The sequence below is a fragment of the Actinomadura kijaniata genome (assembly GCF_014138665.1).
Lineage (GTDB): Bacteria > Actinomycetota > Actinomycetes > Streptosporangiales > Streptosporangiaceae > Spirillospora > Spirillospora kijaniata.
The window spans coordinates 225,938-339,640 of record NZ_JACJIA010000011.1 but is presented as its reverse complement, the minus strand read 5'-3'; the positions used below and the strand labels follow the sequence as shown (position 1 = coordinate 339,640).

103 protein-coding genes (2 of these 103 only partly in view) are annotated in these 113,703 nt (G+C 73.4%); 38 read left to right on the top strand and 65 right to left on the bottom strand.

Going from position 1 to position 113,703, the window contains the following annotated elements:
- The 4 genes from HNR61_RS34990 to HNR61_RS34975 form a co-directional block, all read right to left on the bottom strand.
- On the bottom strand, window positions 1-901 hold the 5' portion of the coding sequence (locus HNR61_RS34990; protein WP_182847407.1) for a carbohydrate ABC transporter permease. The gene continues 476 nt to the left of window position 1, outside the view; only the first 901 of its 1,377 coding nucleotides appear in the window; the start codon lies at window positions 899-901; the stop codon falls past the left edge of the window.
- A gap of 1 nt (window position 902) precedes the next feature.
- Entirely contained in the window at window positions 903-2,219 is a 1,317-nt protein-coding gene (locus HNR61_RS34985; RefSeq protein ID WP_182847406.1) for an ABC transporter substrate-binding protein, read from the bottom strand.
- On the bottom strand, window positions 2,216-3,442 hold the full coding sequence (locus tag HNR61_RS34980; protein ID WP_312898251.1) for an ABC transporter ATP-binding protein: 1,227 nt from the start codon (window positions 3,440-3,442) through the stop codon (window positions 2,216-2,218). Before HNR61_RS34980 ends, HNR61_RS34985 begins: the two co-directional genes overlap by 4 nt.
- A gap of 264 nt (window positions 3,443-3,706) precedes the next feature.
- Window positions 3,707-4,828, bottom strand: coding sequence for a M24 family metallopeptidase (locus HNR61_RS34975; protein WP_376770292.1), 1,122 nt, complete (start codon window positions 4,826-4,828; stop codon window positions 3,707-3,709).
- A gap of 236 nt (window positions 4,829-5,064) precedes the next feature.
- Here HNR61_RS34975 and HNR61_RS34970 point away from each other — a divergent pair, with 236 nt between their 5' ends.
- The 6 genes from HNR61_RS34970 (at window position 5,065) to HNR61_RS34945 (ending at window position 13,903) form a co-directional block, all read left to right on the top strand.
- Entirely contained in the window at window positions 5,065-7,518 is a 2,454-nt protein-coding gene (locus HNR61_RS34970; RefSeq protein WP_182847403.1) for a SpoIIE family protein phosphatase, read from the top strand.
- 62 nt (window positions 7,519-7,580) lie between these two features.
- Entirely contained in the window at window positions 7,581-9,530 is a 1,950-nt protein-coding gene (locus tag HNR61_RS50185; protein ID WP_182847402.1) for a tetratricopeptide repeat protein, read from the top strand.
- The gene (locus tag HNR61_RS34960) at window positions 9,527-10,477 is read left to right on the top strand and encodes a hypothetical protein (protein ID WP_182847401.1); all 951 of its coding nucleotides are present in this window, start codon (window positions 9,527-9,529) and stop codon (window positions 10,475-10,477) included. Before HNR61_RS50185 ends, HNR61_RS34960 begins: the two co-directional genes overlap by 4 nt.
- A gap of 5 nt (window positions 10,478-10,482) precedes the next feature.
- Window positions 10,483-11,400: a 5'-3' exonuclease gene (locus tag HNR61_RS34955; protein WP_220510140.1), complete on the top strand. Its 918-nt coding sequence runs from the start codon at window positions 10,483-10,485 to the stop codon at window positions 11,398-11,400.
- 270 nt (window positions 11,401-11,670) lie between these two features.
- A complete protein-coding gene (locus tag HNR61_RS34950; protein ID WP_312898250.1) occupies window positions 11,671-12,393 on the top strand; it encodes a Crp/Fnr family transcriptional regulator in 723 nt (240 codons plus the stop codon).
- Window positions 12,394-12,493: 100 nt separating this feature from the next.
- The gene (locus HNR61_RS34945; protein WP_182847398.1) at window positions 12,494-13,903 is read left to right on the top strand and encodes an RNB domain-containing ribonuclease; all 1,410 of its coding nucleotides are present in this window, start codon (window positions 12,494-12,496) and stop codon (window positions 13,901-13,903) included.
- Window positions 13,904-13,963: 60 nt separating this feature from the next.
- On the opposite strand, the gene HNR61_RS34940 is transcribed toward HNR61_RS34945, so the two are convergent.
- From HNR61_RS34940 to HNR61_RS34930, 3 genes are all read right to left on the bottom strand, one after another.
- Window positions 13,964-14,140 (bottom strand): hypothetical protein, encoded by a 177-nt coding sequence (locus HNR61_RS34940; RefSeq protein ID WP_169814048.1) that lies wholly within the window; start codon window positions 14,138-14,140, stop codon window positions 13,964-13,966.
- 162 nt (window positions 14,141-14,302) lie between these two features.
- On the bottom strand, window positions 14,303-14,968 hold the full coding sequence (locus HNR61_RS34935; RefSeq protein ID WP_246444350.1) for a biliverdin-producing heme oxygenase: 666 nt from the start codon (window positions 14,966-14,968) through the stop codon (window positions 14,303-14,305).
- 170 nt (window positions 14,969-15,138) lie between these two features.
- On the bottom strand, window positions 15,139-15,453 hold the full coding sequence (locus HNR61_RS34930) for a DUF2470 domain-containing protein (RefSeq protein ID WP_182847397.1): 315 nt from the start codon (window positions 15,451-15,453) through the stop codon (window positions 15,139-15,141).
- 236 nt (window positions 15,454-15,689) lie between these two features.
- Between HNR61_RS34930 and HNR61_RS34925 the strand changes: the two genes are divergently transcribed.
- Window positions 15,690-16,535: an alpha/beta fold hydrolase gene (locus HNR61_RS34925; RefSeq protein WP_182847396.1), complete on the top strand. Its 846-nt coding sequence runs from the start codon at window positions 15,690-15,692 to the stop codon at window positions 16,533-16,535.
- Window positions 16,536-16,624: 89 nt separating this feature from the next.
- Here the strand turns inward: HNR61_RS34925 and HNR61_RS34920 are convergent, their stop codons facing one another.
- The 6 genes from HNR61_RS34920 to HNR61_RS34895 form a co-directional block, all read right to left on the bottom strand.
- Window positions 16,625-19,390: a DEAD/DEAH box helicase gene (locus tag HNR61_RS34920; RefSeq protein WP_182847395.1), complete on the bottom strand. Its 2,766-nt coding sequence runs from the start codon at window positions 19,388-19,390 to the stop codon at window positions 16,625-16,627.
- A gap of 135 nt (window positions 19,391-19,525) precedes the next feature.
- Window positions 19,526-20,413 carry a twin-arginine translocase subunit TatC gene (gene tatC / locus HNR61_RS34915; protein WP_246444340.1) on the bottom strand — a complete coding sequence of 296 codons (888 nt, stop codon included), beginning with the start codon at window positions 20,411-20,413 and terminating at the stop codon, window positions 19,526-19,528.
- Window positions 20,414-20,467: 54 nt separating this feature from the next.
- A complete protein-coding gene (gene tatA, locus HNR61_RS34910; RefSeq protein ID WP_182847394.1) occupies window positions 20,468-20,854 on the bottom strand; it encodes a Sec-independent protein translocase subunit TatA in 387 nt (128 codons plus the stop codon).
- Window positions 20,855-20,881: 27 nt separating this feature from the next.
- A complete protein-coding gene (locus HNR61_RS34905) occupies window positions 20,882-21,112 on the bottom strand; it encodes a hypothetical protein (protein ID WP_376770291.1) in 231 nt (76 codons plus the stop codon).
- Window positions 21,109-22,188, bottom strand: a complete 1,080-nt coding sequence (locus tag HNR61_RS34900; RefSeq protein WP_182847393.1) for a helix-turn-helix transcriptional regulator — start codon at window positions 22,186-22,188, stop codon at window positions 21,109-21,111. The genes HNR61_RS34905 and HNR61_RS34900 overlap by 4 nt, the downstream gene beginning before the upstream one ends.
- A complete protein-coding gene (locus HNR61_RS34895) occupies window positions 22,185-23,156 on the bottom strand; it encodes a helix-turn-helix transcriptional regulator (RefSeq protein WP_182847392.1) in 972 nt (323 codons plus the stop codon). The genes HNR61_RS34900 and HNR61_RS34895 overlap by 4 nt, the downstream gene beginning before the upstream one ends.
- Before the next feature lie 108 nt (window positions 23,157-23,264).
- On the opposite strand from HNR61_RS34895, the gene HNR61_RS34890 reads away from it, so the two are divergent.
- Entirely contained in the window at window positions 23,265-24,323 is a 1,059-nt protein-coding gene (locus HNR61_RS34890; RefSeq protein ID WP_312898249.1) for a DUF3866 family protein, read from the top strand.
- Here the strand turns inward: HNR61_RS34890 and HNR61_RS34885 are convergent.
- The 12 genes from HNR61_RS34885 to HNR61_RS34830 form a co-directional block, all read right to left on the bottom strand.
- Window positions 24,299-24,838, bottom strand: a complete 540-nt coding sequence (locus HNR61_RS34885; protein WP_182847390.1) for a DUF3291 domain-containing protein — start codon at window positions 24,836-24,838, stop codon at window positions 24,299-24,301. The two genes, HNR61_RS34890 and HNR61_RS34885, sit on opposite strands and share 25 nt — an antisense overlap.
- 32 nt (window positions 24,839-24,870) lie before the next feature.
- Window positions 24,871-25,563, bottom strand: coding sequence for a helix-turn-helix transcriptional regulator (locus HNR61_RS34880; RefSeq protein WP_182847389.1), 693 nt, complete (start codon window positions 25,561-25,563; stop codon window positions 24,871-24,873).
- Between the two features lie 65 nt (window positions 25,564-25,628).
- Entirely contained in the window at window positions 25,629-26,567 is a 939-nt protein-coding gene (locus HNR61_RS34875) for an FKBP-type peptidyl-prolyl cis-trans isomerase (RefSeq protein ID WP_182847388.1), read from the bottom strand.
- Between the two features lie 75 nt (window positions 26,568-26,642).
- Window positions 26,643-28,001 (bottom strand): Pup--protein ligase, encoded by a 1,359-nt coding sequence (gene pafA / locus HNR61_RS34870; protein ID WP_182847387.1) that lies wholly within the window; start codon window positions 27,999-28,001, stop codon window positions 26,643-26,645.
- A 190-nt stretch (window positions 28,002-28,191) separates the two neighbouring features.
- Window positions 28,192-28,929, bottom strand: a complete 738-nt coding sequence (gene prcA / locus HNR61_RS34865; RefSeq protein WP_182847453.1) for a proteasome subunit alpha — start codon at window positions 28,927-28,929, stop codon at window positions 28,192-28,194.
- A gap of 21 nt (window positions 28,930-28,950) precedes the next feature.
- Window positions 28,951-29,820 carry a proteasome subunit beta gene (gene prcB / locus HNR61_RS34860; RefSeq protein WP_157420301.1) on the bottom strand — a complete coding sequence of 290 codons (870 nt, stop codon included), beginning with the start codon at window positions 29,818-29,820 and terminating at the stop codon, window positions 28,951-28,953.
- Between the two features lie 173 nt (window positions 29,821-29,993).
- Window positions 29,994-31,154 (bottom strand): endonuclease VII domain-containing protein, encoded by a 1,161-nt coding sequence (locus HNR61_RS34855; RefSeq protein WP_246444338.1) that lies wholly within the window; start codon window positions 31,152-31,154, stop codon window positions 29,994-29,996.
- 135 nt (window positions 31,155-31,289) lie between these two features.
- Entirely contained in the window at window positions 31,290-31,499 is a 210-nt protein-coding gene (locus HNR61_RS34850) for a ubiquitin-like protein Pup (RefSeq protein ID WP_182847386.1), read from the bottom strand.
- Window positions 31,500-31,829: 330 nt separating this feature from the next.
- Window positions 31,830-33,347: a depupylase/deamidase Dop gene (gene dop / locus HNR61_RS34845; protein ID WP_182847385.1), complete on the bottom strand. Its 1,518-nt coding sequence runs from the start codon at window positions 33,345-33,347 to the stop codon at window positions 31,830-31,832.
- Between the two features lie 302 nt (window positions 33,348-33,649).
- A complete protein-coding gene (gene arc / locus HNR61_RS34840; RefSeq protein ID WP_182847384.1) occupies window positions 33,650-35,413 on the bottom strand; it encodes a proteasome ATPase in 1,764 nt (587 codons plus the stop codon).
- A gap of 307 nt (window positions 35,414-35,720) precedes the next feature.
- A complete protein-coding gene (locus HNR61_RS34835; protein ID WP_182847383.1) occupies window positions 35,721-36,728 on the bottom strand; it encodes a tRNA (adenine-N1)-methyltransferase in 1,008 nt (335 codons plus the stop codon).
- A gap of 111 nt (window positions 36,729-36,839) precedes the next feature.
- Entirely contained in the window at window positions 36,840-38,027 is a 1,188-nt protein-coding gene (locus HNR61_RS34830; RefSeq protein ID WP_312898248.1) for a site-2 protease family protein, read from the bottom strand.
- Window positions 38,028-38,329: 302 nt separating this feature from the next.
- Here HNR61_RS34830 and HNR61_RS34825 point away from each other — a divergent pair, with 302 nt between their 5' ends.
- From HNR61_RS34825 to HNR61_RS34815, 3 genes are all read left to right on the top strand, one after another.
- Window positions 38,330-39,196, top strand: a complete 867-nt coding sequence (locus HNR61_RS34825; RefSeq protein ID WP_246444454.1) for a RecB family exonuclease — start codon at window positions 38,330-38,332, stop codon at window positions 39,194-39,196.
- Between the two features lie 84 nt (window positions 39,197-39,280).
- Window positions 39,281-40,501 (top strand): sensor histidine kinase, encoded by a 1,221-nt coding sequence (locus HNR61_RS34820; protein ID WP_182847381.1) that lies wholly within the window; start codon window positions 39,281-39,283, stop codon window positions 40,499-40,501.
- Between the two features lie 57 nt (window positions 40,502-40,558).
- Complete coding sequence (locus tag HNR61_RS34815; protein ID WP_067826167.1) at window positions 40,559-41,239, top strand: response regulator; 681 nt, start codon at window positions 40,559-40,561, stop codon at window positions 41,237-41,239.
- Between the two features lie 148 nt (window positions 41,240-41,387).
- On the opposite strand, the gene HNR61_RS34810 is transcribed toward HNR61_RS34815, so the two are convergent.
- From HNR61_RS34810 to HNR61_RS34775, 8 genes are all read right to left on the bottom strand, one after another.
- Window positions 41,388-42,506: an ABC transporter ATP-binding protein gene (locus HNR61_RS34810; RefSeq protein WP_312898247.1), complete on the bottom strand. Its 1,119-nt coding sequence runs from the start codon at window positions 42,504-42,506 to the stop codon at window positions 41,388-41,390.
- A gap of 17 nt (window positions 42,507-42,523) precedes the next feature.
- The gene (locus HNR61_RS34805) at window positions 42,524-43,606 is read right to left on the bottom strand and encodes an ABC transporter ATP-binding protein (protein ID WP_182847380.1); all 1,083 of its coding nucleotides are present in this window, start codon (window positions 43,604-43,606) and stop codon (window positions 42,524-42,526) included.
- Complete coding sequence (locus HNR61_RS34800; protein WP_182847379.1) at window positions 43,606-44,616, bottom strand: ABC transporter permease; 1,011 nt, start codon at window positions 44,614-44,616, stop codon at window positions 43,606-43,608. Before HNR61_RS34800 ends, HNR61_RS34805 begins: the two co-directional genes overlap by 1 nt.
- 96 nt (window positions 44,617-44,712) lie before the next feature.
- Window positions 44,713-46,467 (bottom strand): ABC transporter substrate-binding protein, encoded by a 1,755-nt coding sequence (locus HNR61_RS34795; RefSeq protein WP_182847378.1) that lies wholly within the window; start codon window positions 46,465-46,467, stop codon window positions 44,713-44,715.
- 36 nt (window positions 46,468-46,503) lie between these two features.
- A complete protein-coding gene (locus HNR61_RS34790) occupies window positions 46,504-47,508 on the bottom strand; it encodes an ABC transporter permease (RefSeq protein ID WP_182847377.1) in 1,005 nt (334 codons plus the stop codon).
- A gap of 476 nt (window positions 47,509-47,984) precedes the next feature.
- The gene (locus tag HNR61_RS34785; RefSeq protein WP_182847376.1) at window positions 47,985-48,449 is read right to left on the bottom strand and encodes a hypothetical protein; all 465 of its coding nucleotides are present in this window, start codon (window positions 48,447-48,449) and stop codon (window positions 47,985-47,987) included.
- A gap of 527 nt (window positions 48,450-48,976) precedes the next feature.
- Window positions 48,977-49,654: an HAD family hydrolase gene (locus HNR61_RS34780; protein WP_182847375.1), complete on the bottom strand. Its 678-nt coding sequence runs from the start codon at window positions 49,652-49,654 to the stop codon at window positions 48,977-48,979.
- 85 nt (window positions 49,655-49,739) lie between these two features.
- Window positions 49,740-51,113 (bottom strand): hypothetical protein, encoded by a 1,374-nt coding sequence (locus tag HNR61_RS34775; RefSeq protein ID WP_182847374.1) that lies wholly within the window; start codon window positions 51,111-51,113, stop codon window positions 49,740-49,742.
- A gap of 233 nt (window positions 51,114-51,346) precedes the next feature.
- Between HNR61_RS34775 and HNR61_RS34770 the strand changes: the two genes are divergently transcribed.
- Window positions 51,347-51,847 carry a hypothetical protein gene (locus tag HNR61_RS34770; protein WP_182847373.1) on the top strand — a complete coding sequence of 167 codons (501 nt, stop codon included), beginning with the start codon at window positions 51,347-51,349 and terminating at the stop codon, window positions 51,845-51,847.
- 59 nt (window positions 51,848-51,906) lie between these two features.
- On the opposite strand, the gene metH is transcribed toward HNR61_RS34770, so the two are convergent.
- Complete coding sequence (gene metH / locus HNR61_RS34765) at window positions 51,907-55,386, bottom strand: methionine synthase (protein WP_182847372.1); 3,480 nt, start codon at window positions 55,384-55,386, stop codon at window positions 51,907-51,909.
- A 161-nt stretch (window positions 55,387-55,547) separates the two neighbouring features.
- On the opposite strand from metH, the gene HNR61_RS34760 reads away from it, so the two are divergent.
- From HNR61_RS34760 to HNR61_RS34750, 3 genes are all read left to right on the top strand, one after another.
- Window positions 55,548-56,006 carry a universal stress protein gene (locus HNR61_RS34760; RefSeq protein ID WP_182847371.1) on the top strand — a complete coding sequence of 153 codons (459 nt, stop codon included), beginning with the start codon at window positions 55,548-55,550 and terminating at the stop codon, window positions 56,004-56,006.
- Window positions 56,007-56,185: 179 nt separating this feature from the next.
- On the top strand, window positions 56,186-57,028 hold the full coding sequence (locus tag HNR61_RS34755) for a PAC2 family protein (RefSeq protein ID WP_182847370.1): 843 nt from the start codon (window positions 56,186-56,188) through the stop codon (window positions 57,026-57,028).
- A gap of 329 nt (window positions 57,029-57,357) precedes the next feature.
- Window positions 57,358-58,185: an oxygenase MpaB family protein gene (locus tag HNR61_RS34750; protein ID WP_182847369.1), complete on the top strand. Its 828-nt coding sequence runs from the start codon at window positions 57,358-57,360 to the stop codon at window positions 58,183-58,185.
- A gap of 31 nt (window positions 58,186-58,216) precedes the next feature.
- On the opposite strand, the gene mshC is transcribed toward HNR61_RS34750, so the two are convergent.
- The 8 genes from mshC to HNR61_RS34710 form a co-directional block, all read right to left on the bottom strand.
- On the bottom strand, window positions 58,217-59,458 hold the full coding sequence (gene mshC, locus HNR61_RS34745; RefSeq protein WP_182847368.1) for a cysteine--1-D-myo-inosityl 2-amino-2-deoxy-alpha-D-glucopyranoside ligase: 1,242 nt from the start codon (window positions 59,456-59,458) through the stop codon (window positions 58,217-58,219).
- A 111-nt stretch (window positions 59,459-59,569) separates the two neighbouring features.
- The gene (locus HNR61_RS34740) at window positions 59,570-60,514 is read right to left on the bottom strand and encodes an ABC transporter permease (RefSeq protein WP_182847367.1); all 945 of its coding nucleotides are present in this window, start codon (window positions 60,512-60,514) and stop codon (window positions 59,570-59,572) included.
- A 7-nt stretch (window positions 60,515-60,521) separates the two neighbouring features.
- Window positions 60,522-61,451 carry an ABC transporter permease gene (locus HNR61_RS34735; protein WP_312898246.1) on the bottom strand — a complete coding sequence of 310 codons (930 nt, stop codon included), beginning with the start codon at window positions 61,449-61,451 and terminating at the stop codon, window positions 60,522-60,524.
- An 18-nt stretch (window positions 61,452-61,469) separates the two neighbouring features.
- Entirely contained in the window at window positions 61,470-63,230 is a 1,761-nt protein-coding gene (locus tag HNR61_RS34730) for an ABC transporter substrate-binding protein (RefSeq protein WP_182847366.1), read from the bottom strand.
- A gap of 138 nt (window positions 63,231-63,368) precedes the next feature.
- The gene (locus tag HNR61_RS34725; protein WP_182847365.1) at window positions 63,369-64,136 is read right to left on the bottom strand and encodes an NRDE family protein; all 768 of its coding nucleotides are present in this window, start codon (window positions 64,134-64,136) and stop codon (window positions 63,369-63,371) included.
- Window positions 64,137-64,228: 92 nt separating this feature from the next.
- Window positions 64,229-64,993 (bottom strand): Rv2133c family protein, encoded by a 765-nt coding sequence (locus HNR61_RS34720; RefSeq protein ID WP_182847364.1) that lies wholly within the window; start codon window positions 64,991-64,993, stop codon window positions 64,229-64,231.
- Window positions 64,994-65,077: 84 nt separating this feature from the next.
- Window positions 65,078-65,671: an Rv2134c family protein gene (locus HNR61_RS34715; protein ID WP_182847363.1), complete on the bottom strand. Its 594-nt coding sequence runs from the start codon at window positions 65,669-65,671 to the stop codon at window positions 65,078-65,080.
- A 10-nt stretch (window positions 65,672-65,681) separates the two neighbouring features.
- The gene (locus tag HNR61_RS34710; RefSeq protein ID WP_182847362.1) at window positions 65,682-66,404 is read right to left on the bottom strand and encodes an Rv2135c family putative phosphatase; all 723 of its coding nucleotides are present in this window, start codon (window positions 66,402-66,404) and stop codon (window positions 65,682-65,684) included.
- Between the two features lie 121 nt (window positions 66,405-66,525).
- Between HNR61_RS34710 and corA the strand changes: the two genes are divergently transcribed.
- The 5 genes from corA (at window position 66,526) to HNR61_RS34685 (ending at window position 71,708) form a co-directional block, all read left to right on the top strand.
- A complete protein-coding gene (gene corA, locus HNR61_RS34705; protein ID WP_182847361.1) occupies window positions 66,526-67,512 on the top strand; it encodes a magnesium/cobalt transporter CorA in 987 nt (328 codons plus the stop codon).
- Complete coding sequence (locus HNR61_RS34700; protein WP_182847360.1) at window positions 67,512-67,730, top strand: hypothetical protein; 219 nt, start codon at window positions 67,512-67,514, stop codon at window positions 67,728-67,730. The genes corA and HNR61_RS34700 overlap by 1 nt, the downstream gene beginning before the upstream one ends.
- 354 nt (window positions 67,731-68,084) lie before the next feature.
- Entirely contained in the window at window positions 68,085-69,050 is a 966-nt protein-coding gene (locus HNR61_RS34695; protein WP_182847359.1) for an aldo/keto reductase, read from the top strand.
- Window positions 69,051-69,120: 70 nt separating this feature from the next.
- Window positions 69,121-70,851, top strand: a complete 1,731-nt coding sequence (locus tag HNR61_RS34690; protein ID WP_182847358.1) for a helix-hairpin-helix domain-containing protein — start codon at window positions 69,121-69,123, stop codon at window positions 70,849-70,851.
- A 218-nt stretch (window positions 70,852-71,069) separates the two neighbouring features.
- The gene (locus HNR61_RS34685; RefSeq protein ID WP_182847357.1) at window positions 71,070-71,708 is read left to right on the top strand and encodes a hypothetical protein; all 639 of its coding nucleotides are present in this window, start codon (window positions 71,070-71,072) and stop codon (window positions 71,706-71,708) included.
- A gap of 71 nt (window positions 71,709-71,779) precedes the next feature.
- Here the strand turns inward: HNR61_RS34685 and fabI are convergent, their stop codons facing one another.
- Entirely contained in the window at window positions 71,780-72,565 is a 786-nt protein-coding gene (fabI, locus tag HNR61_RS34680) for an enoyl-ACP reductase FabI (RefSeq protein WP_182847356.1), read from the bottom strand.
- A 7-nt stretch (window positions 72,566-72,572) separates the two neighbouring features.
- Window positions 72,573-73,277 (bottom strand): beta-ketoacyl-ACP reductase, encoded by a 705-nt coding sequence (locus HNR61_RS34675; RefSeq protein WP_182847355.1) that lies wholly within the window; start codon window positions 73,275-73,277, stop codon window positions 72,573-72,575.
- 168 nt (window positions 73,278-73,445) lie between these two features.
- Between HNR61_RS34675 and HNR61_RS34670 the strand changes: the two genes are divergently transcribed.
- Both HNR61_RS34670 and HNR61_RS34665 read left to right on the top strand, forming a co-directional pair.
- On the top strand, window positions 73,446-74,945 hold the full coding sequence (locus tag HNR61_RS34670; RefSeq protein ID WP_182847354.1) for a TldD/PmbA family protein: 1,500 nt from the start codon (window positions 73,446-73,448) through the stop codon (window positions 74,943-74,945).
- A 5-nt stretch (window positions 74,946-74,950) separates the two neighbouring features.
- A complete protein-coding gene (locus HNR61_RS34665; protein ID WP_182847449.1) occupies window positions 74,951-76,327 on the top strand; it encodes a metallopeptidase TldD-related protein in 1,377 nt (458 codons plus the stop codon).
- Window positions 76,328-76,429: 102 nt separating this feature from the next.
- Here HNR61_RS34665 and HNR61_RS34660 read toward each other — a convergent pair whose 3' ends face one another.
- Window positions 76,430-76,642, bottom strand: a complete 213-nt coding sequence (locus HNR61_RS34660; RefSeq protein ID WP_067827335.1) for a dodecin — start codon at window positions 76,640-76,642, stop codon at window positions 76,430-76,432.
- A 49-nt stretch (window positions 76,643-76,691) separates the two neighbouring features.
- On the opposite strand from HNR61_RS34660, the gene HNR61_RS34655 reads away from it, so the two are divergent.
- A complete protein-coding gene (locus HNR61_RS34655; protein ID WP_312898245.1) occupies window positions 76,692-77,021 on the top strand; it encodes a DUF3099 domain-containing protein in 330 nt (109 codons plus the stop codon).
- Between the two features lie 351 nt (window positions 77,022-77,372).
- Here the strand turns inward: HNR61_RS34655 and HNR61_RS34650 are convergent, their stop codons facing one another.
- Window positions 77,373-78,470 (bottom strand): calcium:cation antiporter, encoded by a 1,098-nt coding sequence (locus HNR61_RS34650; protein WP_182847352.1) that lies wholly within the window; start codon window positions 78,468-78,470, stop codon window positions 77,373-77,375.
- 121 nt (window positions 78,471-78,591) lie between these two features.
- Here HNR61_RS34650 and HNR61_RS34645 point away from each other — a divergent pair, with 121 nt between their 5' ends.
- From HNR61_RS34645 to HNR61_RS34630, 4 genes are read left to right on the top strand one after another with little or no spacing between them, the layout of a single operon-like run.
- The gene (locus HNR61_RS34645) at window positions 78,592-79,743 is read left to right on the top strand and encodes an acyl-CoA dehydrogenase family protein (RefSeq protein ID WP_182847351.1); all 1,152 of its coding nucleotides are present in this window, start codon (window positions 78,592-78,594) and stop codon (window positions 79,741-79,743) included.
- 41 nt (window positions 79,744-79,784) lie between these two features.
- Window positions 79,785-80,543, top strand: coding sequence for a 3-oxoacyl-ACP reductase FabG (gene fabG / locus HNR61_RS34640; RefSeq protein WP_182847350.1), 759 nt, complete (start codon window positions 79,785-79,787; stop codon window positions 80,541-80,543).
- A complete protein-coding gene (locus HNR61_RS34635) occupies window positions 80,540-81,133 on the top strand; it encodes a TetR/AcrR family transcriptional regulator (RefSeq protein ID WP_182847349.1) in 594 nt (197 codons plus the stop codon). Before fabG ends, HNR61_RS34635 begins: the two co-directional genes overlap by 4 nt.
- Window positions 81,134-81,163: 30 nt before the next feature.
- Window positions 81,164-81,886 carry a VIT1/CCC1 transporter family protein gene (locus tag HNR61_RS34630; RefSeq protein ID WP_182847348.1) on the top strand — a complete coding sequence of 241 codons (723 nt, stop codon included), beginning with the start codon at window positions 81,164-81,166 and terminating at the stop codon, window positions 81,884-81,886.
- A 91-nt stretch (window positions 81,887-81,977) separates the two neighbouring features.
- Here HNR61_RS34630 and HNR61_RS34625 read toward each other — a convergent pair whose 3' ends face one another.
- The 3 genes from HNR61_RS34625 to icmF are packed head-to-tail and all read right to left on the bottom strand — an operon-like array spanning window position 81,978 to window position 88,221.
- Complete coding sequence (locus HNR61_RS34625) at window positions 81,978-84,146, bottom strand: TerD family protein (protein ID WP_182847347.1); 2,169 nt, start codon at window positions 84,144-84,146, stop codon at window positions 81,978-81,980.
- A gap of 45 nt (window positions 84,147-84,191) precedes the next feature.
- Window positions 84,192-84,953 (bottom strand): helical backbone metal receptor, encoded by a 762-nt coding sequence (locus HNR61_RS34620; protein ID WP_182847346.1) that lies wholly within the window; start codon window positions 84,951-84,953, stop codon window positions 84,192-84,194.
- Between the two features lie 7 nt (window positions 84,954-84,960).
- The gene (gene icmF / locus HNR61_RS34615; RefSeq protein WP_182847345.1) at window positions 84,961-88,221 is read right to left on the bottom strand and encodes a fused isobutyryl-CoA mutase/GTPase IcmF; all 3,261 of its coding nucleotides are present in this window, start codon (window positions 88,219-88,221) and stop codon (window positions 84,961-84,963) included.
- Window positions 88,222-88,294: 73 nt separating this feature from the next.
- Between icmF and HNR61_RS34610 the strand changes: the two genes are divergently transcribed.
- Window positions 88,295-88,810 (top strand): MarR family transcriptional regulator, encoded by a 516-nt coding sequence (locus tag HNR61_RS34610; protein ID WP_376770290.1) that lies wholly within the window; start codon window positions 88,295-88,297, stop codon window positions 88,808-88,810.
- Window positions 88,811-88,862: 52 nt separating this feature from the next.
- On the opposite strand, the gene HNR61_RS34605 is transcribed toward HNR61_RS34610, so the two are convergent.
- A complete protein-coding gene (locus tag HNR61_RS34605; protein WP_182847344.1) occupies window positions 88,863-90,023 on the bottom strand; it encodes an MFS transporter in 1,161 nt (386 codons plus the stop codon).
- A 75-nt stretch (window positions 90,024-90,098) separates the two neighbouring features.
- Here HNR61_RS34605 and HNR61_RS34600 point away from each other — a divergent pair, with 75 nt between their 5' ends.
- Window positions 90,099-90,632, top strand: a complete 534-nt coding sequence (locus HNR61_RS34600; RefSeq protein WP_182847343.1) for a CGNR zinc finger domain-containing protein — start codon at window positions 90,099-90,101, stop codon at window positions 90,630-90,632.
- A gap of 74 nt (window positions 90,633-90,706) precedes the next feature.
- Window positions 90,707-91,129, top strand: coding sequence for a hypothetical protein (locus tag HNR61_RS34595; RefSeq protein ID WP_182847342.1), 423 nt, complete (start codon window positions 90,707-90,709; stop codon window positions 91,127-91,129).
- 6 nt (window positions 91,130-91,135) lie between these two features.
- Here the strand turns inward: HNR61_RS34595 and HNR61_RS34590 are convergent, their stop codons facing one another.
- Window positions 91,136-92,614: an alpha-L-fucosidase gene (locus tag HNR61_RS34590; protein ID WP_182847341.1), complete on the bottom strand. Its 1,479-nt coding sequence runs from the start codon at window positions 92,612-92,614 to the stop codon at window positions 91,136-91,138.
- 92 nt (window positions 92,615-92,706) lie between these two features.
- Window positions 92,707-93,681 (bottom strand): DsbA family protein, encoded by a 975-nt coding sequence (locus HNR61_RS34585; RefSeq protein WP_182847340.1) that lies wholly within the window; start codon window positions 93,679-93,681, stop codon window positions 92,707-92,709.
- A gap of 75 nt (window positions 93,682-93,756) precedes the next feature.
- Between HNR61_RS34585 and HNR61_RS34580 the strand changes: the two genes are divergently transcribed.
- Genes HNR61_RS34580 through HNR61_RS34565 form a run of 4 tightly spaced genes read left to right on the top strand, consistent with a single transcriptional unit; the run spans window position 93,757 to window position 96,955 of the window.
- Entirely contained in the window at window positions 93,757-94,332 is a 576-nt protein-coding gene (locus HNR61_RS34580; protein ID WP_182847339.1) for a TetR/AcrR family transcriptional regulator, read from the top strand.
- 28 nt (window positions 94,333-94,360) lie between these two features.
- Window positions 94,361-95,446 (top strand): serine hydrolase domain-containing protein, encoded by a 1,086-nt coding sequence (locus tag HNR61_RS34575; RefSeq protein WP_182847338.1) that lies wholly within the window; start codon window positions 94,361-94,363, stop codon window positions 95,444-95,446.
- A 23-nt stretch (window positions 95,447-95,469) separates the two neighbouring features.
- On the top strand, window positions 95,470-96,393 hold the full coding sequence (locus HNR61_RS34570; RefSeq protein WP_312898244.1) for an arginase family protein: 924 nt from the start codon (window positions 95,470-95,472) through the stop codon (window positions 96,391-96,393).
- 31 nt (window positions 96,394-96,424) lie between these two features.
- Window positions 96,425-96,955: an iron-containing alcohol dehydrogenase gene (locus tag HNR61_RS34565; protein ID WP_182847446.1), complete on the top strand. Its 531-nt coding sequence runs from the start codon at window positions 96,425-96,427 to the stop codon at window positions 96,953-96,955.
- Here HNR61_RS34565 and HNR61_RS34560 read toward each other — a convergent pair.
- Window positions 96,892-97,995 carry an alpha/beta hydrolase gene (locus HNR61_RS34560; RefSeq protein ID WP_182847337.1) on the bottom strand — a complete coding sequence of 368 codons (1,104 nt, stop codon included), beginning with the start codon at window positions 97,993-97,995 and terminating at the stop codon, window positions 96,892-96,894. The two genes, HNR61_RS34565 and HNR61_RS34560, sit on opposite strands and share 64 nt — an antisense overlap.
- A 231-nt stretch (window positions 97,996-98,226) precedes the next feature.
- Here HNR61_RS34560 and HNR61_RS50180 point away from each other — a divergent pair, with 231 nt between their 5' ends.
- Entirely contained in the window at window positions 98,227-99,024 is a 798-nt protein-coding gene (locus HNR61_RS50180) for a tryptophan 2,3-dioxygenase (RefSeq protein WP_182847336.1), read from the top strand.
- Complete coding sequence (locus HNR61_RS34550) at window positions 99,014-100,339, top strand: FAD-dependent oxidoreductase (RefSeq protein WP_182847335.1); 1,326 nt, start codon at window positions 99,014-99,016, stop codon at window positions 100,337-100,339. Before HNR61_RS50180 ends, HNR61_RS34550 begins: the two co-directional genes overlap by 11 nt.
- On the opposite strand, the gene HNR61_RS34545 is transcribed toward HNR61_RS34550, so the two are convergent.
- Entirely contained in the window at window positions 100,275-101,708 is a 1,434-nt protein-coding gene (locus HNR61_RS34545; RefSeq protein ID WP_182847334.1) for an MFS transporter, read from the bottom strand. The genes HNR61_RS34550 and HNR61_RS34545 overlap by 65 nt on opposite strands.
- 116 nt (window positions 101,709-101,824) lie before the next feature.
- On the opposite strand from HNR61_RS34545, the gene HNR61_RS34540 reads away from it, so the two are divergent.
- Window positions 101,825-102,064 carry a hypothetical protein gene (locus HNR61_RS34540; RefSeq protein WP_182847333.1) on the top strand — a complete coding sequence of 80 codons (240 nt, stop codon included), beginning with the start codon at window positions 101,825-101,827 and terminating at the stop codon, window positions 102,062-102,064.
- On the opposite strand, the gene HNR61_RS50175 is transcribed toward HNR61_RS34540, so the two are convergent.
- Genes HNR61_RS50175 through moaA form a run of 3 tightly spaced genes read right to left on the bottom strand, consistent with a single transcriptional unit; the run spans window position 102,061 to window position 104,304 of the window.
- Window positions 102,061-102,978 carry an NTP transferase domain-containing protein gene (locus tag HNR61_RS50175; RefSeq protein WP_182847332.1) on the bottom strand — a complete coding sequence of 306 codons (918 nt, stop codon included), beginning with the start codon at window positions 102,976-102,978 and terminating at the stop codon, window positions 102,061-102,063. The genes HNR61_RS34540 and HNR61_RS50175 overlap by 4 nt on opposite strands.
- A complete protein-coding gene (locus tag HNR61_RS34530) occupies window positions 102,968-103,276 on the bottom strand; it encodes a DUF3467 domain-containing protein (protein ID WP_182847331.1) in 309 nt (102 codons plus the stop codon). The genes HNR61_RS50175 and HNR61_RS34530 overlap by 11 nt, the downstream gene beginning before the upstream one ends.
- A gap of 38 nt (window positions 103,277-103,314) precedes the next feature.
- Window positions 103,315-104,304, bottom strand: a complete 990-nt coding sequence (gene moaA, locus HNR61_RS34525) for a GTP 3',8-cyclase MoaA (protein ID WP_182847330.1) — start codon at window positions 104,302-104,304, stop codon at window positions 103,315-103,317.
- A 138-nt stretch (window positions 104,305-104,442) separates the two neighbouring features.
- On the opposite strand from moaA, the gene HNR61_RS34520 reads away from it, so the two are divergent.
- A complete protein-coding gene (locus tag HNR61_RS34520) occupies window positions 104,443-105,249 on the top strand; it encodes an alpha/beta hydrolase (RefSeq protein ID WP_182847329.1) in 807 nt (268 codons plus the stop codon).
- Here HNR61_RS34520 and HNR61_RS34515 read toward each other — a convergent pair.
- The 8 genes from HNR61_RS34515 to selA form a co-directional block, all read right to left on the bottom strand.
- Complete coding sequence (locus tag HNR61_RS34515) at window positions 105,242-106,219, bottom strand: hypothetical protein (RefSeq protein ID WP_182847328.1); 978 nt, start codon at window positions 106,217-106,219, stop codon at window positions 105,242-105,244. The two genes, HNR61_RS34520 and HNR61_RS34515, sit on opposite strands and share 8 nt — an antisense overlap.
- Window positions 106,216-107,016, bottom strand: coding sequence for a hypothetical protein (locus HNR61_RS34510; protein ID WP_220510135.1), 801 nt, complete (start codon window positions 107,014-107,016; stop codon window positions 106,216-106,218). Before HNR61_RS34510 ends, HNR61_RS34515 begins: the two co-directional genes overlap by 4 nt.
- A gap of 8 nt (window positions 107,017-107,024) precedes the next feature.
- Window positions 107,025-108,218: an RtcB family protein gene (locus tag HNR61_RS34505; RefSeq protein ID WP_182847327.1), complete on the bottom strand. Its 1,194-nt coding sequence runs from the start codon at window positions 108,216-108,218 to the stop codon at window positions 107,025-107,027.
- Between the two features lie 124 nt (window positions 108,219-108,342).
- Complete coding sequence (locus HNR61_RS34500) at window positions 108,343-109,269, bottom strand: oxygenase MpaB family protein (protein ID WP_182847326.1); 927 nt, start codon at window positions 109,267-109,269, stop codon at window positions 108,343-108,345.
- A gap of 200 nt (window positions 109,270-109,469) precedes the next feature.
- Window positions 109,470-110,120: a TetR/AcrR family transcriptional regulator gene (locus HNR61_RS34495; RefSeq protein ID WP_182847325.1), complete on the bottom strand. Its 651-nt coding sequence runs from the start codon at window positions 110,118-110,120 to the stop codon at window positions 109,470-109,472.
- A gap of 12 nt (window positions 110,121-110,132) precedes the next feature.
- Window positions 110,133-110,885 (bottom strand): oxygenase MpaB family protein, encoded by a 753-nt coding sequence (locus tag HNR61_RS34490; RefSeq protein ID WP_246444422.1) that lies wholly within the window; start codon window positions 110,883-110,885, stop codon window positions 110,133-110,135.
- Window positions 110,886-110,899: 14 nt separating this feature from the next.
- Window positions 110,900-112,651 carry a selenocysteine-specific translation elongation factor gene (gene selB / locus HNR61_RS34485; protein ID WP_182847323.1) on the bottom strand — a complete coding sequence of 584 codons (1,752 nt, stop codon included), beginning with the start codon at window positions 112,649-112,651 and terminating at the stop codon, window positions 110,900-110,902.
- On the bottom strand, window positions 112,651-113,703 hold the 3' portion of the coding sequence (gene selA / locus HNR61_RS34480; RefSeq protein ID WP_182847322.1) for an L-seryl-tRNA(Sec) selenium transferase. 264 nt of this gene lie beyond the right edge of the window; 1,053 of the gene's 1,317 nt are visible here — the last part of the coding sequence; its start codon lies beyond the right edge, outside the window; it ends in the stop codon at window positions 112,651-112,653. The genes selB and selA overlap by 1 nt, the downstream gene beginning before the upstream one ends.

Sequence of the window (113,703 nt, the reverse complement as noted above, 5' to 3'; positions counted from 1 at the left end):
TGACGGCCCCGTCGCCGACCTTCCGCAGGGTGAAGGTGCCGTCGTCGCGGGTGGTGGCGGTGGCGACGACCTTGCCGCCGCGCACGGCCTCCACCTTGATCTTGGGCAGGCCGTTCTCCCCCGCGTTGGGGGTGTTGGGGGTGCCTCCGCCGCCGCGGGTGAAGTCGAACCACACCGTGCCGGTGACCTCGCCGGGTTTGGCGGCGGGCGGCCGGGCGGCGGGGGTCGGCTTGGCGGGCAGGTGCTCGGGCTTGATCCGCAGCAGCGGCAGCAGCGCGGTCTGCCCGGGGTTGACCGGGTTGGCGGTGACGACGGTGGTGCCCTCGGCCTTCACCGGCTGGTCCGCGCCGCCGCGGGGGCCCGCGCCGGGGTAGCCGGCGCTGTCGCGGAACATGTCGTGGACCGCGACCATCGCGGCGTTGGCGACGCCCTTGTCGGGGTCCTGCTCGTACACCAGCCGGAAGATGACGCCGGAGGCCAGGAACGAGATGGCCATCGGCATGAACACCACCAGCTTGAACGCCGACGACCACCGGATGCGTTCGGTGAGCACCGCGAACAGCAGGCCGAGGATGGTGACCAGGGTCGGGGCGACGACCACCCAGACCGCGGTGTTGCGGACCGAGACGAGGTTCTCGCGGCCCTGGAACACTCCGAGGTAGTTGTCGATTCCGACGAACTTGTCGCCGCCGCCGTCGAAGAAGCTTCGGATCACCGAGTAGACGATCGGGTAGACGACCAGGAACCCGAGCAGCACCAGCGCGGGCAGCAGGAACAGCAGCGCCCGCCACGACGGTCCCTCGGTGGTCGCCGCCTTCCCGCGCCCGGATCCGCCTCCGGCGACCGCGGCGGCGCCGCCCGCCGTGGCGGCGGGCGACGCTTCCTTCTGCGCAGCACTCATGTCACTTGTAGGCCTTGGCGGCCTCGGCCTCGAGCTTCTCCTGGGTGCCCTTCACGTCCTTGGGGTTCTGCACGAACGAGCGCAGGCCCTCCCACATCCCCTTGCCGGGGGTGGCGCCGAACGCGGCGGGCGTCAGGTCCGACAGGTCGTAGCGGGCGGCGTCGCCGGCGGACTGGATCTGCTGGGCGAGCTGCTTGGCGATCGGGTCGCTGTAGGCGTCGGGGGCGACGTTCTTGTTGGGCGACAGGTAGCCGCCGAGTCCCGCCCAGACCTTGCCGGCCTCGGGCGAGGCCAGGAACTTCATCAGCTCCTGCGCGCCCTTGCCGTCCTTCAGCGCGACCGCGACGTCACCGCCCAGCAGCGCCGGGGTGGTGTCGCCGGCCTTGGGGAAGGCGAACACCTTGGCGTCGGTGCCGACCTTGGCCTTGGTGGTGCCGACGACCGCCGCGGCGAAGTCGCCGCCGTAGACCATGGCGGCCTTCTTCTGGCCGAACACGTCGGTCACCGACCCGTCGAACTTGGTCTTGGTGGCCTGGGCCAGGCCACCGGCCAGGTACTCGGGCTTGCCCCAGATCTCGGCGAGGGTCTCCAGGGCCTTGCCGACGCTGGGGTCGGTCCACTTGATCTCGTGCTTGGCGAGCTTGTCGTACTTGTCGGGCCCGGCCTGCGACAGGTAGACGTTCTCGAACCAGTCGGTCAGGGTCCAGGAGTCCTGCGGCCCGGCGGCCAGCGCGAACGGCGTCTGCCCGCCGTCCTGCAGCGTGCCGCTGGCCTTGACCAGGTCGGCCCAGGTCGCCGGGGGCTGGACGCCGGTCTCCTCGAACGCCTCGGGCCGGTGCCACAGGATCGACTTGTAGGCGGCCTTCACCAGCACGCCGTAGGTCTTGCCGTCGGAGGAGGCCAGCTCCTTCCAGTACGGCGAGAAGTTCTTGTCGACCTCGGCCACCACGTCGGAGGCCAGCGGCTTGAGGCTGCCCTTGGCGGCGTACTGCTGGAGCAGGCCCGGCTGCGGCAGGATCGCCACGTCCGGCGGGGTCTTGGAGGCGATGCGCGGACCGAGGAACGCGTCGGTGTTCTCACCGGTGGAGGCGTAGGTGACCTCCGCGCCGGTCTTCTTGGTGAACGCCTCCAGCACCTTGCGGAAGTTGGCCTCCTCCGGGCCGGTCCACTTGGCCGCGACCTCGACCTTCACGCCCTTGAGGGGGCCGTCGCCGGCCGGGGCCGAGCCGTCGTCGGACTTGCCGCCGCCGCACGCGGCGGCCGACAGCATCAGCCCGGCCGCGACGGCGACGCCCGTCACACGCCTTGCGAACGTCATTCCTCGTTCCTCCCTGACGGGGCGGCGCCGGTTCCCCAGATCGCCGCTCCGGTGTCGATATCGAAGAAGTGCAGGCGGCCGGTGTCGACGCGGGTCGTCACCGGGTCGCCGACCCGGACGCGGGTGCGGGGGCTGAACCGCCCGACCAGGACGGTGCGGGGGGCCTCCAGCGCGCCGAGCACGTCGGTGCCGGCGTCCCGCGCCAGTTCCTTGGTGTCCTCGGTGACCACCTGCGCGGCCTCGACCGCGAAGTGGACCAGGACGTCCGAGCCCATGGCCTCCACCAGTTCGGCGGTGGAGGTCAGCGTCGTCCCCTCGGGGGCGTCCACCAGGGCCGCGTCCTCCATGTCCTCGGGACGGATCCCGACGACCACGTTGCGGCCGAAGTAGTCGCCCAGCGCGGGCCGCTCCGACAGCACCTTGTCGGGCAGCGCGAGGGACTGGCCGCCGATCTCCACGCGCGGGTCGTCGGCGTCGCCGGCGAACGTGCCCTGGACCAGGTTCATGGCGGGCGAGCCGATGAACCCGGCGACGAACAGGTTGGCGGGCCGGTCGTAGAGCTCCTGCGGCGGCGCGACCTGCTGGAGCTGGCCCTTCTTCATCACCGCGACGCGGTCGCCGAGGGTCATCGCCTCGGTCTGGTCGTGGGTGACGTAGATGGTGGTGACGCCGAGGTCGCGCTGCAGGCGGGCGATCTCGGCGCGGGTCTGCACGCGCATCTTGGCGTCCAGGTTCGACAACGGCTCGTCCATCAGGAACGCCTGCGGCTCGCGCACGATCGCCCGGCCCATCGCCACGCGCTGGCGCTGGCCGCCCGACAGGTTGCGGGGCTTGCGGTCCAGGTGGTCGGTGAGCCCGAGGACGCGGGCCGCCTCCTCCACCCGCCGGTGGATCTCATCCTTGGCCATCTTGCGCAGTGACAGCCCGAACCCGATGTTGTCGCGCACCGACAGGTGCGGGTAGAGCGCGTAGCTCTGGAACACCATCGCCAGGTCGCGGTCGCGCGAGGGCACGTGGTTCACGACACGGTCCCCGATGCGGACCTCGCCCTCGGAGATGTCCTCCAGGCCGGCGACCATCCGCAGCGCGGTGGTCTTGCCGCACCCGGAGGGACCGACCAGCACCAGGAACTCCCCGTCGGCGATCGTCAGGTTCAGGTCGGTCACGGCCCTGGTGCCGTCGGGGTAGACCTTCCCGACGCCGTTCAGGACGACCTCCGCCACGGTCCCTCCTCTGCCTTCCGGCCCCGGCCGGGAACACCCCGGCCCCGTCATGTTCCGCTCACCGGCACGCAACACATTCGTCACCGGAAAGCGATGATCACAACGAGTACCGGTCCCGACCCATGTCCGCAACACGAAGAAGGTCCGGGACGGCATTTGTTGCAAAGATCGTTATCTGACCGCGGACATGACGGGAGGGCGGGTCCCCTGTCCGGGGATCCCGCCCTCCGCGCGGCCGCCCGCCGGGTGCCCGGCGCGCGCCGCTCAGCCCACGATCACCAGGTCGCGTTCGGTGTGGTTGAGGCGCTCGTATCCGTTTTCGGTGCACACCACGATGTCCTCGATGCGTGCGCCGTGCGGGCCGACGTAGATGCCCGGCTCGACGGAGAACGCCATGCCCGGCGCCAGCGGCTCGACGTTGCCGGAGACGATGTAGGGGTCCTCGTGGACCTCCAGGCCGATGCCGTGGCCGGTGCGGTGGACGAAGTGCTCCCCGTACCCGGCGTCGGCGATCATCTGGCGTCCGGCGGCGTCCACGGCCTCGGGCGTGACGCCCGGCTTGACCGCGTCGCAGGACGCCTGCTGGGCGCGGCGCAGCACCTCGAAGTAGGCGCGGTACTCGGCCGGGGGCTCGCCGACGCAGTAGTTGCGGGTGGAATCGGAGCAGTAGCCACTGGGCATCTGCCCGCCGATGTCCACCACGACCGGCTCGCCGGGCCCGATGACGCGGTCCGACAGCTCGGCGTGCGGGTTGGCGCCGTTGGGGCCGGAGCCGACGATGACGAAGTCGACGGTCTCGTGGCCCTCGGCGATGATCGCGTCGGCGATGTCGCGGCCGACCTCGCGTTCGGTGCGGCCCGGCCGCAGGAACTCCGGCACCCGGGCGTGGACGCGGTCGATGGCCGCGCCCGCCTCGCGCAGCGCGGCGACCTCGGCGGCGCTCTTGCGCATCCGCAGCCCGCGCAGCACGGTCCCGGCGGCGACCTGCTCGGCGCCCGGCATCGCGGCGCGGAACCGCAGCGCCATGACCGCCCACATGCGGTCGGCGACCCCGACCCGGGCGCCCTCCCGCAGCAGGCCCGCCGGGAGCCGCCCGGCGACCAGCGCGTACGGGTCGTCGGTCTCGTCCCACGGCACCAGTTCCAGGTCCAGCGCGCCCGCCGGGGACTCCTGGGCGGCGGGCAGCTCCAGCCGCGGCACCACCAGGAACGGGTCGCCCTGCGCCGGGACGGCCAGGCAGGTGAGCCGCTCCAGGGGCAGCGCGTTGTACCCGGTGACGTACCGCAGGTCCGGGCCGGGCGTCAGCAGCACCGCCCCGAGGCCCGCCGCCGCGGTCGCCTCCTGGACGCGGGCCAGCCGCTCACGCGGATACAACTCCGTTGTCACATCCGTCTCCATCTCTCGGTCGCGGGTCCCGGCGGCGCACGCCGTCCGGACGCGCACCACGCGACGGGATCACCACTTCCTCCCCCGTCACGACCAGGGCCTGTTACATTCTGTAGGTGATCCGACACTGGAATGTCCGCTTCGGATACCGCTTCAGCATCCCAAGGACCTGCGCGCCGTGTCACACCGGGCGGGCCCGTGGGGCGGGCGGTCCCTGACCCCCCGGAGTCACCGCCATGCAGGAACGGACGCAGCGGGAGACGCAGCGGGACAGGACGCGGGAGGCCCGGGTCCGGGTGCTGGGCGCCACGGTGGAGCGGCTGCGCCGCGAGCTGGACGCGCAGCGCCGCGACGCGCGGTCGCGCACGATGGTCGAGCAGGCCAAGGGGCTGCTGGCCGAGCGGTTCGGCTGCGGCGTGGAGACCGCCCACGACCATCTGCTGGAGCTCGCGGCGCAGGCGGGCGTGGAACCGGCGGTCGCGGCGGCGCTGCTGCTGGGCGCCGACGCGGACGCGCCGGCCGAGGAGGCCGCCCGCCCGGTCGCGGTGTTCGACCCGGCGACCTACCTGGAACCCGTTCCCGACCCCCGGAGCGTTCCGGACGAACCGGTGCCGGACGGGCGTGTCGGGGACGAACCCGCCGGTGCTCTCCCGGACGCCCCGGCCGAGCCCGCGCCGCGGCTGCCCGCGCCGCTGGCGGCGGCGCGGCGGCTGGCGGCGGCGGCGTTCGAGGCGGCGCGCGGCCCCGACGAGCTGGCGCGGCGGCTGGGCGCGGAGGCGCTGGGCTGGCTGGGGGCGCGGGCGGTGCTGCTGACGGTGCTGGAGCCCGACGGCGCGCTGCGCGTGGCGGGCGCGCACGACCTGCCCCCGCACGTGGTCAGCGAGTGGGCGCGCATCCCGCCGCACTGCAACGTGGGCCTGGTGCGGGCGCTGCGGGAGGGCGCGCCGCTGTGGGAGGCCGATCCGCGCCGGCTGGCGCTGGTCGGCGCGGCGGCGGGCCTGCCGGGCCCGCACTCGTGCGTGCCGCTGGTCACCGGCGGCCGGACGATCGGCGCGGCCGAGATCACCTGGTCGCCGGACACCGCGCCGGACGCGGGCACCCGGCGTTACGTGCGGGCGGTGCTGGAGCACTGCGCGCGGCGGCTGCGCGAGCTGGTCCCGGCGGCCGGGGGCGTCACCGACGCGCCGTGGCTGCGGGCGCTGCTGGACGCGGTGCAGGCCCCCGGCGCGCTGATGTCGCCGGTCCGCGACGAGTCGGGGCGGGTCGTGGACTTCCGGGTGGACGCGGTCAACGCCGACGCCGCCGACCTGCCCGGGCACCGTCCCGAGGACCTGGTGGGGATGCGGCTGCTGGAGCACTATCCGGGGCTGGCGGTGGCGGGGCTGTTCCAGGAGTACGTGCGGGTGCTGGAGACGGGGGTGCCGCTGCGGCGCGGGCCGGGCGAGTCCGCCGGGGCCGGCGAGGGTCCCCCGGCGCCGTCGACGATGAGCGTGCGGGCGTGCCGGGTCGGCGGCGGGGTGCTGGCGAGCTGGCGGTTCCACGCCGACGCCGCCGACCTGGCCGGGCAGCTCGCGCAGGCGCAGCGCCTGGGGAACCTGGGGTGGAGCCGCTGGGACCTGGTGACCGGCGAGACCGACTGGTCGGACCACCTGTACACCCTCTTCGGGCGGGCGCGGGCGGCGGGCCCGCTGCCGCTGGAACGCCTGGCCGACCATGTGGTCCCCGAAGACCTGCCGCAGGCCGAGCATCTGATGCGGACGCTGCTGGGCCGCCGCGAACCCGCCGACCTGGAGCTGCGCGTGCGGGTCGGCGGCGACGTGCGGCACCTGCGGGTGATGGCCGAACCGGTGCTGGACTCCACGGGCGAGCCGGTGGCGCTGCACACGGTCTTCCAGGACGTCAGCCAGCGTCGCCGGTCGGCGGAGATGCTGGCCGCCACGCGCCGCCAGCTCCAGCGCGAGCGCCGCCGCATCGCCGAGGAGCGCCACATCGCGGTCGAGCTGCAACGGGCGATCCTGCCGCTGCCGCGCGGCCCGCGGACCCTGCCGGGGCTGCGCACGGCGGTGCGTTACCTGCCCGCGCAGAGCCGCGCCCGCGTCGGCGGCGACTGGTACGAGGCGTCCACGCTGGCGGACGAGGAGGTGTTCCTGGCGGTCGGCGACGTGTCGGGGCACGGGCTGGACGCGGCGGCGGCGATGGCGCGGCTGCGCAACGCCCTCAGCGGCCTGGCCTGCACCGGCGCGCCCCCGGACCGGCTGCTGGCCTGGCTGAACCGGCTGGTGACGCACCGGCACCGGTCGCTGACCGCCAGCGTGGTCGCGGCCCGTTTCGCGCCCTCGACCCGCACGCTGGTGTGGGCGCAGGCGGGCCATCCCCCGCCGGTGCTGCGGCGGGGCGGCGGGGCCGAGCTGCTCTCCCCGCCCGACGGGGTGCTGCTCGGGGCCGTCGACGAGCCGCGGCTGACGGCGACCACGCTGACGTTGGAACGCGGCGACCTGCTGCTGTTCTACACCGACGGCCTGGTGGAGCGCCGCGACCGCGACCTGTCGGCGGGGTTCGAGCTGCTGCGCGAGGCGGTGGCGGCCTGCTGCGGGGCGGGCCCCGACGACCTGATCGACCACGTCCTGGAGGCGCTGGGCGCGGCCAACCCCAACGACGACACCTGCCTGCTGGCGGTCCAGGCGACCTGACCGCCGGCCGCGCGGGCCGCCCGGCCGTTGCCTTCGCGACGCCCCTGGCGGAAGGTGGCGTCGTGTTCTGTCAGGTCTGCGGCACCGAGACATCGACCGCGGCGCAGCGCTGCCCTGGCTGCGGGTCTCCGCTGCCCTACGCCGCCCAGGCTCCGGGCTGGGTCCAGGGCTGGGCTCCGGGGTGGGCCCCGGCCCCGACGCTGACCGAGGTGGTCGCGCGGGACGGGCCGCTGCGCGGGGACGCGCTGCTGCGGCTGGCGGCGGACCTGGCGCGGGCGCTGGCCGACGCGCAGGCGGCGGGCGGTCTCGCGCACAGGCCGTCGCCTGGGCATGTCGTGTCCTCCCCCTACGGCCTGGGGTGGGAGTTCGGTCCGTCCGGCGCCCCCGCCGGACGGGGTCCCGAGGACGCCGTGGCGGGGTGGGCGGAGACCGTCGCGTTCGCCGCCACCGGCCGCGCGGGGGGCTGGGAGGCGTCCGACCTGGACGCCGCCGACGATCCGCTGCCGTCGTTGCTGCGCGCGGCGATGGACGCCGACCCGGCCGCGCGGCCGTCGGCGCGCGAACTGGCCGAGGCGCTGCGACCCGCCGCCCCGGGCATCGGCCCGGACCTGGACACGCGGTCGATCCGGCTGCCCCCGCCACCGGACACCTGGACCCCACCGCCCCCCTCCGAGCAGCCGCCCCCAACCGAGCACACGAACCCCGCCAGGGAGTCGGACCCAGCCGGAGAGGCAGACCCCGCCGGGAAGGCGGACCATGCTGGGAAGGGGCGCCCCGCTGGAGACATGAGCCCCGCCCGGGCGGCAGACCACGCTGGGGAGGCGGACCACGCTGGAGAGGCGGACCCCGCTGGAGAGGCGGACCCCGCTGGAGAGGCGGACCCCGCTGGAGAGGCGGACCCCGCTGGAGAGGCGGATTCTGATGAGTGGCGGCCGTCCGCGCCGTGGGAGCCGGTACCGCCTGTCGGGTGGGGGCCGCCGCCCGCGACCTGGGAGACGCCGCTCACGGGTTTCTCCAGGAGGCCTCCCCTGGAGGGCTCGGCGCCGCGTTCCTCGTCCGCCGTGGTTCCGGGCGTGGTGGCCGGAGGGCTCCTGGTCGTGCTGGCCATGGTGGCCGTGGGTGTGGCGGTGGTCGTCGAGCCGTGGCTCCTTCTCGTGGTGCCGGTCGTGGTGGGCGCGTGGCTCGTTCCCGAGCTGGTCCGCAGGCGCGGGGAAAGGCGGCGGCGGGCGGCCGTGGAGCTGGCGGCGCGGGCGAACCGGGCGGTGGAGCTGCGGCGGCGGGGGTACGCCGGGGAGGCCGCCGAGGCGCTGGCCCCGGTGCTGGCCGCCGCCGAACGGGAGCGGGCCGCGCCGCCCGCGCTGCGGGCGCGGCTGCGCGCCAACCGGGCCGCCGTCCGGCACGATCTCGGCGACGGCGATCCGGTCGCGGAGTTGCGGGCGGCGCTGGCGGAGGCCGAGGAGGCGTGCGGCGCCGGGTCGTGGGAGGCGGCCGTGGTGCGCGGCAACCTCGCGGTGGCGCTGCGCGGGGCGGGCGACCCGGCCGGGGCGGAGGCCGAGGCGCGCGCCGCGGTGCGGGCCGCGGCGCGGTCGCGGCCGCCGGGCGCGCCCGAGCTGGTCCGGCTGCGCGTGAACCTCGCGGCCGTGCTGCGGGAGGCGGGGGGCGCGGAGGAGGCGGCGCGGCTGCTGGAGGAGGCGGTCGCCGACGCCGAACGGGGTCTCGGTCCCCAGCACGAGGCGACGTGCTCGGCCCGCGCGGGGCTGGCCGCGCTCTACCACGACCAGGGGCGCGGCGGGCAGGCCGTTCCCCTGCTGTGGGACGTGGTGGGGTGGCGGTCGCGGCTGCTGGGCCGGACGCACCCCGACACGCAGCGGGCCCGCGTCAGCCTGGGGTTCGCCGCGCTGGCCGGGGGTGACGCCGCGACGGCGCGGCGCGCGTTCACCGAGGTGCTGGCCGAGGGCGGGCCGCCGGACGTGCTGGCGGCGGCGCGGGACGGCCGGGAGCTGCTGCGATGAGGCGCGCGCGGCGGCGGTCCCTGCTGGCGGGGATGGTGGCGGCGGTGTCGGCGTCGGCGGTCGGGGTCTCGGTGAACATCGCCACCGAGCACCAGGGCAGCCTGCTGGCGTGGGCGGCGGTGGCGGCCTGCACGGCCGTGGTGGGCGCGGTGACCGCGACGGGCGAGCGCGCCCGCGAGGCCGGGCGGCGGCGGGCGCTGCCGCGTCCCGAGGACGTCGCCCTGGACCAGCTCACCATCGAGATCACGATCGGGGCGGCGACGTTCCGCGGTGAGGCGCACGGGCGCGCGGCGGTGCGGGCGCTGGCCGACCGGGTGGCGGAGATCGGTGTGGCGGCGGACCGGCCGCCTCCGGCCGGGTCGCCGCCGGTGCCGCTGCCGGTCGCGCTGGTGACGCGGCGCCGCGCCGCCGGCAGCGTCCGGCGGTTCGAGCGGGCGGGCCGGGCCGTGGAGGGGGTGGGGGCGCTCGCGCTGCGGATGTGCGCGGAGGACCCGCCGGGGCCGCGCCGCGCCGCGCTGTGCGAGGCGGCGGTGCTGCTGGTGGACGACGTCTGCTCCGGTGGCGCGAACGGCGGGGTGCTGGTCGGCGGGCTGGACCTGGGGACGCTGCGCGCGCCGGACGGGACCGGGCCGCGGGCGCGGGCGATCGTGCTGGCCTGCCACGGCGGCGCGGACGAGGCGCACGTGGCGGCGCTGCGGCGCAGCCTGGACCGTCCGGTGGCGTTCCTCGGCTGCCGGGGGCGCGCCCCGGAGGAGCACCGGGAGGCGCTGTACCCGGCGCTGCTGCGCGCCCTCAGCGGGCTCGGCGGGTCCGGCGGGGCGGACGCCGACGCCGAGCGGCTGCTCGGGGCGCTGGACGAGGGGCTGGCCCTGGCGCGGGCCGAGCGGCCGCGTCTGGACTGGGGGCGGTGGCGTACGGCGGTCCTGCGTCCGGGCGTGGGACGATGAGCGGCATGAGCGGGCTGATGCTGCTGGACACGCCGTCGTTGTACTACCGCGCCTTCTTCGGCGTCCCCGATTCGGTGACCGCGCCCGACGGGACGCCCGTCAACGCGGTGCGCGGCCTCGTCGACATGATCGCGCGGCTGGTGCGGGACCGGGCCCCCGAGCGCCTGGTCTGCTGCTTCGACGCCGACTGGCGGCCGGAGTTCCGGGTGGCGGCGCTGCCGTCGTACAAGGCGCACCGGGTCGCCGAGGGCGGGGGCGACGAGACGCCCGACGCGCTGGCCGCGCAGTTGCCGGTCATCGACGCGGTGCTGGACGCGTTCGGGCTGGCGCGGGTCGGGGTGCCGGGGTACGAGGCCGACGACGTGATCGGGACGCTGGCGGCGGCCGGGATGGCGCACGGCCCGGTGGACGTGGTGACCGGCGACCGCGACCTGCTCCAGCTGGTCGACGAGCGCGGGCCCGTGCAGGTCCTCTACACCGCGCGCGGCATCCGCAACCTCGAGGTGATGGGCGAGAAGGAGGTCGCGGCCAAGTACGGCATCCCCGGGCGCGGGTACGCCGACTACGCGGCGCTGCGCGGGGACCCCAGCGACGGGTTGCCGGGCGTCCCGGGCGTCGGGGACAAGACGGCGGCGACGCTGGTGACCCGGTACGGGTCGGTGGCGGGGATCCTGGCGGCGCTGGACGGCGGCGACGCGGCGTTCCCGGCGGCGGCCCGCAAGAGGATCGAGGCGGCGCGGGACTACCTGGCGGCGGCCGAGACCGTGGTGCGGGTGGTCACCGACATCGACGCGCCCGAGCTGCGGGGGCTGGACGACCGGCTGCCCGACGAGCCGCGCGATCCCGCCGCGCTGGCCGGGCTCGCCGAGCGCTGGGGGCTGAGCAGCCCGGTGGAGCGGTTGCGCAAGGCGCTGCGGCCCTGACAGTGTGATCAGGGCGGGTCGACCTGTGTGTCAGATGACGCAGACAGGTCGTGCCCACGGGAGCACCATCGCGATCAGTATGGGGTTCTCATGGAGGCACGGGCGGCCGTCGCCCGGGGCACCGGGCCTCACCGCCCCACTCCCCCCACCTGTCCCGGGCGCCGGTCCCCGGCCCCGCCCCACCGACCGACCGACACAGCAGCCACCGACCCCGCAGCCACCCATACGGCAGCACCGACACCGCATCCGGCGAAGAGGAACGGATCCCCGGTGACCGAACGGACTTTTCCGCCGCGCACCCCCGGCCGCCGCGAGGCGTTCTGGGAGTCCCTCGACGAGCCGCAGCGCGAGGCGTTGCGGGAGGCGTCCCGGCCGCGCGTGTACCCCGCCCGCACTCCCCTGTGCTACCAGGGCGACGAGTCCGACCACATCATCGTGATCGAGGACGGCTGGGCGAAGGTGACCTCGATGACCGAGGACGGGCACGCGGTGGTGCTGGCGGTGCGGGGGCCGGGGGACCTGATCTGCGAGAGCGCGGTGCTGGGCGACCGGCAGCGGTCGGCGACGGTGACGGCGCTGAGCCCGGTGCGGGCGCTGGTGGTCCCGGCCCGGCGGTTCACCGCGTTCCTGGACGCCCATCCGGAGGCGTGGCGGCTGGTGAGCGGGACGTTCGTGGCGCGGCTGGACGACGCCGACCGGCGGTTGCAGGCGCACGTGTCGGCCAAGGGCGCGCGGCGGCTGGCGCTGCTGCTGGCGCAGCTGGCCGAGCTGTCGGCGCGGCACGTCCCGGCGGCGCCGGACGGCGGGATCGAGATCGCGCCGCCGCTGTCGCAGGAGGAGCTGGGCAGCTGGATGGACGCCTCGCGGGAGACGGTCGCGCGGGCGCTGGCGCACCTGCGGGAACGGGGCCTGGTCCGCACCGGGTGGCGGCGGATCGTGGTGGTGGACGTGGAGGGGCTGCGGGCGTTCGCGCAGGAGCGGGAGAGCGACTGATCCGGGCGCGTGTTCTTTACGCGGCGGTTCGCTTCCGTTGAGACTGTGCTGGGCGGTCTGGACGGTCCCCGCCCGTAACCTCGGAAGGGTGCCGCACAGAATGCTGCGACTGCGTTCGGTCGAGGACGATGCCGAGGTCCGCGCCGGGCTCGACCGGATCCGGGTGGAGCTCGGGGTGCCCGGCCCGTTCCCGGAGGCCGTGCGGGGGGAGGCGGTCGCGGCGGCGGCGCGCCCGCCCGGCGGCGGGGAGCGGGCGGACCTGCGGGAGGTGCCGCTGTTCACGCTGGACCCGCCCGGGTCGATGGACCTGGACCAGGCGATGCACCTGGAGCGGCGTCCCGGGGGCTACCGGGTGTGGTACGCGATCGCGGACGTGGCGGCGTTCGTGCGGCCGGGCGGCGCGGTCGACGCCGAGGCGCACGCGCGCGGCGTGACGCTGTACCTGCCGGACGCCAAGGCCCCGCTGCATCCGCCGGAGCTGTCGGAGGGGGCGGCCAGCCTGCTGCCGGGGCGGGACCGTCCGGCGGTGATGTGGACGATCGACGTCGACGACCGGGGGGCGACGACCGGGGTGGACGTGCGGCGGGCGCTGGTGCGCAGCCGCGAGCGCCTGGACTACGCCTCCGCCGACGCCGCCGACCCGCGGGTCGCGCTGCTGGGCGAGATCGGCCGGATGCTGCAGGAGGCCGAGGCGGCGCGCGGGGGCGTGGACCTGCCGCTGGCCGAGCAGGAGATCGAGCACGGGCCGGACGGGTGGCACCTGGTGCTGCGCGGCGGCGTGCCGTCGGAGGGGTGGAACGCGCAGATCTCGCTGTTGACGGGGCGGGCGGCGGCACGGCTGATGCTGGAGGGCGGGGTCGGGCTGCTGCGCACGATGCCGCCGCCGCGGCCGGAGGCGCTGGAGCGGGTGCGGCGCACCGCCGTGGCGTTGGGGATCGGCTGGCCGGAGGGCCGCTCCTACGGGGACGTGGTGCGGTCGCTGGAGCCCGCGCGGCCCGCGCACGCGGCGTTCCTGTACGAGTCGGTGGCGCTGCTGCGGGGCGCCGGGTACGTGGCGTTCGACGGGGCGCCGCCCGAGCAGGCGGCGCACTCGGCGGTGGCCGCGCCGTACGCGCACGTGACGGCGCCGTTGCGGCGGCTGGCCGACCGGTACGCGGCCGAGGTGTGCCTGGCGCTGGCGGCGGGGCGGCCGGTGCCGGGGTGGGCGCGGGAGGCGCTGCCGGGGCTGCCGGACACGATGCGGCGGGCGCTGCAACGGAGCGGCGGCGTGGAGCGGGCCTGCGTGGACCTGGTGGAGGCGCTGCTGCTGCGCGACCACGTCGGCGAGTCGTTCGACGCGGTGGTGGTGGACACCGATCCGGAGCGGGGCGGCGGCCAGGTGCAGCTGGTGGATCCGGCGGTGGTGGCGCGGGTGGAGGGGGAACGGCCGCCGCTCGGCGCGCCGGTCCGGGTCCGCCTGCTGGAGGCCGACCCGGTCCGGCGGCTGGTGCGGTTCGCGTTGGCGGGATGAGGGACGGCGGCGTCAGACCGTGGACCGGTCCGTGGTTCGGTCCGTGGATCGGTCCGTGGGTCAGGTCCGGCGCCGCCAGGACCCGCGTCCGCTGGTGCCGATGCCCGCCAGGTGCAGGGCGAGCAGCAGCAGGCCGAGGGTGACGAGGGTCTGGAAGTTGAACGCGTCGGTGGAGACGTCCACCAGGTCGAACAGCAGGGCGATGGCGAAGACGACCGCCGCGATGATGGCGAGCATCGTGTCCTCCGGTTCGTGTCGGGTGCGGAACTGCCCCCGAGGCAACGACGTGATCTCCGTTATGAGGCCCGACAAACCGCGGATTCGATTGTTTTGTCCGTTAATTGACTTTAGGGCCGTCCCTTGGGGGGAACGGCCCCGGGGCAAGCGCGGCGACCGGGGTCAGGCGGCCGGCTCGATGCGCAGCTCGCGGCCCAGTTCGGCGGTGAGGCCGGCGTTGAGCCGGTAGGCGCGCCTGACCTCGGCGACGACGCGGGCGCGTTCGGCCTCGTCCCAGGGGGCGGCGTCCAGCAGCTCGCGGTAGGCGTCCTTGTAGGCCTTGGGCTTGCCGGGGAAGCGGTAGAACAGCACGCCGTCGTCGTCGCGGCCGAGGCCGAGGGCGCGCTGCACCTGGCGGCCGATGTACTGGCCGCCCGACAGGTCGCCGAGGTAGCGGGTGTAGTGGTGGGCGACGAACCCGCCGGGCCAGTCGAAGCAGACCTCGCGCAGCCGGTCGCAGTAGGCGCGGGTGGCGGCGTTCGGGGCGATCCGGTCGGCCCAGTCCGGCCCGTGGAGGTAGGCCAGGTCGGCGCGGAGCGCGTCGCGGCGGCGCAGGTCGGCGAAGGCGAACGGCCCGGCGACCGGGTCGCCCGCCAGGGCGTCGGCGGCCTGCTCCAGCAGGTCGTACACGTGGTAGAGCTGACCGACCAGGGCGGCGTACTCCTCGCGGCCGAGCCGCCCTTCGACCAGCGCCGACATGTAGGCCGAGCCCTCGTTGTCGCCGTGGTCGCCCCAGGTGGCGGCGCGCAGTTCCGCCGCGAACCCCGAGCCCTGCTCCGCCATGCCCATGCACACACCTTCCATCCCGGTTCTGCCGGAAAGATCCGGTCGGTCGAGATGAAGTTAGCCTTACCTAAGTACTTCTCGGAAGAGCTCCGGCGAACTTTCCGACGTGACGTCGGCTACTTTACCGACGCCACGTCGGAATGACCAGAGGCGTTCCGGAGGGGCGGGCCGGGTCAGCGGCCGTCGCGCGCCGGGAGGCCGAGGACGTGGCGGGCCTCGTCGGACATCCGCACGACCTCGCGGCGGACCTGGATGCGCTCGGTGAGCCGCTCGCTCCACGGGATCCGCACGGCCTTCTCCCGCCCGTCGACGACCGCGGCGAACTCGATGCCGTCGGCGTCGCAGCCGGTCATGCGCGCCGACGCGGCGTCCGGGACGCCGCCGAGGGCGCGGCAGATCATGGCGCAGTCGCCGGCGTGGTCCTCGTTCATGTGCCGGGCGATCTGGGCGACCACGTCGGGGGTGAAGGGGGTGCTGGTCTCGGTCATCGCGGCAGGCCTTCCCGGTCGGGGCGTCGCTGGTCCCCCTGACGGCCGCGGGGGCGCGGGTTGACGTGCGCCTTCACGCGATCATCAGGTAAGGCTCACCTTAACCGGACTTCCCCTCGGCGCCGGTCCGCGAACGTCCTCGCGTCCCCTTGTCCCGTTCGACGCCGCCGGCGGCCCGAGCGCGGTTCCATGGGGGTGAGGAAGTACGGGTGATCGTGTCGTCAGGGGTGGGACCGATGGTCGAGCGGATGATCGAGACGGCCGGTGTCGAGCTGTGCGCCGAGTCCTTCGGCGACCCGCGCGATCCACCGGTCCTGCTGGTCATGGGCATCGGCGCGTCGATGCTGTGGTGGGAGGAGGGCTTCTGCCGGATGCTCGCCGAGGGCGGCCGCCTCGTGATCCGCTACGACCACCGCGACACCGGCCGCTCGGTCGCCTACGAGCCCGGCCGTCCCGGCTACACCGGCGACGACCTGGTCTCCGACGCCGTCGGCGTCCTGGACGCCCACGGCCTGCCCGCGGCCCATGTCGTGGGCGTCTCGGCGGGCGGGGGGATCACGCAGCTGCTCGCGCTCGACTTCCCCGAACGCGTCCTGTCGCTCGTCCTGATCAGCACCTCCCCCGCGCTGCCCGGCGACCGCGAGCTCCCGCCGTCGTCGCGGGAGTACGCGCGTTTCGTGTCGAGCGCGACGGTGGACTGGTCCGACACCGGGTCGGTGACGGAGTACCTGGTGGACTACTCGCGGGTCCTCAGCGGCGGGCGGCGGCCGTTCGACGAGGCGCGGATCCGGGCCCTGGTCCGGCGCGACGTCGAGCGCGCCCGCGACGTCGCCGCCCAGCAGAACCACGACCACCTGCCCGAGGAGGACCGCCGGCGCGCGTCCCTGTCGTCGGTCGCCGCGCCCACCCTGGTCATCCACGGCACCGCCGATCCGGCGTTCCCGGTCGAGCACGGCGAGGCGCTGGCGCAGGAGATCCCCGGCGCGCGGCTGCTGCGGCTCCCCGACGCGGGCCACGGGGTCGAGCGGCCCGACTGGGAGACGATCGTCCGGGCGATCCTCGACCACACCGCGACCGCCTGACCGTGGTCCCCAAGGGGGACCAGGTGTCGCCGGCCGCCGTGCCGCCGTCCGGGGTTCTCGCCGGACGGCGGCACGGGGCGGGTGCCCGGTCAGGTCACCGAGGAGTAGGCGACGACGCCGCGGCGCATCGCGTCCATCGCCCTGCGGGCCGTCTTGCGGATGTGGCTGTTCTCGGGGGCGGCGTCGGCGATCTGGCCCAGCAGGTCCAGGAGCTGTTTCACCGCGCGGACGAAGTCGCCGGCGGTCATGTCGGCCTCCAGCAGGACCTCGTCGAGGTCGGCGCCTCTGGCCCAGCGGTAGGCCGTCCAGGCGAAGCCCAGGTCGGGTTCGCGCAGGAACGACACCCCGTTGTCCTCCTCGACGGCCTCCAGCTGGCGCCACAGGCGCACCATCGCGCCGAGGGCGTCCTGGACGCCGCCGCCGGGGATGCGGGGCGGGGCGGCGTCGTCGGGCTGGCGGGACTCGTAGGTCAGCGCCGACACGCACGCGGCCAGCTCGGCCTGGTCGAGGCGTTCCCAGATGCCCTCGCGGAGGCTTTCGGCGGTGAGCAGGTCCAGTTCGTTGTAGATGCGGCCGAGGCGGCGGCCCGCCTCGGTGACGGTGTCGCCGTCGAGGTAGCCGAGCTGCTGCAGGACGGTGCAGACCTTGTCGAAGGTGCGGGCGATGACCTGGGAGCGGCCCTCGACGCGGCGGCGCAGCTGTTCGGTCTCGCGTTCCAGGCGGAAGTAGCGTTCGGCCCAGCGGGCGTGGTTCTCGCGGTCGTCGCAGCCGTGCACCGGGTGGCGCCGCAGTTCCTGGCGCAGCCGGGTGATCTCCTGGTCGTCGGCGGCGGGCGTGTCGCGGCGGCGTCTGCGGTCGCGGGCGTCCTCGGAGACCTTGTTGCGCAGGGTGGAGGCCAGGTCGCGGCGGCTCTGGGGGTTGCGGGGGCTGAACGACTTGGGGATGCGGATCCGGTCGATGGGGTCGGCCGGGCGCGGGAAGTCCAGGATCGACAGCCGCTGGACCGATCCGGAGGCGGTCAGCACCAGGGGCGCGGGCCCGTCGGAGCGTTTGCCGACGCCGGGGTCCAGCACGACGGCCAGGCCCGAGCGGCGGCCGGTGGGGACCAGGATGACGTCGCCGGGCCGCAGGTGCTCCAGGGAGCGGGCGGCCTCGGCGCGGCGCTCGGAGGAGCGTTCGCGGGCGAGTTCGGCCTCGCGGTCCGACAGGCGGCGGCGCAGCGCGGCGTACTCCATGAAGTCGCCCAGGTGGCAGGTGGCGGCGTCCTTGTACCCGGCGAGGGCCTGTTCGTTCTTGTGGACCTGGCGGGCCAGGCCGACGACGGCGCGGTCGGCCTGGAACTGGGCGAACGACTCCTCCAGCAGGGTGCGGGCGCGTTCGACGCCGACCGCGCCGACCAGGTTGACCGCCATGTTGTAGGAGGGGCGGAAGCTGGAGTTGAGGGGGTAGGTGCGGGCGCCGGCCAGGCCGGCGACCGAGGCGGGGTCGACGCTCGGGTTCCAGATGACGACCGCGTGGCCCTCCACGTCGATGCCGCGTCGCCCGGCCCGCCCGGTGAGCTGGGTGTACTCGCCGGGGGTGAGGTTGACGTGGGCCTCGCCGTTCCACTTGTCGAGCTTTTCGATCACGACGGTGCGGGCGGGCATGTTGATGCCCATGGCGAGGGTCTCGGTGGCGAACACCGCCTTGATGAGCTTGCGGACGAACAGCTCCTCGACGATCTCCTTGAAGGTGGGGAGCATCCCGGCGTGGTGGGCGGCGATGCCGCGTTCCAGGCCCGCCAGGAAGTCGTGGTAGCCCAGGACCTCCAGGTCCTCGCGGGGGATGTCGGCCACGCGCAGCTCGACGTGGGCGCGGATCTCCTCGGCCTCCTCGCGGGAGGTCAGCCGCAGGTTGGCGTGCAGGCACTGCAGGACGGCGGCGTCGCAGGCGGCGCGGCTGAAGATGAACGTGATCGCCGGGAGCAGCCCGGCGCGTTCCAGCCGCGTGATCACGTCGGGGCGGAGCGGGGGCCGGAACCGCTGGGGGCGGGCCTGGCGGCGGTGCCCGGTGCGGCGGCCCTGGTTGACCTTGGCGCGGCGGATCTCCTCCACGCCGATCCGCTGGAGCTGGGGGTTCAGTTTCGCCTGCCGGTTGGCGCCCTTGCCGGTCTCCATGAACAGGTCGTACAGGCGGGTGCCGACCAGCATGTGCTGGAACAGCGGGACGGGCCGGTGCTCGTCCACCACGATCTCGGTGTCGCCGCGCACGGCCTGCAGCCACTCGCCGAACTCCTCGGCGTTGGAGACGGTCGCCGACAGCGCCACCACCCGCACCGAGTCCGGCACGTGGATGATCACTTCTTCCCAGACGGCGCCGCGGAACCGGTCGGCCAGGTAGTGGACCTCGTCCATGACGACGAACGCCAGCCCCGCCAGGGTGGAGGACCCGGCGTAGAGCATGTTGCGCAGCACCTCGGTCGTCATGACGACGACGGGGGCCTCGCCGTTGACGCTGTTGTCGCCGGTGAGCAGGCCGACCTTGCCGGGGCCGTAGCGGCGGACCAGGTCGGCGTACTTCTGGTTGGACAGCGCCTTGATGGGCGTGGTGTAGAAGCACTTCTGGCCGCTCGCCAGGGCCAGGTGGACGGCGAACTCCCCGACGATGGTCTTTCCGGAGCCGGTGGGGGCGGCGACCAGCACGCCGCTGCCCGCCTCCAACGCCCGGCACGCCTCCACCTGGAACGGGTCCAGGGGGAAGTCGTAGAGGGTCTGGAAGTCCAGCAGGGCGGGCCCGCTCCCGGCGTTGCGCCTGCGGCTGGCGGCGTAGCGGGCGGCGGGGCTCTGGTCGGCCGACTGCGTGTCGGGGGTGGTCATGGGTCCGAGCCTACGGTTTCGAACGGCCCGGTTCCCACTTGAGGGGCGGGATCGCCCCGGCGCGTCCCCCGAACCGGGCTCGGTCGCGGGGGACGCCGGGTGACGGACGGGTCGCGGGCACGGCCCGGGACGGGGTCAGGAGAGCCCCCGCTTGCCCTGCTCCAGGTTGCCCTGCTCCAGCTCGGCGTCGATCTCCTCCAGCCGCAGCGGGGAGATCTCGTCGTCGGCCAGGGCGGCGTCGGGGTCGACGCGGCGGGCGCGGCGCCGGTCGTTGAAGTAGGCGACCAGCGCGGCCAGCTCGTACAGGATCACCGTGGGCAGCGCCAGCACCAGCATGGTGACGGGGTCGCCGCTGGGGGTGGCGATCGCGGCGAACACGAAGATCCCGAACACGGCGATCCGCTGGGTCCGCTTGATCCGCTCGAAGGTGAGCACGCCCACGACGTTCAGCATCACCACGAACAGCGGCAGCTCGAAGGTGACGCCGAAGACCAGCAGCATCATCAGCACGTAGCTGAGGTACTGGTCGACCTGCACCAGCGGCAGCACCCCCTCGATGCCGAAGCCGCCGAGGAACAGCTGCAGGCCCTTGTCGATGAACAGGTAGGCCAGCCACGCGCCGACCAGGAACAGCGGGACCGCCGCCGACAGGAACACATACGTCCAGCGGCGTTCGCGCTGGTACAGGCCGGGGGCGACGAACGCCCACATCTGGTACAGCCAGAACGGCGAGGACAGCACCAGGCCGACGATGATGGCGATCTTCAGCCGGATGAAGAACTGGCTGAAGATGCCGCCGGCGACCAGGTTGCACTTGCCGTTGAGCTCCTTGGCCGCCTGGATCTGGCAGTAGGGCTCCTTCAGCAGCTCCCAGATCGGCTGGAAGAACACGTAACCGACGATCATGCCGAGCAGCAGGAAGAAGATCGCCTTGATCAGTCGGTTGCGCAGCTCACGGAGGTGCTCCATGAGCGACATGCGGCCTTCGGGGTTGGCCGGGGGAGCGGAACTCAGGAACTTCATGGTCGCCGAGGGTCCAGGAGGTGGGGGCCGCCGATCGGGGTGGGATGGGGAGGGTCAGGACTTGCGCAGGCGGTCGGGGTCCGACACCGGAACGCCCTGGATCGGCTCCCCGGAGGTCAGCGGGCGCGCGCCCGAGCCGTACTGCTGCTGGGCGGCCTCGCGCTCCAGGCGGGCGGCCTCCTCGCGCAGCCGGGCGGCCTCGGCGCGGGCGTCGGCCGACTGCGCCTGGGCCTGCTGGCCCTGCGCCTGCTGGCCCGGCTGGCCCGGCTGGTCGGCGGCCTTGTCGCCGTCGTCGTCATCGTGCAGGCCCTTGGTCTCGGCCTTGAGGATGCGCGCGGAGCGGCCGAGGGAGCGGGCCAGCGCCGGCAGCTTGGCCGAGCCGAACAGCAGAAGGACGACGAGCAGGATGATGATCCACTCGCCGGCACCGAAACTGGGCATGTATCCGTCCTCTTCACCAAGTGGTACTCACGACGATCGTACGCCGTCGCCGGAGTCGCGCGCCGCACGCGCCTCCTGGAGATCGCGGAGTTCATCGCGGAGCACCGCGTGTTTGGGTTCCAGCCGTGCGCGGGCCCGGTCGAGTTCACGTCCGAACCGGCGAACGCCCAGGTAGACCTTGAACGCGCAGAACGCCACCACCACCAGGCCCGCGACGCTGAGCCCGATCGTGACCAACGACACCGCCGGCATCGTCAACGACCTCCTCGCGGCTCATCGTACGCCGCCGCGCGCGCCGTGCCCGGCGGGGCCGACTCGTACAGCGCGAGCGCGCGGGCGGCGTCGTCGCGGACGGCGCCGGCCAGCTCGGCGGGGGCGGTGATGCGGCCCTGGTCGCCCAGCCGCAGCGCCAGGCCCCGCACCCAGCGGGTGTCGGGGGTGCGCAGCACGATCCGCAGCCGTCCCTCGCCGAGCTCGGCGACGCTCTCGCACGGGTAGTAGTCGGCGACCCAGCGGCCCTGCGGGGTCAGCTCCAGGGTGACCGCCACGTCCTGCGGGGACGGCCGGAACAGGCCGGCGTCGACGTCGATCGGCTCGGCGTCGTCGGGGACCTCGGCGGCGACGTCCAGGACCTGCAGGGCGCTGATGCGGTCGGTGCGGAACAGCCGGACGCCCTCGGCGCGGCGGCACCAGCCCTCCAGGTAGGTGTTGCCCTCCACCACCAGCAGCCGCATGGGGTCCACGTCGCGTTCGGTGTTCTCGTCGCGGGCGGGCACGTAGTAGGCCAGGTGGACGCGGCGGCGCCGGGCGATGGCGTCGCGCAGCAGCGCCAGGGTGTCGCCGCCGGCGTCGACCTCGACCGCGACCTTCCCGGCGACCTGGGCGGCGGCCCCGGCGGCGCTCTCCAGCTTGGCGATCACCCGCGACAGCGCGTCGCGGTCCTGCAGGCCGGGCACCCCGGCCAGCATCCGCAGCGCCACCAGCAGCGCCCCGGCCTCGTCGACCTTCAGCCGCAGCGGCCGGGCGATCGACTCGGCCTCGGTGACGGTGATCTCGCCGCCCTCGTAGGACAGGTCGATCGGGCAGTAGGGGTCGGGGGCGCGCAGCTCCACGCACCACAGCAGGTTCAGGTCGTCGATCAGCTGCTTCTCGGTGACGCCGAACGCGGCGGCGGCCTGGTCCAGGGCGACGGTGTCCCGGTTGATCACGTACGGGACCAGCGCCAGCAGCCGGCCGAGCCGGTCGGTGGAGGTGCCCGAGCCGCCCCGGCCCCGGCCCTTGCCCGCGGGCCTGCCCGGGGCCTTGGCCCCGGTCCTGTTCTCGGTCTTGCTCACTGTCCGCCTCCCCCCGCCAGGACCGCCTTCAACTGCTGGATGACCGCCTCGCGCAGGTCCGGCGGGTCCAGGACGACCACGTCGTCGGCGAACCGGGCCAGGTAGGGCGCGAACCGGTCCACGTCGCGGAACGTCAGCGTCGCCTCGTCCCAGCCGCCCTGGCCGTCCCCGGCGGGCCGCACGTCGCGGGCCCAGCGGCGCGGGCCCTGCGCGGCGCCCTGCCGCAGCCGCACCGTGGCCGGGCGGGGCTCGGCGAGCGGGTCGCCCCGGTCGAACGCGATGCGCCGCACGTCCACGCCCTCGGGCACCACGACCGACCCCTCGGGGCCGTCGGGGACGACCTCGCCGACGATGCGGCTGAGGCGGAACACCCGCGACTCGCCCCGGTCGCGGTCGTGGCCGACCACGTACCAGCGGCCGCGGCGGCTCACCACGCCCCACGGCTCCAGGTGCCGCCGCGCCACCGAGGTGCGGCCGACGCCCTGGTAGTCGAAGGCGACCGGCCGGGCGTCGCGCACCGCCTCCCACAGGGCGGGGAACGCCGGGTCGCCGGTGTCCAGCCGCGGCTCGATGCCCACGGCGGTGGTCTCGTCGGTCTCCACCCCGGCGGCGCGCAGCTTCAGCAGCGCGCCGGAGGCGGCCTCGGCCATGCTGGCGCGCTGCCACACCCGGGCCGCCAGGCCCAGCACCGCGGCCTCGTCGGGCGTCAGGTGGATGTCGGGCAGCTCGTAGGCCTGCGGCGGGATCCGGTAGCCGGTCTCCTCGCCGTCGCCGTCGCTGCCGACCTCCAGGGGCACGCCCAGCTCCCGCAGTTCCTCCTTGTCGCGTTCGAACATCCGCTTGAACGCCTCGTCGGAGTCGGGGTAGCCGGGAACGGCCCGGCGGATCTGCTCGGCCGTCAGGTAACGGCGCGTGGCGAGCAGGCAGACCACCAGGTTGAGCAGGCGCTCGGTCTTGCGCCGCGACACTTCCCCACCACCTCTTCGCTCGCGGGCCGTTCGCTCAGCGGGTCCCGCCCGTTTTCCCTCTCCCAGGACGCTACCGTCTCCCCTGTGATCCGATGGCGTAAAGGCACCGTGCAAGACGTTCGCCGGGAGTGGCCGGGGGCGGTCGAGCTGACCGTCCTGATCGATGACGACGGCCCGCGCCGGGCACTGGCCTATCCCGCGCTGGTGGGGCGGCCGGAGCCGGGCGACACCGTCCTGCTCAACACTACGGCCTTGGCGATGGGTCTGGGGACCGGCGGGTACGCGATGGTCGTCGCGGTGCCCGACCGGCTGCCCCCCGACCCGGCGGGCCCGGGCCACCTGGTCAAGGCCCGCTACACCCCCCTGCAGGCCACGGTGCTGGGCGCCGACGAGCAGGACTCCCCCCACCACGGGCTGCTGCGGGAGGCCGACTCGCTGTACGGCGCCCCGGTGATCGTGGCCGACCTCCACTCGGCGCTGCCGCCGATCCTGGCGGGCCTGCTGGCCGAGCGGCCCGGGACGCGCGTGGTGTACGTGATGCCCGACGGGGGCGCGCTGCCCGCCTGGTTCTCCATGTCGATCGCCCAGCTCAGGGCGGCCGGGGCGCTGGCGGCGACGGTGACGGTGGGGCAGGCGTTCGGCGGGGACCTGGAGGCGGTGACCGTCCACACCGGGCTGCTGGCCGCCCGGCTGGTGCTGGACGCCGAGGTGATCGTCGTGGCGCAGGGACCCGGCAACCTCGGAACCGGCACCAAATGGGGTTTCTCGGGCGTGTCGGCCGGGGAGGCGATCAACGCCGCCGCCGTGCTGGACGGCCGCCCGGTGGGCTGCCTGCGGGTCAGCGAGGGCGACGCGCGGGAACGCCACCTCGGCGTCTCCCACCACAGCCTCACCGCCTACGGCCGGGTCGCGCTCGCCCGCGCCCAGATCGCGGTGCCGGAGCTGGGCGGCCCGTTCGGGCAGCGCGTCGCCGCCGCGGCCGCGTCACTGGGCGACCGGCACGAGCTGGTCCCGGTCGGCGTGGAGGGCCTGCGCGACGCGCTGGCCTCCGCCGAGAAGGACTGGGGGGTGCGGCTGTCCACGATGGGCCGCCGCCTGGACGAGGACCTGGCCTACTTCCTCACCGCGGCCGCCGCGGGCCGTCACACCGCCGCGCTGCTGGCCTGACCCGCACCGGCCGGACCGGCGCCCGAAGGGCCGGCAAGGGCCGGGTCGACCGCCCGCGCCTCCTCGGCGGTGTAGGAGGAGGCGAAGGTGAACGCGCGGGGCGAGGGGCCCTCGGCGCGCAGCAGCTCCAGCCGTTCGGCGGCCTCGGCCACGCCCGGCACGTGCCCGGCGGGCACCCACCACATCACCAGGTGCGCCTCGGCGGGCCGCTGGAACCACTCCCGGCGGCGGCGCATCACCTCCAGATGGCCGCTGCGGTAGACGTAGTCCCACAGCGCCTCCGCGCCCTCCCAGACCGTGAGGTTCACGATCACGTCGGGTCCGAACGGGCGCAGTCCCGTGGCGTCGTCGCCCTCCTCCCCCACCAGCCGCCACACGAACCCGGGCGCGGCGTCGGCGAGGGCGTTGATCGGTTCCAGGGCCGCCACGAAGTCGGCGATACGCGGGTCCTCCAGGGGGAAGCGCAGCGCGGCGATGTTGAGCTGGGCCAGGTGGAAACGGGAGTCATCGGGCATGCTCGCCATCCCACCAGCCCACCCCTTCTATGTCAAGACTCGTTGTTTTTAGAAGGTTCCACCACCGTGCAGCACTCCCCCGGCCGCGGATCCATCCGCGCCCGCCAGCCGTCCGCACCCTCCAGCAACCCCTCCAGCAGCGCCAGGTTCATCCCGCACACCAACGGCGGGAAGCGCTCGGCGACGGAGTGGAAGGGGCAGTTGCGCATGCGCAGCACAGACCCGGCCCCGGCCCCTGCGCCGTCCTGGCCCTCGTCCCCGTCCTCGCCCTCGTCCCAGTAGGGCTCGTAGCCGCGCGACCGCAGCAGCGACGCCAGCTCCTCCCGGTCCCCCACCGGCCCCCGCGACGCCCGGCCCCGGCGGCGCGCCGCCTCCCGCACCCCGTCGTCCAGCCCGGCGGCCTCCGCCGCCTCGGCCAGCAGATCGGCGGCCGTCCGATAGTCCCGGGCGGGCAACGCCACCTGACGCTCCACCGGGGAACGCCGGTACACCTTCGCCGGACGCCCCGCCCCCGGCCCCGACCGCCCCGTCAGACGACGGCTGCCGCTCTCCAGCAGCCCCGCCTCGACCAGCCGGTCCAGATGAAAGGCCGCGAGGGTGCGCTGCACCCCCACGGCCTCGGCCGCCTCGTTCCGGCCCACCTCACGGCCCCGCGCGGCCACGAACTCGTACAGGCGACGCCGCACCGGATCCTGAAGCGCCGCGATCGCGTCGATGTCCTCCACCCGGCCATTCTAAGAACAGCCGCAATTGGCGTTAGAACACCGGGGCAGCGCTCAGCGCAAACCCCTCAGTGCACGCCCAGCAGGTCCACCACGAACACCAGCGTGTCATCGCCCTTGATGCCCGCCTGCGGCAACCCCTTGGCCCCGTACCCCAGCGACGGCGGCACCACCAGCAGCATCCGGCTGCCGACCTTCTGCCCCACCAGCGCCTGATCCCACCCCTTGATCACCTGACCGGTGCCGATCGTGGTCGCGTACGGGTTGCCCACCTGCCACGAGGAGTTGAACACCTGGCCGTTGCGCCAGAACACCCCCGCGTACTGCAACGCCAGCAACTGCCCCTTCTGCACCGCCGGACCGTTGCCCCGCACCAGCGTCCGCACCTGCAACGTCCTCGGCGGCGCGACCTTCGGCACCGACACCTGCGGAACCTGAGCGCCCGCCACCTTCGGCAGCCTGGAATCGTCCAGCGGCTGCGGCGCCCCCTGCGCCGCCGCGTCCTTCGGATACACCGCCCGCACGTCCAGCACGTACACCAGCGTGTCCCCGGCGCTCACCTGCTGCTGCGGATTACCGTTCTCCCCGTAACCGTCCTTCGGAGGAATCCGCGCCACCACACGCGCCCCCGCCTTACGCCCCGCCAGGGCCTTGTCCAACCCCGGAATCAGCTGCCCGGTCGGAAACGCCCCCGGCTTACCGTCCACATAACTACTCGCCAGCAGCTTCGACGAACCCTTCGCCCACCGGTACCCCACATAGTCGGCGATCACCATGTCGCCCTTGCGGGCCTGCGCGCCCCTACCCTCCGCCAGCGCCTTCAACGCCAGCTCCTTACCGGGCTCGTCCCCCTTGGGGATCACCACCTCCGGCTTGGTCCCCGCCGCCCCCTTCACCTCCACCTGCACATCACCCGACCCCGAACAGGCCGACAGCGCCAGCGGAGCGGCCACCACGGCCACCAGGGGCAGCACCACAGAACGGAACGGGGCGGAACGACGGCGCATAAAGGTCCTTACACGCGAGGAGGGTGAGCGCTGACGAGCGCTCACCCTACCCCGCCGATGACCTGCCGGTAGTCGTTACATCCCGGCGATCAGCTTGTCGACCCGCTCGTCCACCGACCGGAACGGGTCCTTGCACAGCACCGTCCGCTGCGCCTGGTCGTTCAGCTTCAGATGCACCCAGTCCACCGTGAAGTCCCGCCGCTTCTCCTGCGCCCGGCGGATGAACTCCCCGCGCAACCGCGCCCGCGTCGTCTGCGGCGGCACCGACTTCGCCTCGAAGATCGCCAGATCGCGCGTCGCGCGCTCCACCGACCCCCGCTTCTCCAGCAGGTAGTACAACCCCCGCTCCCGATGCACGTCGTGATACGCCAGATCCAGCTGCGCCACCCGCGGCGACGACAACGGCAGGTCGTACTTGCGCCGGTACCGCTCGATCAACTGGTACTTCGTCACCCAGTCGATCTCCCGCGCCACCAGATCCAGATCACCGGTCTCCACCGCGCGCAGCGTCCGCTCCCACAGATCCAGCACCCGCGTCGTGATCGCGTCACCGCCACGCCGGTCCACGAAATCCTTGGCCTTGCCGAAGTACTCGCGCTGGATCTCCAGCGAACTCGCCTCACGACCGTTCGCCAACCGCACCTTGCGCCGACCCGTCATGTCATGACTGACCTCACGGATCGCCCGGATCGGATTCTCCAGGGTCAGGTCGCGCATCACCACGCCCGCCTCGATCATCCGCAGCACCAGATCGGTCGCCCCGACCTTCAGCAACATCGTCGTCTCACTCATGTTCGAGTCACCGACGATGACGTGCAGCCGACGGAACCGCTCGGCGTCCGCGTGCGGCTCGTCCCGCGTATTGATGATCGGCCGCGAACGGGTCGTCGCCGACGACACACCCTCCCAGATGTGCTCGGCCCGCTGCGACACGCAGTACACCGCACCCCGCGGCGTCTGCAGCACCTTCCCCGCCCCCGCGATGATCTGCCGCGTCACCAGATACGGGATCAGCACATCGGCCAGCCGGCCGAACTCCCCGTGCCGCCCCACCAGATAGTTCTCATGACAGCCGTAGGAGTTCCCGGCCGAGTCGGTGTTGTTCTTGAACAGGTAGATGTCACCGGCGATGCCCTCCTCGCGCAACCGCCGCTCGGCATCCACCAGCAGACCCTCCAGGATCCGCTCCCCCGCCTTGTCGTGCGTCACCAGATCGACCACGTTGTCGCACTCGGGCGTGGCGTACTCGGGGTGGCTGCCCACGTCCAGGTAGAGCCGCGCGCCGTTGCGCAGGAACACGTTGCTGCTGCGGCCCCACGAGACCACCCGACGGAACAGATAGCGCGCCACCTCATCAGGTGACAACCGCCGCTGACCGCGGAAGGTGCAGGTGACGCCGTACTCGTTCTCAAGCCCGAAGATGCGCCTGTCCACACACTCGACCCTATGCGGCCGGACGTCGACTTGGCAGCCTTCACCGCCGGTTGTTTCGCCGACACCACCCCCACCCCACGGCCATGATCGGCCACCGCCCCCGCAACCCGGACCGAACACCGAAACGGCGAAGGCCCGCCGCACACGCGACGAGCCCCCACCAACGACCAGCACTCACCCCGAAAGCCGCTCAGGCCCCCGAAGCGCCCTCAGAACCACCCTCCGAGGCCTCCGCCGCACCGCTCTCCGTACTCCCCAGCAACTCCCCGATCCGCGCCGCCGGAAGCCGCCGGAACAACCGGTGCTCACGATTCCGATCCAGCACCGCCACCTCCAGCGACTTGGCCTCCAGATGCCGGTCGCTGTCCTGCGCCTCCAACGACTGCACCGCCACCCGCAGCGCGTCCGCCAACGACGCACCCTCGGTGTAACGGTCCTTCAACGCCTGCGCGACCGCGTCCGCCTGACCGCCCATCGCCACATAACCATGCTCGTCGGCCACCGAACCATCGAACGTCAACCGGTAGATCTGATCGGTCTCCGCCGACTCCCCGACCTCCGCCACGACCAACTCCACCTCGTACGGCTTGTTGGTCTCCGTGAAGATCGTCCCCAGCGACTGCGCGTACACGTTCGCCAGACCCCGCGCCGTCACATCACGCCGGTCGTACTGGTAACCGTTGACATCCGCGTACCGGACACCACCCAGCCGCAGGTTCTCGAACTCGTTGTACTTCCCGACCGCCGCGAACGCGATCCGGTCGTAAATCTCACTGATCTTGTGCAGCGCCCGCGACGGATTGTCCGCCACGAACAGGATCCCGTCGGCGTACTGAAGAACGACAACGCTACGACCCCGCGCGATCCCCTTGCGCGCGTAGTCCGCCTTGTCCTTCATCTGCTGTTCGGGCGAGACGTAGAACGGCATCGACACCGGTCCGCTTCCCTTCTATCGCAGCGGGGCGGTCGGACCGCCCGGCGAGTCGTAACGGCCATCCACGACGGTCCGCGCCAACGCGCCGACCTCGTCCTCACCGAGCCGGCGGTACCCATCGGACGTCACCGACGCCACCACCGGGAAGATCCTGCGCGTCAGATCCGGCCCACCCGTCGCCGAGTCGTCATCCGCCGCGTCGTACAACGCCTGCACGCACACCAGCGCCGCGTCCTCCGCCGACAGATCCGGCCGGTACAGCTTCTTCAACGCCCCACGCGCGAATACCGACCCCGACCCGATCGAGTGGAAGTCCCGCTCCTCGTACCGCCCACCCGCCGGGTCATACGAGAAGATCCGCCCCACATCGCGAACCTCGTCATAACCCGCGAACAGCGGCACCACCGCCAACCCCTGCATCGCCATGCCGAGGTTCTGCCGCACCATCGTCGCCAGCCGGTTCGCCTTACCCTCGATCGACAGGGTCCGGCCCTCGCGCTTCTCGTAGTGCTCCAGCTCCACCTGGAACAACCGCACCATCTCGATGCCGATCCCCGCGGTCCCCGCGATCGCGATCGCCGAGAACTCATCGGCCCGGAACACCTTCTCGATGTCCCGCTGCGCGATCATGTGACCCGCGGTCGCCCGCCGGTCCCCCGCCATCACCACACCACCGGGGAACGCCACCGCCACGATCGTCGTACCGTGCGGAATCTCCTCACCCGCCGACACCGACGCCGGAAGCGACCGCCGCCCCGGAAGCAGCTCCGGCGAATACGCCCCCAGGAACTCCGTGAACGAGGACGTGTCCGGGCTCGCGAACAACCCGGACGACCGTCCGGTCTGCGACTCGTGGGACGCCACGCGACTCCTTCCCTCCACCATGGCACCGCCGACGCACACCCGCGCCGACGCTGACAACCAAGACCCTACTGTTCGATCGACGATCGGCGCATGCCGCGCACACCCCGCCCCGCTCCGCCCACGGCGAACCCGCCAACGAAACACCACAGAGGACCCGACGCCTCACCGACGCACCGGCTCATCGACTCACCGGCTCACCGCGCGGCCAACCAACGATCGATCGGAAAGCGGCTCACAGCCCGATCCCCCGGCAACGCGATCCACGACTCCCGAATCGCCGGCTCCGCCTCCCGCAACGCCTTCCGATGCGCCGCGTCCCGCTCCCGGTAGCCATCCCAGCCGTCGAGGGGAACGGTCGAGGGATCAACATCCGGAACGGTGAACGACAGCCGCGTCCCACCACCCGCAGCGGGCACCTCGGTGACCAGCTCACCGAGGAGATAGTCGGCCGCACGCCGCAACGTCCCCGGGTCGTCACGCAACTGCCCCATGCCGGTGTTGCACCCACCGCACAGCATGCCGCGAACGGCCAGCGTGTCGTGACAGTGATCGACGTGCTCGGCCGGGCGATCGCAGCAGATCGCGCATCTGCCCTTCTGCAGATCGAGCAGGAGCAGAGCGTCGCGTTCGTTGATCCCGTACCGGTGGCGAAGCTTGTAATCCCGGGGCGTCCCCTTGAGATCCGCCACGGTGCGGCGGCCCCGGTCCGGCCAGCCTTCGATCACGTCCGCGCCGAGCTCCAAGCGCATCAGACGCGCGTGCCAGGTGAGCCGCTCCAGGTAGTCGGCGGCCTCCTTGATCACCCAGACGTCTTCCTCGAACTGGCCCAGACCACCGTTGCACCCGAAGCACAACATGCTCCGGACCAGACCGGTCACATGGCCGTGATCCACATGAGCGGCCGGGGACCGAAGGCAGATGACGCAGATCCCGCCCTGGCGTGCGAGCAGAGTGTCGGCTTCCCGCTCGGTGATGCCATAGCGGAGCTTGAGCAGGTAGTTGCGACTACTTCCGTGATTACGCTCCCGGATCTCCGCCATAGCCTTGTTGTGACACGGCTTGCAGTAGGCGGCACGCCCATCCGGATTGGCGCGGTTGCCGCCGAAGGCATCCAGTTGCTGGATTTCTTTGCACCGCGGACAGTACTTCATCCCCTCGGGCACAGCCGAATACCGTCGATACTCCCTGGACTTCTTACCTTCGGCTCTTCTCTTGCCGCGATAGGACTTCGCGCCCCGGAGGCCGAAACACTCCTTGCAGTAAAGCGCAAGGCCGTCCTTGGACGCCTTGCGCTTCCAGAACTCTCCGACGGGCTTGAAGAGACCGCAGTCACGGCACTTCTTCACGTCGGACATGAAACCCACCCTCCCACCCCGGAGCGCAACTCCGGCGTCGAATCCGCGAACCGTTGGTTTCCAATCTAACGGCACGCGTGTTCGACGTCCCCCGTTTTAGGATTTAGGTCATTCCCAAAACGGACATACCAGGATTTACTCCCCTCCCTTTTGGACGTAGCTCCTGACAAATTCCTCTGCGTTCTCTTCGAGAACTTCGTCGATTTCGTCCAGAATTGCGTCGACGTCCTCGGACAGTTTCTCCTGGCGCTCCTGAACGTCGCCCGTGGTCTCGGCCTGGGTCTCCTCGACCTCTTCGGTGCGACGTTCGGTCTGCTTCTGACCGCCGGTGTCCTTCGTGGCCATCCCGTACCTCCACTCTGCCGGTGCCCCCAACCCTATCCTCGATCTTGGCCGACGAGCGGGTACCGGCTCACCCGTTTTCGCGGGTGGCCGCGCGGGGGGCCTGTCGGGGTTATCGCCGGTGCGCGAAACGCTGAAACGGGCAAACCGGTCACAAATCAGCGGCGGCCTCTGGGGGCTCATAACGTCTTTGGGAAGGGCCTTGGTGGGGAAGTCCGGGGAACGGCGGAACGCCCGCGAGAGGGGCTCTCGCGGGCGTTCGGGCGGTGTTCGTGTCGCGGTGGGACGTTGCCGCGGGTGTTGTGGTGGGCCGGGTCGTCGCTGTGGGGTGGGTCAGTTCTGGCCGGTGAGTGTGGCGACGAGGTCGGCTGCGGTGCGGCAGCGGTCGAGGAGTGCGCCGACGTGTTGGCGGGTGCCGCGGAGGGGTTCGAGGGTGGGGACGCGTTGGAGGGATTCGCGACCGGGGACGTCGAAGATGACGGAGTCCCAGGAGGCGGCGGCGACGGAGTCGGCGTACTGGCTGAGGCATCGGCCGCGGAAGTAGGCGCGGGTGTCCTCGGGGGGGTGCTCGATGGCGTGTTGGACGCGTTCTTCGGTGGTGACGCGGTCGATGCGGTCGCGTGCGACGAGGCGGTTGTAGAGGCCTTTGTCGGGGCGGATGTCGGTGTACTGGAGGTCGACGAGTTGGAGGCGTGGGTGGGACCAGTCGAGGCCGTCGCGGTTGCGGTAGCCCTCGAGGAGTTCGAGTTTGGCGACCCAGTCGAGTTGGCGTGAGAGCCGCATGGGGTCGTCTTCGAGGTGGGTGAGGGTGGTTTCCCAGCGGTCGAGGACGTCGCAGGTCATCTCGTCGGCGTCGGAGCCGTGGCGTTCTTCGACGTATTTGCGGGCGAGTTCGAGGTATTCCATCTGGAGCTGGACGGCGGTCATCTTGCGGCCGTCGCGCAGCGTCAGGAGGTGTTTGCAGGTGGGGTCGTGGGAGATGGCGCGGAGGGCGGCGACGGGCATGTCGACGGAGAGGTCGACGGTGATGAAGGAGTCTTCGATCATGGCGAGGACCAGGGCGGTGGTGCCGAGCTTGAGGTAGGTGGAGATCTCGCTCATGTTGGCGTCGCCGATGATGACGTGGAGGCGCCGGTATTTCTCGGGGTCGGCGTGGGGTTCGTCGCGGGTGTTGATGATGGGGCGTTTGAGGGTGGTCTCCAGGCCTACTTCGACTTCGAAGAAGTCGGCGCGCTGGGAGATCTGGAAGCCGTCGCCGCGGCCGTCGACGCCGATGCCGACGCGGCCTGCGCCGGCGATGACCTGGCGGGAGACGAAGAAGGGGGTGAGGTGCCGGACGATGTCGGCGAAGGGGGTCTCCCGCTTCATGAGGTAGTTCTCGTGGCAGCCGTAGGAGGCGCCTTTGTTGTCGGTGTTGTTCTTGTAGAGCTGGATGGGGTGGGTGCCGGGGACGAGGGCGGCGCGTGCGGCGGCGTCGGCCATGACGCGTTCGCCGGCCTTGTCCCAGATGACGGCGTCGAGGGGGTTGGTGGTCTCGGGTGCGCTGTATTCGGGGTGGGCGTGGTCGACGTAGAGTCGGGCGCCGTTGGTGAGGATGACGTTGGCGAGGCCGAGGTCCTCGTCGGTGAGCTGGCTGGGGTCGGCGACTTCTCGGGCGAGGTCGAAGCCGCGCGCGTCGCGTAGGGGGTTCTCCTCTTCGAAGTCCCAGCGCGCTCTTCTGGCCCTGGCCGCCGAGGCCGCGAGGTAGGCGTTGACGACCTGGGAGGAGGTCACCATCGCGTTCGCTCCTGGTTGGCCGGGTACGGAGATGCCGTACTCGGTCTCGATGCCCATCACCCGCCGAACACTCATGTCGTCGAGCCTATCGGGGCGTGGGGGCTGTAGCCATGGGGCGTCGGTCGTGGCGTCGTGGTGTGGCGTGGGGTGGCCGGGTGAGGACGCGGCGCGGCGGCCGTCCCCGGGGTGGGGGCGGCCGCCGCGTGGTCGGTCGGCTTGTCGGGCGTGGTGTTAGAGGTATTGGCCGGTGTTGGCGGAAGCGGCGCTGTGATGGATCGGCGCGTCTTCCGCCTTCGCCACCGTCTTACAGGTACTGGTCGGTGTTGGCGGAAGCGGCGCTGTGATGGATCGGCGCGTCTTCCGCCTTCGCCACCGTCTTACAGGTATTGGCCGGTGTTGGCGACGGTGTCGATGGATCGGCCGGCCTCGGCGCCCTTGGTGCCGGAGACGAGGGTGCGGATGTAGACGATGCGCTCGCCCTTCTTGCCGGAGATGCGGGCCCAGTCGTCGGGGTTGGTGGTGTTGGGCAGGTCCTCGTTCTCGGAGAACTCGTCGACGCAGGCGGCCAGGAGGTGCTGGACGCGCAGGCCTTTCTGTCCGGTTTCGAGGAACTGTTTGATGGCCATCTTCTTGGCTCGGTCCACGATGTTCTGGATCATGGCGCCGGAGTTGAAGTCCTTGAAGTAGAGGACTTCCTTGTCGCCGTTGGCGTAGGTGACCTCGAGGAAGCGGTTCTCCTCGGTCTCGGTGTACATGCGCTCGACGACGCGTTGGATCATCGCTTCGATGGTGGCCTTGGTGTTGTCGCCGTGTTCGGAGACGTCCTCGGGGTGGAGGGGCAGGCCTTCGAGGAGGTACTTGGAGAAGATGTCCTTGGCGGCTTCGGCGTCGGGACGCTCGATCTTGATCTTGACGTCGAGTCGGCCGGGGCGCAGGATCGCCGGGTCGATCATGTCCTCGCGGTTGGAGGCGCCGATGACGATGACGTTCTCCAGGCCCTCGACGCCGTCGATCTCGCTGAGGAGCTGGGGGACGATGGTGTTCTCGACGTCGGAGGAGACGCCGGATCCGCGGGTGCGGAAGATGGAGTCCATCTCGTCGAAGAAGACGATGACGGGGGTGCCGGCGGAGGCCTTCTCGCGGGCTCGTTGGAAGACGAGCCGGATGTGGCGTTCGGTTTCGCCGACGTACTTGTTGAGCAGTTCGGGGCCCTTGATGTTGAGGAAGAAGCTCTTGCCTTCCTGGCCGGTCTTCTCGGCGACCTGTTTGGCCAGCGAGTTGGCGACGGCCTTGGCGATGAGGGTCTTTCCGCAGCCGGGGGGGCCGTAGAGCAGGACGCCCTTGGGTGGGCGGAGCTGGTGTTCGCGGAACAGGTCCGCGTGCAGGTAGGGGAGTTCCACGGCGTCGCGGATCTGCTCGATCTGGGGGCCGAGGCCGCCGATCTCCTCGTAGGAGATGTCGGGGACCTCTTCCAGGACGAGTTCTTCGACCTCCGCCTTGTGGATCTTCTCGTAGGCGTATCCGGATCGGGGTTCCAGCATCAGCGAGTCGCCGGCGCGCAGCGGGACGCCGCGCAGCGGTTCGGCCAGCTTGATGACGCGCTCTTCGTCCGCGTGTGCGATGACGAGGGCGCGTTCCCCGTCGCCGAACAGTTCTTTGAGCATGACGACTTCGCCCTGCTCTTCGAAGTCGAGTGCCTCGACGATGTTGAGCGCCTCGTTCAGCATGACCTCTTGGCCGCGCTGGAGTTCGTCGATGTCGACGGCGGGGCTGACGTTCACGCGGAGCTTGCGTCCGCCGGTGAAGATGTCGACGGTGCCGTCGTCGCGTGCTTCGAGGAACACGCCGAACCCGGAGGGTGGTTGGGCGAGTCTGTCCACTTCCTCCTTGAGCGCCACGATCTGCTCGCGCGCTTCTTTGAGGGTCGCCACGAGACGCTCGTTCTGACCCGTAATGGCGGCCAGATTGGCCTGTGCCTCATGGAGACGTTCTTCCAGAACCCTGACTTGGCGGGGGGATTCCGCGAGCTTGCGACGCAGCACGGAGATCTCCTCCTCTAGGAAGGACACCTGCGTCTGGAGGTCCCTGACCTCCTTGTCCTGCTGCGCCCTGCGCGCCCCAGCATCGTCACGAGCGGCCACGCCCCGTCACCTCCTCAATGAAGAGAGCCGACGACCTACAGAGACCCTACCTATCTGGAGGGCTTCCGTAACCTGCCCTTTCGGTTCTCGTGTCGTGTCGGGGGCGTGCGCGGTGGGTTCGGAGGGGGCGCGGCGGGTGTGGGGAATGCCGTCGGCGCCCCTGCGGTGAAGGTGGGTGGGGGTGTTTTCGGTGGGTGCCGCCGAAAGGTTTTCCGATTTCAGCGGGGTGTCGGGGTGGGGAGCGCGGTCGGGGGCGCTGTGTGAATTCGCCGTTACGGGTCGGTGGTGACGGCCCGGTGGGTGTGATCTAGACCGCACCCTGATCTTCGGTCGAATTTTCGGCGTTCGGCGTGTCGGGGGCCGCGGCGGGGTCGGTCACGAGGTCGGTGGCGGGGTCGGTGGCGGGGGTGGGGGGTTCGGTGTAGGCGCCCTTGGCGGGGCGGCGGCGCCGGGCCGGCGGGGTGACGCCGTCGGCGAGGCGGCGGGCGGTGACCAGGAAGCCGGTGTGGCCGACCATGCGGTGGTCGGGGCGGACGGCCAGGCCCTCGCAGTGCCAGGAGCGCAGCATGGTCTCGAACGCGTAGGGCTCGGCGAACGCGCCGTGGTCGCGGAGTTCTTCTACTACGCGTGACATCTGGGTGGTGGTGGCGATGTAGGCGCAGACCATGCCGCCGGGGATCAGGGCCTTGGCGACGGCGTCGACGCATTCCCAGGGGGCGAGCATGTCGAGGACGACGCGGTCGACCTCGGTCTCGGACAGGTGGTCCTGGAGGTCGCCGAGGGTGAGGCGCCACGCGGGGTGGGGGCCGCCGAAGAAGCGTTCGACGTTGGCGCGGGCGGTGTCGGCGAAGTCGGGGCGGCGTTCGTAGGAGGAGACCAGGCCGCGGTCGCCGACGGCGCGCAGCAGGAAGCAGGTGAGGGCGCCGGAGCCGACGCCGGCCTCCACGACGCGGGCGCCGGGGAAGATGTCGGCCTGGGCGATGATCTGGGCGGCGTCCTTGGGGTAGACGACGGCGGCGCCGCGGGGCATGCGGACGGTGTAGTCGCTCAGCAGGGGGCGGAACGCCAGGTACTCGACGCCGCCGGTGGAGCGGAACACGCTGCCTTCGGGGCTGCCGATGACGTCGTCGTGGTCGATGGCGCCCTTGTGGGAGTGGTACTGCTTGCCGGGCTGCAGGGTGATGGTGTTGATGCGGCCCTTGGGGTCGGTGAGCTGAACCTGGTCGCCGGGGCGGAACGGGCCGTGGGGGATGCGGCCGGTGGTGGGCTCGTCCGGGGTGCCCGTGGAGGGGTGCTGCGGCGTGGTTTCGCTCATGGGTGACAAGGCTATCGGTGCGCGGGCGTTGCTCGGCCCGTGCTCAGCCGGTGGTCGGCCCGTGCCCAGCCGGTGGTCAGGCCGTGTCCGGCGGCCGGTGGGCGGGGCCGGTCACAGGCCCGCGAACGCGCGGTCGACGTCGGCGGTGGCCAGGACGCCGTACACCGACCCGTCGGGTTCGGTGAGCAGGTACTCGGTGGCGGGGGCGCGGCGCAGCGCGATGATCAGGTCCTCGCCGCCCAGGTCGGCGGGGAGGGTCAGGTCGGGTTCCAGTGAGCGCGCCAGGTCGCCGACGGTGATCCAGGGGCGGCGGTGGTCGGGGGTGGCGAGGACGGCCTTCTCGCTGACCAGGCCGCGGGGGGCGCCGTCGTGGTCGACGACGACGATGGCGCCGGCCTGCTGCTCCTGGGCGCGGCGGACGGCCTCGGCCAGCGGCACCTCGGGGGTGACCCGGGTGGCGCGGCGGGCCAGGCGGCGGGCCTGCAGGAGGGGGAAGCGGTCGCGGATGCGTTCGGCGCGGATGGCCTGGCTGGCGCCGATCCAGATGAACGAGGCGATCAGCGCCGACCACAGCAGCGCCAGCCAGCTGATCCCGCCGCCGGTGCCGGTGCGGTAGGTGGCGGCGTAGGCGCCGCCGAACAGGCACAGCAGCGCCAGGACGCGGCCGACCTGCCCGGCGACGATCGCGCCGTTGCGGGCGCGGCCGGTGGCCTTCCAGACGGCGGCGCGGACCAGCCGGCCGCCGTCCAGGGGCAGGCCGGGCAGCAGGTTGAACACGCCGACCAGCAGGTTGGCGAAGGTGAGGGCCTCCACCAGCAGCGCCAGGACCGGCGGCAGCGGCAGGGTCGCGTGGACCAGCAGCCCTCCCCCGGCCAGCACGAGGTTGGTGAGGGGTCCGGCGAACGCGATGAGGAACTCGCGGCCCGGGGTGGGGGCCTCGCGTTCGATGGCGGTCTCGCCGCCGAGGATGTGCAGGGTGACCGAGCGGACCGGCAGGCCCAGCACCCGCGCGGTGATCGCGTGGCTGAGCTCGTGGACGAACACCGAGGCGTACAGCAGCACGGCGTAGGCGAACGCGACGGCGTAGCTGGCGGGCCGGGCGACGATCTCGCCGAGGCGGTCGTTGACCTGGCTCTCGAACATGACGGTCACCAGGATCGCGACCAGGAACCAGCTGGGCGACACGTACACCGGGATGCCGAAGGGCCGCCCCATGGGCAGTCCGGGGCGGGGGGCGGGGCCGCCCGCGGGGTCGCCGGCCGGGTGCTTGTCCTCGGCCGGGGGCGCGCTGTTGGTCACGTTCCCGATGCTACGGCCCCGGGGGCGGGATCCGCGCACGGGCCGGGCCGCGCATGGCCGGCCGGGTGGCGGGGCGGGTGGGTTCGGGTGTGGGTTTTCGTCGGAGGGGTCGCCTACGCTGCTGTGTCATGACGACGGGGACCGACGGCAGGGTGGACGAGGCGGCGGGCGGCCGGGACGAGGCCCCCGGGACGGAGCAGGACCCCCGGACGGAGCAGGACCCTCAGGCGGGGCAGGACCCTCAGGCGGGGCAGGGGCCCCGGGTGGTCGGGTCGTTGTCGCCGTCGCGGGCGGGCGACTTCATGACGTGCCCGCTGCTGTACCGCTTCCGGGTGATCGACAAGATTCCGGAGAAGCCGTCTCCGGCGGCGGTGCGCGGCACGCTGGTGCACGCGGTGCTGGAGCGGCTGTTCGACCGTCCGGCGGCCGAGCGGACCGCGGCGGCGGCGCTGGAGCTGCTGGGGCCGCAGTGGGAGCGGCTGCTGGCGGCCGAGCCGGAGCTGGCGACGATGTTCGCCGAGGGCGAGGCCGGGGAGGCCGAGCGCGACGGCTGGCTGGAGCAGGCGCGGCGGATGCTGGAGCGGTACTTCACGATGGAGGACCCGCGGCGGCTGGAGCCCGCCGAGCGGGAGCTGTTCGTGGAGACGGTGCTGGAGTCGGGGCTGAAGCTGCGCGGGTTCATCGACCGGGTCGATGTGGCGCCGTCGGGTGATGTGCGGATCGTGGACTACAAGACCGGTGCGGCCCCGCGCGCCGACTTCGAGACGCGGGCGCTGTTCCAGATGAAGTTCTACGCGCTGGTGCTGTGGCGGCTGCACGGGCGGGTGCCGCGGTTGTTGCAGCTGATGTACCTGGGCAACGGCGAGATCCTGCGGTACGAGCCGGACGAGGCGGATCTGCGGGCGACCGAGCGGAAGGTCGAGGCGCTGTGGCAGGCGATCCGGCGGGCGATGGACACCGGCGAGTGGCGGCCCCGGACCAGCCGGTTGTGCGACTGGTGCGACCACAAGGCGCGGTGCCCGCAGTTCGGGGGCACTCCCCCGCCGCTGCCCGCCCATGCCGGCGGGAGCGGGGCCGGTGGGGCCGGTGAGGGGGCCGGGGCCGGTGGTGCGGTTCCGGTGGTGGCGGTGACGGCGGATTCGGACGGCCCGGAGCACGACGACCTGTGAGCGGCCGGGTCATCCTTGCGGAGGATCACGGATCCACGCGCAGGAGGGCTCACGACCTGCTGCCGCTCTCATAGGGTGAGAGTCGTGTCACCCCGCATCCGAGGTCTGCGAGCCTGCCGTGCCTGGTTCCTGGCGCGTCCGGTGGGCGCCGACGCCCTGCTGGCGCTGGTGCTGCTGCTGGCGGGCATCCCGCAGCTGGTGTGGCGGGACCTGCCGCCGGACGTGGCGGACTCGTTCGCCGAGGCCGATCTGCGGCAGGTCGTGACGGTGACGGTGGTCACCCTGACGATCTCGTTGCGGCGGGTGCGTCCGCTGTCGGTGCTGCTGGTGGTGCTGGCCGGGCAGTTCGCGCTCACGGCCTGGCACTACCTGCCGACGATCCCGGAGGTGGCGGCGTTCCTGATCGCGGTCTACAGCGTCGCGGCGCACCGGGGCCTGGCGCACAGCGCGCTCGGCGGGGTGGCGGCGCTGGCGGTGTTCAACGTCGTGTTCACGATGGTGCCGGTCGACAACAGCCTGATGGTGCTGCTCACCAACAACGCGCTGGTGGCGGGTGTGTGGATGCTGGGCCGCAACCTGCGGCTGCGGCGCGCCTACTTCGCCGAGCTGGAGGACCGGGCGGCGCGGCTGGAGCGGGCCCGGGGCACCGACGCGCGCGCCGCGCGGATCGAGGAGCGGTCGCGGATCGCCCGTGAGCTGCACGATGTGGTGGCGCACCATGTGAGCGTGATGACGGTGCAGGCGGGCGCGGCGCGGCGCATCATCGACCGCAACCCCGACGGGGCGCGGGAGGCGATGGCCACGATCGAGGAGGTCGGGCGGACCGCGCTGAGCGAGATGCGGCGGATCGTGGGGGTGCTGCGCACCGACCGCGACGCCGACAGCGCCCGCGGCGAGCTGGCGCCGCAGCCGGGCCTGGGCGACCTGGGCGAGCTGCTGGACCATGTCCGGGAGACGGGCCTGTCGGTGCAGTTGTGGATCGAGGGCGAGGCGCGCCAGCCGTCGCCGGGGGTGGACGTGGCGGCGTTCCGGCTGATCCAGGAGGCGTTGACCAACACCCTCAAGCACGCCGGGCCGGAGGCGCGGGCCTGGGTGCGGTTGGAGTACACCGACGAGGACCTGACGGTGGAGATCGAGGACGACGGGCGTGGCACCGCCACGATCATCGCCGACAAGGACGACAATCCCGGCCATGGGTTGGTGGGGATGTACGAGAGGGTCGCGTTGTACGGCGGTGAGCTGCGGATCGGGCCGCGGGTCGGTGGAGGTTTCGGCGTGCGGGCCCGGTTCCCGCTGGAGGCGTAGCGTGATGGTGGAGCAGGTGGCCGGATGGGCGGCCCGGCAGGCGGCGGAGGCGAAAAGGTGAGCACACGGGTGCTGCTGGTGGACGACCAGCCGCTGCTGCGGACCGGGTTCCGGCTGATCCTGGAGGCCGAACCGGACCTGGCGGTGGTCGGGGAGGCCGGGGACGGCGCGGCGGCGGTGGAGTTGACGCGGTCGCTGCTGCCGGACGTGGTGCTGATGGACATCCGGATGCCGGGTGTCGACGGGATCGAGGCGACCCGGCGGATCATCCGGGACGGGGCGGCCTCGCACGACCCGAAGGTGCTGATCCTGACGACGTTCGACCTGGACGAGTACGTCATCGAGGCGGTGCGGGCCGGGGCCAGCGGGTTCCTGCTGAAGGACTCGCCGCCGGAGGACCTGGTGCAGGCGATCCGGATCGTGGCGGCCGGGGACGCGATCGTGGCGCCGAGCGTGACGCGGCGGCTGCTGGACAAGTTCGCCACGCGGCTGCCCGCCGTGCGCGACGCCGTTCCCCCGCCGGGTCTGGACACCCTCACCGACCGTGAGCGTGAGGTGCTGACGCACGTGGCGCGCGGCCTGTCCAACGCCGAGATCGCGCGGGAGCTGGTCGTCAGCGAGACGACCGTCAAGACCCACGTGGGGAACGTGCTGGCCAAGCTGGGGTTGCGTGACCGCGTGCAGGCGGTGGTGTACGCCTACGAGACGGGACTGAGCCGCCCCGGCCAGACGGGGTGATCCCAGGGGGCGGGGCGGCATCACCGTCCCGCCCGGTCCGTTCCCATCGGCCCGGCCCGTTCCGCCGAATACGTTCCGCCGGAAGGGCCTGGGAACGGTGAAGGCCCCGCGCGGACACCGGGTCCGTGCGGGGCCTTCGCCGTGCGTGCTACTCCTTGCGCAGCGACGGGGTCGGCAGGTCCGTCGCGGGCGGGGACACCGCGCTCTGCGCGACCGCGTCGGTGGCGCTGACGGTGGTGTTCTCCGGGAAGTGGCAGGCGACCTGGTGGCCGGGGCTCAGCTCGGCCAGCGGCGGCTCCTGCGTCTTGCAGATCTCCTGCGCCTTCCAGCAGCGGGTGTGGAAGCGGCAGGCCGGCGGCGGGTCCAGGGGGCTGGGCACGTCGCCCTGCAGCCGGATCCGCTCGCGTCCCTCGCGCTTGGCCGGGTCGGGCACCGGGACCGCCGACAGCAGCGCGTTGGTGTAGGGGTGCATCGGCCGCTCGTACAGGTCGTTGCGGTCCGCGACCTCGACGATCTTGCCGAGGTACATGACCGCGACCCGGTCGGAGATGTGCCGCACCACCGACAGGTCGTGCGCGATCACCACGTAGGTGAGGTCCAGCTCGTCCTGGAGGTCCTCCAGCAGGTTCACCACCTGCGCCTGGACCGACACGTCCAGCGCCGACACCGGCTCGTCCGCCACGATCAGCTTCGGCTTGAGCGCCAGGGTGCGGGCGATGCCGATGCGCTGGCGCTGGCCGCCGGAGAACTCGTGCGGGTACCGGTTGTAGTGCTCGGGGCTGAGGCCGACCAGCTCCAGCAGTTCCTGCACGGCCTTCTTCACGCCGTTCTCGGTCTGGATCTTCTGCAGCCGGAACGGGGCGCCGACGATGGCGCCGACGGTCTGGCGCGGGTTCAGCGACGAGTACGGGTCCTGGAAGATCATCTGGAGGTCGCGGCGCAGCGGGCGCAGCCGCGACTGGGACATCCGGGTGATGTCCTCGCCCTCGAAGGTGATCTTGCCGAAGCTCGGGTCCAGCAGCCGCATGATCATGCGGCCGGTGGTGGACTTGCCGCAGCCCGACTCGCCCACCAGGCCGAGGGTCTCGCCCTTGCGGACCGAGAACGACACCCCGTCCACGGCCTTGACGGCGGCGACCTGGCGGCGCAGCAGACCGGCGTGCACCGGGAAGTGCTTGCCCAGGTTGTCGACGTCCAGCAGGACCTCGCCCTGGGGGATGGCCCGGTCCGTGGCGGTCGGCCCGGTGGCGTTGTCAGTAGTGCTCACAGTGTTCCCCCGTGCGGTCACAGCTTCGGCCGGATCTCGGTGTCCCAGATCTCCCGCCGCCTGTCCAGCGGGAGGTGGCAGGCGGCCTTGTGGCCCGGCTCCACCTCGACCAGTTCGGGCCGGTCGGTCTCGCTCTTGCCCCCGTTGAGGTCCCGATAGGCGCAGCGGGGGTTGAAGGCGCAGCCGGACGGCACGTTGATCAGGGAGGGCGGGGTGCCCTTGATCGGCATGAGGCGTTCGGTGCGGTCGCGGTCCAGCCGCGGCATCGACCCCAGCAGGCCCCAGGTGTAGGGGTGCAGGGGACGGTGGAAGGCGTCCTCGACGCTGGCCTGCTCGACGCTGCGGCCCGCGTACATCACCAGGATGTCGTCCGACAGCTCGGCGACCACGCCGAGGTCGTGGGTGATCATGATGATGGCGGAGTTGAACTCCTGCTGCAGGTCCCGGATCAGGTCCAGGATCTGCGCCTGCACCGTCACGTCCAGCGCGGTGGTCGGCTCGTCGGCGATCAGCAGTTCGGGGTCGCAGGACAGCGCCATCGCGATCATGGCGCGCTGCCGCATGCCGCCGGAGAACTGGTGCGGGTAGTCGTCGACGCGCTTGTCGGGCTTGGGGATGCCGACCCGGCCGAGCATGTCGATGGCGTGCTTGCGCGCCACCTGCTTGGAGACGTCGTTGTGCACCCGGTACGCCTCGACGATCTGGTGGCCCACCGTGTAGAAGGGGTGCATCGCCGACAGCGGGTCCTGGAAGATCATCGCCATGTGCTTGCCGCGCAGCTGGCGCACCCGCTCGGGTGACAGGCCGACCAGCTCCTCGCCGTTCAGCCAGATCTCGCCGGAGACCTTGGAGTTGCGGCGGTTGTGCAGGCCCATGATGGCCATGGAGGAGACGCTCTTGCCCGAGCCCGACTCGCCCACGATGCCGAGGGTGCGGCCGCGCTCCAGCTTGAACGACAGTCCGTCCACCGACTTGACCAGGCCGTCGTCGGTCGGGAAGTGCACGCGCAGGTCGCGCACCTCCAGGAAGGCCGTGGGCGCGCCGGCCGCGGAGTCGCTCACCGTGCCGTCGGTCAGCTCGGCCCGTCGCTTGTCCGTCATCAGCTGTGCCTCACCCTCGGGTCGATGACCCCGTACAACACGTCCACGACCAGGTTGGCCAGGACGATGAACAACGCGGCGAACAGCGTCGCCCCGAGCACCACCGGAAGGTCGCTCTGGTTGATGCCGTCCAGGGCGAGCTGGCCCAGGCCCGGCAGCGAGAACGTCTTCTCGGTGATGATCGCGCCGCCCAGCAGCACGCCCAGGTCCAGGCCGAAGATGGTCAGGATCGGGGTGAGCGTGGCGCGCAGGCCGTGCTTGACGACCACGGTCTTCTCCGGCAGGCCCTTGGCGCGGGCGGTGCGGATGAAGTCCTCGTTCATCGTCTCCAGCATGCCCGCCCGGGTGAGCCGCGCGTACAGGGCGGCGTACAGGAACGCCAGCGCGATCCACGGCAGCAGCAGCGAGGCGAACCACTTGGCGGGGTTCTCGGTGAGGCCGACGTAGTTGACCTCGGGGAGCAGATGCCACTTGTGGACCACGAAGGCCAGGCCCAGCAGGCCGGTGAAGAACACCGGCAGTGACACGCCCGCCAGCGCCACCGCCATGGCGGCGCGGTCGAACAGGGTGCCGCGGCGCAGGGCCGACAGCACGCCGATCGAGATGCCGGCGAGCAGCCAGAGCACCGCGGCCCCGGCTGTGATCGACATCGTGATCGGGAGCCGGTCGATGATCTGGTCGAGCACCGGCTGGTTGGTGCGGAAGGAGTAGCCCAGGCAGGGAGCCGGACAGTCGATCTTCTCGGTTCCGGTGTCGTAGGTGTCACCGGCGACGATGGCCTTGACGAACTTGCCGTACTGGGTGGTGATCGGTTCGTCGAGACCGAATCGTTCCTTGATCGCCGTCAGGGTCGCCGCGTCCGGGGTCTTACCGGCGTAACGGGCGGCCAGGTCGTCGGCGGTCACCCCGGCGGCGCGGGGCACAAGGAAGAAGATGGCGAACGTCACCGCGCTGATGATGAGCAGCAGCCCGACGGCGCCCAGCAGGCGGCGAACAATGAATGCGACCACAGTGTCCGGCCTGGGTGGCCGGCGGGGGATCAGCCCCGCCGGCCACCCGCTGCCTTCACCTGCCTTCTCTCAGGTAGTGCGGGGGGTGGACCGGTCTCAGCCGGTGACACCCATGTTGGCGTAGTCGTACATGCCGTAGCCCGCGTGGAAGTAGACGTTCGTCAGGGACGTCGGGCGGAACAGCAGGGACTTGGCGTACACGTTCGGCAGGATCGCGGCCTGCTCACGGATCCGCGCGTCGATCTCGTTGTAGATCTTGGCGCGCTGGGCCGGGTCCTGGACCTTGACGACCTCGTCCCACTTGCTGTTGACCACGGAGTCGTCCAGCTCTTCGGCGTTGGCGTTGCCGGTCTCGACGATCGCGTCCTTGTCGGAGATCGGCTGCAGGTAGCCGTAGCCGGTGTTCCAGTCGGGGGCCCAGCCGTAGGTGCCCAGGCCGACCTTCTCACGCTTGACGAACGCCGGCGAGCCGAGCTGCTCGTTGGTGTAGGTGCCCGACGGGTAGCCCTTCAGCTGGAGCTTGATGCCGACGCGGGCCAGCGACTGCTCCAGGGCCTCGGCGGTGGCCTTCTCCTTCGGGCGGTCGCTGCGGAACACCATCACGGTCTCGAAGCCGCTGGGCTTGCCGCACTTGTTCAGGGCGTCCTTGGCCGCGTTCACGTCACCGGTGAAGTTGACGTCGGCCTTGGTGTAGAAGTCCTGGCCCTTCTCCCGGCCGTCGACCGCGGGCGGCTGGATGGAGGTGGACACCTGGCCACCGGCGTCGCCGCCGTAGGCGCGGAACATCGCCGCACGGTCGGCGGCGTAGACGATCGCCTTACGGCACTCGACGTTCGGGATGTTCTTGGTGTTGATCGGGATGTACCAGTGGAAGCCGGCCAGCGGGTTGTCGGCGTTGGCCTTCAGCTTCGGGTTGGTCAGGATCTGCTGGCGGGCGGCCGCCTGCACGCCCGAGCCCGGCAGGTCGACGTGCACCGTGCCCGCCATCAGCCGGTTGTCGATCTCCTCGGCCTTCAGGCCGGCCTGGACCTCGATCTTGTCCGGGAGCTGCTTGCGGTTGGGGTCGGTCTGCGCGTCCCAGTTGGTGTTGCGGACGAGCGTGCCGCCCTTCTTCGGCTGGTAGTCGCCCTCCCACTTGTAGGGGCCGGACGAGACCGGGTGCATGCCGTAGCGGGTGCCGGTGTCCTTGTCCTGCGGGACCGGGACGGTCTGCCCGCTGAAGCCCACCACCTGGTCGAACTCGGCGAACGGCGCCTTCAGCTTGAAGACCAGGGTGTAGTCGTCCTTGACCTCGACGCCCTTGAACTTGTCGAGGTCCTTGTCCTTGAACGGACCCTTGTAGCCGTCGGCGTCCAGCAGCTGCGTGAAGTAGGACGGGCCGTTGCGCAGGACGCCGCGGTCGAAGGTGCGGGCGACCGCGTACTTGATGTCCTTGGCCTTGATCTCGGTGCCGTCCTCGTACTTGACGCCACGCCTGATCTTGTAGGTCCAGGTCTTGCCCCCGTCGCCCGGCGTGCCCGGCGCCTCGGCGAGGTCGGGGACCATCTTGGAGCCCTCGGCGCCCGGCTTGGAGGCGTAGGTCATGAGCTGCCGCGAGTAAAGGCGGGTGAAGTTCAGACCGTAGGCGTAGTAGATGTTCGCCGGGTCCAGCGACTCGAAGTCGTCGGGCTGCGCGACCTTCAGCACGCCGCCCTTCTTGTCCGAGGCGTTCACCACGGCGGTGGAGCCCGCGTCGAACTTGGCGGAGCTGGTGCCGCCGGAGGAGTCGTCACCACCGCCGCAGGCGGACAACCCAAGACTCAGGACGACGGCACCGGCCGCCGCACTGGTCACGACCTTGGGAGATTTCATCGGTTCCCTTTCGCTAATACCGGTCGTACGCCGGGGTCATCGGGCTCGTGGGTCCAGGGCGTCGCGCAGGCCGTCGCCGAACAGGTTGAACGCCAGCACGGTGATGAAGATCGCGAGACCCGGAACGATCACGAAGTGGGGGGCCACCGTGTACAGCTCGGTGGCCGCCGACAGCATCCCGCCCCAGGACGGGTCGGGTGGGTTGATGCCGACACCGAGGAACGACAGCGCCGCCTCGAACAGGATGTTGGTCGGGATCAGCAGGGTGGAGTACACCAGGATCGGCGCGACCAGGTTGGGCAGCACCTCCTTGAACAGGATGTGCGTGTTGCGGGCGCCCATGCTGCGCGCGGCGTCGACGAACTCGCGCTCGCGCAGCGACAGTGTCTGGCCGCGGATGATGCGGCCGATGTAGGGCCAGTTGAAGAAGCCGATGATGAACACCAGCACGCCCATGCGCAGGTCGTTGCCCGCCAGGCCGAGCATCTTGTTGGGGATGACGCCGACCAGGGAGATGGCGAACAGCACCAGCGGGAACGCCAGGAAGATGTCCATCAGGCGGGCGATGACGGTGTCCACCCAGCCGCCGAAGTAGCCGGCGATGATGCCCATGACCGTCCCGATCACCACCGAGACCAGCGTGGCCAGCACACCGATCAGCAGCGACACCCGGGCGCCGAACAGGATGCGGCTGAACAGGTCGCGGCCGTTGATCGGCTCGATGCCGAACGGGTGGTCGGCGCTCATGCCGCCGAGGCTGCCGATCGGCCCGCCGAGGGTCGGGTCGACCAGGTTCTGGTGGAACTGGTTGGGCGGGCTGCCGAAGGTGCGCGACAGCAGCTCGGTGACGCCGGGCAGCGACATCACGATCAGCAGCAGCACGACCAGGGCACCGCCCATCGCCACCTTGTCGCGCTTGAGCCGCATCCAGGCGATCTGCCCGAGGGAACGGCCCTGGATCGCCTTGCGACCACTGCCCGCAAGGACGGCGTCCGGCTGGGCCTGTTGTTCGGCCCCGGTCGCCTCGATCGGTGCGGTCACGCTCCGTACCTCCTACCACTTCGGCCACTTCGGCCACGCTGCCGCCGGCGTAACATCCGGCGATCGCGGAGATCGTCCGCTCCCCCGTGCCCGTTACGCCGCGTTTGCTGGAGGGAAACCTAGTGCTTCGGGCACGACTGTCCATCCGTGAGGGCGCCTTCGCCAGTACCCGTAGCTGACTTGTGATCTCGTCGTCATCAAGGGCACATGAGACGTGCGCAGCACAAAGGACAAAGTACGCAGATCGTATGTGGCCGACCGTCACGTTGAGCAAGCGACAGGCGGGACACCCCGGCAAGCTTTACCGAGTTGAGTCCGTTCTGATACCGCCGGCGTCGCAGGTCACGGCCGGTTAGACAAGATCAGCTGCTAAGAGTGTAAAGCACGCGGCGGACCGGGGACCGTCACGGCGCGTACAGGACGCGCCCGCGGTACCCCGGTCCGCCGCGACGGCCGGGACTGTCGTTACCCGAAGGTCACTTGATTCCCCTGTTGCGGAGGATCTCCTCGATCTCGGCCATGTCGTCGTCGAGGGCGGGCGCGGCCTCCCGCCGCTCCACCGCCCGGCGCGGCGCCGGCGCCTGGGCCCGCCCCTGCTTCCCGGCGGGCTTCCCGGCCGGCCTCCCGGCGGGCTTCCCGCCCCCCGCTCCGGTCGCCGGCGCGGCCTCCCGCCCGGCGCGGCGGCTCAGCATCGCGCCCGACACCACGTACAGCAGCACCGCCAGGCCCGCCACGACCGCACCCGCCCACCTCACCGGGCTGAACGCCAGGGTGACGAAGAACTCGGTGGCGCCGGTCAGCGCGGCGGCCAGCGGCAGCAGCGACAGCGCCGCGCCGCGCATCCCCGAGGCCGCGCCCCGCCGCCGCGCCACCCCCCAGCTGAGCACCAGGCCCAGCAGGGTCACGCCCAGGCTGATGGCGAAGATCAGTGTGTCGCTCATACCGGCCCCCTCGTACCAGGCGCCCCGACGGTGCGACGGGCGCTCCTCCCATCGTCACACGTTCCCGGCGGGCCGCCACTCCTCCCGTGGGACGGTTCGGCGGCCCGCCCGGTTCCTCCTCAGGCGTGATCTCTCCCCTAGGGACACGGGGACCCGGCGCACAGCGGAACGGGGTCCGGAACGCTTTCGGGAATGGCTGCTTCCGTCCCTGCCGATTTCCACCGAAACCATGGGGAGAAAAGGCGTGAAATAAATTTCGGCGCGCATCGCGGGCACGCGCCCGGCGTGCGGGCGAGGCCCCTCCCGGGGGTCTGTCCCGTGGACGCGACCCGGCCTATCAGCAGGTCACATCAGGGGTCGCGCCCCGGTCGACACCGCCGGTCCCCCGACCTTCCAGGGACCGGCGCCCCCTGGTGGGAGCCACCTTCGTGATCACCTCTGGCATCGCGGCCCCGGCTCCCGGGAATGTCCGGGACCGTTCGGCGACGGATCACCGGAGAACGACCGGATACGGGAAGGGGAGGAATTCAGAGCGTCTTTCCCGCCAGGGAGCGCAGCAGCGGGACGTCGACCTCGGTCAGGGAGGCGACGACGGTGCGGCCGGGGGCGGGCTCGACCGGCAGCACGTGCGGGACGGCGACCACGTGCGCCCCGGCGGCCTGGGCGGCGGCCACGCCGTTGGGCGAGTCCTCCAGCACCACGCAGTGGCGCGGTTCGACGCCGAGCCGCCCGGCGGCCGTCAGGTAGGGCTCGGGGTGCGGCTTGGTGCGGGTGACCTCGTCCCCGGCGACGGTGGTCGCGAAGTGGTCGCCGCCGATGCTGCCGAGCGCGGCCTCGATGAGCCCCCGGTGGCTGGAGGACACCAGCGCGGCGGGGATCCCTGCCGCGCTGACCTCGGTCAGCAGCTCCTTGGCGCCGGGCATCAGCGGCACGCCCAGCGCCAGCCGCCCGGTCATGGTGTCCAGCAGACGGCGCCCCACCTCGGCGGGCGGGACGTCGGCGCCGGTCAGCTCCAGCATGTAGGCCACGGCGACGTCCAGGGACCCGCCGACCAGGTTCCTCTGGTGCTCCTCGCTCCACACGCCGCCGAGCCACTCGACCGTCTCGTGCTCGACCTCCAGCCACAGCCGCTCGGAGTCGATCAGCAGGCCGTCCATGTCGAACAGGACGGCCCGCAGCCCGCCGGTCGCGTCGTGCACCCTCATGCCCCTCTCGAAGATCTTTTGTCCGGTCCTCGAGGCTATGCCAGGCGGCCGACCGGACCGTACGGCGGCGGTGACGCCCGGCCGGCTAGGAGACGACCAGCTGGGTGACCGACGGGCCCGACAGGGGGACGGACAGGCGGCCGCCGGTGACCGGCAGGGTCCCGAGCGGGCGGGGCAGGGCGTAGCTGACGGTGGTGCCGTCCTTCTGGTGCCCGGTGACCGTGGTGCCCTGGGAGAGGGCCACGGTGGCGGTGCGCGGCGTGGCGCCCTTGTTGACCACGACGATCACCCGGGGGTCGGCGGAGGCGTAGACCTCGACGTCCGGCAGGGAGGTCGCCGACGACACCAGGGTGGAGCCGAAGCGGGCCAGGGAGGTGCCCTGCGCGCCGGTGAAGAAGCCGAGCCCCTGGTAGACGGGCATCCGCTCGTTGACGCCCGCGCCGTTGCGCGCGTAGGCGGGGCGCTGGTCGCCCGGCCGGTCGTACAGGATGCCGAGGGCGCCGTTCTTGTCGCCGTACAGGAACCCCGAGCCGCCCGCCCGGGCGATGTGCCCGAAGACGCTGGCGGACCACCAGATCGCGGCGTTGCGGTACTGGATCGGGCCGTCGCCGACGTTACCGCAGCTCGCCGGGGGCAGGTGCTCGCTCCAGTCGCTGTTGAGCTCGCCGACCTGGATCTCGATCCGGTCGGCGCGGGCCGGAACGGTCTCGGTGACGACCGCGCGCGCCCGCTCGATGTCCTGGCCCCACTCCCCGGTCCGCGCCAGCAGCTCGCCGTCGCAGCGCAGCACGTCGCCGCCGGCGCCGTACTTGTGGAAGTCCACGAAGTCCACGCGGGAGCCGCTGACCCGCAGGAACTCCCTCAGGTAGGTCATGTCGGGCGACGCCGCCCCCGGGCCGCCGACCTCGATCGTCGGGTCGACGGCCTTCATGGCGTCGTGGACCCGGTTGAACGCGGCGGCGTAGGCGGCGGCGTCGGGGTGCTCGTTGCCGACGATCCAGCGTTCGACCCGCTGGGGGGAGGCGCCGGTGTTGAAGTGGCGGACGAGGTTGGCGGCGTCGGTGGCGTCCAGGGGGACGATGACGGCCGGGGCCGCGCCGAGCGCCTTGATCGAGGAGATCCAGTCGGCGCCGGTGTGGGTGGTGTCGGCGCCGGCACCACCGGCGACGATCTTGCTGGTCGGGTCGCCGGGCCTGGTGTACCTCAGCTCCATGCGGGCCTGGCCGTAGCGGCCGCCACCGAGCATCGAGCGCACGGCGGCGTCGTTGGTGACGTAGCTGCCGGAGCCGTAGCCGGTGATGTCGATGTTGAAGGTCGTGCGGGGAACGGGCCGGACCGCCGCGCCGAAGTCGACCGTGATGTCGGGGGCGGGGGCGGCGGACGCGGCGGCGGGGACCAGGGCGAGGAGTCCAGCGGCGGCGGGGGCGAGCAGCCGGAGGGCGGCGGGGCGTACGGGCATCGGGCCTCTCCCGGGGGGGCGGAACGTCACCGGACACCCTATTGATCTTGAGTGCGCCGCGGGGCGCCGGCCGCGTCGAACGGCCGGGATCCGGGCGCGGATGGGTCCGTGGGACCAGGGGGCGCTGGCCCCGGGGCACCAATCCGGTCCCCAAGTTCGCCTCACCCGTGGCGGGCGGGCGTCATGATCGCCACCATGGGTGCGTCCCTGACCGACTCCCCCTCGGAGGAACGATGTCCTTCAGCCGGTCCGCACGCCGTGGCGCCACCCTGACACTGGCCGTCGGCGCCGCCCTGGCCCTCGCGCCGGTCACCGCCCACGCCTCCGGTCCCTCCGGCCCCTCCGGCGGTGACGGCACCGTCACCGCCGCCGCCGCGAAGAAGAAGAGCAACTTCGACAAGAGCCGCAACGGCACCAGGGCCAAGGGCTGGGTCGGCTGGCACGACGGCCTGACCAACGACAAGGCGGAGTGGAAGATCGACGTCCTCGACGTCCAGACGGGCAAGTGGTGCGCCCAGGCCCGCGTCGTCGTCGACAGGCCCGGCAACGACAAGGAGTACACCAGCAAGAAGGTGTGCGGTAAGGGCAAGAAGTACACCTGGAAGCACAAGACCGGCTCGGTGGCGTTCCTGCGCGGCGTGAAGATCCAGCTGTGCAGGAACCTGCCGGTGAGCAACTCCTACCAGAAGTGCGACCGGGTCCACTACATCAAGAACCCGTTCTACGCCTACTGATCGGTGAACGCCAGGAGCCGGCCGGTCCCCGCGGGGGCCGGCCGGCTCCTGGCGTTCCGTCAGGCGTTGAAGTACTTGGCCTCGGGGTGGTGGACGACCATCGCGTCGGCGGACTGCTCCGGCACGAGCTGGAGCTCCTCCGACAGGGTCACGCCGATCCGCTCGGGCCTCAGCAGGCGCACCAGGGTGGTGCGGTCCTCCAGGTCCGGGCAGGCCGGGTAGCCGAACGAGTAGCGCGCGCCCCGGTAGCCGAGCTTGAAGAAGTCGTCGACGTTCTCGGAGTCCTCCGCGCCGAAGCCGATCTCGGAGCGGATGCGGGCGTGCCAGTACTCCATCAGCGCCTCGGTGAGCTGGACCGACAGGCCGTGCAGCTCCAGGTAGTCGCGGTAGGCGTTCTTCTCGAACAGCTCGCCCGTCGCCCGCGCGATCCTCGAACCCATGGTGACGAGCTGGAACGCCACCACGTCGGTCTCCCCCGACTCGCGGGGGCGGAAGAAGTCGGCCAGGCACAGGTGCCGGTCGCGGCGCTGGCGCGGGAAGGTGAAGCGCTCGCGGTCGGAACCGTCGTCGTTGAGGATGACCAGGTCGTTCCCCTCCGACACGCACGGGTAGTACCCGTACACGACGGCGGCCTCCAGCAGGCCGTCGGTCTGGACGCGGTCCAGCCACATCCGCAGGCGCGGGCGGCCCTCGGTCTCCACCAGCTCCTCGTAGTCGGGGCCGTCGCCGCCCCGGGTGGGCTTCAGGCCCCACTGGCCCATGAAGGTGGCGCGCTCGTCCAGGAACGCCGCGTAGTCGGCCAGGGGGATGCCCTTGACGATGCGGTCGCCGAAGAACGGCGGGTTCGGCAGCTTGTTGTCGGTGGCGACGTCGGAGCGGGAGGGCATGTCCTCCGGCTCGGTGACCTGGAGGGTCGCGCCCTTCTTCACCCGGCGCTCGCGCAGCGGCGGCAGCGTCGCGCCCGGCTCGCCGCGCTTGACGGCCATGAACGCGTCCATCAGCCGCAGCCCCTCGAACGCGTCGCGGGCGTAGCGGACCTCGCCGCCGAACAGCCCGGCCAGGTCCTGCTCGACGTAGGAGCGGGTCAGCGCCGCGCCGCCGAGCAGGATCGGCCACTGGTCGGCCAGGCCGCGCTGGTTCAGCTCCTCCAGGTTCTCCTTCATGATCACCGTGGACTTGACCAGCAGGCCGGACATGCCGATGACGTCGGCGCGGTGCTCGCGGGCGGCCTCCAGGATCGCCGACATCGGCTGCTTGATGCCGATGTTGACGACCTCGTAGCCGTTGTTGGACAGGATGATGTCCACCAGGTTCTTGCCGATGTCGTGGACGTCGCCCTTGACGGTGGCCAGCACGATGCGGCCCTTGCCGCCGTCCTCGGACTTCTCCATGTGCGGCTCCAGGTAGGCCACCGCAGTCTTCATGACCTCGGCGGACTGGAGCACGAACGGCAGCTGCATCTGCCCGGACCCGAACAGCTCGCCGACGGTCTTCATGCCGTCCAGCAACACCTCGTTGACGATCGCCAGCGCGGGCTTCTGGGTGAGGGCCTCGTCCAGGTCGGCGTTCAGGTTCTCCAGCTCGCCGTCGATGATGCGGCGCTTGAGGCGCTCCCACAGCGGCAGCGCGGCCAGCTCGGCGGCGCGGCCCGCCTTCATCGCGGCGGTGTCGACGCCCTCGAACAGCTCCATGAACCGGATCAGCGGGTCGTAGCCGTCGCGCCGCCGGTCGTAGACCAGGTCGAGGGCGACCTCGCGCTGCTCCTCGGGGATCCGGTTCATCGGCAGGATCTTGGAGGCGTGCACGATCGCCGAGTCCAGGCCGGCCTCGGCGCACTCGTGCAGGAACACCGAGTTCAGCACGATGCGGGCGGCCGGGTTGAGGCCGAACGACACGTTCGACAGGCCGAGGGTGGTCTGCACGCCCGGGTAGCGGCGCTTGAGCTCGCGGATCGCCCCGATCGTCTCCAGGGCGTCGCGGCGCGACTCCTCCTGGCCGGTGCCGATCGTGAACGTGAGGGTGTCGACGATGATGTCCTCGACGCGCATCCCCCAGGTGCCGGTCAGCTCCTCGATGGTGCGGGCCGCGACGTCGACCTTCCACTCGGCGGTGCGGGCCTGGCCGCTCTCGTCGATGCACATCACGACGACGGCGGCGCCGTGCTCCCTGACCACCGGCATCAGCCGCGCCATCTTGGAGCCGGGACCGGCGCCGTCCTCCAGGGAGACGGAGTTGACGACGGCGCGGCCGCCGAGCATCTCCAGGCCCGCCTCCAGGACGGGGATCTCGGTGGAGTCCAGCACGATCGGCAGGGTCGCGGCGGTGGCCAGGCGGAACGCCAGCTCCTTCATGTCGGCCACGCCGTCGCGGCCCACGTAGTCGACGCACAGGTCGATCATGTGGGCGCCGTCGCGGGCCTGCTCGCGGGCGATGCGCACGCAGTCGTCCCAGCGCTGCTCCAGCATCGCCTCGCGGAACGCCTTGGAGCCGTTGGCGTTGCTGCGCTCGCCGATCGCCAGGTAGGAGGTGTCCTGGCGGAACGGCACGTGCTGGTACAGCGAGGCGGCGCCCGCCTCGGGGCGCGGGTCGCGCTCGGCGAGCGCGCGGCCGCGCACGCGGTCCACCACGGCCTTCAGGTGGGCGGGGGTGGTGCCGCAGCAGCCGCCGACCAGGTTCAGCCCGAACTCGCGGGTGAACGTGTCGTGCGCGTCGGCCAGCTCCTCGGGGGTCAGCGGGTAGTGGGCGCCGTCGGCGGTCAGCACCGGCAGGCCGGCGTTGGGCATGCAGGACAGGCCGATGCGGGCGTGCTTGGCCAGGTAGCGCAGGTGCTCGCTCATCTCGGCCGGGCCGGTGGCGCAGTTGAGGCCGATCAGGTCCAGCTCCAGGGGCTCCAGCGCGGTGAGGGCCGCGCCGATCTCCGAGCCCATCAGCATCGCGCCGTTCTGCTCGATGGTGACCTGGCCGATCAGCACGGTGTCGGCGCCCGCCGCGGCGATCGCCCGCTTGGCGCCGATGAGGGCGGCCTTGGCCTGGAGCAGGTCCTGGCAGGTCTCCACCAGGATCGCCTGCGCGCCGCCGGCGATCAGGCCCTCGGCGTTGCGCTGGTAGGCGTCGCGCAGCTCGGCGAAGCCGATGTGCCCCAGCGTCGGCAGCTTGGTGCCGGGCCCCACCGACCCGATCACCCAGCGGGGCCGGTCGGGGGTCGAGCAGGCGTCGGCGACCTCGCGGGCCAGCCGGGCGCCCGCCTCGGCCAGCTCGAAGATCCGCTCGGTGATGCCGTACTCGCCGAGGTTGCCGAGGTTGGCGCCGAAGGTGTTGGTCTCGACGCAGTCCACGCCCGCGTCGAAGTAGGCCTGGTGGACCGAGCGGACGATGTCGGGACGGGTGACGTTGAGGATCTCGTTGCAGCCCTCGTGGCCCTCGAAGTCCTCCATGGTGGGGTTGCGGTCCTGGAGCATCGTCCCCATACCGCCGTCGGCCACGACGACGCGGTCTCGGAGGGCCTGGCGCAACGACTGCGGAGTGGGAGGAGTGCTCATGACAGGACACCTTATCCGGCCGGGCCCGCACACCACTTGAACGTCCAATTGCTGGACGCCGTTGCGACGCAGGTCACTTCGGCGTGTCGGGACGCCCGTGACGGATGGGACATCAGACCGATAACGTGCCCCCACTGACCTACTTACCGGTAAGGAGCGGCATGAGCGCCTACCGCACCATCCTCGTCGGAACCGACGGCTCGGACTCCTCGTTCCGCGCCGTCGACCGGGCCGCCCAGCTGGCCGCCGCCACCGGCGCCACGCTGCTGCTGGCCTCCGCCTACCACCCGATGCCCGAGCGGGAGCGGCTCGCCGCCGCCGACCGGCTGGGCGACCTGGCCTACAAGGTGCAGGGCTCCACCCCCGCCGACGACGCGCTGCGCGCCGCCCGGGAGCGCGCCGTCGCCGCCGGGGCCAAGGAGATCGAGCAGATCGCGGTCGAGGGCGACGCCGTCGACGTGATCGCCAGGCTGGCCCGGGACCGCGCCGCCGAGCTGGTCGTGATCGGCAACCGTGGCCTGAACAGCCTGGCCGGCCGCATCCTCGGCTCGGTCCCGGCGAACCTGTCGCACCGCGCTCCCTGCGACGTGCTCATCGTGCACACCACCGACGGGAAGTGACGCAATCGTGACCCGGCCCGTTCCGCCGCCCGCGCCGCGCAGGTCTGGCCGGCGGGACGGCGGGGTAGGACCCCGGCAGGACGTAGGCTGACTGCCAGATCGATCATGCGGGGCCCGACCCCCCCGGGAATGCCGGGCTCCGCGGGGACGCTGTACCCGACGTCGGAAGGAGGCAGCGCGTGGTCGAGCTCGAAGATGTGCCGGAACTGGTCGAACCGGTGCTGGTGGCCGCCTTTGAGGGGTGGAACGACGCCGGGGAGGCGGCCAGCGGGGTGATCCAGCACCTGGCGACGGTCTGGGACGCCACGCCCATCGCCGAACTCGACCCCGACGACTACTACGACTTCCAGGTCACCCGCCCCCTGGTGGAGCTGGTGGACGGCGAGACCCGCGGCATCACCTGGCCCACCACCCGGATCCTGTGGGCGCGGCTGCCGTCGGGCCGCGACGTGATCCTGGTGCACGGCATCGAGCCGAACATGCGCTGGCGCAGGTTCTGCCGCGAGCTGGTCGGGCTGATGCTGGAGCTGGGCGTGCGCGAGGTCGTGCTGCTCGGCGCGCTGCTGGCCGACGCCCCCCACACCCGGCCGGTTCCGGTCACCGGGGCGGGCTCGGACGCGGGGCTGGTGTCCTCGCTGCACCTGGAGCCGACCCGCTACGAGGGGCCGACCGGCATCCTCGGGGTGCTCCAGGACGCCGCCGCCAAGGCCGACCTGTCCACGGTGTCGTTGTGGGCGGCGGTCCCCCACTACGTCGCCCAGCCGCCGTCGCCGAAGGCGACGCTGGCGCTGGTGCGGCGCGTGGAGGACGTCCTCGACGTGGCGATCCCGCTGGGCGAGCTGCCCGAGGAGGCCCGCGCCTGGGAGAACGGCGTCAACGAGCTGGCCGAGGAGGACTCCGAGGTCGCCGAGTACGTGCGGACCCTGGAGGAGCAGAAGGACGCCACCGAGCTTCCCGAGGCCAGCGGCGACGCCATCGCCCGCGAGTTCGAACGCTACCTGCGCCGCCGCGACTCCACCTGACCCCCGCCCTCCCCTTCCGACCGTCCGTGACGGGACCGCCTCCGCCGGCTCAGCGGCGGCGGTCCCGTTCCGCTTCGGCGGTCTTCTTCACCGAGCCGCACACCCACAGCGCGACCAGCACGCCGGGCAGCATGGCCGCCAGCAGCTCCAGACCCATCTCGCCCCCTTCGCCGATCCCCCTACCGGTCCGCGGCGGAACCTACCCGTCCTGGAGCGTTCCCAACCGATGATCTCCCCGGCCTGTTGACAAAACGCCAACAAGCTGTTGAGAAGCCGCACCGGCTGCGAAAGTATGTGCTTACGGACGTCTCCCTCGCGGAAGGACCCCGATGAGCGCTCCGGCCCCCGTGCCCGACCGGACCGTCCTGCGGCGGCTGGCCGCCGAGCCCGCCGTGATGCTGGCGGCCGGGCGCGCCCTGCTGCTCCAGGTCGCCCACCCCAAGGTCGCCCAGGGCGTGGCCGACCACAGCGACCTGCGGAACCGGCCGCTGGACCGGTTGCTCGGCACGCTGGACTTCCTGGCGATCGTGGCGTTCGGGACCCCGGAGGAGGCCGAGCGCATGGGCCGGGCGATCCGCCGGATGCACGACCGCATCACCGGCCCCGGCTACTCCGGCAACGACCCCGACCTCCAGGTGTGGGTGAACGCCACGCTCATCGACGCGGCGCTGTACGTCTACCGGGACGTCCTGCGCTCCCCCGACGGCGACCTGGCGGCCTCCTACATCGACCAGGCCCGGTACGTCGCCGACGTGCTGGGCTGCCCGCCGGGCGCGCAGCCCGCCGACGAGGAGGCGTTCGGCCGCTACATGGACGGCATGATCGCCACGCTGGAGGTCTCCGACACCGGCCGGGCGGTCATGCGGGAGGTCCTGTGGGCGCCGAGGCTGCGCCCGCTGTGGCCGGCGATGGCGCTGTTCCGGTTCGTCACCACGGGTCTGCTGCCGCCGCGCGTCCGCGACCAGTACGGGCTGCCCTGGGGGCCGCGCCGCGAACGGCTGCTGTGGCTGCTGCTGCGCACGGGCGCGTCCGGGTACCGGCTGGTGCCGGGCCGTCTGCGCCGCGCGGGCGTCCCGCTCTACCTGTGGGCCTCGCGGCGCCGGATCGGGCGCAAGGCCCGCCGGTACGCCGCCGCGAGGTCGGCCGCGAACGTCTGAGGGACGCCCCGAGCGCCGCCCCGAGCGCCGCTCAGAGGGCCACGCCGAGCAGGGCGTCGACCAGCGCCCGCACCCGCCCGGGGGCGGCGGTGTCGCCGCCCTCGCCCGCCAGGGCCCGCTCGGCCCAGCGGTCCACGGCGGCCAGCGCCGCCGGGGCGTCCAGGTCCCCGGCCAGGGCGTCGCGGACCTGCGCGGCGACGGCGTCCGCGGCCGGGCCGGACGCCGCGCCGGACGCCGCGCGCCACCGCTCCAGGCGCGCGGCGGCGGCCTCCAGCTGCTCGTCGGTCCACTCCCAGTCGCTGCGGTAGTGGTGCGACAGCAGCACCAGGCGGATCGCCATCGGGTCGACGCCCGCCCGCCGCAGCCGCGACACGAACACGAGGTTGCCGCGCGACTTGGACATCTTCTCGCCGTCCAGGCCGACCATGCCCGCGTGGACGTAGGCCCGGGCGTGCGGGTGCTCCCCGGTGGCCAGCTGGGCGTGCGAGGCGCCCATCTCGTGGTGCGGGAACGCCAGGTCCGAGCCGCCGCCCTCGACGTCGAACGCCATCCCCAGGTACTCCAGGGAGATCGCGGCGCACTCGATGTGCCAGCCGGGGCGGCCCTTGCCGAACGGCGAGTCCCAGCCCGGCTCGCCGGGCCGCTGCGCCAGCCACAGCAGCGGGTCGAGCGCGTCGCGCTTGCCCTCGCGGTCGGGGTCGCCGCCGCGCTCGGCGAACAGCGGCAGCATCTCCTCCCGGTCCAGCCGGCTCACCGACCCGAACGTGGGGTCGGCGGCCACGGGGAAGTAGATGTCGGAGTCCACCTGGTAGGCGGCGCCCTTGCCCTTGAGCCGCTCCACCATCTCGACGACCAGCGGGATCGCCTCGACCGCACCGATGTAGTGGTCGGGCGGCAGGATCCGCAGCGCGGTCATGTCCTCGCGGAACAGCTCGATCTCGCGGTCGGCCAGCTCGCGCCAGTCGATGCCGTCGCGCTCGGCGCGCTCCAGCAGCGGGTCGTCGACGTCGGTGGCGTTCTGCACGTACAGCACGCGGTGCCCGAGGTCCCGCCACACCCGGTTGACCAGGTCGAACGTCAGGTAGGTGTTGGCGTGGCCCAGATGGGTGGCGTCGTAGGGGGTGATCCCGCACACGTACATCCGGGCCGTCCCGCCCGGCGCGGTGGGCCGCACCGCGCCCTGTCCGGTGTCGTGCAGGGCCAGGGGGCGGGAGGCTTCCGGCAGGCCGGCGTCGGACAGTTTCGGCACTTCGGGTGCGGACCACGATCGCATAACGGAAAGCTTAGCCCCGCCCTGTTCATGGCCTTACAGCGAGATCATCCCAAAGATCACGGTTTTCCCGGAGGGGGACGCCTCCCCCGCGCCCCCGGCGGGCTCCGCCGGTCAGGGGAGCCGCACCCGCGGGTCCAGCACCGAATAGCCCACGTCCACCAGAAGGTTCGCGACCACCACGAACACCGTCGCCAGCAGCGTCACCCCGATGATCACGGGGGTGTCGCCGAGCGTGATCGACTGGTGGACCAGCTGGCCCACGCCCTGCAGGCCGAACACCTTCTCGATGACGACCGTCGAGCCGGCCAGCGCGCCCACGTCGACGCCGAGCTGGGTGACCACCGGGGTCAGGGCCGAGCGCAGGGCGTGCCGGTACACCACGCGGCGCTCGGGCAGGCCCTTGGCGCGGGCGGTGCGGACGTAGTCCTCCCCCAGCACGTCCAGCATCGCGCCGCGCGTCAGCCGGGCGTAGGCGGCGGCCATCAGGAACGCCAGCGCGGTCCACGGCAGGACCATCCGCTGCAGGAGGCGCTCCCGCGACGGCGGCCCGGCCTCGAAGAAGCCGATCCCCGCCTCGCCGAGCCCGGTGGAGAACACGTGCAGCAGCACCAGCGCCATCACGAACGGCGGCGTCGACAGCCCGGCCAGCACCAGCGCGGTGGCGGCGCGGTCGCCGGCCCGCCGCGCGCGGGTGGCGCCGTACACGCCGATCACGACGCCGCCGGTGAACCAGAGCACCCCCGCGCCCAGCACCAGCAGCAGCGTGGTGGGCAGCCGCTCGGCTATCAGGGCGGCCACCGGGGCGCCGTTGACGTGGGAGTCGCCGAGGTCGCCCCGCAGCAGCCGGGCGAGGAAGTCGCCGTACTGGACCGGGACCGGCCGGTCCAGGCCGAGGTTGCTACGGATCTGCGCCAGGTCGTCGGCGGTGGCCCGGGGGCCGCCGACGACCCGTTCCACCGCCACCGGCGACAGGTGCGGGAACGCGAACACCAGCGTGGACACCAGCCACAGCACCACCAGCGAGTACAGCAGGCGGCGGATCACGAAGCCCGTCACCGGCGGCTCACCCCCGCCCGGCGGCCCGGCCGGGGCGGGGGCCCAGGGCGTCCCGGACCCCGTCGCCGACCAGGTTGAACGACAGGGTGGTCAGCAGCAGCAGCGCGGCGGGCACCGCCAGCAGCCACCAGGCGGTCCGGAACACCTCCCCGCCCTCGCCGAGCATCGAGCCCCAGGAGGGCGTGGGCGGGCGCACCCCGACGCCCAGGAACGACAGCGTGGCCTCGGCCACGATCGCGGTGGGGACCAGCAGCGAGGTCAGCACGGTGATCTGCGCCGTCAGGTTGGGCAGCAGCTCCACGGCCATGATCCGCAGATGGCCCGCGCCCAGCGCGCGGGCCGCCGCGACGAACTCCCGTTCCCGCAGCGCGATCACCTGGCCGCGGATGACCCGGCCGAACGCCGCGACCGAGAAGAACGCGATCACCAGGACCGTCATGACCAGGCCGGCCGTGGCCGAGGTGACCGGGAACGTGGTGGCCAGCGTGATCGCCACCAGCAGGGAGGGCAGCGCCAGCGTGATGTCCAGCAGCCGCGTGATCACGGTGTCGACCGCGCCGCCGGCATAGCCGGCCAGGAGACCGACGGCCACGCCCGGCAGCGCCGCCAGCGCCGCCGCCGCGACCCCCACCGCCAGCGAGACCCGCGCCCCGTAGGCGGCGCGGACCAGCACGTCGCGGCCCAGCTGGTCGGCGCCCAGCCAGAACTCCGCGCCCGGCCCCACCGGCCGCCCGACCGCGTCCAGGCCCTCCCGGGGGAAGGTGGCGTCGTAGGGGTGCCCGGTCCAGGCCGCCCACACCGGCGCCATCAGCGCGAACGCCGTGACCAGCGCCAGCACCGCCAGCGCGGCGACCGCCTGCCCGTCGCGGCGGAACCTCCGCCACGCCGGCCGCCCCCGCGCCGGGGCGGGCCCGGTCTCCGGTTCCGGCAGATTCACGGGTCGACCTCCGGGGGGTCACGCCAGGCGCACGAGGCTCACGTCATAGGTCTGGAAGTGCGGCAGGTACCTGGCGTCCCGTACCCGCGACGAGTGGAAGACCGGCTGGTTGCGGCTCATCAGGGGCACGATCGCGGCGTCGGCCATGATCAGCCGGTCGGCCCGCGCCCACAGCCGCCGCGCCTCGTCCTCGTCCCCGGCCGCCAGGGCCCGGTCGATGAGGCGGTTGACCTCGTCGTTGTCGTACCCGCCGAAGTTGGCGGAGTTGGGGCCGTACAGGCGGCCGTCGAACAGCTGCGGGACGATGGTGCGGCCGTTGTCGCCGTACCAGTCGGGGTGCCAGTCGGGCGCGGCGACGTCCCACCGGCCCGCGCGGGCGTCGGCCGGGGTGACCAGGGTGGTGTTGTAGAGCGTCCCGGCCGAGTCGGCGACCAGCTCGGCATCGATGCCGCACTCCTTGAGGTCGGCCCGCAGCGACTGCGCGATCCGGGCGTGGTCGCCGCTGGTGCGGTAGGGGAACCTCAGCTTCAGGCCGTTGGGGTATCCGGCGGCGACGAGCATCTTCCAGCACCGGTCGGGGTCGCCCGCGTCGCCCGGCGTCGGGTAGGGGTTGAACGGCTCGTGACCGGTGCTGCGCGGCGGGATCGCCTGGTGGAGGACCTCGCCGACGCCGGGGCCGCCGCGCAGCCGGACCAGCGCGGCCTTGTCGATCGCGTACGCGATCGCCCGGCGGACCTCCCGGCGGCCCAGCGCCCCGCCGTTGTTGGGGCTGAGGGTGTTGAAGACGAGGTAGGGGTCGAGCGACGACCCCTGCATGATCTTGAAGTTGGGGTGGGACCGCAGCGCCGGGATCCGGGCCGCCGGCACCGTCTGGTCCCAGGCCAGGTCGGCGGTGCCCTCCTCCAGCCGCCGCTGCACCGCCTCGGGCGAGTCCTGCCCCAGGGTGATCTGGATCCGGGCGGGGCCCTGCCCGCGCAGCGGGTCCGACTCCTGCCGCCAGGCCGGGTTCCGCTCCAGCACGTAGCGCTTGCCGGGGGTGTAGGAGCCGATCCGGTAGGGGCCGTTGGAGACGGTGTTCACGCGGAACTCGGCGCTGTCGGGCACGTACCGGTCGTACTCGGCGGGCGCGGCGGCGGCGAAGCCCATGGCGAGGATCTCGACGAAGTCCTGCGTGGGCCGCTTGAGCCTGATCTCCAGGGTCCGGGCGTCCCTGGCCTTCAGGCCCTCGACCTCGTGCTCGTTCTGGTACGCGGCGATCGCCGCGGCGTTCCCGGCGTCGACGCCGGCGAAGCCCCGGCAGAACGCGTCCATCCCGACGATCGTGCCGGTGTAGTAGCCCCTGGCGCCGGCCGGCTGGGCGGGGTTGCAGACCCGTTTGAGGCCGCGCACGAAGTCGGCGGCGGTCACCTCGCGCGGGGGCCGGGTGTTCCAGCGCACGCCCGGCCGCAGCCTGATGGTGTAGGTCCGCCCGTCGGCGCTGACGCCGCCGTTGCGGACGGTGGGCAGCTCGGCGGCGACGTCCGGCCGGACCTCGACGGCCTCGGCGAAGGTGTCGGCGGCCCGGACGCCGAACAGCGTCCGGGCGAACTGCCGGACCAGGCCGGCGCTCCACTGCGTGTAGGCGCTGGCGGGGTCCAGGTGGTCGACGTCGGAGGCGCCCACCAGCCGCAGCGTGCCGCCGCCGTCCCCGTCCCGCGTCCCCCCGCCGCAGGCCGCCAGCCCGAGCACCAGCGTGCCCAGGCCCGCGACGGCCGCGGTCCCCCGTCGCCCTGCCGCCATCCGTTCTCCCCAGTCCCCGTGACGACCGTCGTGCGCCGCGTTCCGGGGCCTCACCACCCCGAAGATCGCGGTAGGTAGTCAAACTAGCACCCACGGTGAGAGATGCGGCGGCGGCCGCGAGGATCGGTCGAACGGGGCTCAGAGGACGGAGGTCCAGGAGCCGGGGTCGCCCGGCTCGGCGGAGAAGTCGTAGCGGACCGCGTCGCGGGTGAGCGCGGCCAGGCTGACGGAGGTGGTGCCCCAGACGCGGCCCTCGCCCATGTCCACCAGCGGCAGCAGGGCGCGGCGGTCGGCGCGCTCCAGCCCGTCGCCCTCCACCAGCGGGAGCCATCCGCCCCACGCCTGCCGGACCGTTCCGTGGCCGGGCAGCGGCTCGGGGCGCCCGGTGGCGGCCAGGCGGGGCCGGAAGTGGGTCAGGCGCGCCATCATGTAGGCGTCCTCGAGGGCCCCCTCGCGGTGGGCCTCGGCCTCCAGGCCGCTGTTGACGATGACGTGCAGGCCGGGGCCGAGGGCGCGTTCGGCCAGCCTGGCGCCGTCCCAGCTCCACATGCGGACGCTGTCAGGCTCGGCGCACAGGGCGTGGAACGGGTCCAGGCGCGGCAGCTCCAGATCGCCGAGCTTGCCGTCGGCGGCCAGCCGCAGCGGCAGCTCGCCGCGCGACAGCCGGTGCTCCTCAGGGACCAGGGGGCCGGGGGCGTTGAGGACGGTGGCGGCACGCGGCGCGCCGGGGTCGACGGCGAACCAGGTGCCGCCCGCGCGCAGGTCGCGCCCGGCGACCAGGGCGGGGCGGTCGGGCCAGTGGCGGCCGGGCGGCTGCCAGGCCCGGGTGACGAACTCGTCCCGGACGCCGACCAGCAGGACGGGAACCGGGGAGGCGGGGTCAACGCTGACGATCGCCGTACACATGGCAGCAATTTGACCACCGGCCGACAAAACGCCCGCACGCGGGGGGTCGTCGGCAGTCCCGCCCGAGGTCACGGGCTCACGGGTTCACCGGGTCACAGGGGCGGCCAGGGTACGGCGGGCCAGTCCTCCGGCGGGTAGGGGTGGATGCGGTGCTTGAGCATCATCTCCACGCGGCGACGGGTGGCGTCCACCTCGGCGGAGGTGAGCAGCTCCCCCAGCCGCTCGCCGAGGGGGCCGCGCAGGGCGGTCCCGACGCGCCCGAGGGCCTCGACCGCCTCGGGCGTCAGCTTCTTGCCGCGCCACTGCCACAGCACGGTCCGCAGCTTGTAGTCCACCGAGAAGCACACGCCGTGGTCGCAGCCGTAGACGTGGCCGTCGCCGGGCGGCAGCAGGTGCCCGATCTTGCGGTCGGCGTTGTTGATGATCGCGTCGAACACCGCCATCCGGCGGACCGCCGGGTCGTCGGAGCGCGACAGCGCGACCAGGTCGATGTCGGGGTCGGGCTCGACCCACAGCTGCACCATGCCGGGCCCGTAGGGGCCGTCGCGGTGCACGGTCGGGGGCACCAGGTCCCAGCCGGTCGCCCGCGCCACCTCGTAGGCGGCGACCTCGCGTTCGGCCAGCGTGCCGTCGGGGAAGTCCCACAGCGGGCGCTCGCCCGCCACCGGCTTGTAGACGCAGGCGGCGCGCAGTCCCTCCCACTCGACCTGGCAGTACAGGGTGGCGTTGCTGGCCTGCACGAGCCGGCCCTCGACGGTCAGCCGCCCGCGGGCCAGCAGCCGTTCGGCCGTCTCGGTGTCGTGCGGGGAGACCGTGCGGCCGCCGGCAGGCGTGCGATCCCGGGAGGACTGGGTCATGGCCCCATTCTCCGGGTCGCCGCGTTCATGATCCAGCGCGGCGCGGTGTCCGCCGGTGTCCGCTTGTCAGCCGGTGTCCGCATCTCAGCCCAGATAGCCGTTCTGCCGGGGGCAGACGTGCCCGGCGGCGTCCAGCGGCAGGCCGCACAGCGGGCACGGCGGACGGCCCGCCGCCACCACCTGGAGGGCGCGCTCGGCGAACGCGCGGGCCTGCGCGGCGGTCAGGCTCACCCGCAGCACCGCGACCGCAGGGTCGTCGGCCTCCAGGTCGTCCAGGTCGTCGGGGTCGTCGGGATCCTCGGCGGCCTCGGCGGCCTCGGGGTCCTCGGCCTCGGTGGCCTCGCGCGCCTCGATCAGCACGCGCTGCTCGTCGGGGTCCCAGGCCAGCGCCATCGCGCCGACCCGGAACTCCTCCTCCACCGGCTGGTCCAGCGGCGCGTCGTCGCGCAGCTCGACCGGGGTGACCGCGGGCACCGCCGCCTCCCCGCCGCTGCGCCGCAGCACCTCGTCCAGAAGCTCCTCCAGCCGTTCGGCCAGCAGCGTCACCTGGAACTTCTCCAGTCCGACGCTGGTGACACGGCGGCCCGCGCGGGCCTGGAGGTAGAACGAGCGCTCCCCGGGCCGCCCGACGGTGCCCGCCACGAACCTGTCGGGCAGTTCATAGGAGATGACCGGCATGACAATGACCCTACGCTCCGCCGCCCACCGCCGCGTCACCCTCTCCCCCGCGCGGCGCGCCGGAGTCGCCGCCCCGGTCGTCCGGGGGCGGGGGCAGGAGGTTGTCGACGTTCCCGCCGGTGTCGTTGAGGCGCACCAGGAACGGCCGCAGCTCGGTGTAGCGGATGACGGTCAGGGAGGCGGGCGCGGCCTCGATCCGCTGGAACTGGTCCAGGTGCAGGCCGAGCGCGTCGGCGACGATCGCCTTGATGATGTCGCCGTGGCTGCACACCAGGTAGGCGGCGTGCGGGCCGTGCTCGGCGGCGATCCGCGCGTTCCAGTCGCGCACGGCGGCCACGGCGCGGTGCTGGGCGGCGGCCAGCGACTCGCCGTCCTCGCCGGGGAAGCGGGCGGCGCTGGGGTGGGCCTGCACGACCCGCCACAGCGGCTCCTCGGCCAGCTCCTTCAGCGGGCGGCCGGTCCAGTCGCCGTAGCGGACCTCGCCGAACCGCTCGTCCACCTCGATCTTCCCGACCGGGTCGGCGTGCGCGGCGGCGACCGCCTCGGCGGTCTGGAGGCAGCGGTCCAGGGGGCTGGACACCACGGCGGCCAGCGGCAGGCCGGCCAGCCGTTCGCCGACCGCCCGCGCCTGGGCGCGGCCGCGGTCGTCCAGGGACAGGGCGGGGGTCCACCCCGCCAGCACGGGGCCGGTCAACGCGGTCAGCCCGTGCCGCACCAGCAGCAGCGTCGTCACGGTAGGGAACTCTACGAGACGCCCGGGGTCGCGACGCCCGCGGCGGATCGTTCATCATCGTCCCCTAAGGTCGGGGACGGGCCCCGGCCTCCGGCCCCCCGAGACGCGTGAGGACAGCTTTGTGATCGTTGACCAGGCCATCTACTCCAGGGGCGTGCGGCGCTCCATCGAGGGCGACATCAGCGACGCCTTCGACGCCGCCCGCCAGCGGGCCGCCGAGGAGAACGAGAAGTGCTTCGTGTGGATCGGCCTGCACGAACCCTCCGCCGAGGAGTTCCGGCACGTCAAGGAGGAGCTGGGGCTGCACCCGCTGGCCGCCGAGGACGCCGTGCACGCCCACCAGCGGCCGAAGCTGGAGCACTACGGCGAGACCCTGTTCGTGGTGGTGAAGACGCTGGCCTACCAGGAGGCCACCTCCGACATCGAGGTCGGCGAGATCATGCTGTTCCTGGGGCCGGACTTCGTGGTCACGGTGCGGCACGGCGCGGGCAACCCGCTCGGTTCGGTCCGCAAGCGGCTGGAGGCCGACCCGAAGATGCTGGACCACGGCCCGGCGGCGGTGCTGTACGCGGTGTGCGACGCGGTGGTGGACGCCTACAGCGATATCGTGCACGAGGTGGAACGCGACATCATCGAGCTGGAACGGGCGGTGTTCCGGCCGGGCAGCCCCGATGTCATCGAGGACATCTACTCGCTCAAGCGCGAGGTGCTGGAGTTCCGCACCGCGCAGGACCCGCTGATCCCGGTGCTCCAGGACATCACGCGCGGCCGGGTCACGGCGTGCGAGACCGTGCGCGAGTACTTCCGCGACGTGCTGGACCACCTGCTGCGCGTGGACGGGCAGGTCGACGCGCACAACGAACTGCTCAACAGCGTGCTGACGGCGCACCTGGCGCTGCTCGGCAAGCAGCAGAACGAGGACATGCGCAAGATCTCCTCATGGGCGGCGATCCTGGCGGTGCCGACGATGCTGGCGGGGTTCTACGGGATGAACTTCGACTACATGCCCGAGCTGCGGTGGCTGTACGGGTATCCGCTGATGCTGGCGGTGATGGTGACCGTCTGCGTGCTGGTCTACCTGCGGCTGCGCAAGAGCGGGTGGCTGTGATGACGCGCCGCGACCGGCCGCACAAGATCTGGCCCATCACCGTGATCACGCTGGTGCTGCTGTGGATCCTGCTGATCACCCTGCTGATCCACTTCGGTCCGCGGCTCAAGCCCTGGCCCGAAGGCGCCCTGCCAGCCCCGCCCGCCCCGCTGGCCGCGCCGCTGGCCGCGCTGCCGGCCGCGCTGCCGGCCGCCCAGGACCCGCCCGCCGGCGTCTAGGGCCTGTTTCAAAGTGGGCCTCAGCCGCGCACGCGAGCGCGTTACCTGACCTGCGGGCCCGCAGCCGAAGGCGAGGGCCCGCAGGTCAGATCGCGAAGCGATGTCGCGCTCGCCGAGCCCTGGTGAGGTGCGAGCCGCCAGGCGAGCGCCGTGGGCCAGGGCTTTGAAACACGGTCTAGCGCGGCGCGGATCGGGCGGCCGTGCCGGACGCCCGCTCACCGCCATGACCTGCGCCGATGCCGCGTTCCCCGCACATCGCCCGCCATACCACCATCAACAGGACGAACTCCCCGCGCCGGTGGCGGCGGGCGACCGGCGGGTGGACCGGTCCCGGGGGCCGCTAGATTGACCGGCATGGAAGAGCGTCACGTCGGGCGGAGCGGCCTGCTGGTGTCCCGGTTGGGGCTGGGCACCATGACCTGGGGCCAGGACACCGAGCCCGACGAGGCCGCCTCGCAGCTGACCGCGTTCGTGGACGCGGGCGGCACGCTGGTGGACACCGCCGACGTCTACAGCGACGGCGACGCCGAGCGGATCCTGGGGCACCTGCTGCGCGAGGTGGTGGGCCGCGACGAGATGGTCGTCACCACCAAGTCGGCGATCCGGCCCGACGGCCGCTACGACGCCTCGCGCCGCCACCTGCTGGCCGCGCTGGACGCCTCCCTGGACCGGCTGGGCATGGAGTACGTCGACCTGTGGCAGTTGCACGTCTACGACCCGGCGACGCCGCTGGAGGAGACGCTGTCGGCGCTGGACGAGGCGGTGGTGTCGGGACGCACCCGGTACGTGGGGGTGTCCAACTACACCGGGTGGCAGGTCGCCAAGGCCGCCGCCTGGCAGCGGGCGTGGCCGGGGCGCGCCCCGGTCGTGGCGGTGCAGGCCGAGTACTCGCTGCTGCGCCGCGACGTCGAGCGCGAGCTGCTCCCGGCGACGCTGGACGCGGGTGCGGGCCTGCTGCCGTGGTCGCCGCTGGGGCGCGGGGTGCTGACCGGCAAGTACCGCACCGGGCTGCCCGCCGGGTCGCGGGCCGCCAACCCCCACTTCTCCGACTTCGTCCAGCCGTACCTGGACGAGGAGTGCGGCCGGATCGTGGAGTCGGTGGTGACCGCCGCCGAGGGCCTCGGCGTCACGCCGCTCAGCGTCGCGCTGAGCTGGGTGCGGGACCGGCCCGGCGTCGCCGCGCCGATCGTGGGGGCCCGCACGTCCGCGCAGCTGGCCCAGGCGCTCGCCAGCGACGCGCTGACGCTGCCGCAGGAGATCCGCGCCGCGCTCGACGACGTCTCCGACCCGGTCTCCGACATCGCCGCCGTCCATCCGTGACCGGCCGTGCCGTCCGTGACACCCTCGGACGGTCCCGCCGAACGCACCCGACCACCCGTACGGAAAGCCCGTGACCGACATTCCTGCCGACCTGACCGAACTGTTCACCCGTGTGGACGCGCCCGCGCCGCTCGCCGCGCGGGCCGCCGCGCGCCTCGGAGCGGGCGCCGCCGCGCGGCTGCGCGAGGACCCGTGGGCGCTGCTGCGGGTGCCGGGCGTGACGCCCGCGCAGGCCGACCACTTCGCCCGCGCGGTGCTGGGCGAGGCGGCCCGGCCCGACGACCCGCGGCGCGGCCGGGCGCTGGTGCTGTCGCTGCTGACCGAGGCCGCCCGGCAGGGCCACACCATCACGCCGCCCGAGCAGGTCCTGACGGCCCTGGAGCGGGCGCGGGTGCCCGACCCGCGCGCGGCCGTGGAGGCGGCGCTGGACGAGGGCGAGGTGCTGGTGGTCACCGAGGAGCCCGAGTTCGACGAGGCGGCGCCCGAGGACGAGGACCTGCCCGAGCCGGAGGAGAACCTCGCCCTGACGCGGTGGGCGGTGGCCGAGGAGGCGGCCGGCGAGGGCCTGCTGCGGCTGCGGCTGACGGCGTCGGACCTGCTGGACAACGCCACGATCAAGCAGGCGCGGGCGGGGCTGCCCGAGGACCGCTCGCTGGCGCTGTCGGCGGCGCTGCGCACCGGGGTGACGGTCTGGCGGGGCGCGCCCGGCGACCTGGCGGAGACCGCGCTGACGCTGGTGCGGGCCGCCGCCGGACACGGCCTGCGCGCCGCCGTCGTCACCCCCACCGAACGCGCCGCCGCCGACCTGGCCGAGGGCGCGGACCTGCCCGAGGGGGCCGTGGCCGGGCTGCACCGGCTGCTGGAGCCCCAGCCGGACGCCGGGGCCGCGCCCGGGGCGGTCGTCTTCGGACGCGGCGAGCAGGACCCCCTGGAACTCGACCTGGCGGTCGTCCCGGACGCGGCGTGGCTGGACGTCGAGCTGTGCGCGGTGCTGGTGGAGGCCCTTCCCGACGGCGCGCACCTGGTGCTGGGCGGCGAGCCGGGCGCGCTGCCGCCGGCCGGTCCCGGGCGGATCCTGGACGACCTGGAGGCGTCGGAGACCGTCCCGGTGGTGGAGCTGGAGCCCGCGGGGCCCGGCGGGCCGCTGGCGGCGCTCACGGCGGCCGTGCGGGGCGGGGAGCTGGTCGCGGTCGAGGCCCCGGACCGCGAGGTGGTGATCGTCCCGGCGGCGGGCGGCGCCGAGGCGGTGCACCGGGCCGTGCAGCTGGTCACCGACTCCATCCCCCGCGCCCTCGGCATCCCGGCGGACGAGGTGCAGGTAGTCGCCCCGGCGGCCGGCGGCGAGGCGGGCGCGACCGCGCTCAACGCGGCGCTCAAGGCCAGGCTCAACGCCGGGCCGGGCCGGTTCGGCGGGTTCGACGTGGGCGACCGGGTCGTGGTCGCCGCGCCGCTCGCCCCGGCGGCCGTCGGCGAGCCGGGAACGGTGACCGGCGCCGACGCCGAGGGCCTGCGGGTCGCGTTCGCGGGCGGGGAGGCCACCGTCGCCCCGGCCGACGCCGCGCGGCTGCGGCACGGCTGGGCGGTCCCGGTGGCGCTGGCCCGGGGCGTCCGCCGCCCGGCGGTGGTGGCGGTGCTGGCCGAGGGCGGGGAGCTGTCGCGACCGCTGGTGGCCACCGCGTTCGGCCTGGCCCTGCGGCACCTGTCGGTGGTGCAGGCGGCCGGTCCCGCGCTGGCCCGCGCGGTGCGGGAGACCGGGGTCCCCGCGCGGCGCACCCGGCTGGCACGCCTGGTGGTCGGCTGACGCTCCGCCGCCACCGCGCCTGCCGGGGCTTGAGAAAACCCTGTGTCAGTGTTTACTGACGGGGGTGATTGAGGCACGATCTGAACACTGCCGTGACCGTGGCGTTCCCCGCTCGTTGGACCGGACGTCAACAACACGGGCGCGGCGGGGCGGGTCCCTGCCGCGGCACCGGCAGGCACGAGATCGGCAGGCACGACATCGGCAGGCAGAGGAGTGAGATGCCCCAGCAACGACGGTTCCGGCGGCTCGGATCGGCGACGGCGGTGTCGGCCGGAACCCTGGCACTGGTGTTCCTGGGCGCGCCCGCGGCCCACGCGGGGACGGCCGGCACCACGCAGTGCAAGAAGGGCACCGACCCGGCCAGCACGATCGAGAACTGGAAGTGCCAGTGGAAGAACTGGCAGGACAGCCTCAAACCCAAGCCCAAGCCCACCCCGAAACCGACCCCCAAGCCGAAGCCGAGCACCAAGCCCCCGGCCAAGGTCGACAAGGACAAGTCGCGGCCCAAGCCCAGGGACGGCGCGCCGAAGGTGCGCGTCCCGCAGGGGAACCCCTCCGCCCCCGGCGGGGCCGCCCCGATGAACCAGCCCGAGGGCCTGCGGCCCTACAAGCCCGGTGACGCCCCCGCCCCGGCGAACCTGCCGGGCGTGCTGCCCACCCCGCAGGTCGCCGACCCCGGCGCGTTCCCGGCCCCGTCCGGCGCGGTGCCGCAGACGCGGCTGATCTCGCCGGTGGCCGCCGCCGACCACGACTCCACCGAGATGGTGTGGGTCGCCGCCGCCGCGGGCGCGGCGGGCGCGATGCTGGGCGTGAACCTGAGCGCCGTCGGCCGCCGCCTGCGCCGCCCGCGCGGCTGACCGGCCCCGGAACGCCGGACGGGTCCCGCTCCCCCACCGGGGGGCGGGACCCGTCACGTTCCGCCGGGGCGTTACTCGGGCGCGCCCATCGCGTGCAGGCCGCCGTCGACGTGGACGATCTCGCCGGTGGTCGCCGGGAACCAGTCCGACAGCAGCGCCACCGCCGCCTTCGCGGTCGGCTCGCTGTTCTTGATGTCCCAGCCGAGCGGGGCCGCCTTCGGCCACAGGTCGGTCATGGTCTCGAAGCCGGGGATCGACTTGGCGGCCATGGTGCCCAGCGGGCCGGCCGCCACCAGGTTCACGCGGATGCCGCGCGGGCCCAGGTACTTGGCCAGGTAGCGCGAGCACGACTCCAGGCCGGCCTTGGCCACGCCCATCCAGTCGTACACCGGCCACGCCTTGGTGGCGTCGAAGTCCAGGCCGACGACCGAGCCGCCGTCGCCCATCAGCGGCAGGCACGCCATCGTCAGCGACTTCAGCGAGTACGTCGAGGCGTGCAGCGCGGTCGCCACGTCCTCCCAGGGGGTCTCCAGGAAGTTGCCGCCCAGGGCGGTCTGCGGCGCGAAGCCGATGGCGTGCACGACGCCGTCCAGCCGGTCGAAGCCGACGCCGCGCAGCGCGTCGGCCAGGCCGTCGAGCTGCTCGGTGTTCATCACGTCCAGCTCCAGCACCGGCGGCGGGCTGTCGGGCCCGGACGGCAGCCGCTTGGCGGTGCGCTGGGTCAGCGTCGGCCGCGGGTAGGCCGTCAGCACGACCTCGGCGCCCTCCTGCTGCGCGACGCGCGCGATGTGGAAGCCGATGGAGGCGTCGGTCAGGACGCCGGTGACCAGGATCCGCTTGCCCTCGAGGATTCCCATGATGCGCTCAGTGCCCCATTCCCAGGCCGCCGTCCACCGGGATCACGGCCCCGGTGATGTAGGCGGCGTCCTCACCGGCCAGGAAGCGCACGGCCTTGGCGATCTCCTCGGGCCGCGCGGTGCGGCCCAGCGGGATCGCGGCCCGGATGCCGTCCTGCTGGTCCTCGGTCAGCGCGGCGGTCATGTCGGTGTCGACGAAACCGGGCGCGACCACGTTGACGGTGATGTTGCGCGAGGCGAGCTCGCGGGCCAGCGAGCGGGCGAACCCGATCAGCCCGGCCTTGGAGGCGGCGTAGTTGGACTGGCCGGGCGAGCCCAGCATCGCCACGACCGACGACACCAGGACGATGCGGCCGTTGCGCTTGCGCATCATGCCCTTCACGCCGCGCTTGGCCACCCGGTACGCGCCGGTGAGGTTGGTGTCCAGGACCGAGGTGAAGGTCTCCTCGTTCATGATCGCCAGCAGGGTGTCCTTGGTGATCCCGGCGTTGGCGACCACGACCTCGACCGGGCCCTGCTCGGCCTCGACCTTGGCGAACGCGGCGTCGACGTCCTCGCTGCTGGTCACGTCGCACCGCACGCCGAACAGGCCCTCGGGCGGCTCCCCGGAGCGGTAGGTGACCGCCACCTTGTCTCCGGCGGCGGCGAGCTCGCGGGCGATGGCCAGGCCGATGCCCCGGTTACCGCCGGTCACGAGGACGGAGCGACTCATTCTCGAACCTCTCGTTCGCTTTCTCGGTCTGTTGCGGTGCCCTGTGTCACACAACAGGCCCTGAGCGTATCGGCCGGGAACCGCCGGGGTGATGTGTCGTTCCGACAAGATCCCGCGACCCGCTTTTGTTCGCGCGGCCGAACCGGGTGTCGGGGTAGGTTGCGGAAGGTGCATGACATCGATCCCGCCTTCACCGCGCTGCCGCTGCGGGCGCTGGCCGACGCGGCCCTGAGCCGGGCCCGGGAACTGGGCGCCGAGCACGCCGACCTCCGCGTCGAACGCATCCGCAGCCAGACCCTGCGGCTCCACGACGCCGCCCTGGAGACCGCCCTGGACGCCGACGACGTGGGATTGTCGGTCCGCGTCGTCGCCGGCGGCACCTGGGGCTTCGCCGCCGGAATCGACCTGACGCCCGAGGGCGCGGCGCGGGTCGCCGCGCAGGCCGTCGAGGTCGCCCGGGTCGCCGCCGCCGTCAACCGCGAGCCCATCGAGCTGGCCCCCGAGCCCGTCCACGGCGAACGCGCCTGGGTCTCCTCCTACGAGATCGACCCGTTCGCCGTGCCCACCCCCGACAAGGTCGCGCTGCTGGCCGAATGGAGCCGCGGCCTGCTCGGCGACCCGCGCGTCCAGCACGTCGACGCCTCGCTGCTCCAGGTCAAGGAGAACAAGTTCTTCGCCGACCTGAACGGCAACGCCATCACCCAGCAGCGGGTCCGGCTGCACCCGGTGATCAACGCCGTGGGGATCGCCGACGGCGCGTTCGACACCATGCGCACCCTCGCGCCGCCCGCCGGGTACGGCTGGGAGTGGCTGACCGGCGACCACTGGGACTGGGCCGGCGAGCTGGCCCGCATGCCCGAGCTGCTCGCCGAGAAGCTGGCCGCGCCGTCGGTGGAGGCCGGCACCTACGACCTGGTCGTCGACCCGTCGAACCTGTGGCTGACCATCCACGAGTCGATCGGCCACGCCACCGAGCTGGACCGCGCCCTCGGCTACGAGGCCGCCTACGCCGGGACCTCGTTCGCCACGCCCGACAAGCTCGGCAGGCTCCAGTACGGCTCGCCGGTCATGAACGTCACCGGCGACCGCACCGCCGAGCACGGCCTGGCCACCATCGGCTACGACGACGAGGGCGTCCAGGCCCAGCGGTTCGACATCGTCACCGACGGCCTGTTCACCGGCTACCAGACCGACCGGCGCATCGCCCGCCTCACCGGCCAGGAGCGGTCCAACGGCTGCGCGTTCGCCGACGCCGCCTCCTCCATGCCGATCCAGCGCATGGCCAACGTGTCCCTCCGGCCCGCCCCGGACGGCCCCTCCACCGAGGAGCTGATCTCCGGCGTGGACCGCGGCGTCTACGTGGTCGGCGACAAGAGCTGGTCGATCGACATGCAGCGGTACAACTTCCAGTTCACCGGCCAGCGCTTCTACCGGATCGAGAACGGCCGCCTGGCCGGGCAGCTGCGCGACGTGGCCTACCAGGCCACCACCACCGACTTCTGGAACTCCATGGAGGCCGTGGGCGGTCCGCAGACCTACGTGCTGGGCGGCGCGTTCAACTGCGGCAAGGGCCAGCCCGGCCAGGTCGCCCCGGTCAGCCACGGCTGCCCGTCGGCGCTGTTCCGCGGAGTCAACATCCTCAACGCCGTGAAGGAGGGCGGCCAGTGACCGTCATCAGGCCGCAGGACGCCGTCGAGCGGGCGCTGTCGCTGTCGCGCGCCGACGACTGCATCGTGATCGCCGACGAGACCGGCACCGCGAACCTGCGCTGGGCCGGCAACACCCTGACCACCAACGGCGTCACCCGTTCCAACCGCCTCACCGTCATCGCCCTGCGGCGCAAGCCGGGCGGCGTCGCCTCCGGCGTCGTGTCGCGCGCCGCCGTGGGCGCCGACGACATCGAGGACCTGGTGCGCGCCGCCGAGGCCGTCGCCGACGGCAACGAGCCCGCCGAGGACGCCGCGCCCCTGATCACCGAGTCGCCCGGCGGCGGCTCCTGGGACGAGGCCCCCGCCGAGACCGGCATCGACGTCTACGGGCGCCTGGCGCCCGCGCTCGGCGAGGCCTTCGCCCGCGCCGAGTCCGGCGGCCGCAGGCTGTACGGGTTCGCCAACCACGTGGTGACCTCCACGTTCCTCGGCTCCTCGGCGGGCCTGCGGCTGCGCCACGACCAGCCCACCGGCCTGCTGGAGCTGAACGCCAAGGGCGCCAGCGGCTCGGCCTGGTCCGGCGTCGCCACCCGCGACTTCACCGACGTGGACGTCACCGCCCTCACCGACGACCTCGCCCGGCGCCTCGCCCGCGGCGAGCGCCGGATCGACCTGCCCGCCGGGCGCTACGAGACGATCCTGCCGCCCAGCGCCGTCGCCGACCTGATGATCTACCTGTACTGGTCGGCCGGGGCCCGCGACGCCGCCGACGGCCGCACGGTGTTCTCCGCGCCCGGCGGCGGCACCCGGATCGGCGAGAAGCTGGCGAACCTGCCGGTCACCCTGTCCAGCGACCCGCACGCCGCCGGGCTGCAGGCCGCGCCGTTCGTGATCGCGCACGCCTCCACGCGCGAGTCCTCGGTGTTCGACAACGGCCTGCCGCTGGCGGCCACCGACTGGATCCGCGAGGGCACCCTGACCTCGCTCACCCAGACCCGCCACTCGGCCGACCGCACCGGCCTGCCGCTCACCCCCGCGATCGACAACCTGGTCATGGCCGGGCCCGACGGCGGGGCGTCCCTGGAGGACATGGTCGCCCGCACCGAACGCGGCCTGCTGCTGACCTGCCTGTGGTACATCCGCGAGGTGGACCCGCAGAGCCTGCTGCTGACCGGCCTCACCCGCGACGGCGTCTACCTGGTCGAGGACGGCGAGATCGTCGGCGCGGTGAACAACTTCCGCTTCAACGAGAGCCCGGTGGACCTGCTGGGCCGCCTGTCCGAGGTCGGCGCGTCGGTCCCGACGCTGCCGCGCGAGTGGTCGGACTACTTCACCCGGACGAGGATGCCCGCGATCCGCGTGGGCGACTTCCACATGTCCACGGTGAGCAAGGCCGAGTAGGCGGGCCGAGCAGCCGTCACCGCCGGGTACCGCGTCGCCCCGGTGCCGCCCATGGCGCCTGGAGAAGGTCCGGGGAGCGCCGCCGCGCGCTCTCCGGGCCGCTCAGGTGTCCTCCAGGCGGAAGCCGACGCGCAGGCCGACCTGGAAGTGGGCGACCTCGCCGTCCACGATCTGGCCGCGCACCTCGGTCACCTCGAACCAGTCCAGGTGCCGCAGGGTCTGCGAGGCGCGTCTGATGCCGTTGCGCACGGCCTGCTCCACCGACTCCGGCGAGGTACCGACGATCTCGGTCACCCGGTACGTGCGGTCGCTCATGGGCCCTCCTGGTGTCGTCGTTTCCCACCTGGGGGCTTACCGTGGAAGGGTGAAGGCCAATCCTCGTCGTCAGGCCGAGATCTACACGGTCACCGACGCTCCGCTCCCCCTGTCACAGGACATCGGCCACCGGCAGCGCCGCTACCTGCTGTCGATGAGCATCCGGACGGTCTGCTTCGTGGGGGCCGTCGCCGCCGCCATGCTCGGGGCGCCGCTGTGGGCGGTGGGCCTGCTGGTGGTGGGCGCGCTGTTCCTGCCGTACATCAGCGTGATCTTCGCGAACGGGGGGCGCGAGCCGCAGCCGACGGCGCGGTTCTCCGGTCCGGGGCAGGGGTACCAGAAGGGCATTTCCGGACAGCGGTCCGAAATCGGGTCGTGACTATCTCTTGACTTGAACCGGGGGGTTTCGGTGTACGATTTGTTCCGGCGCTCTGGTCCCCCGTCGGAGCGCCCGTACCGGTGTTCCGGGCCCCCGTCGGAACACCGATGTGCGGCGCCGGGTGGATTGCCCCCGTATCCACCCGGCGCCGCTTTTTCATTTCCCAGGCTCCACCCGGGTTCTCCCCCTCCCTGACCCCGGCTCCCCGGGGCCCGCCGGCACGGCCGTTCCCCGGCGCCGGCCGCCCCGCCCCCGCAGGCGGGCCTCCCGTGGTGGCCTGATCCGGCCACTGTCCGAAAACCCCCGGCTCCGAACCTTCCGGCGGCCCCGGTGGCCGTCCGGGGGTGATCGTCACGGGCTGACCGCCAGGAACAGGAACGCGGCGAACAGCGCCAGGTGGACGCCGCCCTGGAGCAGGGTGGCGCGGCCCGGCACGACGGTGAGGGTGGACACCACGACGGTGAGGGCCAGCAGCACCATGTGGGTGGCGTCCAGGCCGAGCACCAGCGGGCCCGACAGCCAGATCGAGGCGACGGCGATGGCGGGGATGGTCAGCCCGATGCTCGCCATGGCCGAGCCCAGCGCCAGGTTCAGGCTCGTCTGGAGGCGGTCGCGGCGGGCGGCGCGCAGCGCGGCCAGGGTCTCGGGCAGCAGGACCAGCAGGGCGATCACGACGCCGACCACCGCGTGCGGCAGGCCCGCCCCGGCGACCGCCGACTCGATCACCGGGGACTCCACCTTCGCCAGGCCGACGACGCCGACCAGCGCGACCAGCAGCAGCGCGAGGCTGGCCAGGGTGCGGGCGCCGGAGGGCCGGGCGGCGTGCCCGTCCTCGTCGATGACCTCGCCCTCGGCGGTGACCGGCAGGAAGTAGTCGCGGTGCCGCACGGTCTGGGTGAGCACGAACAGCCCGTACAGGGCCAGCGAGCACACCGCCGCGAACGCGAGCTGCTCGGGCGCGAACGCCGGTCCGCGGCGGCTGGTGGTGAACGTCGGCAGCACCAGGCTGAGGGTCGCCAGGGTGGCGACGGTGGCCAGGGCCCCGCCCGAGCCCTCGGCGTTGAACGCGACGACGCGGCGGCGCAGCGTCCCGGCCGTCAGGCACAGCCCGACGATCCCGTTACAGGTGATCATGATGGCGGCGAACACGGTGTCGCGGGCCAGCGCCTCGCTGCCGTGGCCGCCCGAGGCGACCAGGCTGAGGATCAGGGCGACCTCGATGACGGTGACCGCCACCGCCAGCACCAGCGACCCGAACGGCTCCCCCACCCGGTGCGCGACCACCTCGGCGTGGTGCACCGCCGCCAGCACGGCCCCGGCCAGCAGCACCGCCACCACGGCGACCAGCACGGCCGGCAGCTCGCGGCCCCAGGTCAGGGCCAGCGCCAGCAGGGCCAGGACGGGGGCGAGCGCGGTCCAGCCGGCCGCCCGCCGAGTGAGTCCGATCATGATCGGGATGGTGCCCCGGAGGTGGGCTGTTCATGACCGCCACGACGAACTAGAATCTCGTTCGAAGGTGGTTAGCGTTCCGCTAGTTACCCCGGAAAGCGCGGACACGAAGGGCTTGAGCATGCGCCGTACGATCTTCAACGAGGACCACGAGGCCTTCCGGCAGATGATCCGGGACTTCATCGAGGCCGAGGTCGCCCCGGTCTACGAGGACTGGGAGAACGCCGGTCACCCGCCGCGCGGGTTCTACAACAAGCTCGGCGAGCTGGGCGTGTTCGGCATCCAGGTCCCCGAGGAGTACGGCGGCGCGGGCGAGACCAGCTTCAAGTACCAGCTCATCGTCTCCGAGGAGTGCGCCCGCGCCGGGGTGAGCTTCGGCGGCTACGGCGTGCACGTCAACCTGGTGCTGCCCTACCTGCTCAAGTACGGCAGCGAGGACCAGAAGAAGCGCTGGCTGCCCGACTTCGTGTCCGGGGACATGATGACCGCCATCGCGATGACCGAGCCGGGCACCGGCTCGGACCTGGCGGGCATGCAGACCACCGCCAGGAAGGACGGCGACCACTACGTCCTCAACGGCGCCAAGACCTTCATCACCGGCGGCGTGCTGGCCGACCGGGTGCTGGTGGTGGCCCGCACCTCCCCGCCCACCGCCGAGAACCGCCGCGCGGGCCTGTCGATCCTGGTGGTGGACACCGGGAGCGAGGGCTACTCGGTCGGCCGCAAGCTGGAGAAGATCGGCCTGCGCAGCTCCGACACCGCCGAGCTGGCGTTCCAGGACGTGCGGGTGCCGGTGGAGGACCTGCTCGGCGAGGAGGGCCGCGGGTTCGAGTACCTGGTCCACAACCTGGCCGAGGAGCGCCTCGGCATCGCCGCCAGCTCCTACGCGTCGGCGGCCGCGGCCGTCCAGTTCGCCAAGCGGTACGTGCAGGAGCGCAACGTCTTCGGCAAGCCGGTCGCGTCGTTCCAGAACACCAAGTTCGTGCTGGCCGAGTGCGCCACCGAGGTCGAGGCCGCCCAGTCGATGGTGGACCGCGCCGTGGAGGCCCTGGACGCCGGCGAGCTGACCCCGGCCGACGCCGCCAAGGTGAAGCTGTTCTGCACCGAGGTGCAGGCCCGGGTGGTCGACAAGTGCCTCCAGCTGCACGGCGGCTACGGCTACATCCTGGAGTACCCGATCGCGCGGCTGTACACCGACGCCCGCGTGACCCGCATCTACGGCGGCACCAGCGAGGTCCTCAAGACCATCATCGCCAAGGACCTCGGGGTCTGAGGCCGGGTGACCGTCGGATCCGGACGTCAGGGAGGAACGACATGACCGAGCGGCAGCGGGTGGCGGTCGTCACGGGCGGCGCGCGCGGGATCGGGGCGGCCACGGCCGCGCGGCTGGCCCGCGACGGATTCGCCGTGGCCGTGTGCGACCTGGACGAGGCGGCGTGCGCCGCGACCGTCGAGCGCATCGCCGCCGACGGCGGGCGCGCCCTGGCCGTGGGCGTGGACGTGGCCGACCGCGAGCGGGTGGAGGCGGCGGTGGCGCGGATCGCCGCCGAGCTCGGCCCGCCGGTGGTACTGGTCAACAACGCCGGGATCATCCGCGACAACCTGCTGTTCAGGATGGGCGACGACGACTGGGACGCGGTCATCGCCGTCCACCTGCGCGGCGCGTTCCTGATGAGCCGCGCCGTGCAGCGGTACATGACCGACGCCGGATGGGGCCGCGTCGTCAACCTGTCGTCCACCTCGGCGCTGGGCAACCGCGGCCAGGCCAACTACTCGGCCGCCAAGGCGGGCCTGCAGGGCTTCACCAAGACCCTGGCGGTCGAGCTGGGCCGGTTCGGGGTGACGGTGAACGCCGTCGCGCCCGGGTTCGTCGTCACCGAGATGACGGCGGCGACGGCCGAGCGGATCGGCGTGGACTTCGAGGAGATGCAGGCCGCCGCCGCCCGGGAGATCCCGGTGCGGCGGGTGGGCCGTCCCGAGGACATCGCCGGGACGATCGCGTTCCTGGTGAGCGAGGACGCCTCGTTCGTGTCCGGGCAGGTCATCTATGTGGCGGGCGGTCCGAAGGCGTGACCGCCCCGCCCGCGCGGCGCGGTCCGGCACGGGACCGCGCCGCGACCGAGGAGTCGCTGCGGGACGCCGCCCTGCGGCTGCTGCGCGAGGGCGGCGTCCTCGCCGGGCTGAACCTGCGCGAGGTCGCCGACGCGGCCGGCGTGAACCGGGGCCTGGTGTACCAGTACTTCGGGTCGCGGCGGGCGCTGCTGCGCTCGGCGCTGCGGCGGCAGGCCCGGCGCAACGCCGCCGACGCGGCGGCGGCCTCGGCGGGGCCGATGCGCGACCGCCTGGCGCGGCTGCTGCTGTCGAACGTCCGGCGCCCCGAGGCCATCCGGCTGGTCACGCTGCTGGTGCTGGACGGCGACGACCGGCCCCGCATCCTGCCCAACCGGGGCGCGGGCCGCGCCGGACTCGCGGCCGAGGCCGAGCGCGGCGCGCTGGCCACCGGCGACGTGGACGCCGCGCACGCCGCGCTCGCCTCGGTGATCTACGGGTACACGCTGTTCCGCGAGCACCTGGCGCGGGAGATGGACGTCCCGGTGGAGGAGCTGGACGAGCGCATGGTGCCGTGCCTGGAGGCGCTGTTCACCCGCTCCCCCGGCGGGTAGGTCCCCCCGAGAAGATCATCGGGGGGTGGGATGGCGGCCGGTTCGGAACAGGCGGCGACGGCGCTGCTGGCCAGGCGCGCGGCCGAGGTGCAGCAGGGCGCGGCGCGGGCGGCGGTGCTGGGCGTCAACGACGGCCTGGTCAGCACGCTCTGCATCATCCTGGGCGTGGCCGGGGCCGGGTCGGACCAGACGGCGGTGCGGCTGGCGGGCCTGGCCGGGCTGGTCGCGGGCGCGGTGTCGATGGCGGCCGGCGAGTGGATCTCGGTGACCGCGCAGGTGGAGCTGTTCAAGGGCGTGCTGGCCGACCTGCGGGACCTGGTGCGCGACCATCCGGGCGTGGTGGCCGGGCGGCTGGAGTACGAGCTGCGCGAGGCCGGCTACAGCGACGCGACGGCGCGGACGGCGGTCGCGGAGGTCCGCCACGCCCCCGGGCGGCTGCTGGACGTGGCGGCCCGCCGGGTCGTCGGGATCAACCCCGGGGAGCTGGGGTCGCCGTGGACGGCGGCGGTGTCGTCGTTCCTGCTGTTCTCGCTGGGGGCGCTGGCGCCGCTGCTGCCGTGGCTGTTCACCGGCGGGGAGTCGGGGGAGGTGCTGTCGGTCGCCGCGACCGGGCTGGCGGGGCTGGTGGTGGGCGGTGTCGTGGCGCGCTCCAGCGGACGCTCGGTGCCCTACGGGGCGGTCCGCCAGCTGCTCATCATCCTGCTGGCGGCCGCCGTCACCTACTACGCCGGGGCGCTGTTCGGCGCCTCCTGACGGAACGTCAGGGGCGAGGAGAGCGAGGGGGCTAGGTACGAAGGTGTGAGAAGGAAGCCCCCTCATGGCCTCGCCACGGTCACCGTAGCAGCTAGGCGGGGACCAGGTCGCGCAGGTTTTCCGGGGTGATCGCGCGCGAGCCGTCGGGCAGGCCGCCCGGGCGTTCCAGGCCGACGAACGTGACCGGGCCGCCGGGCAGGCTCCGGCCGTCCCACAGCGTGACGCGGTCCCCCAGCAGGCCCGTCAGGTACCGCACGGTCAGGTGGCGGCGGCGGACGACGGCGCGCACCAGCCTCCCGACCGTCAGGCGGTGCCCCGACACCTGGTTGCCCCACGGGAGGCCGCGCAGGTACAGGTGCAGCCACTTGACGTACCAGTCGTCGCCGTCGCCGCGCATGAACACCAGCGGCAGCGCCACCCGGCCGGGGCCGCGCAGCTCCGACTTCGTGCGCACGGTGCGCGGCTCGAACGGGCGGCCCTTCTGCTCGGCGTCGCGCAGCATGTAGCCGAAGAACGACTCGGCGACCTCCTCGAAGCCCTCCCCCGCGAAGATGTTGACCTGCGGGACGACGAACGCCCCCCGCACGGCCCCCAGGCGCAGGTTGATGAACTCCGACGCCCCGTCGGGCGCGTCGGTGATGTCGCCGGAGTGCTCGCCCTCGGCGGAGGTGAGCGCGGTGTAGTCCAGCCAGCCCAGCGCGCCGTAGTCCTCGTCGAGCAGCAGCGCCGACAGGTCGTAGTCGGTGCGGGCGCCGGTCTGCCTCCAGTGGACGAAGAACCGCAGCAGCTCGCCCTCCACCTCCGCGGCCGAACCGCGCGGCAGCACGCCGAGTCCCGTTCCGGCCGCCTTGCCGCTGAGGGGCAGGGCGACGTCGAGGACCGCCGGGTCGACCAGCACCGGACCGGGCAGCACCCCGGGCAGGCGGCGGGCGGTCTCGGCGTCCAGCAGCGCGTTCAGGCGCTCGACGGCGGCGTACGGCACCGTCAGGCGGTGGTCGGGGGTCGTCCAGGCGCGGCCGAGGCGGTTGGTGAACACGCGGGTCACGCCGGTCTCGGCCGCGCGGTTCTGGAAGTGCTCGCGGACCGACAGCACGACACGGCCGGAGACGCGGTCGGCGACCCGCTCGGCGGCGGTCAGGACGAGGTCGCGTTCGTCGCGCGTGGACGCGGTGCGCAGCAGGCGGTCCAGGGCGCGGTACAGCCTGCCCGGGGCGTTCTCCAGCAGCGTGACGGCTCCGGCCACGTCGCCCTCGGCGAGCAGTTCCTCGACGCGGCTGTCGAACGTCCGCGCGGTCTTTTCACCGCGGGCGACGGCGAACACGTCGGCGGCGTGCGGCCAGCGCGGGTACTCGTGCGGGTGGAGGCGTTCGCCGAGGCGCTTCCACGGCTCGCGGTGGGCGTTGACGTCGGCGAGCTTGGCGGGGTCGGCGGCGACGACGGCGTCCAGGCCCGCCAGCAGGGCGCGGCGGACGCGGCGCGGCAGGTTCGCGAAGCGCGTCGGCTCCTGGAGGGTCACGTCGCCGCCGGACAGCGCGCAGGCCAGGCGGAGGACGTCGGTGACGGTGTCCAGCAGCAGGTCCGCGCCGAGGTCCAGGCGGACCCGGTTGACGACGGCGCGGTTCTCGCGGACCGGGATCGTGTCGGGCTGCGGGCCGTCCGCGCGGTGCTCGGCGAGGACGGCCAGGTCGCGCAGGCCGTCCTCGCCGAGCGGCGTGCCGCTCCCGGCGAGCGCCAGGTAGAGGGCGGTGGCCTCCGCGTCCAGGTCGCCGCCCAGGTGCAGGACCGTCACCCGGTCGCCCGCGGCGGCGATCAGCTCGTCGTGGTGGGCGAGCATCTCGGTGTAGGTGTGCTGGTATTCGCCGTAGCCGGGCAGGGCGAGCAGGTTCAGCACCCCGCTGCTCAGCCGGGTCTCCGCGCGGGTCCGGTGGACGTCGTCGGCGAACGTCTTCGCGACCAGCCCCATCCAGAACTCGAACGTGTCGGGCACGTTGTCCGGGAAGTCGATGAAGTACGCGTTGTGCTGGACGTGGTCGCCGACCATGCCGCGGACGGTGCGCAGCGTGTGCGCGGCGGTGTCGATGACGGTCCCGGCGGCCAGGCCCGACAGGTGTTCCAGCAGGTCCGCCGAGAGCTTGAAGCCGACCGACATCAGCGCGGCGTCGAACCGCCGCGCCGCCACGCCGCCGTCGCCCGCCGGGCCCTTCGGGGCGGGGACGCGGAGCGTGTGCCGGACGACCAGGGGTTCGAGGCTGCGGACCATGCCGGAATCGTCCCAGAACGACCGGCCCCGCCGCACTCGGGTTTCTCAGCCGGCGAGCCGCTCGCGGAGCGCGCCCGGGGCCTCGACCAGGGAGGGGCCGTACCAGGTGAGCAGGCGGCCGTTGACGAGGGCGGCGGGGATCCCGGGGAACGCCTCGGGGCCGTCGTCGGCGGTGAACCGGTACGGCTCGTCGGGCAGCACCACCAGGTCGGGTCCGGCGGCGTTGAGCTCGTCGAGGGGGATCTTCGGGTAGCGGTCGGGGTGGCCGGCGTACAGGTTGCGGACGCCGAGGCGGGCCAGGACGTCGCCGGTGAAGGTGTCGCGGCCGACGACCATCCAGGGGCGCCGCCAGATCGGGACGACCGCCGTGCGGGGCGGGCCGGGTTCGACGCCGGCCCACACGCGGGCGGCCTCGTCCAGCCAGGCGGGGGCGTCCAGGCGGCAGGCCCCGGCCAGCATCCGGCGCAGCGACGCCAGCGCCCCGTCCACCGTGCGGATCTCGGTCATCCAGACGGGGATCCCGGCGGCGCGCAGGGCCGCGACGTCGGGGGCGCGGTTCTCCTCGGTGTTGCCGAGGACGACGTCGGGCTCCAGCGCGACGATCGCCTCGACGTCGGGGTTCTTGGTGCCCCGGACGCGCGCGACGTCCAGGTCGCCTGGGTGGGTGCACCAGTCGGTCGCGCCGACCAGCAGGCCGCGGGCGGTCGCGGCGACCGTCTCGGTGAGGGACGGGACGAGGGACACCACGCGGCGCACCCGTTCCGGGACGGGAACGGGCGCGCCGGTGTCGTCGTGGACGAGCGTCATGCGCGGCTCAGACGTTGCGCCGGTACTGGCCGCCGACCTCGAAGAACGCGTCGGTGATCTGCTGGAGGCTGCACACGCGGGCGGCGTCCATCAGCACCTCGAACACGTTGCCGTCGGTGCGGGCGACCTCCTTCAGGCGGGCCAGGGCGGTCTCGGCGTCGTCGCGGTGCTCCTGCTGGAACCGCCGCACCCGCTCCAGCTGGGAGCGCTTCTCCCCCTCGGTGGCGCGGGCCAGCTCCAGCGGCGCCGCGGCTTCCTCGTCGCCGTCCGGGTTGCGGAAGGTGTTCACGCCGACGATGGGCAGCGAGCCGTCGTGCTTGCGCTGCTCGTACAGCATCGACTCGTCCTGGATGCGGCCGCGCTGGTAGCCGGTCTCCATCGCGCCGAGCACTCCGCCGCGCTCGCTGATCCGGTCGAACTCCGACAGCACCGCCTCCTCCACCAGGTCGGTGAGCTCGTCGATGACGAACGACCCCTGCAGCGGGTTCTCGTTCATCGCCAGGCCCCACTCGCGGTTGATGATGAGCTGGATCGCCAGGGCGCGGCGGACCGACGCGGCGGTGGGGGTGGTGACGGCCTCGTCGTAGGCGTTGGTGTGCAGGCTGTTGCAGTTGTCGTAGATGGCGATGAGCGCCTGGAGCGTGGTGCGGATGTCGTTGAAGTTCATCTCCTGGGCGTGCAGCGAGCGGCCCGAGGTCTGCACGTGGTACTTGAGCTTCTGGCTGCGCTCGTTGGCCCCGTAGCGCTCGCGCATGGCCACCGCCCAGATGCGGCGGGCGACGCGGCCGAGGACGCTGTACTCGGGGTCCATGCCGTTGGAGAAGAAGAACGACAGGTTGGGCGCGAAGTCGTCGACGTCCATGCCGCGCGCCAGGTAGGACTCCACGTAGGTGAGGCCGTTGGCGAGGGTGAACGCCAGCTGGCTGATGGGGTTCGCGCCCGCCTCGGCGATGTGGTAGCCGGAGATGGACACCGAGTAGAAGTTGCGGACCCGGTTGGCGATGAACCACTCCTGGATGTCGCCCATCATCCGCAGCGAGAACTCGGTGGAGAAGATGCAGGTGTTCTGCCCCTGGTCCTCCTTGAGGATGTCGGCCTGCACGGTGCCGCGCACGGTCGACAGCACCCCGGCGCGGATCCCGGCGGCCTCCTCCGCGTCGGGCTCGCGGCCGTGCTCCTCGCGGAAGCGGTCCAAGCCCTGGTCGATGGCGGTGTTGAGGAAGAACGCCAGGATCGTGGGGGCGGGCCCGTTGATGGTCATCGACACCGACGTGGTGGGCGCGCACAGGTCGAACCCGTCGTAGAGCGCCTTCATGTCGTCGAGGGTGGCGATGGAGACGCCGGAGGTGCCGACCTTGCCGTAGACGTCGGGGCGCTCGTCGGGGTCGCGGCCGTAGAGGGTGACCGAGTCGAACGCGGTGGACAGCCGGGTGGCGGGCTGGCCCTCCGACAGCAGCTTGAAGCGGCGGTTGGTGCGGAACGGGTCGCCCTCCCCCGCGAACATGCGGGCGGGGTCCTCGTTGTCGCGCTTGAACGGGAACACCCCGGCGGTGAAGGGGAACCTTCCGGGCAGGTTCTCGCGGCGCAGGAAGCGCAGCAGCTCGCCGTGGTCGCGGTAGCGGGGCAGCGCGACGCGCGGGATGCGGCTGCCCGACAGCGACTCGCGGGTCAGCCTCGTGCGGATCTCCCGGTCGCGGATCCGCACGACCTGCTCGTCGCCGGAGTAGGACTCCACGACGGCGGGCCAGGTCGCGACGAGGTCGGCGCTCTCGGCGCTGACGTCGCGGCGGGCCCGGTCGAGCAGCTCGCCGACCTCGGCGGCGGCGCCCTCCGACAGCTCGGCCCGGACCTCGTCCAGCCGCTGGACGCGGCGGACGGCCTCGACCTGGCGTTCGGTCTCGGCGTGGTAGCCGCGGACCGTCTCGGCGATCTCCGACAGGTAGCGGACGCGGCCCGGCGGGATGATCTGGGCGGCGCCGGTGGAGGTCCGGGTGTCCACCCTCGGCAGCGCGCCCTCCGCCAGGTGCAGGCCGTGGTCGGCGAGCAGCCCGGCCAGGTGCTGGTAGAGGGCGGTGACGCCGTCGTCGTTGAAGGTGGCGGCGCTGGTGCCGAACACCGGCATGTCCTCGGGGCGCTGCCCGAACGCCTCGCGGTTGCGGACCAGCTGGCGGGCCACGTCGCGCAGGGCGTCGGCGGCGCCGCGCCGTTCGAACTTGTTGATGGCCACCACGTCGGCGAAGTCCAGCATGTCGATCTTCTCGAGCTGGGAGGCCGCGCCGAACTCGGGCGTCATCACGTACAGCGACACGTCGACCAGCGGGACGATCGCGGCGTCGCCCTGGCCGATGCCGGGGGTCTCCAGGATGACCAGGTCGTATCCGGCGGCCTTGACGGCCTCCAGCACGCCCTCGATGCCCTCGGGCAGCTCGCGCGCGCCGCGGGTGGCCAGCGAGCGGAAGAAGACGTGGTCGCCGTCCAGGGAGTTCATGCGGATGCGGTCGCCGAGCAGGGCGCCGCCGCCGCGGCGCCGGGTCGGGTCCACCGCGATGACGGCGACGCGCAGCTTGTCCTGCTGGTCGACGCGCAGGCGGCGGACCAGCTCGTCGGTGAGGGAGGACTTGCCGGAGCCGCCGGTGCCGGTGATGCCGAGCACCGGGACGCGGCGGCGGGCGGCGGCCTCGTGGATGGCGCGCCGGTCCTCCTCGGGCAGCTTCCCGGCCTGGAGGCAGGTGAGGGCGCGGGCCAGGGCGCGGCGGTCGCCCGACAGCACCGCGTCGGCGGGCGCGGGGTCGGCGGCCAGGTCCACGTCGCAGTCGCGGACCAGCTCGTTGATCATGCCGGGCAGGCCGAGGCGCTGCCCGTCCTCGGGGGAGAAGATCCGCACCCCGGCGTCGGCGAGCCGGGCGATCTCCTCGGCGACGATGACGCCGCCGCCCCCGCCGAACACCTTCACGTGCCCGGCCCCGGCCTCGGCCAGGGACTTGGCCAGGTACTCGAAGTACTCGACGTGGCCGCCCTGGTAGGAGGAGACCGCCACGCCCTGGGCGTCCTCCTCCAGCACCGCGTCGACCACCTCGCGGACCGAGCGGTCGTGGCCGAGGTGGACCACCTCCGCGCCCTGGGACTGCAGGATGCGCCGCATGATGTTGATGGCCGCGTCGTGCCCGTCGAACAGCGCGGCCGCCGTCACGAACCGGACCGGGTGGACCGGCACGTGCAGCGATCCCGTGGAGCCCGTCACCGAGACCTCCGAATAACTCTTGGACATCCAATATTTGGAAGTTAAAATAGTTTCCGTGCGCGACTCCGTCAAGGGGGCGCGGGTACCGTACGGTGGGCCCGTGACCAGCCCCGACACCCCCCAGTCCAGCGACACGCGCGACCCGATCGCCGAGGCGCGCCGCCAGTGGAGCCTGCGCTGGCCCGAGCACGCCGACCAGATGGCGGCGGTCACCTCCGTCATGCGCGCCCAGCAGCTTCTGCTGAGCCGGGTGGAGGCGGTGCTGAAGCCGTTCGGCCTGACCTTCGCCGCCTACGAGGCGCTGCGGCTGCTGGCGTTCACCCGGGCCGGGGCGCTGCCGATGGGCAAGATGGGCGTGCGGCTGATGGTGCACCCGGCGTCGGTGACCAACGTGATCGGACGGCTGGAGCAGCGCGGCCTGGTCACCCGCGCCCCCTCCCCCGACGACCGCCGGGTGGTGCTGGCCGCGATCACCGACGCGGGCCGGGCGCTGGCCGAGGAGGCGACCGCGGCGCTGCACGGCGCCGACTTCGGCCTGCCGGGCCTGGACCCGGCGCAGGCGGCCCGGATCACCGAGGCGCTGCGCGCGGTCCGCGAGGTCGCGGGCGACCTGTAGCCCGCCCCGGCGGACCGGGACGGGCCGGGACGCGGCAGGCGCCCGCCGGGTCTCACGGCCGCGCCCGGTCGGCCATCGACAGCGCCACCGAGCTTCCGGTGACCGTCGCCGCCAGCAGCAGCAGCGCGGCGCCGCCGATCCCGGCGAACGCGCCCGCGACGGCCGCGCCCACCGAGGCCGTCGCCATCTTCAGCCCCGCGCTGGTGACGAACACCTGCGCACGCGCGGCGGGCGGGGAGTAGGCCGCGCGCGCCGCCAGGACGGCGGTGAAGGAGAGCGAGTTGGCGACGCCGATCAGCGCGAACCCGGCCAGCGCCACCGGGTAGCTGGGGGCCAGCGCGCACAGCGCCGTCACCGCCGCCAGGGCCGCGAACAGGCGGGTCGCCGCGCGTTCGGGCTCGCCGCGCAGCGGGACGGCCGTCACCAGCAGCGCCCCGGCCAGGCCGCCCAGGCCGAACGCCGTCGTCAGCGTCGCGCCCGCCTCCGCCGTCCCGCGCAGCCGGTCCCCGACCGCCGCCGCGATGACCGGCAGCGCGCCGAGCTGCGGGGCCGCCAGCAGGGTCATCACGGTCACGCGCCGCAGCTCGGGCCGCCGCCACAACGGCGCCATCCCCGCCCGGACGTCGGCGGGGGCGTCCGGGCGCGGCCGCGCGGCGGGCCGGGACGGCAGGGTCAGCGTCAGCGCCGCGGCGAGGACCGTCGCGGCGGCGAGTCCCAGCAGCGCCGCCACCGGCCCCCACGACGCGGAGGCGGCGGCGACCGCGGCCGGGCCCGCCGTGCCGCCGACACCGTAGGTGAGCGCGTCCCAGCCCTGGACGCGGCGATCCCCTCCCGCCGCGAGCCTGCTGCTCAGGCCGCCGGTCAGCAGCGGGCCGCAGCAGCCGGCCGCCGCCACGGCCAGCAGCGCCACCGGCAGCGGCGCGCGGCCGAGCGCGAGGGTCCCGGCGGTGAGCGCCGCGGCATAGATCGCGAAGGCCCCGGCCAGCAGGCGCCGGTCGTCGCCGGCGGCGTCGAGGCGGCGGGCCAGCCAGGGCCCCAGCAGGTGCGGGGCGCTCAGCGCGGCGGCCAGCAGCCCCCCGGTGGCGGCGGCGCCGCGCCCGCCGTCCGGCCGCAGGGCCAGCAGGACCAGGCCCACGGCGGCGCCGCTGTCGGACCCCCGGACCAGGATCGCGGCGGCCAGATAGCGGGCCAGACCGTCGGCTCCGAACGCCACACCGCCCCCTTCGTCACCATATTGACCGGTGACGCCACCTTGTCAGGTTCCGGCGTCACCGGTCAATATGGTGACGTGTTCACCTTCCTGAGCGGCCGGCTCTGCCTGGACCTCACCACCACCCTCCAGGTGCGCCACCACGATCGCCCCCGCGAGACCCTCACCGCGCCCGGCGACGTCCGCTCCTGGCTGGAGCGGTCCGGCCTGGTCGCCGGCGTCGAGGTGGACGCGGCCGGCCTGGAGCGGGTGCGGCGGCTCCGCGAGGCCGTCCACGACGCCGCCCGGGCCGTGATGGAACACCGCGAGCCCGACCCCGCCGACGTGGCGCTGCTGAACCGGACGGCCGGCCACCCGCCCCTGACGCCGGTCCTGGCCGACGGCGCGGTCCGCCACCACGGCGACCTGGACCAGGCGCTGTCCACCCTCGCCCGCGACGCCATCGACCTGCTGGCCGGACCGGCGGCCGGACGTGTCCGGCAGTGCGCCCACCCCGACTGCACGCGGCTGTTCCTGGACGCCTCCCACGCGGGGCGGCGCCGCTGGTGCGGCATGACCGCCTGCGGGAACAAGGCCAAGTCCGCCGCCTACCGCCGCCGCCGCTCACCCTAGAGGGCGGCGGGGAACTCCCTGGAAATCACCCGGACACGGCGGCATCGACCCTCACGACCGACCACAGGCGGGGCATGCTGCTGGACGCCCGGAAGGTCGGGCGCGACTGGAACGACGCGACGGTCCAGGCGACGGCCTTCGCGGCCAGCGCCCTGGGCGTGATGACGGTCGCGGCCCTGGTACCGCAGGTCCTGGCGTTGTGGGCGCGGCACCGTCGCGAACGTCCCGCGCTGACCGCGGTCGCCCTCGCCGCCGGGCCGCGCGGCGTGGTGGCGGCGCTGGCGGTCGTCGAGTCGTTCCACACCGGCCTGCTGGCGCAGGAGTTCCGCGACCGGCTCCAGGGGGTCCTGTGGCCGGTCGCCTGGGTGTGGCCGGTCCCGGCGGGCGCGGTGCTGTGCGCGCCGGGGATCGCCGTGCCCGGCGACATGGCGATGCCGGTGGCGTTCGCCGCCTGGGCGCTGACGGCCGGGCGGTCCCTCGGCGCGGCGTCGCGGTGACGCGGGTCAGCCGGTCACCGGTTTCACGGCGGCGGGCGGGGCGAAGCGCAGGGTGAACGCCTCCTTGTCGCGCGGGCGGGCCGGGAGGGTGACGCGGGTGCCGTGCGGGGTGTTCTCCCAGCGCAGGCGGTCGCGGGCGTTGCCCTGGTGGGCGGTGGCCCCGCGGGTGAGGCGGAGGTCGAGGTCCACGGTCCGTCCGTGCGGGACGCCGAGGACGATGGCGTGGACGGCGTCGGACGCGGCGGTGTAGCAGACCTTCAGCCCCTCGGTGGTGACGCCGCGGGAGCGCTGCCACTTGCGGGTGCCGTAGACCGCGTGCCCGTGGGCCTTCAGCCAGCGGCCGACGGCCAGCAGGCGTTCCTCCTGTTCGGGCGGGATGCGGCCGGTGCCGGTGGGGCCGACGTTGAGCAGCAGGTTGCCGCCGTCGGCGACGGTCTCGGCCAGGTAGTGGATCAGGGCGGCGGGCGTCAGGTAGGTGGCGTCGGACTCCAGGCGGTTGTAGCCGAAGGAGGTGCCGATGCCCCGGCACGCCTCCCACTTGCCGTTGGCCGGGGGCGTGCCCTCGCCGTACTCGACGGTGGCGAAGTCGGCGGGGACCCGGGAGGTGCCGCCCTCGCCGCTCTGGTCGAAGCGGTCGTTGACGACGCCGTCGGGGACCTGGCGGTAGTAGTCGCGGTGCAGGCCGGGGACGTCCTTGCCGGGGATGAAGCCGTAGTCGTTCCACAGCACGCTCGGCTTGTAGCGGGCGACCAGCTCGCGCCAGTGGGCGTCGGTGTAGCCCAGGTACCCGGGGGTGCGCGGCAGCGCGTTGATGAACGAGGCGTCGTCGGTGATGGGCAGGCCGCCGAACGTCCAGTCCATGCCGCCGCAGTAGTAGGCCCCGAAGCGCACACCGCGCCGGCGGAGCGCGGCGGCCAGTTCGCCGGGGACGTCGCGGGTGGACTGCCAGCGGGCCTTGCGGGGGTTGCGGTGGGCGCTCGGCCACAGCAGGAAGCCGTCCTCGGTCTTGGTGGTGAGGACGCCGTAGCGGGCTCCGGCGCGCTGGAACAGCTCCGCCCACGCGTCGGGGTCCCAGTCCCGGATGCTCCTGGTGCGGAACTCCTCCACGAACGCGTCGTAGGGCCGGTTGCCGTAGCGGGCGGCGTGGAAGCGGGCGGTCTCGCTGCCGGGGACGGCCAGGGTGTTCTGGTACATCTCGGCGTACGGCAGCAGCCGCCAGAGCTGCCGCTGCTTCCACTCCGGCTGGTTCGCCGCGCCGAACCCCAGCTCGTTCACCGAGGTGAGGGGCGCGTAGGCGGGGATGGCGGCGGGGTTCCAGTGGACGAAGACGCCGAACTTGGCGTCGTCGTACCAGGCGGGAAGCGGCCGGGCCGCATGGGCGGGGCGAGGGGAGGCCCCGGCGAGCCCGGCCGCGAGCGCGGTGGCGGCGGTTCCCTGGAGGACGGTCCTACGGCTGACGGCGAACGGGAGCGGAGCAGGCGTCATTCCCTCACGGTAAGTAACCGTTCGCGGCTTTTCCTCCTCCGTCACAACGAGACCGCCGCGGCACCCTGGGACCATGCGCCCGGCGGTTCCTCCTACCCGAGGGCGGGGGTCATCGCGGCCGCCAGGGTCAGGTGGCGGGCCGCCCCGGCGTCGTTCTGGCGGTGCAGGGTGCGGCCGAGCAGGTGGCGGGCGTAGGAGTCGTCGGGGTGGTCGGCGACCAGGCGTTCCAGGGTGGCGCGGGCGCGGTTGAGCTGGGCGGAGGCGTAGTAGGCGCGGGCGGCCAGCAGGCGCACGCCCCGGTCGCCGCCGTGCTCGTCCAGCAGGGGGCGCAGCAGGGTGAGCGCGCCGAGGGGGTCGCGGGCGGTCAGCAGCGACTCGGCGAGGCGCAGCCGTTCCACCTCGGCCGGCACGGGACGGGGCGGGTGCGCGGCGGCGTCGGCCAGGAACCCACGGACCGCCTCGGGGGCCTGGGCCCCGGCGAGGGCGCGGCCGTGGGCGACCAGGGTGGGCGAGGTGCGGACGCCGCGCGCCTTCCCGGTGAGCAGGCGTTCGGCGACCAGGGCGCGGCCCGCGCCGGTGGCGAGCAGGGCCGGGCCCTCGGCGAAGCCCGCGTCGCGGGCGACGGCGGCCAGCACGGCGGGGTCGCCGATGTCGGCGGCGTCGATCCAGTGCGCCTTCAGGACGCGTTCGGCCACGGCGTCCTGGAGCGGCGCTCCCCCGGTCTCCCCGGCCAGCGCGATCAGGCGGTGCGCGTCGCCGCTGTCGGCGCGCCAGGCCGCGCCCCAGCGCGGGCCCAGGCCCTCGGCCGCCGCGACCGCGGAGACGCGGACGCGGTTCTGCGCGGGCGTCAGGTGCGGGGCGCAGGCGCGCAGCGCGTCGTCGACCATCGGGTCCCGGTACAGCTCCTCCAGCGGTGTGGCGCGCGGCGGCGCGGTCGGGTCGATGCGGAACGGCCGCCACGCCACCTCCACGGGCGGGCCGTCCCAGCCGGCCAGGGCCTTCTCCAGCCGCCGCTTGCCGATGTACGCCCACGCGCAGACCACGTCCGCCCAGATCTCGATTCGCATGGCGGCCACACTAAACGACACCTGTCGCTTAAACAACATGTGTTGTTTAAGCGACGCTTGTCGTATGGTGGCGGGGTGAACCCCGACGATCCGCGCGCGCGGCGCACCCGGGCCCGGCTGAAGCAGGCGGTCCTCGCCCTGGTCGCGGAGCGGGAGGCCGGCGCGATCACGATGGCGGCGGTGGCCCGGCGCGCCGAGGTGAACCGGGCGACGGTCTACCTCCACTACCCCGACGTGGACGCCCTGGTCGCCGCCGCGATGGAGGACGCGGTCGCCGAGCTGGCGCGGGCGGCGGCGCTGTGCCCGCTGGACGCGCCGCCGGACCGCGCGCCCGAGCCGCTGGTGGGGCTGTTCGAGCACGTCGCGGCCAACGCGGCGCTGTACGCGCGGATGCTCGGCCCGCACGGCAGCGCGCGCTTCACCGCGGGGATGCGCGCGCGCCTCACCGCCGAGCTGGCCGCGGGCTTCGCCGAGGGGCGGCGGCCGGACGGCTGCGCGGCCGTCCCGGCGGAGACGCACGCCGCGTACCTGGCCGGGGCGCTCGTCGGCGTGATCGCCCACTGGGTCGCCCGGGACCGCCCGGAACCCCCGGCGGAGATCGCCTCCGCGTTCTGGGCCCTGTTCCGCGGCGGATCCGTGCCGGTAGCGTGAGCGCCGGACCGAGCGCGGGGAGGCCGGTGTGGCGGAGCGGGTGTCGGGTGGAGTGCGCAGCGGGTTCGAGGCCGTGCGGGAGGTGTTCGCCGAGGCGGCGGCGGCCAAGCCCGGCGTGAACGCGGCGGTCGCCGCGCACGTCGGCGGGGAACGCGTCGTCGACCTGTGGACGGGCCCCGGCTACGGGCCCGACAGCCTCCAGGGCGTCTACTCGGTGACCAAGGGCGTGGCGGGCGTGGCCGTCGCGCTGCTCGTCGAACGCGGGCTGCTCGACCCCGACCGGCCGGTCGCCGGCTACTGGCCGGAGTTCGCGCGGGCGGGCAAGGAGCACGTCACCGTCCGCACGCTCGCCGCGCACCGGGCCGGGCTGCTCAACGTCGACGGCGGCTTCACCGTCGAGGAGCTGATCGGGCACACGCGGCTCGCCGAACGCCTCGCCGCCCAGGCCCCGGTCTGGGAGCCGGGCACCCGGCACGGCTACCACGCGCTGACGATCGGGACGCTCGTCGACGAGCTGGTCCGGCGCGTCACCGGGACGTCCCTCGGCGAGTACTACCACCGCGAGATCGCCGGGCCGTACGGGGCGGACTTCTTCATCGGGCTGCCCGAGGGCGAGGAGCCGCGCGTGGTGCAGCCCAAGCCGCTGTTCTTCGGCGGCGACAAGGGGATCCCCGACTTCATGCCGGAGCTGTTCGCGGTCGCGATGAACCTGGAGTGGGGCGGCGGGGACGGCGACCTGCTGGCCCGGCGCGACTTCCGGGCGGCCGGGGTGCCGTCGATCGGCGGGTTCGGCAGCGCGCGGGGCGTGGCGGCGGTGTACGCGGCGGCCCTCGGCGGGCTGCTGTCGCCGGAGACGATCCGCGAGGTGAGCGCGGTGGTCAGCGACGGCGAGGACGCCGTGATCGGCTTCCCGACGCGGTACGGGATCGTGTTCGAGCTGTCCCCGGCGGGGCGGCCCGCCGCGTTCGGGCACTCGGGCGCGGCGGGCGCGCTCGGCTACGCCGACCCCGAGACGGGGGTGGCGTTCGGGTTCACCACCGACACTCCGAGCATCCCGGGCCCGGCCGACCCGATGACCCTCGACCTGACCAAGGCGATCGTCGCCGCGCTGTGACGGGACCGAGAGCGGAGGACCCGGTGGAACGCCGGATCGCGATCCTGGACGCCCCCTGCGGCCTGGGCCTGCGGCCGCCGCGCCCGGGGCACGAGCCGGGCTGCCGGTTCGCGCCCGACGCGCTGCGCGGGCACGGCCTGGTGGAACGGCTCGGCGCCGAGGACGCCGGGCGGGTGACGCCGCCGCCCTACTCCCCCGACCCGGAGCCGGTGACCGGCTACCGCAACGGCCTCGGCATCGCCGCCTACGCCGACGACCTGGCCGGCCGGGTCGGGGAACTGCTGGACGCGGGGCGGTTCCCGCTGCTGCTGGGCGGCGAGTGCGGCATCGCGCTCGGCCCTGCGCTGGCGCTGCGGCGGCGCGGCGCGTTCGGGCTGGCCTACCTGGACGGGCACGACGACTACTCGCCCCGCCGCGACCCCGAGCGGTTCGCGGGTGAGCTCACCGCCGGAGGCTCGGCGCTGGCGCTGGTCACCGGGCACGGTCCGGCGCCGCTCAGCGACCGGCACGGGCTGGGGCCGTACGTGGCCGAGGAGCACGCGGTGCACGTCGGACGGCAGGTGGAGCCGGAGGACGTCGAGGGCTGGGACCTGGAGGTCTTCGAGCGGTCGGCGGTCCGCAGGTACCCGATCGAGTACGTCCGCGAGCACGGCGCGCGGGCGGCGGCCGACGCGGCGCGGGCCGACCTGGAGGCCGCGCCCGTCGAGGGCTTCTGGATCCACGTGGACGTGGACGTCCTCGACCGCCGCGTGATGCCCGCCGTGGACTCCCCCAACCCCGACGGGATCGACCTGGCGGAGTTCACCACCGTGCTGGGCGTGCTGGCGGCGAGCCCGCGCGCCGTCGGCGCGCACGTGACCATCTACGACCCCGAACGCGACCCGGACGGCTCGTGCGGCGCGGCGCTCGCCGACGCGCTCGTGGCCGCGTTCCGGCCCGCCGGGTAGGGCCCGCCGCCGTTGACCTGCCGGCCCGCGGCTGAAGCTCGGGCCGGGCGCGTGCGAGGAGATCGGGCACGACCTGGCGCAGCACGGCGTGCGCACCGCGCTGGTCGTCACCGACGCGATGAAGGCCTACGGGATCGCGGCCGAGGTCTACGACGGCGTCCACGTCGAGCCGGCCGACGCCGGCCTGCGCGCCGCCGCGGAGCACGCGCGCGGCGGCGGGCCGTGGAAGGCGTTCGTCGCGGTCGGCGGCGGGTCCGGCATCGACACCGCCGAGCACCTGAACCCGCCGGTCGGCGGGGACCGCCCGGCGCGCGCCGACATGGCCCTCGCCGCGACGTTCGCGGGCCTGGGGTTCGGGAACGCGGGCGTCCACGTCCCGCACGGCATGGCGGTGGCGCCGACCGCGCCGGAGGCGTTCCGCTTCACCTTCCAGGCGCGATGCGGCAGCAGCGGCTGCTGGAGATCTCCCGCGACCGCGCCTGAGGGCGGGGGCGCGGGTCAGCGTTCGCGGATCCAGCCGTCGATGAGGTCGGCGGCCAGCGGGCGCGACTCCGGCAGGTAGTGGCCGTCGCGGACGAGCTCCAGCCGCTTGTCCTCCGCGGAGATCGCGCCGAGCACCGCCCGCGCGTCGCTGTCGAACACGCCCTCGTCGGCGGTCGCGTGGATCACCAGCGACGGGACGGCGACGCGCGCCAGGTGCGGGGCGGCGGCGCACTGCGAGGTGCGCAGGCTCCACATCGACAGCCAGGTCCGCAGCGTGCACAGCGCGCCGATGCCGAACACGCCGTAGTTGGCCTTCGCCGGTTCGCCCTGGTAGCACCGGTTGGGCCGCCGGTCGGACGGCTCGATCGACGGGTCGATCATCCGCAGGTCGGCCCAGGTGCGGTGGACGTTGAACAGCCGGTCGCGGGCGCGGGTGCCGCGCAGGGCGTCGAGCCGCTCCAGGACCCGGTCGGTGACGCGCTCGTTGCGGGCGCGCTGGGCGGCGCGGTAGCGGGCCTGGAACTCAGGGCTGTACGGCGGCCCGTTCGCGGGGTCGAAGGGGTCCAGCTCCGGGTCCACCGACAGCGGGTCGGCCTCGTCGGTGACCGAGGGGTCCATCCAGTTGGTGAGGACCTCGGGGCGGCCGGAGTGGGCGGCCAGCGCGACGAACAGGTCCCCGGCGGGCAGGTCCTCGATGGCGGCGACGGGCCGCATCCCGGCGACCGGGGTGACGTTGGGCTCGACGGCCTGGGACTGGTAGGCGGCCATCAGCGAGCCGCCGCCGGAGTTGCCGAGCAGCACGACGCGCTCGACCCCGGCCCGCTCGCGCAGCCAGCGGACGCCGACGCCGATCTCGGCGAGGGCGTGGTCGAGCAGGAAGTACGCCTCGGCGCCCCGGAAGCGGGTGTTCCAGCCGAGGAAGCCGTGGCCGCGCGCCGCCAGGTGCTCGGCGAGGTAGTGCTCGGAGAAGTCGACGTTGTAGTGCGCGGCGATGAACGCCGTCGTGGGCGCGGCCCCGGCGGGCCGGTGGTAGACGCCCTGGCAGGGGTGGCCGCCCGCGCCCGCCCGGCCGACCAGCGGCGACGGCAGCCCCACGAACTCCCTGACGATCCCGGCCATCGGGCCCTCCTCCGAATCGGATTCTGGTCGCAGGCTAGCGGAGGCCGGTCCGCCGAACGGGCCGGACGTTCCGGGACGCCCCACAGATCACGTTTCGATAACTCATCTCCCTCCACTCCCTGACGAAGGACCGGTCCATCGACCTAGGGTCTGCCGGGTATCTACCGGTCAGGATGGTTCTGAGAGGATCACCGGGCTCGGTACGACGGGGTACCGGGAGGAGGGGACGCGGTGGCGGACGAGAACATCACCTACGGGAGCTATCTGCGCCTGGACGAGCTGCTGGACTGCCAGCGGCCGCGCACCGACGCGCACGACGAGCTGCTCTTCGTGATCATCCACCAGGTGTACGAGCTGTGGTTCAAGCAGATCCTGCACGAGGCCGGGCTGTTGCAGCGGCGGCTGGCGGAGGGGGGCAGCGCGGGCGCGCTGCGCACCGCCCGCCGGATCACCAAGATCCTCAAGACCATCGTGGGGCAGATGGACGTGCTGGAGACGATGACGCCCCGGCAGTTCGCCACGTTCCGCGACGAGCTGGGCACCTCCAGCGGCTTCCAGTCGGCGCAGTTCCGCGAGCTGGAGGCGGTGCTGGGGCGGCGCGCGTTCCCCGCCTCGGACCTGCGCGACGACGCGCGGCTGCGGGCGGCGGTGCGTCGGCCGTCCCTGCTGGACTCGCTGCTGCGCTACCTGGCCGTCCAGGGCTACGCGGTGCCGCACGCGGCGCTGGAGCGGAACGTCGCCGAGCCGTGGCTGCCCGACCCGGACCTGCAGAAGGTGCTGCTGGAGGTGTACGCCGACGAGAACGGCCCGGCCGCCGAGGTGTGCGAGGCGCTGGTCGACATCGACGAGGGCGTGCAGGAGTGGCGGTACCGGCACGTGAAGATGGTCGAGCGGACCATCGGCGCCAAGCTGGGCACGGGCGGGTCGGCCGGGGCCGACTACCTGCGCTCCACCCTGTTCGCCCCGGCCTTCCCGGACCTGTGGGAGGTCCGGTCGCAGATCGAGGAGACCGTGGTCCATGGCGCGTGAGACCGGTGGGGAACGGATCGCGATCGTCGGCGCGGGCCTGGCGGGGGCGCTGCTGGCGACGCTGCTGGGACGGCGCGGCCTGGCGGTGACGGTGTACGAGCGGCGCCCCGACCCCCGGGTCGCCGGGGCCGAGCGGGGCCGCTCCATCAACCTGGCGGTGTCGGCGCGCGGCCTGGCCGCCCTGGAGCAGGTCGGCCTGCGCGACCAGGCGCTCAAGCGGGCGCTGCCGATGCACGGCCGGAGGGTCCATCCCCTGCGCGGGGAGGTGAACTTCCAGTCCTACAGCGCCGACGGCACCCGGGCCATCAACTCGATCAGCCGCGCCGAGCTGAACCAGGAGCTGCTGGACGCCGCCGAGGCCACCCCGGGCGTGACGCTGCGGTTCGGGCGGAAGGTGACCGGCGTGGACGCCGACGCCGGGCTGCTGACGATGGAGGGCCCGGACGGGCCCGAGACCGAGTCCGCGACGGTGATCCTGGCCGGGGACGGCGCCTACAGCGCGGTCCGCCGCGCGGTCGGGTTCGACGCCGACCTGGACTTCCTGGAGCACGGCTACAAGGAGCTGACGGTCCCGGCGCGCGACGGGGACTTCGCGCTGGACCCCGACGCGCTGCACATCTGGCCGCGCGGCACCTCCATGATGATCGCGCTGCCGAACCTGGACCGGTCGTTCACCTGCACGCTGTTCTGGCCGAAGGACGACCTGACGGCGCTGGACACCCCCGCCAAGGTGACCGCGCACTTCCGCGAGCACTACCCGGACGTGGTCGACCTGATGCCGGGGCTGACCGGCGACTACGCCGCCAACCCCAACGGCTCGCTGGTGACGGTGCGGTGCTGGCCGTGGGTGCGGCGGGGGCGGACCGCGACGGTGGCGCTGCTGGGCGACGCCGCGCACGCGATCGTGCCGTTCTACGGGCAGGGCGCCAACTGCGCGTTCGAGGACTGCATCGAGATCGACCGGTGCCTGACCGAGGCGGACGGGCACTGGCCGCGCGCGCTGTCGCTGTACCAGGAGCGCCGCAAGGCCAACACCGACGCCATCGCCGAGATGGCGCTGGACAACTTCGTCGAGATGCGCGACCGGGTGTCCCAGCCGCTCTACCGCGCCACCCACGCCGTCCAGCACGCGCTGGAACGGCGGCTGGCCGGGCGCTACGTGTCGCGGTACGAGCTGGTGTCGTTCAGCACGATGCCGTACGCGCGGATCCCCGCCCGCCTGCGCAGGCAGAACCTGGCGCTCGGCGGGGTCACGCTCGCGACCGGGCTGCTGGCCGGGGCCGCCGTTCGCGCCGCGCGGCGGAGGGGCCGCTGAGCAGGTCGTAGCCGGCGGCGACCAGGGCGGCGAGCACGAACGCCAGCACGACCAGCAGGCCGTGCCGGAACGCCACCGCCCAGTCGCCGCCGTTGGCGACCGTGGCGAAGAACACCGCGCCGGTCACGGCGATCCCGACGGCGGTGCCCAGCCGCTGCCCGGTCTGCAGCACCCCGGCGGCGCTGCCGCCCTCGGCGACGGGGACCTGCGACAGCGTGATCGTCTGGTTCGGCGAGATGACCAGGCCGCTGCCGATCCCGGCCAGCAGCAGCGGCGGCGCCGTCCACCAGGCGACCCCGCGCCCGGGGTGCAGCTCCACCGCCAGCCAGGCCGCCGCCAGCCCGAACGCCACCAGCGCCAGCCCGGCGGCGACCAGCGGGCGGCCCAGCCGCCCCACCAGCCGCCCGCCCAGCACCGAGGCGGCGCCGGACCCGACCGCGAACGGCGTGATCGCCAGCCCGGCGGCCAGGGCGCTGTAGTGCAGGCCGTTCTGCAGGTACAGGGTGAAGATGAAGAAGACCGCGGTGAACCCGGCGAAGTACAGCAGAGCGATCGTGGCGCCCAGCGCGTAGGACCGCAGGCGGAACAGCGACAGGTTCACCAGCGGGGCCGCGCAGCGCCGTTCCCAGCGCGTGAACGCCGCCAGCACCGCCACGCCCGCCGGGACCAGCAGCCACTTGGCCCAGCCGTGCCACTGCTGCTCCTGCGCCAGCGGCAGCATCAGCGCCGTCACGCCCGCCCCGAGCAGCACCACCCCGACCGGGTCCTGGCCCCGCCGCGGCCCGCGCACCGGGGGCGGCAGCAGCCGCCGGGCCAGCACCAGCCCCACCAGGCCGACCGGCAGGTTGACCAGGAACACCCACCGCCAGCCGTGCTCCGGCCCGGCCAGCGCGATCAGCGCGCCGCCCAGCATCGGCCCGACGGCGGTCGCCACGCCGATGACGCCGCCGAGCGCCCCGAACGCCCGCCCCCGCGACGGCCCCTCGAAAAGCTGCTGGATGAGCCCGGCGACCTGCGGGTTCAGCAGGCCCCCGGCCACGCCCTGCACCAGCCGCGCCGCCACCAGCCAGCCGATGGCCGGCGCGAGGCCCGCCATCGCCGAGGCGGCGGTGAACAGCGCCAGCCCGCTCATGAACACCGCGCGGCGGCTGCGGGCGTCGCCGAGCCGCCCGGCCGGGACCAGCACCAGCCCGAACGCCAGCGCGTACCCCGACAGCACCCACTGCAGGCCCGCCTCCGAGGCGTCCAGCCCCGAGCGGATCGAGGGCAGCGCGACGTTGACGATGCTGACGTCCAGCAGGGTCATGAACGACGCGACCAGGCAGACCGACAGCGCGCGCCACGGCCGGACGTTGACGGGCGTGTCCATGGGGTGGGACCTGTCCGGCGGGCGGGCCCCCAAACGTGCGGTGCGCCACCCGCCGACCAGGACGATCACGCCGGGCCGCGTACCGGCGGGCCGGGCGGCTGTGCCACAGTGAGCGGGTGACCGAGACGCCGCCGGGCAACGCCCCCGAGGAACCGATCTGCTCCGCCAAGGGCTGCCGCGCCCCCGCCGCGTGGGCGCTGCGCTGGAACAACCCCAAGATCCACACCCCGGACCGGCGGAAGATCTGGCTGGCCTGCGAGGAGCACCGCGAGAGCCTGACGGCGTTCCTGGACCGCCGCGACTTCCTGAAGGACGTGGTCCCGGTCGCCGACCGGGACGCGCCCGCCGACGCCTAGTCGATCACGGCCTGTTCGGTCACGGCCTGTTCGGCCCCGGCCTGCCCGGTCGCGCCGGGCCGGTCCTTCCAGCACTCGGCCATCTCGGTGAGCCGCGCCGCCGCGTCCCGGGCCGGGATGCCCTTGCCCACCGCCAGGCCCAGCAGGTAGGCGGTCACCGGGGCGCCCGGCCGGGTCACCTGGTGGGCGACGTCGCGCGCCAGGTCCAGCACCAGATCGCGGTCCAGGTCGTCGCGGGCGACGCCGAGTTCGAGGCACACGGCCTTGATCCAGTCCTCCAGCATGCCGTTCCTCCCCCTAGATGGACCTCCACTGTCGCACGGGTCGGCCGCGGCGAGCAGGTCGGCCCTGGCCAGCGTGTCGGGGGTGTCGCAGTCGTACCACGGGGGACGCTCCCCCGCCTCGGCCGTCACCGGCACCGGCTCCAGGGGGCGCAGCAGCCCGTGCAGGGAGGAGCGGGTGTAGCCGCGCAGGGCCGCGCGCAGGGCCGCGGTGCGCCAGCATCCGGCCAGCCACTGCTCGCGGCCCCGGTCGTCCAGCAGGACGGCCCCGGCCGCGTCGCGGGCGGCCTCCCGCAGGGCGGTCACGTGCCGGGCGCGCAGGAACGGCAGGTCGGCGGCGAGCAGCACCACCCACGGCGCGTCCACCTCGGCCAGCCCGGCGCGCAGCGCGGGCACCGGGCCCGCGCCGGGCGGGTCCTCCCGGACGGTGACCGCGTCCGGGACGGCGTCGCGGGGCGGGCCGACCACGACCAGGCGGCGCGCCCCGGCGGCGGCTCCGGCGACCCACGCCAGCAGCGGGCGGCCGCCGACGGCGGCGGCGGGCTTGTCGGCCCCGCCGAGCCTGCGGGCCTGCCCCCCGGCCAGGATCACCGCGTCGAACGGCCCGGGCGGCCCGGTCGGGTCAGGCGTCACGCCGCCGTCCCGCGTGGTCGCGCTCGTAGGCGCTGAGGTTGTGCTCCAGGGCCTTCATCAGCTCCCACACCTGCCCGGGCGGGAACCGGACGCGGGCGACGACCCGGGCCGGGACGTGCACGTACTGCTCGCCGGTCTCGGCGTCGTCCATGATCTCCGGAGGACGCACCTCGGTCGCGAAGTCCAGCACCAGGCTGTCCTGGGTCCGCCACACCGACGCGAACCCGGCGAACGTGCCGACCTCGTGCTCGGGCGGGACGGTGATCTCGACACGGTGTTCAGGCGGCTGGTCCGTCACTCCGCCATCGTCGCACGTCGCTGACCGTTCCGGGCGGCTCAGCCGCCGATCGCCGACATCGGGCGGGCGGGCTGCAGGAACGACGGGTCGTCGATGCCGTGCCCGGCGCGCTTGCGGCGCACCGCCGCGCGCCACCGCTCGGCCAGCTCGGCGTCGCCCGCCCCGGCGCGCATGGCGTCGCGCAGGTTGGACTCCTCGGTGGCGAACAGGCAGTTGCGGATCTGGCCGTCGGCCGTCAGCCGGACCCGGTCGCAGGCCCCGCAGAACGGCCGCGTCACCGACGCGATCACCCCGACCGTCTCGGGGCCGCCGTCGACCAGGAACTGCTCGGCCGGGGCGCTGCCGCGCTCCTCGGTGGTGTCGGGCGTCAGGGTGAACGCCGCGCCGAGCAGGTCGAGGATCTCGTCGGCGGTGACCATGTTGTCGCGGGTCCAGCCGTGCTGGGCGTCCAGCGGCATCTGCTCGATGAACCGCAGCCGGTAGCCCCGGTCCAGGCAGTAGCGCAGCAGCGCGACGGCCTCGTGGTCGTTGATCCCCCGCATCAGCACCGCGTTGATCTTGACGGGGGCCAGCCCGCTCTCCTGCGCCGCGACCAGGCCCTTCAGCACGTCGTCGAGGCGGTCGCGGTGCGCCAGGCGCTGGAACACCGCCCGGTCCAGGGTGTCCAGGGACACGTTGACCCGGTCCAGGCCCGCGTCGGCCAGCGGCCCCGCCAGCCGGTCCAGGCCGATGCCGTTGGTGGTCAGCGAGACCTGGGGGCGCGGTGACAGCGCGACGGTGCGCTCCACGATCCCGGCGAGGCCGCGCCGCAGCAGCGGCTCGCCCCCGGTGTAGCGGACCTCGGTGACGCCGAGCCGTTCGACGCCGATGCGCACCAGGCGCACCACCTCGTCGTCGGTGAGCAGTTCCGGCTTGGGCAGCCAGTCCAGGCCCTCCGGCGGCATGCAGTAGGTGCACCGAAGGTTGCACCGGTCCGTCAAGGAGACCCTCAGGTCCGTCGCGACGCGACCGAAGCCGTCGACCAGCACGGGCTCCCCTTTCCCTCAAAGCCGTGGTCCGCCCAGCCTATTGCGGTGGTTGACGATTCGCGCCATCTCGGGAGACGGTATCGGCGCGATCACCGGGCGGGAATTCTGGTGGATCGTCCAAAGCGCGGGAGGCAGGCCATGGTCACGGCACGGGAATGGGAGTTCGCCGGAACGCGGGGGGCGGTCACGGCGCGGGTCTGGCCGCACGGTAGCCCCCGCTATGTGGCGGTTCTCTCCCATGGTTACGGAGAGCACCTGGGCCGTTACCAGCACGTGGCCGAGGCGCTGGTACGGCACGGCGCGACCGTCTGCGGGCCCGACCACCTCGGGCACGGCCGCTCGGCGGGCGAGCGGGTCCTCATCGAGGACATGGAGGACGTCGTCGCCGACCTGCACACCCTGGTGGAGGCGGTCCGCGTGGACCACCCGCGCCTGCCGATCGTGCTGGTCGGCCACTCGATGGGCGGCCTCATCGCCGTCCGCTACGCCCAGTTGCACCGCGCGGAGCTCACCGCCCTGGTGCTGTCGGGGCCGGTGCTGGGCCGCTGGGACGCGCTGGCGGCGCTGCTGGCCGCCGAGGAGATCCCCGACGTGCCGATCGATCCGGACACCCTGTCGCGCGATCCGTCGGTCGGCAAGGCGTACGTCGAGGACCCGCTGGTGTGGCACGGCCCGTTCAAGCGCCCCACGCTGGAGGCCCTGGACACCTGCATCCGGCGGATCGACGAGTCCGGCGGCCTCGGCGACCTGCCCACGCTGTGGGTGCACGGCGAGGACGACCGGCTGGTGCCACTGGCGGGCACCCGCACCGGCATCGAGGCGGTGCGCGGCGCCGACCTCACCGAGAGGATCTACCCGGAGGCGCGGCACGAGGTCTTCAACGAGACCAACCGCGACGAGGTCCTGGGCGAGGTGACCACGTTCGTCGACCGCGTGCTCAGCTGAACCGGTCCCGCCACGCGGCGTCGATCTCCGCCAGCAGGGCTCTCAGCCAGGGACGTTCGGTCTCCGGGCGCCCCGCCAGGTGGCGGGGCAGGTCGTGGCATCGCCAGTGGCGACCGTGGGAGGAGGCCTCGGCCGGGGAGATCCGCCGGGGCGCCTCCTCGTCCCACCACCGGCCCGCGCCCCTCGGCGGCCGGTCGTGCTCGCGGGCCAGGTAGGCCCACACCCGGGGGTGCGCCGCCACCTCGTCCCCGGCCACCCCGTCCGGGGGCCCCGGCACCACAGTGAGGGACCGCGCCCCCTCCACGACGACGGGCGTGCGTCCCGGCCCGCCCAGGTCGCACACGATCGCCGGACGCTCCCCTGGCCCCAGGGCCCGCATCGCGTCCGCGTGCCCGGTCCCCGCCAGCATCCCGCGCAGGAAGTCGCGGATCACCAGGGCCCCGCCCCCGGCGAAGTGGACGGGCCGCCCCTCCGACCGCACCAGCACCTCGGTCGCGCACACCCCGAGCCGCCCGAGCCACAGCCAGTCCAGCTCTCCGGCGTCGTCGACCGGGGCGCGGCCGAACGCCTCGTCGGGGTTCTCCCACGGCTCCTCGTCGGTCGGCTCGTCCTCGGCCCGGACCAGTTCCGGAGGCAGCCGCGTCTCCTGCCAGGCGTGGCACGCGTCGGTGCGTCCCCCGATGTCGGCGCCGCACGAGGCGCAGACCAGGTTCACCCCGTCCTCGGCCTCGATGCCGACGCACCCGTCCGCGCACCGTTCCGGCACCAGCCGCGTGCCGGACACGTCGCCGGGGGCCAGCACGTACGTGCCGTTCGCGTCGACCGCGTAGGTGCCGTGCGTCATCAGGACGGGCCGGAAACCGACCTCGTGGTGGGGCTGGTACCCCGGTCGCGGCATCGGCACCCGCAGCAGCGCGCCGGTCAGGACCGCGTCGCACCGCGCGCAGCGGAAGGTCGTGCGAACGTTCAAGGGCCTCGCTGTTCGATCTCTTCGGAACGCGCCCACACCAGGGGGCGCAGCTCGTCGGGCTCCACCGGCCCGTCCGTCCGCCGCAGCACGTCGGCCCGCGCCCGCCGCGCCACCGACACCATCCGGTGGAAGTGCCGGAAGACCTGGATCTCGCCGTCCTGCGCGTGGTCCCACCGGCCGAGGTACTCGTAGTCCATGCCGTGCCCGTTGTGCGGGTCCAGCCGGGCCGCGACCACGCCCCAGTTCCGCGCCTCCGTCGGCGAGTCCGGCCCGAGGACGACCATCCCGTTCGTCCGCCGTACACGCCCCCGGTCCCACCCCCAGGCGCCGGGATGCCGCGCCCACCACGCGTCCTCGTCGGCCAGCGCGGCGTCCAGGCCGTGCGTGCGCCACCGCACCGTCCCGTCGGGCGCGCCCGTCAGCGGCAGCCGCGCCTTCAGGTCGCGCGCCGCCCTGCCGGTGAACGGCGTCTCCCACGCGGGCACCAGCACGATCGGGTCCCCCGGGTCGGCGTCGAACGGGGTCGGCGTCACGAACTCCCGGTCGATCACCACCAGCGTCCCCGGCCGCGACTGGTAGGCCAGGCCCCACAGCAACCGGCCCAGCAGCCGCGCGCCGTGCCGGTCCGACAGCACGTGCCAGGTGCCGTGGAACAGGTTCGTGCTGAACCGCACCGCCGTCCCCGGCCGCAGCCCGATGACGGTGTGCTCGCGCCCGGCCAGCCGCAGCGTCCGGCGGTGCAGCTTCATGCCGTCGGCGGCGGCCCGCGCGTTGGCGGGCCGCTGCCGACTCCTCATGCGCGCCGTCATCCCTTGATACAGATGAGCTGCTTGAGGTGCGCGACGACCTCCACCAGGTCCGACTGCGCCTCGATCACCGACTCCAGGTCCTTGTACGCGCCGGGGATCTCGTCCAGCACCCCGGCGTCCTTGCGGCACTCCACGCCCCTGGTCTGCTCGACCAGGTCGTCCACCGTGAACGCCTTGCGCGCCTTGTTGCGGCTCATCCTCCGGCCCGCGCCGTGCGAGGCCGAGTTGAAGGCCGCCTCGTTCCCCAGGCCCCGCACGATGTAGGTCCCGGTCGCCATCGACCCCGGGATGATCCCCAGGTCGCCCCGCCCGGCGCGGATCGCGCCCTTGCGGGTGACGAGCAGGTCCACGCCGTCGTAGGTCTCCTCCGCCACGTAGTTGTGGTGGCACGAGATGACCTCGCCCCACGTGCAGCGCTTGGCGCCGAAGTACTTGGTGACCACCTGCTGGGACAGCGCGACCATGACGGCCCGGTTCCGGCGCGCGTACTCCTGCGCCCAGAACAGGTCCCGCCGGTACTCCTCCATCTTGGCGGTCCCGGCGAGGAACACCGCGAGGTCGGGGTCGGGCAGGTCCTGGTTGTGCGGCAGCCTCCGGGCGGCCTCGACGTGGTGCTCGGCCAGCTCCTTGCCGATGTTGCGCGACCCCGAGTGCAGCACCAGCCAGATCGCGCCCTCGTCGTCGGCGCACAGCTCCAGGAAGTGGTTGCCGCCGCCGAGGCTGCCGAGCTGCGCGCGGGCCTTGCCGAACCGGCCGCGCACCGCCGGGTGCAGCTCGTCGAAGCGCTTCCAGAAGTCGTACCAGCCGCGCTCCCTCAGCCCCGGCAGGGCGGAGGGGTCGACCGGGTCCTTGTGCGCGTGGTAGCCGACCGGGATCGTGCGCTCCAGCCGCGACCGCAGCAGGCCGAGGTCGTCGGGCATGTCCTCGACGGTGAGGCTGGACCTGACGGCCGTCATCCCGCAGCCGATGTCCACGCCGACGGCGGCCGGGGAGACGGCGTCGCGCATCGCGATCACCGAGCCCACGGTCGCGCCCTTGCCGTAGTGCACGTCCGGCATGACCGCCAGGCCCTCCACCCACGGCAGCCGCGACACGTTCTGCAGCTGCTCCAGCGCGACGTCCTCGACGGTGGCCGGGTCGGTCCACATCCGGATCGGAACACGACCGCCCTTGAGCGTCTGGTACGGCATCACCTGCTCCTCTCCGTGACATCGACGATGATCCGAACCGCGATCCATGAAGCCAGAGCCACCCGGTGCGGAACAACCCATTTTCCCACCGACCCGGACGAACGGCGCCCCTCCCCGGCCGGGATCAGAGGGGGCGTCCGGCCAGGGCCTCCTGCCAGCGCCGGTGGGCGCGGGCGGCCTGGCGGGCGCGGTAGGCGATGGGCATGTAGCGCACGCGCTCGGGCAGCAGCGGCGCCGTGCGGCCGAGCACCGTGGCCAGGGCGCGCAGCCCGCGTTCGTCCCGGGCCGTCCATGACAGCCCGAGCTTGTCGCGGGCGCCGGGCGGGAGCGTGCCGACGGTGACGAAGCGGGCCAGGCGCCCGCCGGTCAGGCTCAGCGGGGCCAGCAGGGGGCGCAGCCGCGCCGGCACGGTGGGCGGCACCTTGTCCATCCGGTCCAGGACCTCCAGCGCGACCCGGTGGGGCACCAGGGTGTCGGCGACCATGCGGTCGAAGTAGGTCCAGAAGTCGGCGATGGTGGCGGGCAGCATCCGTTCGGGCACCTGGAGGATCCGGCCGAGGTTCATGAACTCCTCGAACAGCCGCCGTTCCCGCTCGGGGGTCAGCGGCTCGGGCGAGAAGCGGCGGGCCACGGTGTCGGCGGCGTAGTAGCCCGTCAGGTGCACCCACGCCCACGGCTCGGCGGACAGGGCGTGGTGGCGGGTGCCGTTCTCGTCCTCGGCGCTGAGGGGCTTGTGCATCTCCCGCAGCCGCCTGCCCTCGGCGATCGCCTCCTGCCCGCCGTACACCCAGGTCTGCACGGAGGCGAAGCTGCGCAGGGCCCGGCCGACGGGGTCGGCGCGGAAGCTCGACAGCCGGTCGACCACCGTCCCGATCGCCGGGTGCATGGACTGGAGGATGAACGCGCTGTTCCCGGCGACCGCCGACAGGTACATGCCGAGGTCGTCCCAGAGGATCGAGCCCGGGCCGAACGGCTCGGGCTCGCGGCGCCCGTCCCGTTCGGGGACGTGCGGTGAGGGTGCGGTGAGGGGGGTGGGTTCGGTCAACGTCATGGTCCGGCCTCCCGGCGAGCGCCTGCTGCGTTGATACGAAGAGACTGATTTCGTATCAGTGTATGCACGCCCTCCGCTCACCGTCGAGGGCCCTCCAGGGCACGGCGCACGTTTGTTGGCAGAGTGCCAATCAGTGTTCGCGGGTCGCCGACGAAGCCCTGGCATGGGCGGGCCCTCGGCGCCGGAGGCCCGGCCGCGGGTCAGGCGCCGGGCCGGGGGCGGCGGTGGCCGTTGGCGATGGGCACCAGGTAGCGGCGCGCGAACGCGCGGGCGCCGTCGTCGTCCAGCGGGATGAGCCCGGCCGGGGTGAGCGACAGCGAGTGGGTCAGCCGGACGAGGATCTCGGCCACCAGCTCCGGGTCGAACCCCTCGTCGGCCGACACCGGGCGCAGCCGCTGGGCCAGGTACCCGCGGGCGGCGGCCAGCAGCGGCCCGGCCGCGGAGGTCGCGTGCGGCAGCAGGAGGTCCGGTTCGATCGTCATCAGCCGGTTGAACAGCCGCTGCTCCCGGCTGATCCGCACCGTCGCGGCGAAGCCCTCGACGATCCCCTCCTCCAGGCCCGGCACGTCGGCGACGGCCTGGTCGAGCTCGGCGAAGAACCGCCGCGCCTCGCGCATCAGCACCCCGCTGACCAGCTCGGCCTTGCTGGGGAAGCGGCGGTAGACGGTGGCGCGGCCCAGCCCGGAGGCGCGGGCGACGTCGTCCATCGTCGTCTTGCGCAGCCCGAAGGTCTCGAACAGGCCGAGCGCGGCGTCCAGGATGCGGTCGGTCAGGGGCTCGCCGGGGTCCGGTCCGCTCCGCGTCGCGCCGGTGAGCAGGCCGCGCAGGGGATCGTCGCCGTCGTCGTCCATCGTGCGGCCAGGCTATCGGCGATGGCGGGCCGCGCGCATCGCCCTGGCCGCTATCGGCGTGTACCGCAGCGGACCGACCAGGGCGGCGTCGGCCGTCCGCATCGCCTGGGCGAACCTCCGGAAACCCCACTCGTCGGCGGCCGACCACGCCAGGCCGAACCGCGCGCGCAGCACCGGCGGCAGGCTGCCGACGCCCACCCGCCGCAGCATCGCGGTGGTGGGGACCGCCAGGCCCTGCCACGCCACGTCCGGCAGGGGCCAGCGCGGCGGGGGCGGCAGCGGCTCACGGTCCAGCCGGATGAGCAGCCGGACGGTCTCGTTGTCCTCCAGCCGGTCGTTCACCATCGCGTCGAAGTAGCGGCGGAAGGCGGCCGGGTCCTCCGGGACGTGGCGTTCGGCGACTCCCAGGGCGAACGCCAGCTGCCGCCACTCCTCGAACAGGGCGGCCGCGCGGGCCGGGGGCACCGGGCGCGCGAACAGGCGCTGCGCCTCCAGCATCCCGTGCAGCAGGGTGGCGTGCACCCACAGGTAGGCCTCGGGGTTGAGCGCGTGGTAGCGGCGGCCCCGCGCGTCCACGCCCTTGATGTCCCGGTGGACCTCGCGGAGCCGGGCGGTCTCCCGGCGGCCCGCCGCGTCGCCCCGGTAGCCCAGGAACCGCGTCGTGGACTCGACGGTGCGCAGCAGGCGCCCCCAGCGGTCCTCCAGGAACTCCGAGTGGTCGGCCACCCCGGCGCCGACCACCGGGTGCGCCACCTGGAGGAGCAGGGTGCCCCGCCCGGTCAGCCGCCGCGGACGGTGCGGGCGTCGCCGGTCCGGTGCGTCGCGCCCTCGCGGTCGAGGTGTTCCAGCAGGGCGACCGCCACCCGGCGCGTGGCGTCGAGCGCCTGGCGGGCCTGGCCGAGGGTGAAGGGCTGCGGGAGGCGGGCCAGCAAGGCCAGCGCCCGCGCGGGCGCGTCCGGCAGGAGGACCACGTCGCCGGGCAGCGGCAGGACCAGGCCCTCGCGGGCGGCGGCCGCCAGCACCGCCGGGGTCAGGCCCAGTCCCGCGAGCTCCTCGGAGGTCGGGGCCCGGAACGGGGCCCCGGCCAGGTGGTCGCGCAGCCGGGACACCGCCGCCGTCACCTGGGGCGGCGGTTCGGTCCGGGCGTGGACGCGGCCGCCCGACAGCCGGAGCGGGTCGCGGACCAGGGCGGCGACCAGCGCGCGGCTGGGGAGGGAGAGCCTCAGCCGGGCCGCCTCCAGCGGGAGGCCGGGGGCCAGCGGGTGGTCCGCCGCGTGGGCCGTGACCTCCTTGGCCAGGCGGTGGTGGAGGTCGTCCCAGTGCACCGGGTCCACCAGCCAGTCGTCCACCTCGACGGCGTCCACGGGCGCGGCGCAGCCCATCAGGGCCAGGTCGGCGCGGGTCAGGACGCCGTGGCGGCGCAGCAGGACCTCGCCGCCCGGGCGGTCAGGCCAGGTCGCCAGCTCGCGGGCGCGGGCCGCGCCGGCCCCCCGGCGGACCAGGGTGGGCGGGCGGACGTCCAGGACGTGCACGCCCGCCACGGCGCGGCGTCCCGGGTCGCGCAGCAGGGCCGTGTCGCCGACGTGGAGGGGCAGGCGGGCGTTGATGGTGAGGCGGGCGGTGTCGGGGCCGAGGGGGCGCAACCGCACCGGGACGGCCGCCGAGCCGATGTGCAGGATCATCTGGCGGGGCAGGCGACCGGAGGGCTCGTTGAAGCGCGTGCGGACGTCGATGCAGGTGGTGGGGGTCCAGGCGGCCGGGGTGACCAGGCTCATACCGCGGCTGACGCGGTGGTGGTCGACGCCGCGGAGGTTGAGGGCGACGCGGGTGACGCCGTGGACGCTGTCGAGGCGCCGCTTGGCGGACTCGACGGCGCGGACGCGGACGCGTTCCCCGGCGGGCATCAGGACCAGCTCGTCGCCGGTGCTGACGGTCCCGGCGGTGAGGGTGCCGGTGACGACGGTGCCGCTGCCCTGGACGGTGAACGCGCGGTCGATCCACAGGCGGACCGGCGCGGCGGGGTCGGGGACCGGGAGGCGGCCGGTGAGGCGGTCGAGGGCGGCGGTGAGGTCGGGCAGCCCCTCGCCGGTGACGGCGCTGACGGTGACGGACTCGACGTTGCGGAGGCCGGTGGTGGCGAGGCGCTCGCGGGCCTGGCGCAGGGCGAGCTTGGGGGCGGCGACGTCGCAGCGGGTGACGGCGAGGACGCCGTGCCGGACGCCGAGGGCGTCCAGGGCGGCCAGGTGCTCCTCGGACTGGGGCATCCAGCCCTCGTCGGCGGCGACGGCGAACAGGACGGCGGGGGCGGGCCCGGCCCCGGCGAGCATGGTGGTGACGAAGCGCTCGTGGCCGGGGACGTCGACGAACGCCAGGCGGCGGCCGGAGGGCAGGTCGGTCCAGGCGAAGCCGAGGTCGAGGGTGAGGCCGCGGCGGCGCTCCTCGGCCAGGCGGTCGGGGTCGGTGCCGGTGAGGGCGCGCACGAGGGCGGACTTGCCGTGGTCCACGTGCCCGGCGGTGGCGACGACCTGCATCAGTTCCCTTCCCGGGCGGTGCGGACGGCGGCGCCGAGCGCCCGGTCGTCGGCGGGGTCGACCGACCGGAGGTCGAGCAGGAGGCGGTCGCCCTCCATGCGGCCGACGACGCGGCGGGCGCGCAGGGGCCGTTCGTAGTGGGCCGGCAGGGCGACGGCGACGCTGGGCAGTTCGACGCCGGGGGCGGCGCCGCCGCCGACGGTCGCGACGGTGTCGGTGACGGCGGCGTCCACACCGTGGGCGGCGAGCGCGGCGGCGAGGGCCTCGGCGCGGGCGCGCAGGGCGGGCCGGGTGGCGTGCAGCATCCGGGTGGCGGGGGGCCGGGGGCCGCGCAGGGTCGCCTCCAGCGCGGCGAGGGTGGTCTTGTCGGGGCGCAGGGCCCGGTAGAGGGGGTGGCGGCGCAGGCGGGCGAGCAGGTCGCGGCGGCCGAGCAGCAGCCCGGCCTGGGGGCCGCCGAGGAGCTTGTCGGCGCTGGCGGTGACGAGGGCGGCCCCGTCGGCGAGCGCGGTGGCGGCGTCGGGCTCGTCCGGCAGCAGCGGGTCGGGGGCCAGCAGGCCCGAGCCGATGTCGGCGACGACGGGCGCGCCGAGGGGCGCCAGCTCGCGGATCGGGGCGGCGGCGGTGAAGCCCTCGATGCGGAAGTTGGAGGGGTGGACCTTCAGGACGAACGCGGTGTCCGGCCCGAGCGCGGCGGCGTAGTCGGCGGCGGTGGTGCGGTTGGTGGTGCCGACCTCGCGCAGCCGGGCGCCGGTCGCGGTGAGCAGGTCGGGCAGGCGGAACCCGTCGCCGATCTCGATCATCTCGCCGCGGCTGACGACGATCTCGCGGCCCCGCGCGAGGGCGGTCGCGGCGAGGGCGAGGGCGGCGGCGTTGTTGTTGACGACCTGGACGTCCCCGGCGGCGGGGCAGGCGGCGCGCAGCGCGTCCAGGGTCCCGGTGCCGCGCGGTCCCCGGCGTCCGGCGGCGAGGTCGTACTCGACGTCGGTGGTCCCGGCGGCGGCGAGGACGGCGTCGCGGGCGGCGGGCGACAGCGGCGCGCGGCCGAGGTTGGT

Bases quoted from the DNA above. Each gene is read 5' to 3' on its own strand.
- HNR61_RS34985 (WP_182847406.1), bottom strand. From the start codon at position 2,219: ATGACGTTCGCAAGGCGTGTGACGGGCGTCGCCGTCGCGGCCGGGCTG.
- HNR61_RS34970 (WP_182847403.1), top strand. From the start codon at position 5,065: ATGCAGGAACGGACGCAGCGGGAGACGCAGCGGGACAGGACGCGGGAG.
- HNR61_RS34960 (WP_182847401.1), top strand. From the start codon at position 9,527: ATGAGGCGCGCGCGGCGGCGGTCCCTGCTGGCGGGGATGGTGGCGGCG.
- HNR61_RS34955 (WP_220510140.1), top strand. From the start codon at position 10,483: ATGAGCGGGCTGATGCTGCTGGACACGCCGTCGTTGTACTACCGCGCC.
- HNR61_RS34945 (WP_182847398.1), top strand. From the start codon at position 12,494: ATGCTGCGACTGCGTTCGGTCGAGGACGATGCCGAGGTCCGCGCCGGG.
- HNR61_RS34940 (WP_169814048.1), bottom strand. From the start codon at position 14,140: ATGCTCGCCATCATCGCGGCGGTCGTCTTCGCCATCGCCCTGCTGTTC.
- HNR61_RS34935 (WP_246444350.1), bottom strand. From the start codon at position 14,968: ATGGGCATGGCGGAGCAGGGCTCGGGGTTCGCGGCGGAACTGCGCGCC.
- HNR61_RS34930 (WP_182847397.1), bottom strand. From the start codon at position 15,453: ATGACCGAGACCAGCACCCCCTTCACCCCCGACGTGGTCGCCCAGATC.
- HNR61_RS34925 (WP_182847396.1), top strand. From the start codon at position 15,690: ATGGTCGAGCGGATGATCGAGACGGCCGGTGTCGAGCTGTGCGCCGAG.
- HNR61_RS34920 (WP_182847395.1), bottom strand. From the start codon at position 19,390: ATGACCACCCCCGACACGCAGTCGGCCGACCAGAGCCCCGCCGCCCGC.
- tatC (WP_246444340.1), bottom strand. From the start codon at position 20,413: ATGAAGTTCCTGAGTTCCGCTCCCCCGGCCAACCCCGAAGGCCGCATG.
- tatA (WP_182847394.1), bottom strand. From the start codon at position 20,854: ATGCCCAGTTTCGGTGCCGGCGAGTGGATCATCATCCTGCTCGTCGTC.
- HNR61_RS34885 (WP_182847390.1), bottom strand. From the start codon at position 24,838: ATGCCCGATGACTCCCGTTTCCACCTGGCCCAGCTCAACATCGCCGCG.
- HNR61_RS34875 (WP_182847388.1), bottom strand. From the start codon at position 26,567: ATGCGCCGTCGTTCCGCCCCGTTCCGTTCTGTGGTGCTGCCCCTGGTG.
- prcA (WP_182847453.1), bottom strand. From the start codon at position 28,929: ATGCCGTTCTACGTCTCGCCCGAACAGCAGATGAAGGACAAGGCGGAC.
- prcB (WP_157420301.1), bottom strand. From the start codon at position 29,820: ATGGTGGAGGGAAGGAGTCGCGTGGCGTCCCACGAGTCGCAGACCGGA.
- HNR61_RS34855 (WP_246444338.1), bottom strand. From the start codon at position 31,154: ATGTCCGACGTGAAGAAGTGCCGTGACTGCGGTCTCTTCAAGCCCGTC.
- HNR61_RS34850 (WP_182847386.1), bottom strand. From the start codon at position 31,499: ATGGCCACGAAGGACACCGGCGGTCAGAAGCAGACCGAACGTCGCACC.
- dop (WP_182847385.1), bottom strand. From the start codon at position 33,347: ATGAGTGTTCGGCGGGTGATGGGCATCGAGACCGAGTACGGCATCTCC.
- HNR61_RS34835 (WP_182847383.1), bottom strand. From the start codon at position 36,728: ATGAGCGAAACCACGCCGCAGCACCCCTCCACGGGCACCCCGGACGAG.
- HNR61_RS34825 (WP_246444454.1), top strand. From the start codon at position 38,330: ATGACGTGCCCGCTGCTGTACCGCTTCCGGGTGATCGACAAGATTCCG.
- HNR61_RS34805 (WP_182847380.1), bottom strand. From the start codon at position 43,606: ATGACGGACAAGCGACGGGCCGAGCTGACCGACGGCACGGTGAGCGAC.
- HNR61_RS34795 (WP_182847378.1), bottom strand. From the start codon at position 46,467: ATGAAATCTCCCAAGGTCGTGACCAGTGCGGCGGCCGGTGCCGTCGTC.
- HNR61_RS34785 (WP_182847376.1), bottom strand. From the start codon at position 48,449: ATGAGCGACACACTGATCTTCGCCATCAGCCTGGGCGTGACCCTGCTG.
- HNR61_RS34780 (WP_182847375.1), bottom strand. From the start codon at position 49,654: ATGAGGGTGCACGACGCGACCGGCGGGCTGCGGGCCGTCCTGTTCGAC.
- HNR61_RS34775 (WP_182847374.1), bottom strand. From the start codon at position 51,113: ATGCCCGTACGCCCCGCCGCCCTCCGGCTGCTCGCCCCCGCCGCCGCT.
- HNR61_RS34770 (WP_182847373.1), top strand. From the start codon at position 51,347: ATGTCCTTCAGCCGGTCCGCACGCCGTGGCGCCACCCTGACACTGGCC.
- metH (WP_182847372.1), bottom strand. From the start codon at position 55,386: ATGAGCACTCCTCCCACTCCGCAGTCGTTGCGCCAGGCCCTCCGAGAC.
- HNR61_RS34760 (WP_182847371.1), top strand. From the start codon at position 55,548: ATGAGCGCCTACCGCACCATCCTCGTCGGAACCGACGGCTCGGACTCC.
- HNR61_RS34750 (WP_182847369.1), top strand. From the start codon at position 57,358: ATGAGCGCTCCGGCCCCCGTGCCCGACCGGACCGTCCTGCGGCGGCTG.
- mshC (WP_182847368.1), bottom strand. From the start codon at position 59,458: ATGCGATCGTGGTCCGCACCCGAAGTGCCGAAACTGTCCGACGCCGGC.
- HNR61_RS34730 (WP_182847366.1), bottom strand. From the start codon at position 63,230: ATGGCGGCAGGGCGACGGGGGACCGCGGCCGTCGCGGGCCTGGGCACG.
- HNR61_RS34725 (WP_182847365.1), bottom strand. From the start codon at position 64,136: ATGTGTACGGCGATCGTCAGCGTTGACCCCGCCTCCCCGGTTCCCGTC.
- HNR61_RS34720 (WP_182847364.1), bottom strand. From the start codon at position 64,993: ATGACCCAGTCCTCCCGGGATCGCACGCCTGCCGGCGGCCGCACGGTC.
- HNR61_RS34715 (WP_182847363.1), bottom strand. From the start codon at position 65,671: ATGCCGGTCATCTCCTATGAACTGCCCGACAGGTTCGTGGCGGGCACC.
- HNR61_RS34700 (WP_182847360.1), top strand. From the start codon at position 67,512: ATGACGCGCCGCGACCGGCCGCACAAGATCTGGCCCATCACCGTGATC.
- HNR61_RS34695 (WP_182847359.1), top strand. From the start codon at position 68,085: ATGGAAGAGCGTCACGTCGGGCGGAGCGGCCTGCTGGTGTCCCGGTTG.
- HNR61_RS34685 (WP_182847357.1), top strand. From the start codon at position 71,070: ATGCCCCAGCAACGACGGTTCCGGCGGCTCGGATCGGCGACGGCGGTG.
- fabI (WP_182847356.1), bottom strand. From the start codon at position 72,565: ATGGGAATCCTCGAGGGCAAGCGGATCCTGGTCACCGGCGTCCTGACC.
- HNR61_RS34675 (WP_182847355.1), bottom strand. From the start codon at position 73,277: ATGAGTCGCTCCGTCCTCGTGACCGGCGGTAACCGGGGCATCGGCCTG.
- HNR61_RS34660 (WP_067827335.1), bottom strand. From the start codon at position 76,642: ATGAGCGACCGCACGTACCGGGTGACCGAGATCGTCGGTACCTCGCCG.
- HNR61_RS34650 (WP_182847352.1), bottom strand. From the start codon at position 78,470: ATGATCGGACTCACTCGGCGGGCGGCCGGCTGGACCGCGCTCGCCCCC.
- HNR61_RS34645 (WP_182847351.1), top strand. From the start codon at position 78,592: ATGCGCCGTACGATCTTCAACGAGGACCACGAGGCCTTCCGGCAGATG.
- fabG (WP_182847350.1), top strand. From the start codon at position 79,785: ATGACCGAGCGGCAGCGGGTGGCGGTCGTCACGGGCGGCGCGCGCGGG.
- HNR61_RS34630 (WP_182847348.1), top strand. From the start codon at position 81,164: ATGGCGGCCGGTTCGGAACAGGCGGCGACGGCGCTGCTGGCCAGGCGC.
- HNR61_RS34625 (WP_182847347.1), bottom strand. From the start codon at position 84,146: ATGGTCCGCAGCCTCGAACCCCTGGTCGTCCGGCACACGCTCCGCGTC.
- HNR61_RS34620 (WP_182847346.1), bottom strand. From the start codon at position 84,953: ATGACGCTCGTCCACGACGACACCGGCGCGCCCGTTCCCGTCCCGGAA.
- icmF (WP_182847345.1), bottom strand. From the start codon at position 88,221: ATGTCCAAGAGTTATTCGGAGGTCTCGGTGACGGGCTCCACGGGATCG.
- HNR61_RS34595 (WP_182847342.1), top strand. From the start codon at position 90,707: ATGCTGCTGGACGCCCGGAAGGTCGGGCGCGACTGGAACGACGCGACG.
- HNR61_RS34590 (WP_182847341.1), bottom strand. From the start codon at position 92,614: ATGACGCCTGCTCCGCTCCCGTTCGCCGTCAGCCGTAGGACCGTCCTC.
- HNR61_RS34585 (WP_182847340.1), bottom strand. From the start codon at position 93,681: ATGCGAATCGAGATCTGGGCGGACGTGGTCTGCGCGTGGGCGTACATC.
- HNR61_RS34560 (WP_182847337.1), bottom strand. From the start codon at position 97,995: ATGGCCGGGATCGTCAGGGAGTTCGTGGGGCTGCCGTCGCCGCTGGTC.
- HNR61_RS34550 (WP_182847335.1), top strand. From the start codon at position 99,014: ATGGCGCGTGAGACCGGTGGGGAACGGATCGCGATCGTCGGCGCGGGC.
- HNR61_RS34545 (WP_182847334.1), bottom strand. From the start codon at position 101,708: ATGGACACGCCCGTCAACGTCCGGCCGTGGCGCGCGCTGTCGGTCTGC.
- HNR61_RS34520 (WP_182847329.1), top strand. From the start codon at position 104,443: ATGGTCACGGCACGGGAATGGGAGTTCGCCGGAACGCGGGGGGCGGTC.
- HNR61_RS34510 (WP_220510135.1), bottom strand. From the start codon at position 107,016: ATGAGGAGTCGGCAGCGGCCCGCCAACGCGCGGGCCGCCGCCGACGGC.
- HNR61_RS34505 (WP_182847327.1), bottom strand. From the start codon at position 108,218: ATGCCGTACCAGACGCTCAAGGGCGGTCGTGTTCCGATCCGGATGTGG.
- HNR61_RS34500 (WP_182847326.1), bottom strand. From the start codon at position 109,269: ATGACGTTGACCGAACCCACCCCCCTCACCGCACCCTCACCGCACGTC.
- HNR61_RS34495 (WP_182847325.1), bottom strand. From the start codon at position 110,120: ATGGACGACGACGGCGACGATCCCCTGCGCGGCCTGCTCACCGGCGCG.
- selB (WP_182847323.1), bottom strand. From the start codon at position 112,651: ATGCAGGTCGTCGCCACCGCCGGGCACGTGGACCACGGCAAGTCCGCC.